This is a genomic window from Ensifer sp. KUDG1 (genome assembly GCF_050434285.1).
GTDB lineage: Bacteria > Pseudomonadota > Alphaproteobacteria > Rhizobiales > Rhizobiaceae > Ensifer.
This window is the reverse complement of record NZ_JBNDIG010000001.1, coordinates 729,797-843,774: the sequence shown is the minus strand read 5'-3', so window position 1 is coordinate 843,774 and position 113,978 is coordinate 729,797. Positions and strand designations below refer to the sequence as shown.

Annotated in this window: 103 protein-coding genes (1 of these 103 cut by a window edge); 39 read left to right on the top strand and 64 right to left on the bottom strand. The window is 63.6% G+C overall.

Annotated elements, in window-relative coordinates; translation table 11 throughout:
• Positions 1 to 376: 376 nt before the first annotated feature.
• From ubiA to M2267_RS04110, 3 genes are all read right to left on the bottom strand, one after another.
• Positions 377 to 1,336, bottom strand: coding sequence for a 4-hydroxybenzoate octaprenyltransferase (ubiA, locus tag M2267_RS04120; RefSeq protein ID WP_429112666.1), 960 nt, complete (start codon positions 1,334 to 1,336; stop codon positions 377 to 379).
• A 74-nt stretch (positions 1,337 to 1,410) separates the two neighbouring features.
• Positions 1,411 to 2,217, bottom strand: coding sequence for a MipA/OmpV family protein (locus tag M2267_RS04115; RefSeq protein WP_429112664.1), 807 nt, complete (start codon positions 2,215 to 2,217; stop codon positions 1,411 to 1,413).
• Positions 2,218 to 2,386: 169 nt separating this feature from the next.
• Positions 2,387 to 3,202 carry an AraC family transcriptional regulator gene (locus M2267_RS04110; protein ID WP_043625944.1) on the bottom strand — a complete coding sequence of 272 codons (816 nt, stop codon included), beginning with the start codon at positions 3,200 to 3,202 and terminating at the stop codon, positions 2,387 to 2,389.
• A gap of 110 nt (positions 3,203 to 3,312) precedes the next feature.
• Here M2267_RS04110 and M2267_RS04105 point away from each other — a divergent pair, with 110 nt between their 5' ends.
• The 5 genes from M2267_RS04105 (at position 3,313) to M2267_RS04085 (ending at position 10,097) form a co-directional block, all read left to right on the top strand.
• Positions 3,313 to 4,509 (top strand): MFS transporter, encoded by a 1,197-nt coding sequence (locus tag M2267_RS04105; RefSeq protein WP_043625948.1) that lies wholly within the window; start codon positions 3,313 to 3,315, stop codon positions 4,507 to 4,509.
• Positions 4,510 to 4,682: 173 nt separating this feature from the next.
• The gene (locus tag M2267_RS04100) at positions 4,683 to 5,723 is read left to right on the top strand and encodes a polyamine ABC transporter substrate-binding protein (protein WP_429112662.1); all 1,041 of its coding nucleotides are present in this window, start codon (positions 4,683 to 4,685) and stop codon (positions 5,721 to 5,723) included.
• Complete coding sequence (locus M2267_RS04095; protein ID WP_429112659.1) at positions 5,720 to 8,089, top strand: putative bifunctional diguanylate cyclase/phosphodiesterase; 2,370 nt, start codon at positions 5,720 to 5,722, stop codon at positions 8,087 to 8,089. The genes M2267_RS04100 and M2267_RS04095 overlap by 4 nt, the downstream gene beginning before the upstream one ends.
• 106 nt (positions 8,090 to 8,195) lie before the next feature.
• Positions 8,196 to 9,467, top strand: a complete 1,272-nt coding sequence (gene purD, locus M2267_RS04090; RefSeq protein WP_429112657.1) for a phosphoribosylamine--glycine ligase — start codon at positions 8,196 to 8,198, stop codon at positions 9,465 to 9,467.
• 105 nt (positions 9,468 to 9,572) lie between these two features.
• Complete coding sequence (locus M2267_RS04085; RefSeq protein WP_429112655.1) at positions 9,573 to 10,097, top strand: plant virulence effector HPE1-like domain-containing protein; 525 nt, start codon at positions 9,573 to 9,575, stop codon at positions 10,095 to 10,097.
• A 118-nt stretch (positions 10,098 to 10,215) separates the two neighbouring features.
• Here the strand turns inward: M2267_RS04085 and M2267_RS04080 are convergent, their stop codons facing one another.
• From M2267_RS04080 to M2267_RS04055, 6 genes are all read right to left on the bottom strand, one after another.
• Positions 10,216 to 10,719: a DUF523 domain-containing protein gene (locus M2267_RS04080; RefSeq protein WP_429112653.1), complete on the bottom strand. Its 504-nt coding sequence runs from the start codon at positions 10,717 to 10,719 to the stop codon at positions 10,216 to 10,218.
• A gap of 64 nt (positions 10,720 to 10,783) precedes the next feature.
• Entirely contained in the window at positions 10,784 to 11,164 is a 381-nt protein-coding gene (locus M2267_RS04075) for a cupin domain-containing protein (RefSeq protein ID WP_043625965.1), read from the bottom strand.
• A 112-nt stretch (positions 11,165 to 11,276) separates the two neighbouring features.
• Positions 11,277 to 13,442, bottom strand: coding sequence for a glycine--tRNA ligase subunit beta (gene glyS, locus M2267_RS04070; protein ID WP_429112651.1), 2,166 nt, complete (start codon positions 13,440 to 13,442; stop codon positions 11,277 to 11,279).
• Between the two features lie 112 nt (positions 13,443 to 13,554).
• Complete coding sequence (locus M2267_RS04065) at positions 13,555 to 15,495, bottom strand: DUF2207 domain-containing protein (RefSeq protein ID WP_429113038.1); 1,941 nt, start codon at positions 15,493 to 15,495, stop codon at positions 13,555 to 13,557.
• Positions 15,496 to 15,604: 109 nt separating this feature from the next.
• Complete coding sequence (locus M2267_RS04060; protein WP_429112649.1) at positions 15,605 to 16,876, bottom strand: 3-phosphoshikimate 1-carboxyvinyltransferase; 1,272 nt, start codon at positions 16,874 to 16,876, stop codon at positions 15,605 to 15,607.
• Between the two features lie 72 nt (positions 16,877 to 16,948).
• Positions 16,949 to 17,497 carry a LemA family protein gene (locus M2267_RS04055; protein ID WP_034801085.1) on the bottom strand — a complete coding sequence of 183 codons (549 nt, stop codon included), beginning with the start codon at positions 17,495 to 17,497 and terminating at the stop codon, positions 16,949 to 16,951.
• A gap of 247 nt (positions 17,498 to 17,744) precedes the next feature.
• On the opposite strand from M2267_RS04055, the gene M2267_RS04050 reads away from it, so the two are divergent.
• Positions 17,745 to 17,942 carry a hypothetical protein gene (locus tag M2267_RS04050; protein WP_043621007.1) on the top strand — a complete coding sequence of 66 codons (198 nt, stop codon included), beginning with the start codon at positions 17,745 to 17,747 and terminating at the stop codon, positions 17,940 to 17,942.
• Here M2267_RS04050 and M2267_RS04045 read toward each other — a convergent pair.
• The 6 genes from M2267_RS04045 to M2267_RS04020 form a co-directional block, all read right to left on the bottom strand.
• On the bottom strand, positions 17,935 to 18,501 hold the full coding sequence (locus tag M2267_RS04045) for an AAA family ATPase (RefSeq protein ID WP_429112647.1): 567 nt from the start codon (positions 18,499 to 18,501) through the stop codon (positions 17,935 to 17,937). The two genes, M2267_RS04050 and M2267_RS04045, sit on opposite strands and share 8 nt — an antisense overlap.
• Entirely contained in the window at positions 18,498 to 19,454 is a 957-nt protein-coding gene (locus M2267_RS04040; protein WP_082006116.1) for a glycine--tRNA ligase subunit alpha, read from the bottom strand. Before M2267_RS04040 ends, M2267_RS04045 begins: the two co-directional genes overlap by 4 nt.
• 125 nt (positions 19,455 to 19,579) lie before the next feature.
• Positions 19,580 to 19,771: a hypothetical protein gene (locus tag M2267_RS04035; protein WP_192447629.1), complete on the bottom strand. Its 192-nt coding sequence runs from the start codon at positions 19,769 to 19,771 to the stop codon at positions 19,580 to 19,582.
• Positions 19,772 to 19,805: 34 nt separating this feature from the next.
• Positions 19,806 to 20,672: a S49 family peptidase gene (locus M2267_RS04030; protein ID WP_429112643.1), complete on the bottom strand. Its 867-nt coding sequence runs from the start codon at positions 20,670 to 20,672 to the stop codon at positions 19,806 to 19,808.
• Positions 20,673 to 20,855: 183 nt separating this feature from the next.
• Entirely contained in the window at positions 20,856 to 21,644 is a 789-nt protein-coding gene (locus M2267_RS04025; RefSeq protein ID WP_043620902.1) for a tRNA1(Val) (adenine(37)-N6)-methyltransferase, read from the bottom strand.
• Positions 21,641 to 21,862 (bottom strand): DUF2007 domain-containing protein, encoded by a 222-nt coding sequence (locus tag M2267_RS04020; protein ID WP_043620908.1) that lies wholly within the window; start codon positions 21,860 to 21,862, stop codon positions 21,641 to 21,643. Before M2267_RS04020 ends, M2267_RS04025 begins: the two co-directional genes overlap by 4 nt.
• Before the next feature lie 107 nt (positions 21,863 to 21,969).
• Between M2267_RS04020 and M2267_RS04015 the strand changes: the two genes are divergently transcribed.
• The 4 genes from M2267_RS04015 (at position 21,970) to moaB (ending at position 26,447) form a co-directional block, all read left to right on the top strand.
• The gene (locus M2267_RS04015; protein ID WP_034801067.1) at positions 21,970 to 22,986 is read left to right on the top strand and encodes a polyprenyl synthetase family protein; all 1,017 of its coding nucleotides are present in this window, start codon (positions 21,970 to 21,972) and stop codon (positions 22,984 to 22,986) included.
• Positions 22,987 to 23,145: 159 nt separating this feature from the next.
• The gene (locus M2267_RS04010) at positions 23,146 to 24,981 is read left to right on the top strand and encodes a tetratricopeptide repeat protein (RefSeq protein ID WP_429112642.1); all 1,836 of its coding nucleotides are present in this window, start codon (positions 23,146 to 23,148) and stop codon (positions 24,979 to 24,981) included.
• A 7-nt stretch (positions 24,982 to 24,988) separates the two neighbouring features.
• A complete protein-coding gene (locus M2267_RS04005) occupies positions 24,989 to 25,903 on the top strand; it encodes a 4-(cytidine 5'-diphospho)-2-C-methyl-D-erythritol kinase (protein ID WP_429112641.1) in 915 nt (304 codons plus the stop codon).
• Between the two features lies 1 nt (position 25,904).
• Entirely contained in the window at positions 25,905 to 26,447 is a 543-nt protein-coding gene (gene moaB, locus M2267_RS04000) for a molybdenum cofactor biosynthesis protein B (RefSeq protein WP_429112639.1), read from the top strand.
• A gap of 294 nt (positions 26,448 to 26,741) precedes the next feature.
• Here moaB and M2267_RS03995 read toward each other — a convergent pair whose 3' ends face one another.
• Positions 26,742 to 27,263, bottom strand: coding sequence for a glycosyl transferase (locus tag M2267_RS03995; protein WP_429112638.1), 522 nt, complete (start codon positions 27,261 to 27,263; stop codon positions 26,742 to 26,744).
• 173 nt (positions 27,264 to 27,436) lie between these two features.
• On the opposite strand from M2267_RS03995, the gene M2267_RS03990 reads away from it, so the two are divergent.
• Positions 27,437 to 28,594 (top strand): PA0069 family radical SAM protein, encoded by a 1,158-nt coding sequence (locus M2267_RS03990; protein ID WP_034801053.1) that lies wholly within the window; start codon positions 27,437 to 27,439, stop codon positions 28,592 to 28,594.
• A 217-nt stretch (positions 28,595 to 28,811) separates the two neighbouring features.
• Positions 28,812 to 29,462, top strand: coding sequence for a ribonuclease HII (locus tag M2267_RS03985; RefSeq protein WP_429112636.1), 651 nt, complete (start codon positions 28,812 to 28,814; stop codon positions 29,460 to 29,462).
• 293 nt (positions 29,463 to 29,755) lie between these two features.
• Here the strand turns inward: M2267_RS03985 and M2267_RS03980 are convergent, their stop codons facing one another.
• From M2267_RS03980 to M2267_RS03925, 12 genes are all read right to left on the bottom strand, one after another.
• Positions 29,756 to 30,241, bottom strand: a complete 486-nt coding sequence (locus M2267_RS03980) for a F0F1 ATP synthase subunit B (protein WP_043620926.1) — start codon at positions 30,239 to 30,241, stop codon at positions 29,756 to 29,758.
• Positions 30,242 to 30,254: 13 nt separating this feature from the next.
• Complete coding sequence (locus tag M2267_RS03975; protein ID WP_043620929.1) at positions 30,255 to 30,869, bottom strand: F0F1 ATP synthase subunit B; 615 nt, start codon at positions 30,867 to 30,869, stop codon at positions 30,255 to 30,257.
• A gap of 76 nt (positions 30,870 to 30,945) precedes the next feature.
• The gene (locus tag M2267_RS03970; RefSeq protein ID WP_025426100.1) at positions 30,946 to 31,173 is read right to left on the bottom strand and encodes a F0F1 ATP synthase subunit C; all 228 of its coding nucleotides are present in this window, start codon (positions 31,171 to 31,173) and stop codon (positions 30,946 to 30,948) included.
• 82 nt (positions 31,174 to 31,255) lie between these two features.
• Positions 31,256 to 32,008, bottom strand: a complete 753-nt coding sequence (locus tag M2267_RS03965; protein WP_043620932.1) for a F0F1 ATP synthase subunit A — start codon at positions 32,006 to 32,008, stop codon at positions 31,256 to 31,258.
• Positions 32,009 to 32,068: 60 nt separating this feature from the next.
• The gene (locus M2267_RS03960; protein WP_043620934.1) at positions 32,069 to 32,428 is read right to left on the bottom strand and encodes an AtpZ/AtpI family protein; all 360 of its coding nucleotides are present in this window, start codon (positions 32,426 to 32,428) and stop codon (positions 32,069 to 32,071) included.
• A gap of 301 nt (positions 32,429 to 32,729) precedes the next feature.
• Entirely contained in the window at positions 32,730 to 33,851 is a 1,122-nt protein-coding gene (locus M2267_RS03955) for a cell wall hydrolase (protein WP_429113037.1), read from the bottom strand.
• A 340-nt stretch (positions 33,852 to 34,191) separates the two neighbouring features.
• Positions 34,192 to 36,093 (bottom strand): potassium transporter Kup, encoded by a 1,902-nt coding sequence (locus M2267_RS03950; RefSeq protein ID WP_043620935.1) that lies wholly within the window; start codon positions 36,091 to 36,093, stop codon positions 34,192 to 34,194.
• A gap of 16 nt (positions 36,094 to 36,109) precedes the next feature.
• Positions 36,110 to 37,087: a magnesium transporter CorA family protein gene (locus M2267_RS03945; protein WP_043620938.1), complete on the bottom strand. Its 978-nt coding sequence runs from the start codon at positions 37,085 to 37,087 to the stop codon at positions 36,110 to 36,112.
• A 358-nt stretch (positions 37,088 to 37,445) separates the two neighbouring features.
• A complete protein-coding gene (locus M2267_RS03940; protein WP_043620940.1) occupies positions 37,446 to 38,609 on the bottom strand; it encodes an Mrp/NBP35 family ATP-binding protein in 1,164 nt (387 codons plus the stop codon).
• Positions 38,610 to 38,989: 380 nt separating this feature from the next.
• Complete coding sequence (locus tag M2267_RS03935; protein ID WP_052201936.1) at positions 38,990 to 39,508, bottom strand: flavin reductase family protein; 519 nt, start codon at positions 39,506 to 39,508, stop codon at positions 38,990 to 38,992.
• A complete protein-coding gene (locus M2267_RS03930) occupies positions 39,502 to 40,551 on the bottom strand; it encodes an LLM class oxidoreductase (protein WP_429112631.1) in 1,050 nt (349 codons plus the stop codon). Before M2267_RS03930 ends, M2267_RS03935 begins: the two co-directional genes overlap by 7 nt.
• A 20-nt stretch (positions 40,552 to 40,571) precedes the next feature.
• The gene (locus tag M2267_RS03925) at positions 40,572 to 41,195 is read right to left on the bottom strand and encodes a glutathione S-transferase family protein (RefSeq protein ID WP_429112628.1); all 624 of its coding nucleotides are present in this window, start codon (positions 41,193 to 41,195) and stop codon (positions 40,572 to 40,574) included.
• 214 nt (positions 41,196 to 41,409) lie between these two features.
• Here M2267_RS03925 and gcvA point away from each other — a divergent pair, with 214 nt between their 5' ends.
• Entirely contained in the window at positions 41,410 to 42,303 is an 894-nt protein-coding gene (gcvA, locus tag M2267_RS03920; protein WP_429112625.1) for a transcriptional regulator GcvA, read from the top strand.
• Between the two features lie 191 nt (positions 42,304 to 42,494).
• On the opposite strand, the gene M2267_RS03915 is transcribed toward gcvA, so the two are convergent.
• The 3 genes from M2267_RS03915 to M2267_RS03905 all read right to left on the bottom strand — a co-directional run bounded on the left by M2267_RS03915 (position 42,495) and on the right by M2267_RS03905 (position 45,166).
• On the bottom strand, positions 42,495 to 43,268 hold the full coding sequence (locus tag M2267_RS03915; protein ID WP_052201938.1) for a LuxR family transcriptional regulator: 774 nt from the start codon (positions 43,266 to 43,268) through the stop codon (positions 42,495 to 42,497).
• A gap of 143 nt (positions 43,269 to 43,411) precedes the next feature.
• On the bottom strand, positions 43,412 to 44,152 hold the full coding sequence (locus M2267_RS03910; protein ID WP_043620943.1) for a LuxR family transcriptional regulator: 741 nt from the start codon (positions 44,150 to 44,152) through the stop codon (positions 43,412 to 43,414).
• Between the two features lie 195 nt (positions 44,153 to 44,347).
• A complete protein-coding gene (locus M2267_RS03905) occupies positions 44,348 to 45,166 on the bottom strand; it encodes an IclR family transcriptional regulator (protein WP_429112624.1) in 819 nt (272 codons plus the stop codon).
• A 150-nt stretch (positions 45,167 to 45,316) separates the two neighbouring features.
• Here M2267_RS03905 and M2267_RS03900 point away from each other — a divergent pair, with 150 nt between their 5' ends.
• The 5 genes from M2267_RS03900 to M2267_RS03880 all read left to right on the top strand — a co-directional run bounded on the left by M2267_RS03900 (position 45,317) and on the right by M2267_RS03880 (position 50,360).
• Entirely contained in the window at positions 45,317 to 46,087 is a 771-nt protein-coding gene (locus M2267_RS03900) for an SDR family NAD(P)-dependent oxidoreductase (RefSeq protein WP_429112622.1), read from the top strand.
• Complete coding sequence (locus tag M2267_RS03895; protein WP_429112621.1) at positions 46,087 to 47,004, top strand: 2-dehydro-3-deoxygalactonokinase; 918 nt, start codon at positions 46,087 to 46,089, stop codon at positions 47,002 to 47,004. Before M2267_RS03900 ends, M2267_RS03895 begins: the two co-directional genes overlap by 1 nt.
• A 15-nt stretch (positions 47,005 to 47,019) precedes the next feature.
• Positions 47,020 to 47,655 carry a 2-dehydro-3-deoxy-6-phosphogalactonate aldolase gene (locus tag M2267_RS03890; RefSeq protein ID WP_043620947.1) on the top strand — a complete coding sequence of 212 codons (636 nt, stop codon included), beginning with the start codon at positions 47,020 to 47,022 and terminating at the stop codon, positions 47,653 to 47,655.
• Positions 47,655 to 48,539, top strand: a complete 885-nt coding sequence (locus M2267_RS03885) for an SMP-30/gluconolactonase/LRE family protein (protein ID WP_429112619.1) — start codon at positions 47,655 to 47,657, stop codon at positions 48,537 to 48,539. Before M2267_RS03890 ends, M2267_RS03885 begins: the two co-directional genes overlap by 1 nt.
• Before the next feature lie 96 nt (positions 48,540 to 48,635).
• On the top strand, positions 48,636 to 50,360 hold the full coding sequence (locus M2267_RS03880; protein WP_043620951.1) for an IlvD/Edd family dehydratase: 1,725 nt from the start codon (positions 48,636 to 48,638) through the stop codon (positions 50,358 to 50,360).
• A 63-nt stretch (positions 50,361 to 50,423) separates the two neighbouring features.
• On the opposite strand, the gene M2267_RS03875 is transcribed toward M2267_RS03880, so the two are convergent.
• A complete protein-coding gene (locus M2267_RS03875; protein WP_429112615.1) occupies positions 50,424 to 51,518 on the bottom strand; it encodes a hypothetical protein in 1,095 nt (364 codons plus the stop codon).
• Between the two features lie 358 nt (positions 51,519 to 51,876).
• Between M2267_RS03875 and M2267_RS03870 the strand changes: the two genes are divergently transcribed.
• Positions 51,877 to 52,488, top strand: coding sequence for a PRC-barrel domain-containing protein (locus M2267_RS03870; protein ID WP_192447652.1), 612 nt, complete (start codon positions 51,877 to 51,879; stop codon positions 52,486 to 52,488).
• 63 nt (positions 52,489 to 52,551) lie between these two features.
• On the opposite strand, the gene M2267_RS03865 is transcribed toward M2267_RS03870, so the two are convergent.
• On the bottom strand, positions 52,552 to 54,600 hold the full coding sequence (locus M2267_RS03865) for an NAD(P)-binding protein (protein ID WP_429112612.1): 2,049 nt from the start codon (positions 54,598 to 54,600) through the stop codon (positions 52,552 to 52,554).
• Positions 54,601 to 54,639: 39 nt separating this feature from the next.
• The gene (locus M2267_RS03860; RefSeq protein ID WP_429112610.1) at positions 54,640 to 56,190 is read right to left on the bottom strand and encodes a trimethylamine methyltransferase family protein; all 1,551 of its coding nucleotides are present in this window, start codon (positions 56,188 to 56,190) and stop codon (positions 54,640 to 54,642) included.
• A gap of 92 nt (positions 56,191 to 56,282) precedes the next feature.
• Here M2267_RS03860 and M2267_RS03855 point away from each other — a divergent pair, with 92 nt between their 5' ends.
• Positions 56,283 to 57,221, top strand: a complete 939-nt coding sequence (locus tag M2267_RS03855; RefSeq protein ID WP_205239391.1) for a LysR substrate-binding domain-containing protein — start codon at positions 56,283 to 56,285, stop codon at positions 57,219 to 57,221.
• 6 nt (positions 57,222 to 57,227) lie between these two features.
• Here M2267_RS03855 and M2267_RS03850 read toward each other — a convergent pair whose 3' ends face one another.
• Positions 57,228 to 58,574, bottom strand: coding sequence for a putative bifunctional diguanylate cyclase/phosphodiesterase (locus M2267_RS03850; protein WP_429113036.1), 1,347 nt, complete (start codon positions 58,572 to 58,574; stop codon positions 57,228 to 57,230).
• Between the two features lie 263 nt (positions 58,575 to 58,837).
• Positions 58,838 to 60,556: a response regulator gene (locus tag M2267_RS03845; RefSeq protein ID WP_429112607.1), complete on the bottom strand. Its 1,719-nt coding sequence runs from the start codon at positions 60,554 to 60,556 to the stop codon at positions 58,838 to 58,840.
• 384 nt (positions 60,557 to 60,940) lie between these two features.
• Here M2267_RS03845 and mutL point away from each other — a divergent pair, with 384 nt between their 5' ends.
• Positions 60,941 to 62,758, top strand: a complete 1,818-nt coding sequence (mutL, locus tag M2267_RS03840) for a DNA mismatch repair endonuclease MutL (RefSeq protein ID WP_429112605.1) — start codon at positions 60,941 to 60,943, stop codon at positions 62,756 to 62,758.
• A gap of 90 nt (positions 62,759 to 62,848) precedes the next feature.
• Positions 62,849 to 63,082 carry a DUF2093 domain-containing protein gene (locus tag M2267_RS03835; protein ID WP_053250845.1) on the top strand — a complete coding sequence of 78 codons (234 nt, stop codon included), beginning with the start codon at positions 62,849 to 62,851 and terminating at the stop codon, positions 63,080 to 63,082.
• A 41-nt stretch (positions 63,083 to 63,123) separates the two neighbouring features.
• Here the strand turns inward: M2267_RS03835 and lpxK are convergent, their stop codons facing one another.
• The 6 genes from lpxK to M2267_RS03805 all read right to left on the bottom strand — a co-directional run bounded on the left by lpxK (position 63,124) and on the right by M2267_RS03805 (position 69,056).
• Positions 63,124 to 64,164, bottom strand: coding sequence for a tetraacyldisaccharide 4'-kinase (gene lpxK, locus M2267_RS03830; RefSeq protein ID WP_429112602.1), 1,041 nt, complete (start codon positions 64,162 to 64,164; stop codon positions 63,124 to 63,126).
• Positions 64,165 to 64,378: 214 nt separating this feature from the next.
• The gene (locus tag M2267_RS03825; protein WP_043620978.1) at positions 64,379 to 65,083 is read right to left on the bottom strand and encodes an HAD family hydrolase; all 705 of its coding nucleotides are present in this window, start codon (positions 65,081 to 65,083) and stop codon (positions 64,379 to 64,381) included.
• A 24-nt stretch (positions 65,084 to 65,107) separates the two neighbouring features.
• Entirely contained in the window at positions 65,108 to 66,421 is a 1,314-nt protein-coding gene (gene waaA, locus M2267_RS03820; protein ID WP_043620982.1) for a lipid IV(A) 3-deoxy-D-manno-octulosonic acid transferase, read from the bottom strand.
• Positions 66,422 to 66,512: 91 nt separating this feature from the next.
• Positions 66,513 to 66,749, bottom strand: a complete 237-nt coding sequence (locus M2267_RS03815; protein WP_043620984.1) for a DUF4170 domain-containing protein — start codon at positions 66,747 to 66,749, stop codon at positions 66,513 to 66,515.
• A 60-nt stretch (positions 66,750 to 66,809) separates the two neighbouring features.
• Positions 66,810 to 67,625: a 3'(2'),5'-bisphosphate nucleotidase CysQ gene (locus tag M2267_RS03810; RefSeq protein ID WP_429112598.1), complete on the bottom strand. Its 816-nt coding sequence runs from the start codon at positions 67,623 to 67,625 to the stop codon at positions 66,810 to 66,812.
• An 84-nt stretch (positions 67,626 to 67,709) separates the two neighbouring features.
• Positions 67,710 to 69,056, bottom strand: coding sequence for a TldD/PmbA family protein (locus tag M2267_RS03805; protein ID WP_429112596.1), 1,347 nt, complete (start codon positions 69,054 to 69,056; stop codon positions 67,710 to 67,712).
• Positions 69,057 to 69,204: 148 nt separating this feature from the next.
• Here M2267_RS03805 and M2267_RS03800 point away from each other — a divergent pair, with 148 nt between their 5' ends.
• The gene (locus M2267_RS03800) at positions 69,205 to 71,040 is read left to right on the top strand and encodes a monovalent cation:proton antiporter-2 (CPA2) family protein (RefSeq protein WP_429112594.1); all 1,836 of its coding nucleotides are present in this window, start codon (positions 69,205 to 69,207) and stop codon (positions 71,038 to 71,040) included.
• A gap of 72 nt (positions 71,041 to 71,112) precedes the next feature.
• Here the strand turns inward: M2267_RS03800 and M2267_RS03795 are convergent, their stop codons facing one another.
• The 3 genes from M2267_RS03795 to M2267_RS03785 form a co-directional block, all read right to left on the bottom strand.
• The gene (locus M2267_RS03795; RefSeq protein WP_429112593.1) at positions 71,113 to 71,994 is read right to left on the bottom strand and encodes a patatin-like phospholipase family protein; all 882 of its coding nucleotides are present in this window, start codon (positions 71,992 to 71,994) and stop codon (positions 71,113 to 71,115) included.
• Between the two features lie 83 nt (positions 71,995 to 72,077).
• Positions 72,078 to 72,638, bottom strand: coding sequence for a 16S rRNA (guanine(966)-N(2))-methyltransferase RsmD (gene rsmD, locus M2267_RS03790; RefSeq protein ID WP_429112591.1), 561 nt, complete (start codon positions 72,636 to 72,638; stop codon positions 72,078 to 72,080).
• 6 nt (positions 72,639 to 72,644) lie between these two features.
• Positions 72,645 to 74,711 (bottom strand): pseudouridine synthase, encoded by a 2,067-nt coding sequence (locus M2267_RS03785; RefSeq protein ID WP_429112589.1) that lies wholly within the window; start codon positions 74,709 to 74,711, stop codon positions 72,645 to 72,647.
• A 73-nt stretch (positions 74,712 to 74,784) separates the two neighbouring features.
• Between M2267_RS03785 and M2267_RS03780 the strand changes: the two genes are divergently transcribed.
• Positions 74,785 to 75,234 carry a nucleoside deaminase gene (locus tag M2267_RS03780; protein WP_043618390.1) on the top strand — a complete coding sequence of 150 codons (450 nt, stop codon included), beginning with the start codon at positions 74,785 to 74,787 and terminating at the stop codon, positions 75,232 to 75,234.
• 43 nt (positions 75,235 to 75,277) lie between these two features.
• Here M2267_RS03780 and M2267_RS03775 read toward each other — a convergent pair whose 3' ends face one another.
• The 5 genes from M2267_RS03775 to M2267_RS03755 form a co-directional block, all read right to left on the bottom strand.
• On the bottom strand, positions 75,278 to 75,757 hold the full coding sequence (locus tag M2267_RS03775; RefSeq protein WP_043618387.1) for a GNAT family N-acetyltransferase: 480 nt from the start codon (positions 75,755 to 75,757) through the stop codon (positions 75,278 to 75,280).
• Positions 75,758 to 75,869: 112 nt separating this feature from the next.
• On the bottom strand, positions 75,870 to 76,490 hold the full coding sequence (locus M2267_RS03770; protein WP_043618384.1) for a hypothetical protein: 621 nt from the start codon (positions 76,488 to 76,490) through the stop codon (positions 75,870 to 75,872).
• Positions 76,491 to 76,617: 127 nt separating this feature from the next.
• Positions 76,618 to 79,527 (bottom strand): isoleucine--tRNA ligase, encoded by a 2,910-nt coding sequence (gene ileS / locus M2267_RS03765; protein WP_429112584.1) that lies wholly within the window; start codon positions 79,525 to 79,527, stop codon positions 76,618 to 76,620.
• A gap of 244 nt (positions 79,528 to 79,771) precedes the next feature.
• The gene (locus M2267_RS03760) at positions 79,772 to 80,758 is read right to left on the bottom strand and encodes a bifunctional riboflavin kinase/FAD synthetase (RefSeq protein ID WP_192447675.1); all 987 of its coding nucleotides are present in this window, start codon (positions 80,756 to 80,758) and stop codon (positions 79,772 to 79,774) included.
• A 13-nt stretch (positions 80,759 to 80,771) separates the two neighbouring features.
• Positions 80,772 to 81,620, bottom strand: a complete 849-nt coding sequence (locus M2267_RS03755; RefSeq protein ID WP_192447677.1) for a TIGR01459 family HAD-type hydrolase — start codon at positions 81,618 to 81,620, stop codon at positions 80,772 to 80,774.
• A 434-nt stretch (positions 81,621 to 82,054) separates the two neighbouring features.
• Here M2267_RS03755 and groES point away from each other — a divergent pair, with 434 nt between their 5' ends.
• The 3 genes from groES (at position 82,055) to M2267_RS03740 (ending at position 85,031) form a co-directional block, all read left to right on the top strand.
• Entirely contained in the window at positions 82,055 to 82,351 is a 297-nt protein-coding gene (gene groES / locus M2267_RS03750; protein ID WP_004675403.1) for a co-chaperone GroES, read from the top strand.
• A 60-nt stretch (positions 82,352 to 82,411) separates the two neighbouring features.
• Positions 82,412 to 84,052 (top strand): chaperonin GroEL, encoded by a 1,641-nt coding sequence (groL, locus tag M2267_RS03745; protein WP_043618373.1) that lies wholly within the window; start codon positions 82,412 to 82,414, stop codon positions 84,050 to 84,052.
• Between the two features lie 529 nt (positions 84,053 to 84,581).
• Positions 84,582 to 85,031, top strand: a complete 450-nt coding sequence (locus M2267_RS03740; protein WP_043618371.1) for a hypothetical protein — start codon at positions 84,582 to 84,584, stop codon at positions 85,029 to 85,031.
• A gap of 111 nt (positions 85,032 to 85,142) precedes the next feature.
• Here the strand turns inward: M2267_RS03740 and M2267_RS03735 are convergent, their stop codons facing one another.
• The 6 genes from M2267_RS03735 to hisS all read right to left on the bottom strand — a co-directional run bounded on the left by M2267_RS03735 (position 85,143) and on the right by hisS (position 93,674).
• Positions 85,143 to 87,941: a bifunctional diguanylate cyclase/phosphodiesterase gene (locus M2267_RS03735; protein WP_429112575.1), complete on the bottom strand. Its 2,799-nt coding sequence runs from the start codon at positions 87,939 to 87,941 to the stop codon at positions 85,143 to 85,145.
• 216 nt (positions 87,942 to 88,157) lie between these two features.
• Positions 88,158 to 89,381 (bottom strand): NAD(P)/FAD-dependent oxidoreductase, encoded by a 1,224-nt coding sequence (locus M2267_RS03730; RefSeq protein ID WP_043618428.1) that lies wholly within the window; start codon positions 89,379 to 89,381, stop codon positions 88,158 to 88,160.
• Between the two features lie 87 nt (positions 89,382 to 89,468).
• Entirely contained in the window at positions 89,469 to 90,176 is a 708-nt protein-coding gene (locus tag M2267_RS03725) for a glutathione binding-like protein (protein ID WP_043618366.1), read from the bottom strand.
• Between the two features lie 146 nt (positions 90,177 to 90,322).
• Positions 90,323 to 91,018, bottom strand: a complete 696-nt coding sequence (gene hisG / locus M2267_RS03720; protein ID WP_043618363.1) for an ATP phosphoribosyltransferase — start codon at positions 91,016 to 91,018, stop codon at positions 90,323 to 90,325.
• Complete coding sequence (locus M2267_RS03715; protein ID WP_429112569.1) at positions 91,015 to 92,157, bottom strand: ATP phosphoribosyltransferase regulatory subunit; 1,143 nt, start codon at positions 92,155 to 92,157, stop codon at positions 91,015 to 91,017. Before M2267_RS03715 ends, hisG begins: the two co-directional genes overlap by 4 nt.
• Positions 92,158 to 92,162: 5 nt before the next feature.
• Positions 92,163 to 93,674, bottom strand: a complete 1,512-nt coding sequence (gene hisS / locus M2267_RS03710) for a histidine--tRNA ligase (protein WP_429112566.1) — start codon at positions 93,672 to 93,674, stop codon at positions 92,163 to 92,165.
• 427 nt (positions 93,675 to 94,101) lie between these two features.
• Between hisS and M2267_RS03705 the strand changes: the two genes are divergently transcribed.
• Both M2267_RS03705 and copM read left to right on the top strand, forming a co-directional pair.
• Entirely contained in the window at positions 94,102 to 94,530 is a 429-nt protein-coding gene (locus M2267_RS03705; protein ID WP_429112564.1) for a hypothetical protein, read from the top strand.
• Between the two features lie 107 nt (positions 94,531 to 94,637).
• Entirely contained in the window at positions 94,638 to 95,024 is a 387-nt protein-coding gene (gene copM, locus M2267_RS03700; protein ID WP_429112561.1) for a CopM family metallochaperone, read from the top strand.
• A gap of 54 nt (positions 95,025 to 95,078) precedes the next feature.
• Here copM and M2267_RS03695 read toward each other — a convergent pair whose 3' ends face one another.
• Complete coding sequence (locus M2267_RS03695; protein WP_429112558.1) at positions 95,079 to 95,723, bottom strand: DNA-3-methyladenine glycosylase I; 645 nt, start codon at positions 95,721 to 95,723, stop codon at positions 95,079 to 95,081.
• Positions 95,724 to 95,978: 255 nt separating this feature from the next.
• Here M2267_RS03695 and M2267_RS03690 point away from each other — a divergent pair, with 255 nt between their 5' ends.
• A complete protein-coding gene (locus tag M2267_RS03690) occupies positions 95,979 to 96,752 on the top strand; it encodes a L,D-transpeptidase (RefSeq protein WP_429112555.1) in 774 nt (257 codons plus the stop codon).
• Positions 96,753 to 96,943: 191 nt separating this feature from the next.
• The gene (locus M2267_RS03685; RefSeq protein WP_192447699.1) at positions 96,944 to 97,639 is read left to right on the top strand and encodes a L,D-transpeptidase; all 696 of its coding nucleotides are present in this window, start codon (positions 96,944 to 96,946) and stop codon (positions 97,637 to 97,639) included.
• Between the two features lie 61 nt (positions 97,640 to 97,700).
• Here M2267_RS03685 and glcF read toward each other — a convergent pair whose 3' ends face one another.
• The 4 genes from glcF to M2267_RS03665 form a co-directional block, all read right to left on the bottom strand.
• A complete protein-coding gene (gene glcF, locus M2267_RS03680) occupies positions 97,701 to 98,996 on the bottom strand; it encodes a glycolate oxidase subunit GlcF (RefSeq protein ID WP_429112552.1) in 1,296 nt (431 codons plus the stop codon).
• Between the two features lie 111 nt (positions 98,997 to 99,107).
• The gene (locus tag M2267_RS03675; RefSeq protein ID WP_043618337.1) at positions 99,108 to 99,488 is read right to left on the bottom strand and encodes a DUF4870 family protein; all 381 of its coding nucleotides are present in this window, start codon (positions 99,486 to 99,488) and stop codon (positions 99,108 to 99,110) included.
• A 32-nt stretch (positions 99,489 to 99,520) separates the two neighbouring features.
• Positions 99,521 to 100,732, bottom strand: coding sequence for a glycolate oxidase subunit GlcE (glcE, locus tag M2267_RS03670; protein ID WP_429112549.1), 1,212 nt, complete (start codon positions 100,730 to 100,732; stop codon positions 99,521 to 99,523).
• Positions 100,729 to 102,168: an FAD-linked oxidase C-terminal domain-containing protein gene (locus M2267_RS03665; RefSeq protein WP_429112547.1), complete on the bottom strand. Its 1,440-nt coding sequence runs from the start codon at positions 102,166 to 102,168 to the stop codon at positions 100,729 to 100,731. Before M2267_RS03665 ends, glcE begins: the two co-directional genes overlap by 4 nt.
• A 106-nt stretch (positions 102,169 to 102,274) precedes the next feature.
• Between M2267_RS03665 and M2267_RS03660 the strand changes: the two genes are divergently transcribed.
• Entirely contained in the window at positions 102,275 to 103,171 is an 897-nt protein-coding gene (locus M2267_RS03660) for a LysR family transcriptional regulator (protein ID WP_429112544.1), read from the top strand.
• 117 nt (positions 103,172 to 103,288) lie between these two features.
• On the opposite strand, the gene M2267_RS03655 is transcribed toward M2267_RS03660, so the two are convergent.
• On the bottom strand, positions 103,289 to 104,563 hold the full coding sequence (locus M2267_RS03655) for a DUF3422 family protein (protein ID WP_429112541.1): 1,275 nt from the start codon (positions 104,561 to 104,563) through the stop codon (positions 103,289 to 103,291).
• 287 nt (positions 104,564 to 104,850) lie between these two features.
• Here M2267_RS03655 and M2267_RS03650 point away from each other — a divergent pair, with 287 nt between their 5' ends.
• From M2267_RS03650 to M2267_RS03625, 6 genes are all read left to right on the top strand, one after another.
• Positions 104,851 to 105,639 carry a FadR/GntR family transcriptional regulator gene (locus M2267_RS03650; protein WP_082006058.1) on the top strand — a complete coding sequence of 263 codons (789 nt, stop codon included), beginning with the start codon at positions 104,851 to 104,853 and terminating at the stop codon, positions 105,637 to 105,639.
• 316 nt (positions 105,640 to 105,955) lie between these two features.
• Positions 105,956 to 106,462: an NUDIX hydrolase gene (locus M2267_RS03645; RefSeq protein WP_429112538.1), complete on the top strand. Its 507-nt coding sequence runs from the start codon at positions 105,956 to 105,958 to the stop codon at positions 106,460 to 106,462.
• Positions 106,463 to 106,601: 139 nt separating this feature from the next.
• A complete protein-coding gene (locus M2267_RS03640) occupies positions 106,602 to 108,107 on the top strand; it encodes an inorganic phosphate transporter (protein ID WP_043618420.1) in 1,506 nt (501 codons plus the stop codon).
• 11 nt (positions 108,108 to 108,118) lie between these two features.
• Positions 108,119 to 108,856 (top strand): 16S rRNA (uracil(1498)-N(3))-methyltransferase, encoded by a 738-nt coding sequence (locus M2267_RS03635; protein WP_429112535.1) that lies wholly within the window; start codon positions 108,119 to 108,121, stop codon positions 108,854 to 108,856.
• A gap of 243 nt (positions 108,857 to 109,099) precedes the next feature.
• Positions 109,100 to 110,473 carry a glutamate--cysteine ligase gene (locus tag M2267_RS03630; protein ID WP_429112532.1) on the top strand — a complete coding sequence of 458 codons (1,374 nt, stop codon included), beginning with the start codon at positions 109,100 to 109,102 and terminating at the stop codon, positions 110,471 to 110,473.
• Between the two features lie 125 nt (positions 110,474 to 110,598).
• The gene (locus M2267_RS03625) at positions 110,599 to 111,429 is read left to right on the top strand and encodes a DUF937 domain-containing protein (protein ID WP_043618315.1); all 831 of its coding nucleotides are present in this window, start codon (positions 110,599 to 110,601) and stop codon (positions 111,427 to 111,429) included.
• Positions 111,430 to 111,741: 312 nt separating this feature from the next.
• On the opposite strand, the gene M2267_RS03620 is transcribed toward M2267_RS03625, so the two are convergent.
• Positions 111,742 to 112,038, bottom strand: coding sequence for a DUF1127 domain-containing protein (locus M2267_RS03620; protein WP_402323278.1), 297 nt, complete (start codon positions 112,036 to 112,038; stop codon positions 111,742 to 111,744).
• A 207-nt stretch (positions 112,039 to 112,245) separates the two neighbouring features.
• Between M2267_RS03620 and M2267_RS03615 the strand changes: the two genes are divergently transcribed.
• Positions 112,246 to 113,196: a LysR substrate-binding domain-containing protein gene (locus M2267_RS03615; protein WP_043618309.1), complete on the top strand. Its 951-nt coding sequence runs from the start codon at positions 112,246 to 112,248 to the stop codon at positions 113,194 to 113,196.
• A gap of 95 nt (positions 113,197 to 113,291) precedes the next feature.
• Here the strand turns inward: M2267_RS03615 and katA are convergent, their stop codons facing one another.
• Positions 113,292 to 113,978, bottom strand: the final stretch of a protein-coding gene (katA, locus tag M2267_RS03610) for a catalase KatA (RefSeq protein WP_429112527.1). 798 nt of this gene lie beyond the right edge of the window; the window shows 687 of its 1,485 coding nt (coding positions 799–1,485); its start codon lies beyond the right edge, outside the window; the stop codon is at positions 113,292 to 113,294.

Here is a 113,978-nt window from a genome sequence, read left to right as displayed (position 1 = left end):
GCCGGCCGTTCCCTGCGGCCGGCTGTCGCGTTTGGTGCGGTCAGATCTGTCGGGATATTTCCTGCGGGCACGCGTGCCCTGACGGCGTTGCCGCCTCCCCGACGATTTACCGGATGTTCCCCCGGAAACAGTCGCATCGCCTTCTTCGTGCCATATGGGCTTCATAGCCAAGACCACGAAAGAAGGAGAAACCCGATGCGCAAGCACATCGCCTCAATCGTTGCCGCCGTCCTGTCCAGCTTCCGTGCGCGTCACGAGGCACGCAAGCGCAAGGCCGCCCGCGACATCAGCTGGGCCTGAGATTTTTTGCAGGCCCGCAACGGGCGGGCCGACCATGGGGCAATGAAGACGATCCTCCGCCGCAACGGAGGATTTTTCATATCAGGCGCAGGAGAAGCGCCAGCACCAGCCCGGCGAAGATGATCAGGCCGACGATGCCGTTGAACTTGAACAGCGCCAGGCACTGTGCGGGATCGTGAATGTTCAGGACGAGGATCTGATAGGTCAGCATCGCCGCTGCGATCAGGAGGCCGACATAGGCGACCGCACCGGCGCCGGCTGCGACGAAGGACAGAAGGACAAGCAGCGTCGCGATGCCGTAAAGGCCGATCAGCCAGGGGCGCGGGTTTTCACCGAAGCGCCGCGCCGTCGAGCGCACGCCGATCAGTTCGTCGTCCTCCTTGTCCTGGTAGGCGTAGATCGTGTCGTAACCGATCGTCCAGGCGATGGCCGCGCCGTAAAGCAGAACGGCGGCCAAGGAGAGCGTGCCGAACTCGGCCGCCCAGCCCATCAGCGCTCCCCACGAGAACGCCAGCCCCAGGAAGAACTGCGGCCAGTCGGTAAACCGCTTTGCGAATGGGTAGATCGCGACGATCGCCAGCGACAGGATGCCGAGCACGATCGAGAAGGTGTTGAACTGCAACAGCACCACAAGGCCGACGAGCGCCTGCAGCACCATGAACACCTTGGCCTGAAGGCGCGAAACACGACCCGACGGCAAGGGCCGCGAGCGGGTGCGGGCAACTTCCATGTCGATGTCGTGATCGACGATGTCGTTGTAGGTGCAGCCGGCGCCACGCATGGCGATGGCGCCGACGGTGAACAGGAAGCAATGGAACAGGAAGCGGCCGGAGGAGAATTGACCGGCGCTGGCCGCCGCGCCCGACGCCAGGGCCACGGACCACAGGCACGGCAACAGCAGCAGTTGCCAGCCGATCGGACGGTCCCAACGAGCAAGCTGCGCATAGGGCCAGAGCGCACGCGGCAGCACGCGATAGACCCAGTTGTTGGATGGCGCGTCCTGAACGCGGCCGGAATCGGCAGAGATTGTGTTCATATCCCTGTTTGACGCTGCGGGCCCGGCCGGTCAAGCGGCGAGATCGCCGCCGACCTAGGGAGCAAAACGCCCGATCAGGGAAGCGTGAAGTCGAAGCGGTAGGTGGCCGACAGGCCGACGAGAACCTGGTTGCGGCTGCCGCGTTCGCGAACGAGGCTGGAATCGGCTGCCGGGCCAAGCAGGCGCTTGTATTCGGCATAGGCGCTCGTCTCGAGCTTTTCGGTTGCCTGCCAGGTGATCGCGGCACCGACGCCAGCCGAGCCGACGCCGCCATGCGGGGTATAGTTGCTGAGACCGGAGGCCGCCGCCTCGCGATCATTCACACCGTAATAGGCCGTATAGTAGCCGCTGGTGGCCGCCGACAGGCGCGGGCCGCCGGAAATGCGGACATTGCTGCTGACATCGGTAAAGGCGTCCGCCGCGACATCGGCGACGACGCCATGGTGACTGCGAATGCCCTGGCGAACTTCGGCGCGCACACGCAGCCAATCGGTCGGGTAGACCTCGGCAAAGCCGCCGGCTTCACCGCCGAACTTGATCGGATCAAGTCCCTTGAGATCGCTGGACGTGCCGGCATCGCGTTCGAAAATCAGCTTGCCGACGAGACCGGCGCGGAAGCTGCCCTGATCGACCAGCGCATAGGACATGTTGTCGTTACGCGAGGAGAAGCGGACCGTGCTGCCGGCCTTGCCGAGCGAGATCAGCGGGGCAGCCTGGAACATGCGCTTGGAAGCGCCTTCGTATTTCGGGCCGTAGAAGCCGGTGGCGCCGACCTTCAGGTACCAGTCGCCGGACCAGAAATGTTGGCCGTCGCCGGCGGAGGCGGCATTTGCCGAGAGCAAAAGGGTTCCAGAAAGGAGAAGAAGAGAACGGATACGCAAGAAACAACTCCGGAAGATACATTCGCCGGGGCGAAATTGGCCGTGCCGTCGGGCCGAAGGAGGGAGTGGGCAGGAACGGCACAGGGCGAGTTATTGGCCCTTGTTCCTACGATTCCGTTAACCAGGTCAATTCAGCTTTCGTTTCCCATGAGCGCTTATCTGCCCGCAATCACTGGCCGAGATAGGTCTTCAGATAGACGCTCGGAGGGCTGCCGAGCATGCGGCGGAACATCGTCGTAAAGGCTGCGACGTTCTCATAGCCGGCATCGAGCGCCACGTTGATGATCGGTTCGCCGTCGGCCAAAAGCGGCAGCGAGGCGAAGATGCAGGCCTGCTGGCGCCAGGTGACGAAGCTGACGCCCGTCTCGTTGCGAAACAGCCGCGTGAACGAGCGGCGGCTGAGACCCAGCCTGTCGGCCCACTGGTCGATGCTGGCAGCCGCCGACGGCGCTTGCAGGAACTGGCGGCAGAGCGCCGCAAGCCTTTCGTCGCGCGGGAACGGCAGGCCGAGCGGTCGCTCCTGCAGCCGGCCGATTTCCTCCAGAAGCAGATCGGTCACCAATTGTTCGCGCCGCTCCGACATCGCCTCGTTCTCGACGCTGACGAGGGCATCGACGAGGCTGCCGGCCAAAGGATTGATTTCCATGACCATCGGCCGCTCGGCGCGCAAAAGGTCCGGCGCAAAGTAGATCGAGTGCATGCGCACGTCGCTGATCATCTCGGCCGAATGCTCCATGCCCGCCGGGATCAAAAGAGCGTGGCCGGGCGGCACCATCCACCGCCCGCGCTCGGTGCGCATCAGCACGACGCCGCCGCGCGCCCACCAGAGCTGGGTCCGGGTGTGTTTGTGAAAAGGCACGAGGAGGCCGGCATTGTAATCCCGCCCGAGGGCGAGCACCGGGGCATTTCCGGTCTCGACCCAGTCGAGGTTCCGGAAGTGATCGTCATCGGGAAGCTGCGGCAGCGGATATCGACGGATCGGCATTTGGCCCACTCACGAAAGAAATCGACCAGATCACAAAAGCAGGCCAATCGCAACCTCAGTAGAGATGGGGCCACGCCGCACACAACCTTCGAGACGGCAAGGAATCACCCATGTCTACCGTGACTTCAACTTCCGGGATCTCCCCGGAGAAGACGGCTTTCTCCGTCATCCTCGCCGTCAGCTTCTGCCATATGCTGAACGACATCATGCAGTCGCTGCTGACCGCGCTTTATCCGCTGCTGAAGGCGAACTACTCGCTCGACTTCGTGCAGATCGGCCTCCTGACCTTCACCTTCCAGCTGACGGCGTCGATGCTGCAGCCGGCCGTCGGCATCATCACCGACCGCTGGGCCCTGCCCTATTCCCTGCCGCTCGCCATGCTCTCGACCTGCAGCGGCCTGATCCTGCTCGCCAATGCGCATGACTTCTGGGTTCTGCTGGTCGCAGCGAGCCTGATCGGCGTCGGCTCGGCGATCTTCCATCCGGAATCCTCCCGCATCGCCCGCCTTGCCTCCGGCGGCCGCCACGGCCTTGCTCAATCGCTGTTCCAGGTGGGCGGCAATGCCGGCAGCGCCATGGGTCCGCTGCTCGCCGCCTTTATCGTCATCCCGTTCGGCCAGGGCAGCCTCAGCTGGTTCTCGATCGTCGCGATCATCGGCTTCTTCGTGCTCTCCTGGGTTAGCACGTGGTATGTCCGCCATCGCCGCACGACCATGAGCCGCGCAGCACCGAGCCGGGCCCTGCCTCTGCCGAAGGGCCGGGTGATGTGGGCGGTTGCCGTGCTCGTGCTTTTGACGGCCACCAAGAACGTCTACATGGCGAGCATCTCCAGCTACTTCACCTTCTTCGTCATCGAGAAGTTCGGCGTCGAGGTGCAGCAGGCGCAGCTGATGCTGTTCCTGTTCCTGGGTGCGGCCGCGGCCGGGACCTTCCTCGGCGGCCCGATCGGCGACCGCTACGGCGCCCGCTTCGTCATCTGGTTCTCGATCCTCGGCGTCATCCCCTTCGCCTTGATTCTGCCCTATGCGAACCTCTTCTGGACCTGCGTGCTCTCCGTCATCATCGGCCTGATCTTCTCCTCGGCCTTCTCGGCGATCGTCGTCTTCGCCCAGGAACTGGTTCCGGGCCGGGTCGGGCTGATTGCCGGCGTCTTCTTCGGGTTCGCCTTCGGCTTTGGCGGCATGGGCGCTGCCGTGCTTGGTATCTTCGCCGACCGACAGGGCATCGAGTTCGTCTATACGATCTGCTCCTATCTGCCGCTGCTCGGTGTGCTCACCATCCTCCTGCCGAGGATCCCGGCGCGGTAGCCGCTCGGTCAGATAAACTCAGGAAATCCAACCGGGCGCCGCCATGCGGCGCCCGGTTTCCGTCTGCGCGGCAAACGGTATGCTGCACCCCTGCTACTCGTCGCAGCCCTACGTAATCATTCATCAATTTTTGCGCGCTACGGTCGTCTGACGGGCTTGGGCAGGGGTATACAATGCAGGGGCGAACGGCGATTCCGGCCTTACTGGCGACGTTGCTATTCGCAACGGCGGCACCGGCCGAGACCCTGAACCTGCTCATCTGGGAATCCTATATCGACCAGAAGATCCTCGACCGCTGGTCGTCGATCACGGGCGTTGCCGTGCACCAGGTCTATTACGACAGCGGCGACACCCGCGACGAGGTGCTGGCCGATCCGAACAGCCGCGTCGACCTGGTGGTAACCGGCGAAAACAGCGCCGCCCTCTTCGGCCGCAAGGGCGTTCTCGAAAAGCTCGACGAGACCAACGTCGCCTCGCTCAGGGACTATGACGAAAGCTGGCGCACGCGGTGCTCCGGCCGGGGCCTGCCCTATCTCTGGGGCACGATGGGCATTCTCTACCGTTCCGACGTCTTAGCCGAAGCGCCGACCTCCTGGCAGGATCTGATGCGCCCCGCCCCTGCGCTTTCCAAGCATGTGGCGATGTACGACGACCACAACGAGGCCTTCGTCGCGCCGTTGATGCTGCTCGGCCAATCGATCAACACCAACGACAGCAGCACGCTGAGGGCCGCCTTCACGCTGATGAAGGAACAGGCCCCGTCGGTTCTCACCTACGAATACATCATCAGCTCGATCCAGAACCCTGCCGTCAGCAAGGACATCTACATGGCGCTCGGCTACAGCGGCGACCAGCATGTCCTCAATGCCAAGGCCGGCACCCCTGGCGTATGGCGTTATGCGGTTCCGAAGGAGGGCACGCTCTCCTGGCTCGACTGCATGTCCGTCGTTGCCAATTCGCAAAACAAGGATCGGGCGCTGGCGCTGCTCGACTATCTCGGATCGCCGGGAAGTGCCGCCGCCAATGCGCTGGCGCTCAACATGCCGACAGCAAGCCGGGCAGCCCACGCACTCCTGCCGGAAGAGGTCCGCTCCGACCCGGCGATCTACCCCTCGCCCGACATTCTGGCCAAGAGCCAGTATCAACAGGAACTGTCCACAGAATCGGTGCAACTGCGCCGACGGATCATCAGCACATTGGCGAATTTCCAGTGAACCTCGGCAAACGCGCGCTCATCCTGATTTTTCCCGTGGTGCTTGCCGGCTATCTGCTGGCGGCGATCTCGGTCCACGTCACGCAGAGCCGCTCCATTCGCGCGCTCGAGCATGCCAAGCTCTCGCAGCGCCTTGAACACGCAGCCGCCGTCTTCCAGAACGAGATCGGCCGCAGCAAGGGCTTTCTCAATGCGCTCTTGAATGGCAATTCGCTGCGCCAGTACGTTTCCGAAACAGATGCGAGCTATCGCGCGAATGCGCTCGGCGTGCGGCTGCAGGAGAGTGTCAAATCGCTGCTCGACGATCCGACGGGCTATGTTTCGCTGGCACTTCTCAGTTCCGAGCTCAAGTCCGAATACTACTTCGAAAACAGCTGGGATCCGTTCGCCGAGATCGACGAGGCGCAGCTCAACCTCGCCCGCCGGCTGATCCGCGAAGACAAGCTCGCCGACTGGACCTATCTCTATGAGGCGGGCCAGAGACCGCGTATCGTCTATTCCTTCTTCCTCGACCCGATTGCCTTTACCCGGCCGTTGCCGAGCAAGAAATCGAACGCCCTGCTCGTCCAGGTCGCGATCCAGCCCGACCGCTTCCTCGACATGCAGCAAGCGCTGAAGAAAGAGTATGGCTCCGACATCGTTCTGCAGCCCTGGCCGTTGGCCGTGACCGACGACCTTTCGGCAAGCGTGCATCTCGGGCCCTCGCTCTATGCGACGCTCACCGTTTCGAGCGAGCATTTCGATGCGCTGATGGCGCAGCAGAAGTTCTTGCTGGCGCTCGGCGCCGTCGCCATGAGCCTGTTCTCGATCTGGCTGATCATCATGCTGATCCGCCGCTTCATCACCGATCCGATCGCCACCCTCGATGCCAATGTGATGGCCGTGATGGTGGGCGCGCGCGACGAAATCCGCGACATGGAAGAAAAGGGCGAGATCGGGCGCCTCACGGAAAACATCCGCGAATTGCACCGCCAGTCGGTGCAATCGCTGAAACTCGTGCAGCGCAGCTCGTGGACCGATACGCTGACGGGGATCAGCAACCGCGGCCACTTCAATGCGCTCGCTGCCGGTGTCGTGCGCGAGGCGATCGCGGCCGGCGAGAAGTGCAGCCTGCTGTTCATCGACATCGACAACTTCAAATTCGTCAACGACAAGCATGGCCACGAGATCGGCGACGAACTCCTGAAGACCTTGGCGACCCGCATCGCCGAGCGGGTCGACGCGATTACCGAGCGCCGCGGCCAGAAGCCGGCCATCCTCGCGCGCCTTTCGGGCGACGAATTCGCCGTGCTGGTGCGTTCGCGCCCGGGCGACGGGACGGTCCGGGAAATCTCGGGCGCCATCCTCTCGCTGTTCGAGGACGGCTTCGAAGTCTCCGACAAGCGCTATCCGGTGACCGCAAGCATCGGTGCCGCGATCTGCCCGGATGACGCCACCAATCTTACAGAACTGATCGCGAATGCCGATGCGGCGATGTATCAGGCCAAGACCAGCGGCAAGAACCGCTCCGCCCGCTACTCGCGTGCGCTTCACGACAAGCGTACGCGCCTGCGCCAGATCCAGGATGAACTGCGCTCGCTCGATCCGGATGAGCAGTTCCACCTCGTCTACATGCCGATGGTCGACACCGAGGGCCGGGTCACCGGCTGCGAGGCGCTGCTGCGCTGGTACTCGCCGGTGCTCGGCAACGTCACCCCGGACGAATTCGTGCCGATCGCCGAAAGCTCGGGGCTCTTCACCAAGATCGACTGGTGGGTGATCAACAAGGCGATGTCCGACTGCGGCCAGCTGAAGGCCCTGTTCGGCCCCGAAACCGTGCTCGCAATCAACATTTCCTCGGCCGAACTGCACTCCAAGGCGATTGCCGACCACTTCGCCGACTGCCTGCAACGGCATGGGCTGGAGGCGCGCTCGATCGAGATCGAGCTGACCGAAACCTTCGCCATCAAGTTCAGCGACCAGCTTCGCCGCAACATCGACGCGCTGCGCCAGAATGGCTTCCGGCTTTCGATCGACGACTTCGGCGCCGGCTACACGTCCGTGCAGCAGATCATCGAATACACCGCCGATACCATCAAGCTCGACCGAGCGCTGGTGTCGAACCTCACCGCGTCGCATTCCCTGCCGGTCCTGAAGGCGCTGATCGCGCTCTGCCACGCCAAGGACGTCGCGGTCGTCGGCGAAGGCATCGACACGCCGGAGAAGCTCTCCATGCTGACGGCGGCCGGCTGCGACCTGTTCCAGGGCTACCTCATCAGCAAGCCGCTGCCGATCGAGGATCTGGCAATCTGGGCGCTGACACGCACCGCCCGTTATGCGCATGACGAAGCGCTGGACGAGCAACAGAGCCGCCAGGCCATCGCCTGAGAGGTGGCGATTGCGAGAATCGCCGCCCGAACTCCCATTTTCCCTTGACCTTGCCGGCCTGCCGTCCTAACCGCAGCGCAACATTTTCGGGATATCGGGGGCTGCAATGAAGGTTCTTCTGATCGGATCGGGTGGGCGCGAACACGCCCTTGCATGGAAGATCGCGCAGTCGCCGAAACTGACGAAGCTCTATGCCGCGCCGGGTAACCCAGGCATTGCCGAAGAAGCGGAAATCATAGCACTCGACACGGACGACCATGCGGCCGTCGCCGACTTCTGCCTGAAGGAAGCGATCGATTTCGTCGTGGTCGGGCCTGAGGGACCGCTGGTCGCCGGTCTTGCCGACGTGCTGCGCGCTGCCGGCATCGCCGTCTTCGGCCCCTCTGCCGCCGCCGCCCAGCTCGAAGGCTCCAAGGGCTTCACCAAGGATCTCTGCGCCCGCTACGACATTCCGACCGGCGCCTATGGCCGCTTCACCGATGCCGAGAGCGCCAAGGCCTATGTGCGCGAACAAGGTGCACCGATCGTCATCAAGGCCGATGGCCTCGCCGCCGGCAAGGGTGTCACCGTCGCCATGACGCTCGACGAAGCGCTTACCGCCGTCGACGATTGTTTCGCCGGTGCCTTTGGCGCCGCCGGCGCCGAGGTGGTGGTGGAAGCCTATCTCGATGGCGAAGAAGCGAGCTTCTTCTGCCTCTCGGACGGCAAGACGGCCCTGGCGCTGGCGTCAGCGCAGGACCACAAGCGCGTCGGCGACGGCGACACCGGACCGAACACCGGTGGCATGGGTGCCTACTCGCCGGCTCCGGTCATGACGTCGGAGATGATCGAGCGTACGATGAAGGAAATCATCGAGCCGACGATGCGCGGCATGGCGGAAAGCGGCCATCCCTTCTCCGGCGTGTTCTTCGCCGGACTGATGATCACCGCCAAGGGTCCGGAACTCATCGAATACAACGTCCGTTTCGGCGACCCGGAGTGCCAGGTGCTGATGATGCGGATGAAGAGCGATCTTCTGCCGCTGCTCTATGCCGCCGCGACCGGCACGCTCGCCGGCATGGCTGTGGAGTGGCGCGACGAGACCGCGCTGACCGTCGTCATGGCCTCCAAGGGCTATCCCGGCAGCTACGCGAAAGACACGCCGATCGGTGCCCTCCCCGCAGCGTCCGGCACCACCAAGGTGTTTCATGCCGGTACAGCGATGAAGGACGGCGTGCTGGTCGCAACCGGTGGCCGCGTGCTCAACATCACCGCGACGGGGGCAAGCGCCGGCACCGCCAAGGACAGGGCCTACGCGGCTCTTTCGGCCGTCTCCTGGGAGAACGGTTTCTACCGGCACGATATCGGCTGGCGCGCGGTCGCACGCGAGAAGGCGTGACCGGAAGCCGGTCAATTCGCGGATCATTCTATTTTTACCAATTCTCCTGACGGGAAAGTAAGGGAGCACGCATATTCTCCCCGATAACGATCCGGGAGAAAAACAATGCGCCTGTTGCTGATCACCACCGTCCTTGGCCTTGCCGCAGGCAATGCCGCGGCGTCGTCGATCGAAGCGATCGCTTCCGGCACGACCGACAATGCCAGCGTCTCCACGGTTTCCTGCGCCGATTGCCCGCCGCTGCAATCGCGGAAGAAGGTCACCTATGTCGTGCCGACGATTGCGACTGGCGACGAAACGATCGAGCTCAAGAAAATCAACGGCGAGATGAAGATGGTGCGCACCGAGGCCTGGCTCGGCGGTTCGCCGGTGGTCTTCGTCAGCAAGCCGTCTCACGAGATGATCAAGACGGCCGCAGCCGAAACCGGCGGCGACGCGGCAACCGTGACAGTCTCGAACATCTCGAACGACCAGAACCCGCAGGCTTCCAAGCCGGAGTTTCTTGCCATCGATCAGACCGCAAAGACCGCCGCGGTGACGCCGATCGGCGCGTCCATGGTGGCGACCCCCGCGGCAAACGAGGGCTCACAGGATTTTGATCCGTCCACCCTCGAACTTCGGCTAGACTGATCGCCTATCGGGAAAGTTCCCTGCCCCGCTCAGCCGTCCCCTGCACTAAATGGCTGACGGGCGTATCGCTGCAAAAGCGAGAGATTGCGCCCCTGAGAGAAGCGGGGGCGCAATCTTTTTATTGCGAGCTTTCCAATTCTTCGATCCGCGCGACCAGCGCTTCGATCTGCCTGTCCGAATAGACTTCGACGCCGTTGGCAAGCAGCAAGGCGGCCGTTACGCCCTCACCCGGATGGCGCGCGCCGGAAAAGCTGCCGTCGTAAACGAAGCCCGATCCGCAGGACGGGCTGCCATCGATCAAGAGCGCGAAGCGACAGTCGGCTTGCCTGGCAAGCGAAAGTGCGTTTTCGGCCGCCTGGATGAACCCTTCGGTAACGTCGCCGCCACTGATCTCCACCACCCTTGCCTTGCCGGCGAGCACGTCATTGCCGACAGCGCCGGCGGCGATCTCGGCCGGCGGACGCGGCACCGGCATGCCGGCCAACATTTCCGGACAGATGGTCACGAGACGGCCTTCGGCGCGCCAGCGATCGATCGCCGGATGGACAAGCGGCTTCGACTGGCCATCATAACGAACGGCATGGCCCATTAGGCAGGCGCTGACGAGGATCTTTGCGGGCATGCTTTTCTCTACTCCGGCGCCATGCCGATCAGCAAGTGCGATCGTGGTGCCCTGGGACAAGGGATCAGATCCAGCGGTCGTTCTCCGCAGTGCGCTCTCCACCCTCGTGGCCGGTGTTGAGCGTGCCGCGCGGCTCGATCAGCAGCATCTTCACCTCTTGCTCCGCATAAGGCTTGTGCTCGACGCCCTTCGGCACGACGTACATTTCGCCCGGACCGAGCGTCACAGCCCCATCGCGGAAATCGATGCGCAACGTGCCCTCGAGCACGATGAAGGCCTCGTCGGTATCTTGATGATCGTGCCAGATGAAGTCGCCCTCGATGCGCACGATCTTGAACTGGTAGTCGTTGAGTTCGGCAAGGACGCGCGGTTGCCACTGATCGCTGAAGAGCGAGAGCTTTTCGGCGAAATTGATCGGCTTGTAGGTCTTCGTCGCGATCGTCATCGGCTGTCTCCATCTTGTGTGATGAAGACAGGATATAGGTCGCCCGGCGGCGAACCGCTTGAACGTTTGTGCGCGGGCGTGATGCCGCCGGTCTCCCGGCGGCGATCCCGCCTTATCCGACGATCTTCGAGAAGTCCGCGACCGTGCCGGTGGCCGAGCGGATCAGGCCGAGCAGCGCCAGACGGTTCGCGCGGATTGCCGCATCATCGTCATTGACGAGGACGTCGTTGAAGAACTGGTCGACCGGTTCGCGCAACTTGGCCAGCGCTTCCATGGCCGAACGGAAGTCTTCCTTGGCGATCGCATCGCGTGCTTCAGCCGAAGCAATTTCGACGGCCTGGTGCAGCGCCTTTTCGGCATCGAGACGGAAGAGGCCAGCATCGACAGCGTCGGCGACGGCAGTGCCCTTCTTCTCTTCGGCGGCCAGGATCTGGGTGGCGCGCTTGGTGCCGGCCAAGAGGTTGCGGCCTTCCTCGTCAGTGATGAAGGCGGTCAGCGCTTCAACGCGACGGGCGATCATCAGCAGGTCGTCGGCGTCCGGCGTCAGCACGGCATCGATCAGGTCGTGACGGGCGCCGAGGTCGCGCAGGTAGACCTTGAGGCGATCATGGAAGAAGGAAAGCAGATCGGCCGAAACGTCGTCCGCAAGCGCCGGCTTCTGTGCGCGAAGGGCGACGAGCGCCGTTTCAAAAGCGGGCAACAGCGCCAGGCGCGCCTTGCCTTCCAGGATAAGACGGATGACGCCGAGTGCGGCGCGGCGCAGCGCGAAGGGATCCTTCGAGCCGGTCGGCTTTTCGTCGATCGCCCAGAAGCCGACGAGCGTGTCGAGCTTGTCGGCAAGTGCCACGGTCACTGCCACCGGATCGGTCGGCGCGCGGTCCGAGGGACCGTTCGGCTTCCAGTGATCTTCGATCGCCGTGGCCACCGCGTCGTCTTCACCCTGAAGCAATGCATACTTGCGGCCCATGATGCCCTGAAGCTCGGGGAATTCGCCGACGGCTTCGGTGCGCAGGTCCGCCTTGGCGAGCACGACCGCTCGGTCGACGAGCTTGGTGTCGGCACCGGTCACCTTGGCGAGTTCACCGGCCAGCGCCCGGATACGGGCGACACGCTCGCCCTGGGTGCCGAGCTTGGCATGGAAGGTGACGTTCAGGGCATCGAGCTTGGCCATGCGCTGGTCGAGCGGCTTGGCAAGATCAAGATTGAACGTCTTCGCCGATGCTGCCAGCGTTTCGAGATCCGGCAAGTTGCCCTGGTCGCGGTGCCAGAAATGCGCTGCGTCCGAAAGACGGGCGCGCACGACCTTGCCGTTGCCATGCACGATCTCCTTGCCGCCGTCCTTCGCCTCGATGTTTGAGACCAGGATGAACTTGTTGGAGAGCGTGTCGGCGCCCGGCGCGCGGGTGACGAAGCACTTCTGGTTGGTCTTGATCGTCAGCCGGATGATTTCCGAGGGGATTTCGAGATAGGCTTCCTCGAAGCTACCCATCAGCACCTGCGGCCACTCGACGAGGTCGGAGACTTCTTCGAGCAGACCTTCGTCTTCGACGAGTTCGAGGCCGTTGGCGAAGGCGACGTTGCGCGCGTCGGCAAGGATCATTTCCTTGCGGCGCTCGCCATCGAGAACGACTTTCGCCTTTTCCAGCTTCTCGGCATAGTCGGCAAAGCGGCGAACGGTGATCGCTTCGGGTGCATGGAAGCGGTGACCATAGGTGACGTTCGAGGCGACGATGCCGTCGACCTCAAACGCAATCACTTGGGTCTCTTCGGTTTCAGAACCGAAGGTGCAGACGATCGACTGCAGCGGGCGAACCCAGCGCAAGGCACCGGGCTTGGCCGAGGCCGCGCCGGAGCGCATCGGCTTCGGCCAGGGGAAATTGCGGATGATTTCGGGCATCGCCGCGGCGATGATCTCTTCGGCGGGACGGCCAGGCTTGACGATGTGGGCGACGTAGAAGTCGCCCTTCTTCGGGTCGCTATGGACATGCGCCTCGCTGATCGAGGAAAGGCCGGCGCCACGCAGGAAGCCTTCGATCGCCTTTTCGTTGGCGTCGGTGCGCGGGCCCTTGCGCTCTTCGCGAACATCGGCGGAGCGGGCGTTGAGGCCACGGATGTCGAGCGTCAGCCGGCGCGGCGTCCAGTACTCGCGCGCCCCCTCATAGGTCAGGCCCGCTTCGACCAGGGCATCGGTCAGCAGCTTCTTGAGGTCGCCGGCCGCCTTGCGCTGCAGGCGGGCAGGAATTTCCTCGGAGCGGAGTTCGATAAGAAGATCGGGCATGGGAGTGACTTTTTCTGTTCCTGACGGTTGCGGCGGACTTAGCAATCTCTGGCAAGATTGTCACCAAGCGCCGCGATGAATTTGGCTTTCCAAGGGCAAGTGCGCGGCGGATTTACCAGCCGCCGCCACCACCGCCGCCACCGCCGCCGCCGGAGAAGCCGCCGCCGGTCGAAAAGCCCGACGACGACGATTTGGGTGGGGGCGGCAGGGACGACGTCATCGTGTCGGCCATGGATCCGGCAAAACCGCCGATGCGATCGCCGAAGGTGCTCGAGCCGAAGCCGTCACCGTGATACCAGCCCGGCTGATAAGCGGCGGCCGCGGCCGCCCCAGCCGCCGCGGCCAGCAGCCAGCGATCGAAGGTCTCGGTCCACGGCTTCTCGACGCCGAGCGCCACGGCGTAAGGGAGCAGCGTCTCGAAATGCCGGGGCGACATTTCGGGCGCCCCCTGCATGTTCATCCGGTCCTTCTCGGCGAGCGTCATATATTGCCGGAGCCCGTCGATGCCATCCATCATCCGCGTTCCAAGCGGCGTCGGCGCCCCCATCAGGAAGAAAAACAGCACGTTGACGAGCACGATCGCGCCAATGACAAAGAGCAGCGGCAGCTCGTCGGTTTCGGCGGCCGAATAGAAGACGGTGGCGAGGATGGCCGAGAAGATCGTGAAGGCGACGAAGCCGATGAAGGCGATCACGACGATCGACATGATCCGGCTCATCAGGCTCTTTTCGCGCCGGAGCGACTTGCCAAAGGAGACGGCGAGGATCGAGACGAAGAAGGCGATGAAAACCGGCACGATCACCAGCGGCAGGCTGTCCTCGCTGAGGTCGCCGAACAGGAAGACGGCCGCAACCGCCAATACCGACAGGATGACGCCGGCGACGATGTAACCGCTGTTGGCGTGGTAGTACTTGCCGCGATGCTCGCGCTCCATGGCGTTGCGGAAATCGGCGCCGGTCGCCTGCACCCGGGTGCCATGCGCGCGGTCGATGGTGAGCTTGCCGCCGCTCGCATTGACCGCCTTCATCACCGCCGCCTCGCCGGTCGGCAGTTTTTCGTCGGCTTTCTTGCCGGTGGCGGCAATGACGATGGCGTTCTTCAGGTCTTCGAGAACGACGTGTCCCTTGACCGCGAGATTGAGTGCGGCCGCCGACAGCGCCGTCCAGCCTTCGCCGGAAAAGCCCCTGTTGTCGATATAGTTGACCAGAGCCGGCGAGATGCCCTCCGGCGGATCCCAGCGCGGCACCATGACGCCGCGGTCCGGGTCACGCCCGACCCTGAGCCAGGCCTGGCTATAGTAGAGAAGGACGACGGCCAGGCCTGCGCCGGCGATGACGAGCGCCAGATGGTCGTGCAGCCACCAGGCATTTTCCTGGCTGGAAGTGGGCCTGTCGATGCTGCCCTTCGGCATCTTGATCGCGATCGTCAGGCCTTCGCGGGGATCGAGACGGCGGGTGGTGGCAAAGAAGATCTCACGACCATCCCTGGAGGCGCGCGCATCCTTACCGGTCGCGCCATAGCCGCCCGTGAAGTAGTCGAGCGCTTCGGCCCTGACACCCTGCGGCAACGTCACGGTCGCGCTCGCCTCGTCGATCGGGAAATCCCACTCGGTGCCGGTGACGTTCCAGTAGAGTTCGTCGTGATCGTCGAAGAAGCGGATCTGCCGGCCGGTCTCGTAGGTGAACTGGAAAGTATGTTCGCCCTGATCGAGAAAGACCTCGGCCGAGCCGGTATAGATGCGGATGCCGCCGCTGATCGTTTCGGTACGGTAGGGCTCCTCTTCGCCGTCGCGCTCGACCGAAAGGAGCTTGAAATCAACCTTGCTGCGCTTGCCCTTCGCATCGGTGAAGGTCAAAGGCAGGTCGCGATAGATGCCGCGACGGATCTTGTTGCCCTCGACCGTCGCCGTGATTGTCTCGGTCACCGTCATCGTGCCGTCCTTGGCGACATCGATGACGGAGCGATAGGCGGAGAAGACCTCCTCCGCCCGACCACCCCCCGCCGTTGCCAGCAAAAACACCAGAACGGCAAATGCGGCAGCGAAACGAGGCATAAGGATCAAGCTTTCTTCCGGTTGAGGTTCAAGGCACGAGATCGGTTCTTATGGGTGAGAGCGGGATGCGCGCGGAAACCGCAGACGCGGTCCCGCATCCCGCCCGGCATCAAGGCCGGTCGCCGCTGAATTCGACGCCCAGCGAAGCGAGCGCGTCCCAATAGGCCGGATAGGTCTTGGCGACGCAGCCGGGATCTTCGATGGTGATGCCGTGGATCTTCAGGCCGGCAAGCGCAAAGCTCATGGCGATGCGATGGTCGGCGAAGGTGTCGATCGAGGCAGGCAATGTCTGGCCGGCAAGCGTGGGATCGGAGGAGACGATCAGGTCGTCGCCTTCCTCATGCGCCAGATCCGGCCGGATCGCCGTCAGACCGAGCGACAGCGCACGCACGCGGTCGCATTCCTTGACGCGCAGGTTGGCGAGACCGACGAAGCGCACCGGCGTGTTGTTGAAGGCGGCAAGCACGGCGATCGTCGGGATCGCGTCCTGCATCTGCGAGCCGTCGATAATGGCGGGCAGGTTCGGGAAACTCGCGATCACCGCATGGGCGCGGGCATCCGGCTGCGAGAAGGCGTCCGCCGGAACGCCGAGATCGATGGCGCCGCCGGTCAGGACTTCCGCAGCCCAGAGATAGGTCGCCGCCGAAGCGTCCGGCTCGATGACATAGTCGGCTGCCTTGTAGCCGGTCGGCGCGACCTGCCAAACGGAGGGGCTCAGTTGCTCGACTTCGGCGCCGAAGGCGCGCATGGCGGCAACCGTCAGGTCGATGTAGCCGCGCGCGCCGATCTCGTCGCCGGCAAGCTCGATGCTGACCGGACCTTTGGCGCCGGGAGCCGCCATCAGCAGGGCCGAGACGTATTGGCTCGAAAGGCCGGCATCGATGACGACGCGGCCGGCCGGGAAACCGCCGGTGCCCTTGACGGTGACCGGCGGGCAGCCGGTCTCGGATGTGACTTCGACGCCGAGCGTTCCGAGTGCCTCGACCAAGGGCTTGATCGGCCGCTTGCGCATGTGCTGGTCGCCATCGACCACGACAGTGCCATCGACGAGTGCGGCTGCCGCCGTGAGGAAGCGTGTCGCGGTTCCCGCATTGCCGAGGAACAAGGGAGCTGCCGGCGGGAGCAACTTGCCCGTGCTGGTGACGACGAAGGTCGTTTCATCGGGCTCGCTGACCTCGACGCCCATCGCGCGCAAGGCTTCGGCCATGTAGCGGGTGTCGTCGCTCTTCAGGGCACCGGTCAGCCGGCTCGTGCCCTTGGCAAGGCCGGCCAGAAGCAGCGCCCGGTTGGTGATCGACTTCGAGCCCGGCGGGCGGACATGGCCGCGGAGCGGATGGTCGGTCGGCAGGATGGTCAGTTTTTTCATGCTATCGGAGGTCATCGAATGGGTCTCTTGATGCGAATGGCGCCGCGGCGGGATCCCGCGGCGAGGAATGTTCGGGAAGCGTGGCGGTTAGAACTTGACCTGTGGCACCGCGCGGTCGGCCTCGTTGGTGATTTCGAAGTAGCCAGCTTTGACGAAGCGGAAGGCGTTGGCGATCAGGTTGGACGGGAAGCTCTCGACCTTGACGTTCAGGTCACGGGCCGCACCGTTGTAGTAGCGGCGCGACATCTGGATCTCGCCCTCGATCGTTTCCAGCGAGCGCTGCAGCTCGGCGAAGTTCTCGTTGGCCTTGAGGTCCGGATAGGCTTCGGCCAGCGCAAACAGCTTGCCGAGCGCCTGGGAGAGCGCACCTTCCGCCTGGGCCCGCCCCTCGACGTCGCCTGCTGGCACCGCCTGCGCGCGGTTGCGCATGGCAATGACTTCTTCGAACGTCGATTTTTCGTGGGCGGCGTAACCCTTCACGGTTTCGATCAGGTTCGGGATCAGATCGGCGCGGCGCTTCAACTGCACATCGATGCCGGACCACGCCTCCTCGGCGATCTGCCGCGCCTTGACGAGACCGTTATAGACGAAAACCAGATACAGGATCACGACGACGGCGATTGCCAGACCGATCATAGGGCACCCTCCAAAAAACTCGCGCAGAGATTAGCATTCGCTTCTCAGCTTCATAGCGCTTTCTGCAGCAATTGGGCCGAGAAACGCACTCCTCCCCAATTGCCACCTGCAGCGTGAACACACTGTTCACCGCAGCAACGCCCCGCCAGGCGAAAACCTCTCGATTCCTGTTCCAATGGTAACGGCGGACCCACCGGCGATCGGCGATAGTCGGTTCATCGAACAACCCGGAACCGAAGTGAAGACCATGAAAACGCTCGCAACTCTCATCAACGTGATCGCCTTTTCGGCGCTCTTCGTTGCCTATGCGAGCGCTCACTCGCCCGAACGGCCGGCCGGTGTCCGCCGCGCCCTGCAGACCTATTCCGGTCAAGTCTATACCGGCGCCTACCCGACGATGAAACCGTTCTGCAAGAACGACGTCGGCGCCACCCGGATCATCTGACCGCCGACCACCCCTTGATCTGCGACACGATTGCTTCTGCCGCCTCATCCGCTCCCAGGCCAGTGACGTCGATCTCGATCAGCAGGTCGCCGTTGCCGCGCAACAGCCTGTGGGCGCGCCGCAATCCGAGGAGCACCTCGGGATCGGTGAGCTTGTGCTGCTTGGCCCGGCCCGCGCGCGTCAGCCGCTTCAAGTTTTCCTCAAGATTGCAATCGATGACGACCGCGACGAAGCGCGCACCCCGTCTTTGCGCGAGTGCTGCATAGTCTTCGAAGGCACGGGTATCGGCGGCATCATCCGAGAGTGCATCGGTGAAGACGAAGGATTGCTCGGCCGGCGCCTTGGCGATGTGTTCGAACACGCTTTCGCGGATCGCCGCGCGCAGCGACCGGTAGAGCGGCGTGCCGCGGTCAAACAGCGCCTCGGCCGGATTGATCAGCGTGTGATTGTCGGCGAGCCGCGCGCCCAGCCTTTCGGCAAGTTGGCGCGCGATCGTCAGCTTGCCGGTGCCCGGCCAGCCGTTGATGTGAACGACCAGGCCGGACGATTCAATGCTCAAGCGGCGTCCCGGCTAAGGTTCGCGCCACCGGCGTCGGTCAACAGGAAGGCTTCGCCACAGGCCTTGGCGAGCGTGCGTACGCGCAGGATGTAGCTCTGGCGCTCGGTGACCGAGATCACACCGCGGGCGTCGAGCAGGTTGAACACGTGGCTCGCCTTGATGCACTGGTCATAGGCCGGGAAGACGCATTTGTGCAGGTGGTTGTTGCTGTTGTCGCCGGGAGCGCCGGCAGCCAGCAACGCCTGGCACTCGGCCTCTGCGTCGATGAAATGCTGATGCAGCATCGCGGTATTGGCGTATTCGAAATTGTAGCGCGAATATTCCTGTTCGGCCTGCAGGAAGACGTCGCCATAGCTGATCTTCTCGGCACCCTCGCGGCCGTTGAAGTTCAGGTCGTAGACGTTGTCGACGCCCTGCACATACATGGCCAGGCGTTCGAGACCGTAGGTCAGTTCGCCCGAGACCGGCGAGCATTCGATGCCGCAGACCTGCTGGAAGTACGTGAACTGCGAGACTTCCATGCCGTCGCACCAGCATTCCCAGCCGAGACCCCAGGCGCCGAGCGTCGGGCTTTCCCAGTCGTCCTCGACGAAGCGGATATCGTGCAGCAGCGGGTCGAGACCGATCGCCTCGAGCGAACCGAGATAGAGTTCCTGCAGGTTGGACGGGTTCGGCTTCAGGATCACCTGATACTGATAGTAGTGCTGCAGGCGGTTCGGGTTTTCGCCGTAGCGGCCATCGGTCGGGCGACGCGACGGCTGGACGTAGGCCGCGCGCCAGGGACGCGGGCCGAGCGCACGCAGGGTCGTTGCCGGATGGAAGGTACCGGCGCCCACTTCCATGTCGTAGGGCTGCAGCACGGCGCAACCCTTATCGGCCCAGTAGTTGTGGAGTGTCAGGATCAGAGCCTGAAACGAGCGCTTCGGGTTCATATGATCAGGCAGAGTGGTCATGGATCGCGTCCGGATTTCTTCTGGAAAATGTGCCGGACAGGTGCCATGCCTGATGACAGGGGTCAAGCGCTACGGCAGCGGGCAGGCAAATAGACCGCCGCCGCACTGACGCGTTCAGACCGCCCTCACTCGCCGTCGCGCTTCAGTCTGTATTCGCCGGTTTCCGGATCCTTCACCAATGTTCCCTGGGCCCCGGTCTGCTCCTCGCGACGCGCCCGCTCGCGCTGGCGCGTCAGCTTCTGGGCATCCGCCACGAACTTGCGATAGCCGAGCCAGAAGACGAAACCTGCGATCAGGAGCAGGATGAGTTGCGGCATTTTCCCTCCAAGGACATGTCAGGCCGGGCAGGCATCAAAGCCCGAAGCGGGCCCACAATGCCCTTTCCTCGATGGCTTCGGCAAGTCCCGCCGCTGCGGAAGCGGCCAATGGAGCGGCGATCGCGCCCGCAACGGCCGCACCGCTCTGCCGGCGGCCGAAAAGGCTGCGCACCGGCTGAATGAGTTCGAGGCGCGCCTTGTCGCCATAGCGCTTCTTCACCTCGCCGCGCAGGTCGCCAAGCCCGTCGATGATGCCGAGCTCCAGCCCGCGCCGACCGGTCCAGAAAAGACCGGAGAAGATATCGGGATCGTCGGCGAGCAGCTGGCCGCGGCGGGCCTTGACCATCTGGATGAAGGTATCATGGATATCGAGCTGCAGGTTCTTCAGGAAAGCGATGTCGTTTTCCTTTTCCGGCTGGAACGGATCGAGCATCACCTTGTTTTCGCCGGCGGTATAGACACGGCGCTCGACGCCGATCTTCTTCAGGAGTTCCGGAAAACCAAAGCCGCCGGAGACGACGCCAATCGAGCCGACGATCGAGGTCGGGTCGGCGATGATCTCGTCGCCGGCAAGCGCGATCATGTAGCCGCCGGATGCGGCGACGTCCTCGACGAAGATCAGCACGCGCTTTTTCTTCTCAAGGGCGAGATCGCGGATGCGCTGGTAGATCAGCCGCGACTGCACCGGCGAGCCGCCGGGCGAATTGACGGAGATCGCAACCGCCGGAGCCTCCTTGATTGCGAAGGCCTTTTCGAGAAGCGGGGCCGCCGTCGCCAGGTTGAGCGCCGGCCGGAACTGACCGCCGCCGGCCATGATCGCGCCGTGGAGCCGGACGACGGGGATCGTCACGCCTTCCTTGCGAAAACGCTTGGGCAACAACCGTCTCAGGAACGCCTTCATTTCAACTCCTGCCTGCTGGGCCATGCCTATGATCTTGGGCCGGAACAGCCGGAAATCAAAGACGTGACCGCGTCTCATTGGCGATAAGCGAAACGCTTCGCCTCCCCTGCCCGGATCGTCGTCAGGGGCTCTTCCATGCCATGTATGCACTGACGCGGCGAACGCAATGCCGCATACGGTAAATCAACGGCGGCGATAGGCGGCGCGGCCATTGTTGAGGTCGTCGACATGGTCGGCGAAGCGATGCCCCTCCTCGTGCATGACGAGCGGCGCGCGGAGGACCAGCCGCTTGCGGCTCTGCTTGATCGCCGTCACCAGGATGCGCACGGCATTTTCACCGACGCGCGGATGCAGCGCCGTGATCTCGATACCGCCAAAGCGGCGGCCACAGGCGGCGATGATCTCGGCGACCGATTCCGGCCGGGCGATCAGCGACAGTTGCCCGCCCGGCTTCATGATCGCGCCTGCCGTCTTCACCCAGATCTCGAACAGCCCGTCGCTCATCGCATGGGCCTCGGCCTTGAGCGCATCCGGCGTCTTGCGGTCGGAGGCATCGTTGAAGGGCGGGTTCATGATCACGTGGTCGAAGCTGTCATCCGCCAGGCCCGTCGCGACGCGCGCCTTACCTGTCAACGAAACGTCGGCCTCGACGACCGAGACGCGCTGCGCAAAGCGGGCATTTTCTGCGAGCGCCAGGCTGCGGCGGGCAAACTCCGCCATAACGGGCGAGCGTTCCACCAGTACCACTTCCGCATCGTCGATCCGCGAAGCAACCGCCATGCCGGCCGCACCCGCGCCGGCACCGAGATCGGCGACGCGGCAGGGACGATCCGATGCGACGAGCGACGCCAAGAGCATGGCGTCCATGCCCGACCGGTGGCCCTGGCCGAGCGGCTGGACGACATGGAACTTGCCGCGGTGAAAGGCATCGACGGTCTCGGTTGCGGCCGCCGGAGCCGGAACCGAACTCACGATCGCAACTCCGCCTCGAGCCCGGCGTCGATCAGGATCCGGCGCGCGGCATCCGCGTCTTCCTCGGCGACCAGAAAGCGGCGGGGCAAGAGGCCAAGCGAGCCCTCGAGAATGCTCATCCCCTGATCGGCAATCAGGCTTGCGATGCCGGCGTCTTTCATCAGGCTCTCGGCGAAGGAGAGCAGGACGGCATCGTTGGTACGGATCAATTCCTTCATCCGGCGGTTTTTCCTGTCCTATTTCAGCAAGCGGGACAATTCGCCTCTTGCCGCACGGGACACCCCTTCCTATTGTCGAAAGCGACAATGAAAACAGGAGTCCCGGTGTGGGCGTAGTGATACCGCTGGAAGACAGCAAAAACAAACAGGCGTCCGTAAAGCCGCTCGTTGACCTGACAGCGGCGGACATGGAGCGCGTCAACCAGCTCATCCTGTCGAAGGCCGGCTCCGACGTTCAGATGATTCCTGAGGTCGCCAACCACCTGATTTCCTCGGGCGGCAAGCGCCTGCGCCCGATGCTGACGCTCGCCTCCGCTGCGATGTTCGGCTATGAGGGCGACGCCCACGTCAAGCTCGCAACCAGCGTCGAATTCATGCACACGGCGACGCTTCTCCATGACGACGTCGTCGATGAAAGCGACCTTCGCCGCGGCAAGTCCACCGCGCGCACGATCTGGGGCAACCAGGCAAGCGTGCTGGTCGGCGACTTCCTGCTCGGCCAGGCCTTCCGCATGATGGTCGATGTCGGCTCGCTCGACGCGCTCGACGTGCTGTCGACCGCCGCTTCGGTCATCGCCGAAGGGGAAGTGCTGCAGCTCTCGGTCGCCAAGAACATGGAAACGACCGAGGACGACTATCTCCAGGTCATTCGCGCCAAGACCGCAGCGCTCTTTGCCGCGGCCGCCGAAGTCGGCCCGATCGTTGCCCAGACCAGCAAATCCGACCGCAACGCGCTGAAATCCTACGGCATGAACCTCGGCCTCGCCTTCCAGCTCGTCGATGACGTGCTCGACTATGGCGGCTCGTCGAGCGACCTCGGCAAGAACGTCGGCGACGACTTCCGCGAAGGCAAGATCACCCTTCCGGTGATCCTCTCCTACCGCCGCGGGACGGCGGAAGATCGTGCCTTCTGGCGCGAGGCGATCGAAGGCGGCGACAGCAGCGACGCCAACCTCGACAAGGCGCTCGGACTGATCAAGCGCTATGGCGGCTTGAGCGACACCATCGCGCGCGCCCAGCACTACGGCACGATTGCCCGCGACGCCCTGGCGCCGCTGCCGGCGTCACCCTGGAAATCGGCGCTTACGGAAGTCATCGACTTCTGCATCGATCGCGTCAGCTGACGGGCTCCGGGCAGGCCAGAACGAACGACAGGATTTTCTTGCCGCGTTGCGCCAAAAAAGCCATTCTGTTCCTCAAGAGTTGCGTTGGGCAATATGTGGCTGACTCCGAAACAACCCTTAGTGGTGCGAAAGCCGAGCAATCGGCGCGAAAGGTTTGACATGCGGCAAAAGACGATTCTCCGCCTCCTCAGCGGCGCAGCACTGCTGGCTCTTGCTGCTGTCAGCGGCGGCCACCAGGCATTTGCCGAGGAGAAGGCTGCAGCCGCCGAGGAAAGCGAACCCTTCGACATCAAATCGGTCAATACCTTTTCCGGCGCGTTTCTCGCTGCCCGCACCGCCGATACGGACCGCGACTTCGCTTCCGCCACCGAGCTCTACAGGATCGCGCTACAGTTCGAGCCGAACAACAACGACGTCAAGCAGCGGCTGATGATCACGCTCTTGATGGCGGGCCAGTTCGACGAAGGCGCGAAGATCGCCGAGCAGCTGAAGTCCGACCCAGCCGTCGAGCGCATCACGACGGTCATTCGGGCGATCGAAGCGATCCGCAAGCGCGAGTATCGCAACGCGCAGAAGCTTCTGAACTACCAGGGCCCGAACGATCTCGACCGGCTGATGAACGGCCTGCTCTCTGCCTGGGCGAAATTCGGCCAGGGCAAGCCGAAGGAAGCGCTCGCCCAGATCAAGGAACTCGATGGTCCCGAATGGTTCCGCGTGTTCAAGAATTACCATGCCGGCGCGATCGCGGTTGCCGCGGGTGACAAGCAGACGGCACGCAGCAGGCTCAACGACGCCATTCTCGACCGCGAGGGCGGAAGTGCCGCTCCCGACACCTTCATGCGTGCAGTGGAAGCGCTCGCCCGTTTCGAGGCACGCGAAGGCAACAAGCAGAAGGCGCTCGACACCGTCGCCGTCGGCGAAAACATGGTCAACAACTACACGCCGCTGCAGGCGCTGAGGACCGAGATCGAGAATGGCGTCCCGCAGGAACAGCAGGTCAAGAACGCCACCCAGGGCACTGCGGCCGTGCTCTTTTCGATCGGTGCCGCACTCAACCGCGACGGCGCCGAAGATATCGTTTCGCTCTACCTGCAGACCGCGCGCCGGCTCGACCCTGACAGCGCCGACATCCTGGTCATGCTCGGCGGCATCGCTGAAAACCTGAAGAAGCCGAACGAGGCGATCGAACTCTACAAGGCCATTCCCGAGACCTCGCCGATGCGGCGCGTTTCGGAACTGCAGCTCGGCCTCAGCCTCGCCAGCATCGGCAAGGTCGACGAGGCGAAGAAGCACCTGAAGGCGCTGATCGACGTCGATCCGAAGAACATCCGCAACTATCTCGCCTATGGCAGCGTGCTTTCCGACGCCAAGGACTACAAGGAGATGGGCGAGCTTTACGATCGCGCCGTCGACCAGATCGGCTCCGTGCCGACGCGCAGCGATTGGACCGTGTTCTTCCAGCGCGGCATCGCATACGAGCGCCAGAAGCTCTGGGACAAGGCCGAGCCGAACTTCCGCAAGGCGCTGGAGCTCAATCCGGACCAGCCGCAGGTGCTGAACTATCTCGGCTATTCCTGGGTCGACATGAACATTAATCTCGAAGAAGGCCTGGAGATGATCCGCAAGGCCGTCGAGCTGAAGCCGGATGACGGCTATATCGTCGATTCCCTCGGCTGGGCCTATTTCCGCATGAACCGCTTCGACGACGCGGTTGTGGAGCTGGAGAAGGCGGCCGAACTGATGGCCGGCGACCCGACGATCAACGATCACCTTGGCGACGCCTACTGGCGCGTCGGCCGCAAGCTCGAGGCCGTGTTCCAGTGGACGCAGACGCTCGAACTGAAGCCCGAGGAAGCCGAGATCCCGAAGATCAAGGCAAAGATCGAGAACGGGCTGCCGCCGCTCAAGGAAACGGTCCCCGCCTCGGCCGACGCCAAGGAAACTGCGCCGAAGAAGGTGACCCCGGAAGCACCGGCGCCGGACAAGAAGTCCTGATCGTTCCATGTCGGACGATGACATCGAGGGCTTCGCGCTGACGCGCGCAGCCCCCGCCAAGATCAATCTGGCCCTTCACGTCGTCGGCCAGCGCGCCGACGGCCACCACCTTCTCGAAAGCCTCGTCACCTTTGCCGACCGCGGCGACCGCATCGGTCTCTCGGCGGCGGATGCGGACCGCTTCACCGTATCGGGCGCGTTTGCCGCCGCGTTGCCGATGGATGCCGGCGCTGATGGCGGCAACCTGGTTCTGAAGGCGCGCGACCTGCTGCGCGCCGAACTGCGGGCGCATGCCCCCGACGCGGCCGGGCCGGTTCACCTGCATCTCGAAAAGAACCTGCCGCTCGCCTCGGGCATCGGCGGTGGGTCGGCGGATGCTGCGGCGACGCTTCTTGGGCTTCTCGAACTCTGGCGCGCGACGATCGAACCTTCCCACCTTGCCGCCATCGCGCTGCGGCTCGGGGCGGACGTGCCGATGTGCCTTGCCGGCGGACCCCTCTTGGCGAAGGGGATCGGCGAGGAGATCACGCCGATCGACGATTTCCCCGCCCTGCCGATCGTGCTGGTCAATCCGCTCGTCGCCGTCTCGACGCCGGTCGTGTTCCGGACGCTCTCCAACAAAACGAACCCGCCGCTCGCTGCGCCTCACGGTGCCGGAACTGTTGCCGAGTGGATTTCCGCCATCGCCACGATGCGCAACGATCTGCAGCCGCCGGCGGAGAGCCTTGAACCCGTGATCGGCGAGGTCTGCCAAGCGCTGACGCAAGCCGGAGCGACACTCACGCGCATGTCCGGTTCAGGCGCCACGTGCTTCGGCCTTTTCGACAGCGAGGCGCGCGCGGCTGCGACAGCGCGCGCTCTTTCAGAGGCCTACCCCGGGTGGTACGTTCTCGCCTGCAAGACAGTGGACAAAGGGAATTAGCATGGCCGGCATCGACGAAAAGCGCCCCTTCATTCCTGTCGGGATCGCCATCCTTACGGTCTCAGACACCCGCACGCGCGCCGACGACAAGTCGGGCGACACGTTGGAAGCGCGGGTGCGTGACACCGGGCACCGCCTTGAGGCGCGCGCCATCGTTCCCGACGACAAGACGAAGATCTACGACCAGGTGAAGGCCTGGACGCTCGATCCCACCATCGACGTGGTGATCACGACAGGTGGAACGGGCTTCACCGGGCGGGACGTGACGCCCGAGGCGCTGGAACCGCTGTTCGAAAAGCGCATGGACGGGTTCTCCGAGGTCTTCCACCGTATCTCCTACGAGAAGATCGGGACGTCGACGATCCAGTCGCGCGCAACCGGCGGCGTTGCCAACGCCACCTTCATCTTCGTCCTTCCGGGTTCGCCCGGCGCCTGCCGCGATGCGTGGGACGGCATCCTCAAGCAGCAGCTCGACTACCGGCACATGCCCTGCAATTTCGTGGAGATCATGCCGCGACTCGACGAGCACCTGAAACGCGGCTGAAGAGCATGGACCGTTCCGGCCCGGCCGACCTGTTACCTTAGTAACTGACGCTCGCTTCGCCTCCCGATAGTTTTCAAGCGTTGACACAGCGAGGAACGACCGCCGCACGTTCCGTTCCTCGCACCGCAAGACCCTTCCGCCTCTGTCCCCCGGGCGGAATGAAATGTTGGATACGACGGGCAGCCAGAATGCTGCCCGGACAGAAATCTTCCAAACAAGGTCATTTGAGAGCCGCTTGGAGGTGCCGTCCCCTAAGGGACTGGCACCTTTAATTTTTTCGCGCGGGAGCCGGCGTTACCGCCTGGCTTCGACAGCGACCCAGGCCGGAACGAGTTCGGTCGAAAGCCTGCGGACAGAGCGGACATTCGTCATCGCATCCAGGCCCATGTTGCCGCGGGCGGCCGCAAGCGCGTCGTTCTTGCGCAGGAGAAATCCCGTCTCCAGCGGCTTTCCACGCCCGGTCAGCCGGCGGAAGAAAGGCTTGCGATGTAGTCTCGATCCGGAGAAACGGGCCGGTGCCTTGTTCATCGACACGTACTCGGCCAACTCATCGATCCAGCGGCCGATCGGGCGCGCGCCCGGCTCCAGCAACATCAGCCACTCGCCGCGCGCCGAGCCCACCACATCGGCGAGATCCCAATCCCGGCAGAAACGGCAGCCGGCGGCATCGGCCACGTCGGACGAACCGTCCCTCGAGCCGTGATCGAGGATGATCACATCGCTGACCAGGCCTTCCACGGCGCCTGCCACCAGCACAGCAAGCGTCTGCGCCAGTTCGGCCTCGTTGTCGCGGGTTTCCATGATGATCGTGAGCATGGTTTCTCGTAACGCATCGGCACGGCAATTGCTACATCCGGGACACGGCCCGCAGCGGCGCCTTGACCGGTAAATTCGAAACTCCAATTTTGTTCTTGAATTGTTCCTCCATTCGCGATAGGAAAATAATCAGAACAAAACGGGATCAAATATCTGATTCCGGGGAGATTCCAATGACCGAGCTGTCTCAGATCAGGCAGGGTGCGCTTGCGCCCGCCAATACGGCAGATGTGGCCGAAGCGATGATGAGCGCAACGGGCCTGCGGATCGATATCGATCGCCGTCGCGGCCGCGGCGCCGGGATCAACATGTCCGGCCGCTTCGAACCGCGCAGCCGCGAGACGTTCGACGACGGCTGGGAAAGCCTGGAGGATCTGCCGCCCTTCAAGACCGAGGTTCAGGTCGAGAAGCCGCGCACGGTGATCACCAGGAACGAGTCGCCCGACATCTCTTTCGACCGCTCGATCAATCCCTATCGCGGCTGCGAGCACGGCTGCATCTATTGTTTCGCCCGCCCCACACACGCCTATATGGGCCTGTCGGCCGGCCTCGACTTCGAGGCGAAGCTGTTTGCCAAACCGGACGCCCCGCGGCTTCTGGAGCGCGAGCTGGCGCGGCAGGACTACAAGGTTAGGCCGATTGCCATCGGCACCAACACCGACCCCTATCAGCCGATCGAGAAGGAGTGGCGCATCATGCGCCAGATCCTCGAGGTGCTGCGGGATGCCAACCATCCAGTCATGATCGTCACCAAGTCGGCGATGGTCACGCGCGACATCGATATCCTGGCACCGATGGCGGAAAAGGGACTGGTGCGCGTCGGCATCTCCGTCACGACGCTCGACCGGAAGCTGGCCCGCACGATGGAGCCGCGTGCCTCGACCCCGAGCAAGCGGCTGGAGGCGATCCGCATGCTCGCCGAAGCGGGCATCCCGGCCGGCGTTCTCGTTTCGCCGATCATTCCGGCGCTGAACGACCACGAGATCGAGCGCGTGCTCGAAGGTGCAAGGACGGCCGGAGCAACAGAAGCAAGCTATGTGCTGCTGCGGTTGCCGCTCGAGGTCAGCCCGCTCTTTCGCGACTGGCTGCTGCGCAATTATCCGGACCGCTACCGGCACGTCATGTCCCTCATCCGCTCCATGCGGGGTGGCAAGGACTATGACGCCGAATTCGGCAAGCGCATGAAGGGCGCCGGCCCCTATGCGTGGCAGATCGGCCGCCGCTTCGACCTGGCAGTCAAGCGTCTCGGCTTCAACCCGACGCGCCGGCAACTGCGGGACGATCTCTTCGTGCCGCCGCTTGGAACGGGGGTGCAGCTCTCGCTTCTTTGAAGGCTTTCCGATGTCTCGGTAACCGTCGCTACCCGTAATGGCGCACGGTGAGAGATGATCGCACCGCCCCGCCAGGCAAGACCGATGGCGGGCGCCTGAGACCATATAGCAGTTCCGGTGCCCCCTTACCCGCCGTGGGCCCCGGTAATCCCCCGTCCGCCGCCGCACTCGGACCTGGGGGCTTGAAGAGAATCGGTCGATCATGCGATCTAGACTTATGTCTCGCAGATCGTCCGATTCTCCCCTTTTTCCCGATATCATCGTAGCGCCCGATTTCAGTTTCGAGCTTTCGGCCAGGGGCGATGGGTTCTGGCCGGTCGCCGGAGCGGATGAGGCCGGTCGTGGACCGCTCGCTGGACCGGTGGTCGCCGCCGCCGTCATTCTCGATCCGGACGCCATTCCCGCAGGACTCGACGACAGCAAGAAGCTGACGGCCCAGGCGCGCGAAAAACTGTTCGAAGAAATCCTCGCCACATCCGAAGTGTCGATCGCCTCGGCGTCGGCCGGCACGATCGATGCCACCGACATCCGCAAGGCGAGCCTCGAAGCGATGCGGCGGGCCGTCGCCGGCCTGCCCTCGAACGCGCGCTTCGTGCTCGTCGACGGCCGCGACGTACCGCCCGGCCTCTCCTGCCACGCCAAGGCGGTGGTCAAGGGCGACGCGCGCTCGCTGTCGATCGCCGCTGCTTCGATCGTCGCCAAGGTTACCCGTGACCGCATGATGGCCCGCGCCGACCTTGCGCATCCCGGCTATGGCTTTGCGCTCCATGCCGGCTATGCGACGGTGACCCACCGTCGCGCCATCGAAAACCACGGCCCCTGCCCGCTGCACCGCATGAGCTTCCGGCCACTGCGCCAGGACGACTAACCGGCGCGCAACCGCGTAGCGAGCGCCACGTAGGCGCTTCCGGTTTCGGTTCCGACATATCTCGCCAACAGCTTTTCTCGCGTCAGAAGCCATCCGGTGGCGCGCATGCTGCCGTGCGCCACGTTTGGCCTTGAACGCTGGCACTACTTCGCTTCGGCAGCTGAAGGCGAGACGCCTGCCGAAATCCCAGCGGAGCTTGGCGCCTCATCCTTCGGGCCAATGCAGCTTCTACAGACAGGCATAAAAAAAGCCCCGCGCGAAGCGGGGCTCTTTCAATCGGAATGTCCGAACGCTTAGTTCAGGCGCGCCTTCACGTCGCCAAGTGCCTTTTTGAACAGATCGTTCTGAGCGCCGGCGTCGGCCTTGGCGGCAACGACCTTCTCGGCAGCGGCAATCGCGAGATCGACAGCAGCGGAACGAACCGCGTTGATCGCATCGCTTTCGGCCTGCTTGATCTTCTGTTCCGAAAGAGCCGTGCGACGAGCGACGTATTCCTCGGTCTTCTGCTTGGCTTCCGCGGTCAGCATTTCGGCTTCGCGCTGGGCGGCAGCGACGATGCCGGCAGCTTCCGCTTCGGCATCCTTACGCTTGCGCTGGTACTCAGCGACGAGGCCCTGAGCTTCTTCGCGCAGGCGCTTGGCTTCGGTCAGCTCGTTGCCGATCTTTTCGGCACGGGCGTCGAGCGCCTTGCCGACCATGCCCGGAACCTTGAGATAGGCAATCAGGACGAAGAACAGGATCAGGCCAACGAAGGCATAGAAAGTTGCATCAAGATGCATAGTTCAGTGCTCCTCAGTTGCCACCCGATGCCTTGACGGCAGCGGTGATCTCGGCCTTGGTGACAGTTCCGCCGATCAGCTGCTTGACGACAGCCGTTGCGGTTTCCTCGGCGATGGCGCCGACGTCGGCCAGTGCCTTTGCCTTGATGTCGGCGATGCGGTCTTCTGCAGCCGAGATCTTCTTGGCAAGGTCGGCTTCGACGGCGGTGCGGTCAGCATTGGCCTTGGCCTTTGCGGATTCGCGGGCGTCGTCGGCGATCTTGTGACCCTTGGACTTGGCGGCTGCCAGGTCCTGCTCGTAGGAAGCGATGGCAGCGTCGGCTTCGCCCTTGAGGCGGGACGCTTCATCGAGATCCTGAGCGATCCGATCGTGACGGGTTTCCAGAATTCCGCCGATCCGCGGAATGATGACCTTCGACATCAGGAGATAGAAGAGGCCGAACGTGATCGCGAGCCAAAGCAGCTGCGATGCGAAATGGGTCGTATCGAAGGGCGGGAACACGCCGGAGCCAGCCTCGCCTTCGTGAGCCACACCCGTTTCGGTGTGCACCTCACCGGCCGCAGCGGCATCGTGTGCTTCGGCGCCTTCAGTGGTGGTTGACTGGGCATAAGCCGCGGTCACAAACATGCTCACCTCCAGGTGCACTCAAGAATATGCGCGGCCGCGACCTTTTGACGGGTCGCGGCCGAAACTCCAGCCGATATTAGACGGCGAAGAGGAGGAGCAGGGCTACGAGCAGCGAGAAGATGCCCAGAGCTTCCGTAACGGCGAAGCCGAATACGAGGCGGCCGAACTGGCCGTCAGCAGCCGACGGGTTACGCAGCGCGCCAGAGAGGTAGCTGCCGAAGATGTTGCCGAGGCCGAGAGCCGTGCCGGCCATGCCGAGGCAAGCGAGACCTGCGCCGATGTACTTTGCTGCTTCCGCTTCCATGTGTGAACTCCTTCGAATGGTGTTGCGGCTTAGGATTGCGCTTCCGACGGGGGACCGGCCGGAAGCAAGCGACTGTTATTCCTTAGTGGCTTCCGGGATGGACAGCGTCGTTGAGGTACATGCAAGTCAGTACCGCGAAGACATAGGCCTGGAGGAAGCAGACGAGGAACTCAAGACCGGTAATGGCGACGGTCATGATGAGCGGCAGGATGGCGCCACCGATGCCGACTGCGCCGAGGGCGCTGAGCGAGGTGACGAAGCCTGCGAAAACCTTCAGCGTGATGTGGCCGGCCAGCATGTTGGCGAAAAGACGGACCGAAAGGCTGATGGGACGGGAAAGGAACGAGATGACTTCGATCGCGACGACGAGCGGCAGAAGTACGCCAGGAACGCCATGCGGCACGAAGAGCTTCAGGAAGCCGAGACCGTGCTTGTAGAAGCCGTAGAGAATGACGGTACCGATAACGAACAGCGCCAGAGCGAAAGTGACGATGATCTGGCTGGTGACCGTGAAGAAGTAGGGCATCATGCCGAGCAGGTTCGCCGTCAGGATGAACATGAACAGCGAGAACACCATCGGGAAGAACTTCATGCCACCGCTGCCGGCGCCTTCGCGCAGCATCGAGGCGATGAATTCGTAGGACATTTCCGAGACCGACTGCATGCGGGTCGGGATAAGACCGCGCTGCGACGTCGTCAGATAAAGAAAGCCTGCGGCAACACCTACGGTCGCAACCATGAACAGCGACGCATTGGTGAAGGAAAAGTCCATTCCGCCAATTTCGATCGGGACAATCTTATTGACCAGGAACTGGTGGGTCGGATCGTTTGACACCGCGCTTCTCTTTCGTTCTACCCGCCCGGAAGCGGAAACCGTTTTCTTCGGGGCAACGCCTCAGCGGGCGTCGCCGTCCTTCTTGTCATTCCCAGAACCGCCTCTTCCGGCTTCCGGTGTCGCCACCATACCGGCCGAGCGCAGCACATTCAGCACGCCAGCGCAGAAGCCGAGAAGCAGGAAGATAATCAATCCCCACGGCCCTGTACCCGCAAAGTGGTCCAAAAGATAGCCCAGAAACGCCCCGACAACGATGCCGGCGATGAACTCGCTCGAGAGCTTCATCGCCGCCGCATAGCCTTTACGGCTTTCGGCGGCTCTGGCTTCCGCTGCATCAGGCGTATTGGGCCTCTTGGACTCAATCTTGTCGCCGAGCTGCTTCAGCCGCGCTTCCAGACTTTCTTCAGGTTTCTCCGCCACGTGGCTACTCCCTTGTCGTCCTTATCGGGTCTCAGACCGCGATTTCGGTCACACAATAGGCCTTCGCACAAGCCACGTTTCGGCCCCATTTGAAGTCGCGCGCAACATAGTTTTAGGCACCCGCATAGTCAAGGCGTGCAGGCCGCTTGATCGTGGACAATGTTTTCCATGAAATTCAATGGGTTAAGCACGCATTCATCGATCTGCAGCAAGGTCGCGGCAGGATTCCGGCCGGAGACCGGCGGGAATCTCCCCTTTAGCGTGCGCTCGGGAAAGACGGCGGAATCGCGTCAGGCGCCGATCAGCTCCAGCCGCCGCCATAGGTGCGGTAGAAGATATGCATGCCGATCTTGCCGACCCGCTTCATCGTCTTTGCCCATGGCGGATTGACATAGGTCGCATGGTAATGGGTGGCCGAGCCCACTTCCGGCAGCCAGATCTTGCCGGCGGTGACGGCCATGGCAACTTCCTTGGCGGTCTTCCAGTGCGAGCGGGAATAGATAAGGTCGCGGATCATGTCGCAGGCGAAGGAAAACTGGCAACGGTTGCGCCAGGCCTTATTCTGGTAAACGACGCCGCAAATGGTCTTCGGATAGGTGGGATTGCGCACGCGATTGAGAATCACCTGCGCGACGGCGGCCTGACCTTTGAGCGGCTCGCTGCGGGCTTCGAAATAGATGCCTTCCGCCAGACAGGTCTGCTCTTCCTTGCTGAAAACCGAGCCCGGCAATGCGGTGGCGGCCCAGGCGTGATCGTCCGGCGCAATCTCGGGAATGAAACGACCGGCGTTCTTGTCTTCGCGCAGGATCGAATCGAAGGGTGATTCACGCGCATAGTCCGGCTCGGGCCGGACGTAAGCAGTCGCAAGAATGTCGGGGCGATCGTTCGTAACGAGCTTGGCCAGCATCGGCGAGACGCCGGGCTCCGCCTTTGGCGGCGTCTTCCGGTAGAAGGCGGTGGCGATCTCGATCTCCTTGCCTTCGATGCGGGACTTGGCGAAGACCATCTTCTCCCCCTCCCCCAGGCTTGGCTCCATCAGAGAGCTGGTGCGCTGCAGGATGGAGCCGGCGGAGAAATCCTTGGGCGGCGTTACCGGGGTCACGGCGACGACGCGGCCCTTTTTGGCCTGACGGTTGACGCGGTCCTCGTCGGGCGTGCCCGAATGTTTGGTTTCCGCGGTCAGCGCGACGCGGCTGCCATCGGGCATGATGATGCCGGCACCGCCGTCGAGCGCGCCCGTGGTGACCGGATCGGCAAACACCATTTCGGCTTCATGGATCGAACCGGCGGGCGACGCGGTCATATACATGCGCCAGCGCTCGCCGCCCCGGTTGATGCCGGACAGGAAGGTCGCAAGGTCGGCATAGGCGGCAGCCGAGGGAAAGCCCAGATAAAGTGCAAGGCCGATGATCGCGGGCGCCATCCAGGCAGACGGGCTCAGGCGAGACTTTAGACGCAGGTTCCGACTCTTACGCACCAACCGACTCCACGCAACGCTATCAGGCGGCACGGCTTCGCCCGCGCCGGCTATGCGCCAGCGTCGAGAATTCCGCGCGGGAAGATTAGACAATCAAGCAGCCGGACACTTCGCCGGGACCGCTCCGTTCGTGCTTTGAAAATGAAGCATTAACCTTGATGTTTGGTTAATGCGCGATCGCTGAAAGGCAGATGCCCCATAAAGCAGCGAAGCCGCCCTCCCGTCGGAAGGCGGCTTCTTCTGTTGCAGATCAGCGCTTCTCGCGCTCGACCAAGGACGGATAACGTCAGATGATCACGTGCGAGCCGAGTTCGACCACGCGGTTGGTCGGCAGCCGGAAGTAATCCGACGGATCGATTGCCGCATTCGCAAGCGCGATGAACAACCGGTCCTGCCAGTGCGGCATGCCGCTCTCCGCATCGGGCACGAGCTTGCGGCGGCCGAGATAGAAGGACGTCGACATGATGTCGAACTTCAGGCCCGACTTGCGGAACAGGCCGAGTGCCTGCGAGACGTTCTGCGTTTCCATGAAGCCGAAGCGCATTTCGAGCAATGTGAAGCGGTCCGACAACGGCTGCATGCTCACCCGTTCCGACTTCGGCACCTTCGGCGTATTGGCCGTGCGGATCGTCAGGATGAAGTTCTGATTGTGCAGCACGTGGTTGTGCTTGATGTTGTGGAGCAGTGCGGCCGGCGTCGATTCCGGATCGCTCGTCAGGAACACGGCGGTTCCGGGCACGGCCACCGGCGCATGTTCGCTCTTGCGCTCGATCGACTTGATGAAGCTTGCCAGCGGAATGTCGATGTGGCGCGTCTTGGCGTGCAGGATCTGTGTTCCGCGCCGCCAGGTCCACATGATGATGATGAAGGTGGCGGCGATCAGCACCGGAACGTAGCCGCCGTCGTGGATCTTCAGCATGTTGGCGCCGAGGAAGATGAACTCCAGCGCAAAGAGCGGCACCAGCACCGCGGCAGCCGCGAGCGCCGACCAGTTCCAGCGCATGCGCAGGAACTCGAAGGAAAGCACGGTCGTCACCACCATCGCGCCGGTGACCGAGATGCCGTAGGCGGTCGCGAGCGATTCGGACGAACCGAAGACGAAGACCAGGGCCATAACGCCGAACATCAGCAGCGTGTTGACGTTGGGCAGGTAGATCTGGCCCGTATGGGTCTCGGACGTATGGAAGATCGCCATGCGCGGCAGGAAGCCGAGGTGGATCGCTTGGCGCGTCAGCGAGAAGGCGCCGGTTATCACCGCCTGGCTGGCGATGATGGTTGCCGCCGTCGCCAGAATGACGACCGGCAGCAGCGCCCATTTCGGGAACATCAGGAAGAACGGATCCGACATCGCTTCCGGGTTCTTCAGGACGAAGGCGCCCTGGCCGAGATAGTTGAGGGTTAGCGCCGGAAAGACGATCAGGAACCAGGCCCACTGGATCGGCCGACGGCCGAAGTGGCCAAGGTCGGCGTAGAGCGCCTCGGCACCCGTCACCGTCAGGAAGACGGCGCCGAGCACAATGATGCCGACATAGCCTTCGCTGAGCATGAAGCTCACGGCGTAATAGGGATTGAAGGCCTTGAAGATCGACAGGTCGTCGGCGATGTGCACGAAGCCGATGCCGCCCATCACCAGGAACCAGACGAGCGTGATCGGACCGAAGAAGTTCGAGACCGCCGCCGTTCCCTTGGATTGCACCGCAAAAAGCATGAGCAGGATGACCACCGCGATCGGCACGACATATTCCGACAGCGCCGGCGTCACCAGCTTCAGGCCTTCGACCGCCGAAAGAACGGAGAGCGCCGGCGTGATCATCGCGTCGCCGATAAAGAGCGCGGCGCCGGCAATGCCCATGAAGAAGAGAATGGACGCGTGGCCGTTGGCGGACTTCATCAACAGGGCCAGCAGCGACAGCGTGCCGCCCTCGCCCTGGTTGTCGGCGCGCAGAAGGAACAGCACGTATTTGATCGTGACGATGATCGTCAGCGTCCAGATCATCAGCGAGATCAGGCCGATGATCTCCGCATCGGTTACACCGTCATGGGAAACCGGGCGCAACGCTTCGCGGAAGGCATAGAGCGGGCTGGTGCCGATGTCGCCATAGACGACACCGATCGAACCAAGCCCGAGGACCAGCAGGCGGCGCAGGTCCTTCGGCTCTTGAGTGGAAGGGGCATGCGATTGGGTCATGCAAACCTACTGGCGTTCAAAGCCAGCCTTTCCAGCGAAAAAAGAAAAAGGGGATCACGGCCGATATCACCATCGCCGCGATCGCCCAGGGATAACCGAATTGCCATTCCAGTTCGGGCATGACGCGGAAGTTCATGCCGTAGACCGAGGCGACCAGCGTCGGCGGCAGGAGCACGACCGACGCGATCGAGAAAATCTTGATGATGGCGTTCTGCTCGACATTGATCAGGCCGAGCGATGCATCGAGCAGGAAGGTAATGTTGCCGGAAATGAAGCCGGCATGTTCGGACAGCGATTGGATATCGCGCGAAATCGAGCGGCAGAGTTCGCGCGTTTCCTTGTCGTCCTGCACCTGCGGGACCGTGTAGACGAATGTCAGCAGGCGCGAGAGCGAGGCAAGGCTGTCGCGGGTCTTGGCGACCAGGCGATGATGCCCGGCGACGTCGCGCAGGCGCGCCTCGAGAAAATGCGGCGGGCGGCGCTTGCCGGCCGCCTTGTCGCCGAAGACGGCGATCGACAGATCGTCGATCTTGGTCACGGCCTCTTCGAGAATTTCGGCAGTTCGGTCGGCGATCGTTTCCAGCAGCCGGGTCAGAACCACCGCGCCGTCGCGGCAGTTTCCGGGGAAACGATGCATCGACGCCTTGAACAGGGCAAAGGACCGGGGCTCGGCGTATCGGATGGTGACGAGCCGGCTACCCGCCAGGATAAAGCCGACGTCGGTCAGGCCGGGTATCTCCGTCTCCGACCGAAACACCAGCGACGCCGTCATGAACACGGCGCTCTCCTCGACATAGAGACGGCTCGAAGGCTCGATGTCCTTGAGGTCGTCGCGCGTCGGGATGGAGATGCCGAGCAGCTTTTCCATCATCAGGTCTTCGGCCTTGCTCGGTTCGAGCAGATCCACCCAGATGACGTCCGGGCGCAAGCTATCGGGCGGCTCGGCGGGCGTCAGGACGACGGCCGTTCCATCGGCGCAATAGCCGGTGATCATGCGAGCATCCTCGTCATGCCAACCTTAGGGTCGAATGGAAGAGGCGAAAGGTCGTGCGCCACAAAATACCCACAATAGAGATCCATCGGATGGAACGTTCCGCCAGTCAGGACAAAGTCTTCAACTCAGTCATCGCGAGAGGCCAAGATCTCGGGCGAGAGGGCGTCAAGTTGGGCACCTTCGCAAGTGCGGCAAGGCATATGGCGCAACGCAAACGCAAAATCAATGCCCTCTTGCAATCCGGCACGCGGGCATGCGCCGCCAGTTCGGCGCCACCCTATCCCATGTTCGCCTAAATCAAAATCGAATCAAGGGCAAAACTACGCGGGGCGAAGAGCCAAAGTTCCCGTGGGGAACTTCACTCGAACACGATGTTCGGCGCGGCGCGGCTCTTGTCCTGCTGCGTGGCCGATACCTGCTCCCAGACCTTGGTCGCGATATCGCGATAGACGCGCGCGACTTCGCCGGCCGGATCGGAGGCAACCAGCGGCGTTCCCGCATCCGACGTTTCGCGAATCCCCATTGTCAGCGGCACTTCGCCGAGGAAGGGCACGCCGATGCGTTCTGCCTCCTTGCGGGCGCCGCCATGACCGAAGATGTCATAGCGATTTCCGGTGTCGGGCGCGATGAAGTAGCTCATGTTCTCGACGATGCCGAGCACCGGGACTTCCACCTTGCGGAACATGGCGAGGCCCTTGCGGGCATCGATCAGCGCCAGGTCCTGCGGCGTCGAGACGATGACCGCGCCGGCCAGCGGCACCTGCTGGGCCATGGTGAGCTGGGCGTCGCCCGTGCCCGGCGGCATGTCGACGACGAGAACATCGAGATCGCCCCAGGCAACTTCGCGCAACATCTGCAGCAGCGCCGACTGGATCATCGGTCCGCGCCAGATCATCGCCACTTCCTCATCGACGAGGAAACCCATGGACATGACCTTGAGGCCGTAATTTTCCATCGGGCGGATGAGCCGGCCCTCGATCTGCTGCGGCCGGCCGGAGATCTTCAGGAGCCGCGGCATCGAGGGGCCGTAGATGTCCGCGTCGAGCAGGCCGACCTTCAGGCCGTTTGCCTTGAGCGCCAGCGCCAGATTGACCGAGGTGGTCGACTTGCCGACACCGCCCTTGCCCGAGGCGACGGCGATGATCGCGCCGACGCCGGGGATGCCCGCCTTGGCAGGCGGTCCGCCAGCCGGACGCGGCGCGTGGGAATGGCCTGCATGGGATGGCGCCTGCGGCTGCGGGCGCTGCACCGGCGCACTGCCGGCGGCAGCCTTGCGATCGGCCGTCAAAGCGACCATTGCCGCGGTGATCCCGGGAATGTCGCGCACCACGCGCTCGGCTGCAGCGCGCATCGGCTCCAGTTCCTTGGCGCGTTCGGCCGGCACGGTGATCGAGAAATAGGCCTTGCCGTCGGAGATGAAGACGTCAGACACAAGCCCGAGGTCGACGATGTTGCCTTCCATGCCCGGGCCACGCACCGTGCGCAGTTTTTCAAGCACCACTTCTTTCGTGACTTCCGGCATCGCGCCCTCTCATTCTTTTGTTATCTCTTAGATAGTCGAGGCTAGGCGCTTCGCCAATGCGACATATCGGAAAAAGCAAGGGCCACCACCCGCCTTGGTGTCCGTACATCCGGGATCACCTTTGAGCGGGCAGTGGCCCTTTTCATCGCGACCTTCGTGGGCGCTGTCTTCTTTTTAGTCCCCTCTGGACATGCCAATAGAAATGCAGGATGCGTGCCAGATTCATATCCGGCGAAAATAATCAGCAATTTCAGAAAGATAAACTCATACTCCGCTTATCGATCGACGATGGCATATGCCCAGTTTCTGAGCAACCGTCTGCAAATCGTCCAATGATGGAGCAGATTGCCGGGATGCTGGCGAACGAAAGACCGTGCCCGCTATCTCGAATCGGGCCCGGCCGTCCCGTGTTCGGCAAGCGACCGGAATTCCCGCCTCCAGTATACCAGCGGTGCGCCAGCTTCGATCTCTGCGTGTTTGACTTCGGCCGTGACGAGCATGTGATCGCCCAGACGCACCCGGTCTCGCACCCGCGCAGCAATCCAGACCAGAGCATCATCGATGCGAGGCAGGTCATTCTCCTCGCACCAATGTGTCAGGCCAAAGCGATCGATACCAGGTGTTGAAAATCGCCGGGCTATGTCGTGCTGCCTGGCTGCGAGCAGATTGAAGCCGATCGGCGAGCCCACGTCGAGGCGACGCAGAAGGATGGACTCCTCCTTCATCGCAAACATCAGCAATGGAGGATCGAGCGAAAGAGCCCCCACCGATCCGACCGTCGCCCCGTAGCGCTCCCCTCCGGTTCCCACCGTTACGATCGTTACTGCGGTAGGAATCTGCGCGAACAGCGATTTCAACGCCGCATCGGGTGAGGCCGCGTCCTTGGCCGGTGTTACCATTTTGCGGCAAGCGGCTTCGGCCCCTCCAGCGACGGAAATTGGGGCAAGACCTCTTCCGCCAGTTCCTGAATAATTTCGGGCGCCGGCCGGCCGGCGAACTGCATTCCCAGTGCGGCGTGATTGACCCCTGCCTCGCGCCACTCGCCGAGAAGATCGATCAATCCCTTTCGACCCGTCTTGAGGACGAAGCCGCCGCGAAGCGGCGTTCTCGGGAAATTCGGATCGTCGGCGAGGTCGATCCATTCATTGGTCATGTGCGGCCTGAACCCGCCATCCGCGATCCGCTCGCGCCAGGCGCGTATGTTCAGAGCGAGCCGCCGCGGACCATCGGCCGTATGCGTGGATTGCGGATAGGTCAACCAACCGTCGGCCTGTTCCGCGACCCATGCGGAGGATTGCCGGCTGGAACCCGTGACGATCAGCGGAATTCGGCCGACCGGCGGTTTGGGCAAGAAATCCGCGCCGGTGACCATGCCGAGGCCCGTATCGATGGCCAAACGTCCGGGGGCAAGGAGTTGCCGGAAATAGGCTACGGCCTGCGCAAACCGAGTACCCCGCTCGTCCATGTCCAGGCCATAGGCCGGGAACTCGACCGGTCTGTCGCCCGATGCGATTCCGAGTACAAGCCGACCGCCTGAAAGATGATCGATCGTGCTTGCCGCCTTTGCCAGATCGATCGGATGCCGAAGCGAAAAGATCGCGCTGCCGGTCGCCAGCGCGATCCTGTTCGTGCGCGCGGCGAGATAGGACAGGTAGGTGAAAGGTTCGAAAAGCTGCCCGGCGTCGCCGAATGCGGGATCGAACAACGGTACGTCACGCACCCAGACTGCCGCAAAGCCGCGCCGATCCGCCTCAGCGACAAGATCAGCCTGCCCCTGCAATACCGCCATGTCGCCTTGATAGAAACGCAGCGGCAGGAAGATGCCGACGGTCAGGTGATCTCGGGCGAACATGCGTCGATAGCCCGGGTGGTCGGCAAACGTCTCGGACGAAGCGCCCGCGAGCGCGCCGGACGTTGCAATACTTGAAGTCGCAATGTTCAAGGGAAACTCCTCTTCTATCATCAGGGGCCGGTCGCCGGCGCAGGAAGCAAGACGCCGCGCGCGACGGCCGGGCGTGCACTCACCTGTTCGTGCCAACGCGTCAGATATCGGTGCTGGGCGAAGGTGAAACCGCTGATAGCCGCGATATGAGTCCAGCCGAACGTGGCAATGTCGGCGACGGAGTAGTCCTCGCCCGCAAGCCAGCGATTGCCGGCCAATTGCCCGTCGAGAACGGCGAAAGCATCGTCGGTCAAGCGCCTGTAGCGGTCGATGGCGGCAGGGATCTTCTCATCGGCGAAGATCTCGAAATGGACACGCTGGCCGAGGATCGGTCCCATGCTCGATGCATGGAACTGCAGCCACTTGATCGCCTCCCAGCGCGCCCTTTGCTCCTTCGGCAGGAGCCGGCCGGTCTTCTCGGCAAGGTAGAGCAGGATGGCCGCCGACTCGAAAAGGATGATGCCCGTCTCGCGATCCACGATCGCGGGGATGCGGCCATGCGGGTTAAGGCTGAGGAATTCGGGCCGCCGATGCTCGCCCTTGTCGATGTTCACATGGTGCAGGCGATAGGGCAGCGCCAGTTCCTCGAGAGCGATCGTCGCCTTGAAGCCGTTCGGGGACGATTCCGTGTAGAGGTCGATCATCTGCCAGCCCTCCTTACCAGCGCCAGCCACGCGCTGGCGTCCGCCTCTCGGCGACTGTCCTTGTGTGTCGAGATCTCCATAGCCAACCGATCCGCTTTGAAATTAAAATTGAGGAAGGCTCAGTTATGACTTCCCCTTCACGTGCAGAATTACCCATTTTCATAGGGGATCGGAAACGATAGGATTTGAGCGAAGAATTTAGGAAAACTACATAATGAACCCTGTTCTCCCGCTCCTTGCTCTGAGGGCCTTTACCGAGACCGGCCGGTATCGCAGCCTCAAAAAGGCCGCCGAAGCCATGGGCGTTACATCCGGAGCAGTGAGCCAGCAGATCAGACAGTTGGAAGAGCGCCTCGGCGTGACGCTATTCACACGCACACGTTATGGCGTTCGCCTGACCGAAGCGGGCGCCAAGGTTCACCCGGCCCTTGTCCTGGCGTTCGACCAGATCGCGTCGAGCCTCGAAACACTGGAGGCCATCAACGCCCGACCGACGTTGACCATCAGCACGGTCCCATCCTTTGCAGCATCCTGGCTCGTGCCCCGTCTCGGGCGGTTCACAAGCCGACATCCACATGTGGAGGTCCGCGTCGAGGCAACGGCGAGCTTGGTTGACCTGCACAAGGACCGGGTCGACGTTGCCATTCGGCACGGCCTCGGGGACTATCCCGGCCTCGTGGCGGAGCATTTGATGGCACCGGTGCTGTTGCCGGTCATATCTCCGGCCCTGCTTGAAAGAGGGCCACGACTACAGGTGCCAGCTGATTGCTTGGGCTACCCACTGCTTCAGGATTCCGACAGAGCCGATTGGCAGTTGTGGTTTCGGGCAATGGGCGTGGCCGACAATCCGCGCGCTGAACGCGGCGTGTCATTCGAGGATGATTTCCTGCTTTTGCGCGCTGCAATCGCCGGACAGGGGCTGGCGCTGGTGCGGGACGTCTATGCGGTCGATGACATTGCAGCCGGCCGCCTGGCGCTCGCACTGGACCTGCCTTGGCCGACTGACTTCGCCTACTATGCCGTCACGATGCCGAACGCCGCGAAACGCGACCTGGTACGGGCCTTCATCGATTGGTTGAAGGACGAGGCGGCAAGAGAGCGGATTTGAAACCGAGGCGCCGTGAAACTGATCGGCGGCTTCACATCGCGGTGGCTGCCGCCATGCGTTTATAGCAACAGACCTCACCGATGCCGGAGTGCTTTGGGACGAGACGAGCGCAATCCCGTTGGCACATCTGGTCCGCCGGATCGGCCACGAGCCGACAGCGGACTACAGGCAAGCGCGAACCGGGTCGCCGCCTAGCTGATGTAGCCCTTTTTCATCGCCTTCACGACCGCCTGGGTGCGGTTGACGGCGTCGAGCTTCTTGGTCACGTGGTTGAGGTAGTGGTTGACCGTATGCTCGGAGAGCCCGAGGATGCCGGCGATCTCGGCGCTGGTCTTTCCGGCCGCCGTCCAGCTCAGGCACTGGATCTCGCGCTCGGATAGTGCGGCGCCGCTGCTTTTCCACACGGAGCCAATTTCAGCGAGACGGTTATAGACATGAATTGCAATCATCTGCAGTTCCATGGTCACCGTCATCGGCAGTTCGACCAGCGGGCCCATCAGGATGACCGCGCCACGGCCGCCCTCTGCGTCATGCACCGGGAAGTAGCTAGCCTGGAAGATGCCGTTTTCGCGCAGCATCGCGATGTATTCGGCCGCCGTTTCCGGCTTGCCGCCCTCGCCCTCCCACGCCGCAAGCGTCACCTGGAACGGCGTCGTCGTCTCGCGCAGGCGTCGTACGCCGGTGCTGAAGCGCAGCATCGACAGGCTGTCATACTTGTTCAGCAGTTCGGCCGGCATATTGGAGATGACCGTGCTCGCGGCAAGGCGCTCCACGTCGATCGAGGGGATCGAGCAGATCAGAAACGTCTTGAAGCCAAAGACCTGCGTGATCCGCCGCATGTAGCGGATGATATCGAACTGGGTCTCAAGCTTTGCGATCTCGGACGCGAAATCTCCGCCCCGGGGCAGATCTGCGTCAGTCATCCCGGTCGTCATCGTATCCTGCATTCGCGCGTTCCATGGCATTCATCACGTATCAAATAGACCGAGCAGCCTGCCAATGCCAACAGATGATCGAAAATCCCTGCCGCCTCGACCCAAAAGTCTGTGTATTTCCCCTGGTGAGGGCCGATATGGCCATCAGCCTCGCGCACGACGCGTGCCGGCGATCAGTTGATCAACCCGGCGCGCACGGCCTTTGCAACGGTCTGAACGCGATTGACCGAATCCAGCTTGCGCGTTGCCCGGTTGAGGTAGTGGTTGACCGTATATTCGGACAGCGCCAGAATTTTCGCCATTTCGCTGGTGGTCTTGCCGGCCGCCGCCCAGCGCAGACACTCGACCTCGCGGCGCGAAAGGCTTCCCGCTCCGCGCTTGTCGCGATCGCGAACCTCCATGTATTTGCTGTAGAGCACGCCGGCCCAAAGATTGAGCTCCTGAAGCTCGTCATTGGAAACCACGGGGCGGTCGCCGCCAAAGGCGATCGCGGCGCGGTGGCCGCTCGCATCGTGCACCGGCAGATAGAGGCCGCGCGGCATGTTCGCCTGCTCGAAGACGCAGACCGCCGCGTCGCCCTTGCCGTCGGCACGACGGCGGGCAAGCTGGTGCGCGTCGTAGGTGAAGGGAATGGTGCTGCGCCGCAGCCGCTGGATCACCGGGCTGCCGTTGATCAGGCCCGCGCTGTCATAACCCTTGAGAAAGGCAGCCGGGTAGTTCGTCATCAGTGCGCTGACCGACAGGCTGTTGCTCTCCGTCTCCGGAATGGCCAGCACCAGGAAACCACGGAAACCATAGGAATCCGCAACCTGGGCGATCACGCGCCTGATATCCTCTTCACAACAAATCGGCCCACGGATGGTTCGCCCATCAGGAAGCGCCAACGCCGACAAATTCGCGCTGAAATCGATCATCTTCCGCCCTTCTCCACATCCGGTTCCATGCGGGAACCGGCCGCTGACGCCGCATGAAGATCACGTCAAAAATTTATACCAATACCAAAAACGAACCAGACTAAGACCATCCACGAACCTGAGTCTGATATATTAAAGCTATCGAGCGAGACGCGCCACGTCCAGTCGATGTTTCTAATTTACCGTAAAGTGAATTCAAGGTCCACCACGGCCGGGCCCGAGACGGATCGCCGCGTCCTCGCCAACCGCTTGCGCCGCGGCCCGAACCGCAGCTGCCCAGGCCGACAATTGCTCCATGGTGACCCGGTAGGCAGGCCCCGTCACCGACAGGCCGGCCGCAAGTTCGCTGCCGGGAATGAGGATGGGCGCGGCAACACAGCGGATCTCCGTTTCATGCTCCTCGCGATCGAAAGCGTGTCCGTCGCGCCGGATTTCCTCGATCTCCGCCAGCAAGGTGGCGGCCGAGCGATGGGTCTGCGGCGTGAAAGCGTGAAACTCGGTTCGAGCCAGAACGCCTTCCAACTCCGGCTGCCCAAGCAGGGACAGCGCCGCTTTGCCGATGCCGGTGCAATAGGCCGGCGAGGCCTTGCCGATCTGCGAACTCATGCGCACCGTCTGGCGGCTCTCGACCTTGTCGACATAGACGATCTCGGTCTCGCGCAGGATGCCGAGATGCACGGTCTCGCCCGTCAACTCGTGCAGGCGCTGCAGGTGCGGTTCGGCAACATCGCGGAAGCGATTGGCAGACCAGGAGCGGTAGGCAAGCGTCAGCAGCCGGAGGCCAGGCTCATAGGAGAGGTCGCGACGCTGGATCAGCAGTCCTTCCTCGACGAGGTGGCTGAGCAGCCGATGCAACGTGCCGCGCGGCTGGCCGGACCGGGCGAGAATATCGGTGAAGCGCTGCGGGCCGTCGGCGGTGACCACCGCTTCCAGCACGGCGATCGCCTTGCCGAGCGTGCCCGTGCCAGCCTCCGCACGCCCCTCGTCCCCGCCGCCTGCCTCTTTGCTCGTCATCGTCGCTCGCCTGTGTCCGATTGCCGTCGCGCGATCGGCGCGCGACCTTGACAAGGTAGACGCTTCGACGCGATAATTCCATATAATAAAATCAAGTTCCAAATAATGGAACGATAATCTCACTACAAAACTGATCGGGGATACAGGAATATGCCGGTGCCGAGGGCACAGTTTCATGATCTCAGAGACCGCGCGGTGCTGATCACCGGTGGCGGTTCCGGCATTGGCGCTGCGCTTGTCGAGGGTTTCGTCGACCAGGGCGCACGGGTGGCCTTCGTCGATATCGACCAACGGGCAAGTCTCGACCTCGTCGAAAGGCTCGCCGCCAGGGCCGGCACGACACCACTCTATATTCCCGCCGACTTGCGCGACATCGACGCGGTAAAGAAGGCCGCGGAGACTGCGGCGACCGCGCTCGGCGCGATCCATGTGCTCGTCAACAATGCCGCGCGTGACGATCGCGAGCCGCTGGAGAGCGTGACAGAAGAGAGCTGGGACGAGAGCCAGGCGGTCAACCTCAGGCATCTCTTCTTCATGAGCCAGGCGATTGCGCCGCATATGCGCCAAGCCGGCGGCGGGTCGATCATCAATTTCTCCTCGATCGCCTATCTGCTCAACATGGCCGAAATCCCGGCCTATGCGACGGCGAAAGCCGCGATCGTCGGCCTGACCAAATCGCTCGCCGGAAAACTCGGCCCCGACAATATCCGCGTCAACGCGATCCTGCCCGGCATGATCGTCACGGAGCGACAGAAGCGGCTGTGGCTGAGCGACGCAGCGATCGCCGGCATGCAGGAACGGCAGTGCCTGAAGCGAAGCCTCACCGCCGACGATCTCGTCGGCCCTTGCCTATTTCTCGCGTCGGCTTGTTCCTCGGGCATGACCGCGCAAACAATGATCATCGATGGAGGCGCACTGTGATGACGGCAGCCTATTATGCCGCGGTGGATTGGGGAACGACGAGTTTCCGGCTGTGGATCATCGGCGAGGACGGCACGGTACTCGCCGAACGCCGAAGCGGCGAAGGCATGACCACCGCCAACAAGACCGGGTTCCATTCGATCCTTGAAAAACACCTGTCCGCCGTCGATGCGCCAGGCCACCTGCCGGCGATCATCTGCGGCATGGCCGGCGCCAAGCAGGGTTGGGTCGAAGCCGGCTATCTCGATACGCCGGCCGCTCTCGCCGATATCGCCTCCCATGCGGTGGCGGTGCCGGATCTCGATCGCGACATCCGCATCCTGCCGGGCCTCGCGCAACGCGACCGGCGGCATCCGGACGTGATGCGCGGCGAGGAGACGCAATTGCTCGGCGCGGCCGGCGATCTCGGTCGCGGTCGACATCTCGTCTGCATGCCGGGCACGCACAGCAAATGGGTGCGACTCGAAGACGGCGCCGTCAGCGGCTTCTCCACCTTCATGACCGGCGAATTGTTCGACGTGATCTCCAAGCACTCGATCCTCAGCCACTCGATCGCCGACGCGCACGCGTTTTCCGGCGACCATCCCGCCTTTGCGGCGGCGGTGGCCGAGGCGCGCACCAATCCGGCGCTTGCCACCAGCCTGATCTTCGGCGCGCGCTCCGGCCAACTGCTGCACGGGGCAAGCGCGACCGATGCCAAGGCGTTACTGTCGGGCACGCTGATCGGGCTTGAGATCGCCGGGGCGCTGGCTTCGGCCAAGACGATCGACAGCATCTGCCTCGTCGCCTCCGGTTCCCTCGGCACGCTCTATCAGGCGGCGCTCGAAAGCCTCGACTGCCCGCTCCAGGTGGTCGATGCCGACACCGCCGTCCGCTCCGGCCTCTCGACCGCCGCCCAAGCGATCTGGCCCCTCTGAACGAAAGACACGCTCATGACCCGCATTCCCTTTCCGCCGATGAAGTACCCGCTGATCGCCATCCTGCGTGGCCTCAAGCCCGAGGAAACCGCAGGCGTCGTCGGCGCTCTGATCGAAACCGGCTTCACCGCGATCGAGATCCCGCTGAACTCGCCCGATCCGTTCCGCTCGATCGAGACCGCCGTGAAGATGGCGCCCGAGGGCTGCCTGATCGGCGCCGGCACGGTGCTGACGACGGCGCAGGTGGAACAGCTTGCCGATGTGGGCGGCCGCCTGATGGTGAGCCCGAATGTCGAGCCAGCGGTCATCTCGCTTGCCGCAGAGAAGGGCATGGTCACCATGCCGGGCGTGCTGACCCCGACCGAGGCACTTTCGGCCGCAGCAGCCGGCGCGACCGGCCTCAAGTTCTTCCCGGCAAGCGTGCTCGGTCCATCGGGCATCATCGCCATCCGCGCGATCCTGCCGCCGGAGTTGGAGATCGCTGCCGTCGGCGGTGTTTCGGACGCGAACTTCGGCGACTACGCCAAGGCCGGCATCCGCAGCTTCGGTCTCGGATCGAGCCTCTACAAGCCCGGCATGAGCGCGGCCGAAGTCCGCGAGCGCGCCGTTGCCACCATCAAGGCCTACGACGCCGTCTACGGAGCACAGTGATGAGCGACACCATTCCCTTTGCCGGCAGCATTCTGTGCGAAGCGACGTCGATCCTCGGCGAAGGCCCGACCTATGATCCGGCGACCGGCACCGCCTGGTGGTTCAACATCAAGGGTCAGGAACTGCATGAGCTGCACCTGGAAAGCGGGCGCAAGACCGTGCATGCCCTGCCCTTCCTCGGCAGCGTGCTCGCCGTCATCGATCCGGCCCGGCAACTGATTGCCTCCGACCAGGGCCTCTTTGTCAGGGATACGCGGACCGGTGCCCTCAGCCTGCTCACCACGCTTGAGGACAAGCCGATCAATCGCTCGAACGACGGCCGCGTGCATGCGTCCGGTTCGCTCTGGATCGGCACCATGGGCCGCAGCGCCGAAAAGGGCTCCGGCGCGATCTATCACGTCGCCGGCACCAGGGTGACGAAGCTCTACGACGCCATCACCATTCCCAACAGCATCTGCTTCTCGCCGGATGGAACCGTCGCCTATTTCGTCGACACCGACATCAACCACCTGATGCGCGTCGACATCGATGCCGAGACGGGACTGCCCAAGGGCGAACCGAGCCTGCTCGTCGATGGCAGCGGTGAAGCTGGCGGCATCGACGGTTCCGTCTGCGATGCCGACGGCCTGATCTGGAACGCCCGCTGGGGCAGCGGCACGGTCGATGTCTACCGCCCCGACGGCGCGCGCATCGCGCGTTACGCGATGCCGACGACGCAGCCGAGCTGCACAGCCTTCATCGGGCCGAAGGCCGACCGCATGCTGGTGACATCCGCCTGGCAGGACATGGACGAGGCAACGCGTGCGGCTGACCCGCATGCCGGCAAGACCTTCGACCTCGGCGTCAGCGTCAAGGGCCGGTTCGAGCCGTCTTTCCGTCTCTGACCGGAAATTCTTGGCCACGGAACTCTTGGCGAAGCGCCAATAAAAAGTCATACAATTCAGCCACGCGTTTGATCGCATGGTGAGGAGGAAGCTCGCATGAGCGACAAGAAGAAAGAACTGCGCAGCCGTCACTGGTACGGCGGCACCGACAAGGATGGCTTCATCCATCGTTCCTGGATGAAGAACCAGGGATTTCCGGACCACGTCTTCGATGGCCGCCCGATCATCGGCATCTGTAACACCTGGTCGGAACTGACCCCCTGCAACAGCCACCTGCGCATCCTGGCCGAGGGCGTGAAGCGCGGCGTCTGGGAAGCCGGCGGTTTCCCGGTCGAGTTCCCGGTGTCCTCGCTCGGCGAAACACAGATGCGCCCGACCGCGATGCTCTTCCGAAACCTGCTCGCCATGGACGTCGAAGAGGCGATCCGCGCCTATGGCATCGACGGCGTGGTGCTGCTCGGCGGCTGCGACAAGACCACACCCGGCCAGCTGATGGGCGCTGCTTCCGTAGACCTGCCGACGATCGTCGTCTCCTCCGGCCCGATGCTGAACGGCAAGTGGAAGGGCAAGGACATCGGCTCCGGCACGGATGTCTGGAAGTTCTCCGAGGCCGTGCGCGCCGGTGACATGAGCATGCAGGAGTTCATGGCGGCCGAAAGCGGCATGTCGCGCTCACCGGGCGTGTGCATGACCATGGGCACGGCCACCACCATGGCCTCGATCGTCGAAGCCATGGGCCTGTCGCTGCCGACCAATGCAGCACTGCCGGCCGTCGACGCCCGCCGCATGGCGCTGTCGCACATGACCGGCAAGCGCATCGTCGAGATGGTGCACGAGGACCTGCGCCTGTCGAAGGTGCTGACCAAGAAGAATTTCGAGAACGGCATCATCGCCAACGCCGCCGTCGGCGGCTCGACCAATGCCGTCGTGCACATGCTGGCGATCGCCGGTCGCGCCGGCGTCGATCTCTGTCTCGAGGATTTCGACCGGGTCGGAAGCCAGGTGCCGTGCATCGTCAACTGCATGCCGTCTGGCAAGTATCTGATCGAAGACCTCGCCTATGCCGGCGGCCTGCCGGCGGTGATGAACCGCATCCAGCACCTGCTGCATGCCGATGCGCCGACGGTCTTCGGCGTACCGATCAGCAAATATTGGGAAGACGCCGAAGTCTATAACGACGACGTGATCCGCCCGCTCGACAATCCGCTGCGAGCCGCTGCCGGCATTCGCGTGCTCAAGGGCAACCTTGCGCCGAACGGCGCCGTCATCAAGCCGTCGGCCGCCAGCGAGCATCTCTTGGTGCATGAGGGCCCGGCCTATGTGTTCGAGACGATCGAGGAACTGAAGGCGAAGATCGACGATCCGGACCTGCCGGTCACGGAAGACACGATCCTCGTGCTCAAGGGCTGCGGGCCCAAGGGCTATCCGGGGATGGCCGAGGTCGGCAACATGCCGATCCCGCGGCGCCTCGTCGAAAAGGGCGTGCGCGACATGGTGCGCGTGTCCGACGCCCGCATGTCGGGCACCGCCTTCGGCACCGTGGTCCTGCATGTCAGCCCGGAATCGAATGCCGGCGGGCCGCTCGCCATCGTCAAGACCGGCGACCGCATCCGCCTCGACGCGATGAAGGGCGAACTCAACCTGATGATCAGCGAGGAAGAGTTTCAGACGCGCATGGCCGCCTGGCAGGCGCCGCCGCAGAAATGGACCCGCGGCTACTACAAGCTCTACCAGGACACGGTGCTGCAGGCCGACAAGGGTGCTGACCTCGACTTCCTCGTCGGCGCCAGCGGCAGCGAAGTGCTGCGCGAAAGCCACTGACGGCTTCGCATCCAGTTCGAAGCAGAAGCGCTCCAGATACCCCGCCCATCCGGCGGGGTATTTTTATCCGGCCAGAGGACGGGAGCCCAATCGCGAAAGGCTCGAGGCCGGCGAACGCAGCCGCACCCAGGTTTCAAAGCCGTAGATGGCAAACCCGAGCGCGATGAAAAACTCCTTGTACTCGGTCGGATCCCAAAGGCGCACGAGCGTGGAAGCCTGGAGGATGAAGAGCTCCTGGATCGCGACAATCAGAACGGCGCCGGCCGTCAGCACGATGAACTCGCGCCAGTGCCCCGCCCTCAGCGCGATGTCGGCGATCACCAGCAGTATGATCACGGTCATCATCACCATCATTTGCGTCGGCAGCATGCTCCAGTTGTCGCTGTTGAAGGCGGCCATCGGTGCGCTTGCCACCAGCACCAGCACGCTCGGGGCGAAGGCATCCAGCCGACCGAGACTGATGCTCCTGCGCAGATAGAGCCAGACGAAGGGCGCCAGCGTCAGAAGGAAGAAGCTGCCGGTGTAGTAGAGCAGCTCCGAGAAGCCGGTGGAGATGTTGTGCAGGTTCAGTTCCTGCTGCTTGTTGAGCGCGAGCAGGCCCTCCGGCGTGGCGATGCCGAAGACGCGCTGCATCCAGGATATCTCCTCCATGCCGATCACGAAAAAGCAAAGCGCCAGAAGCGCTGCAAAGGCCGCGGCCATCCAGGCGCGGCGCCCCATTCCCGATCGGGCCACGCGCAGCTGCCCGACGGCGGCAAACGCAAAGAAGCCGCTGGCGACGAAGATCAAAAGAGCCGATGCCCATTCGACCAGGCCGTCTTCGCGGGCCAGTAGGCTGAAGCCGAGGGGATCGGCAACGAACACCAGCGCCATCAGCACGGCGAGCATCCAGTTGGCGACGCAAAACCCAAGCTCACGGCCCGACGCCAGCCGCAGCTCCGGCGCGCCCAGCCAGGCGGCGTCGCGGGTAAATCCCTGAACAGCCGCAAGCGACAGGCTCAGCGCCACCCAGGCATGCCAGAGATTGTAGGGCTCGACGCCGGGAACCCGCTCCGAAAAATAGCGCAAGCCGAAAAGATTGCGCTCGATCAGAACGAGGCCAGCCATCGCCAGAACGGAGAGCAAGGAAATCGAAAGAAAGCGGCGCGGCAAGAACATCGTGAAAACCATCCCGGCATAACAGGGTGACGACGCTGCGCGCTATTTCCTGCCATGGGACAAGTATCAGCAAGAACACTCAAGAATTCATGAATGGCGCGAAGTACATAATTGATCACTAAAATACATATATTCGAAGACTGAAATACATGTCCGCAGGAGATTGCCGGCAATCCTTGGAAAATCGCGATCCGAGGCCACGCTCACCGGCAACGGATCTTTCGTCCCTGAAACTTTGACTATTTTTCCGGAACCGTTCGCGCCCCCGGGCGTTGACCCCATATCACCGGCGCGGTGGACCTGGCGGCAGAAGCCAGGCCCGCGCCCTGATCGAAACGTCAAGGAAAGGCAGTTTGAGATGATCAAGAAACTCGTAACAACCGTCGCGGCCGGCGCGCTCTTCGCGGGTCTTACTGTCGCCCCGGTGGCTTTCGCGCAGGACGCAACCAAGCCGATGGATCAGCCGCAGACGATGCAGCCGGCGCAGCCTGCGCCGGACGCCACGGCTCCGGCCGACCAGGCTGAAACGAAGCCGCCGATCACGGAAACCAAGCCCGCTGATATGGCGCAATCGAACGCCACCTATCTGACCGAGCAGGAGAGCGATCAGATTGCGGCCAGCACCTATATCGGCCAGAGCGTCTATAATGCCGGTGACGAAAGCATCGGCGAGATCAACGACCTGATCATGAAGAAGGATGGCGGCGTGGAAGCGGCCGTGATCGGTGTCGGCGGCTTCCTGGGCCTCGGTGAAAAGGACGTAGCGGTTCCGTTCGATCGCATCACGATCGCCGAGCAGCCCAACACGGACAAGCTGAAGCTGACGACGACGGAAACCGCCGATACGCTGAAGGCGGCTCCGGAATTCAAGACCAAGTCGCAGAAGATCGCCGAGCAGAACGCCAACCAGCCGGTTGACACATCGACGACCTCTTCGACAAGCACGGCACCGGCTCAGCCGCAGCAGTAATCGGTATCAGGTTGTTGTTGAGTGCGCAGGGAGCGGCGGTTCACACCGCCGCTCTTGCCGTGTTCAGACGAGCACGCCGTAACGCAAGGCATCGTAGATCCCCGCATGGATGTTGCGGCTGGAAACCGCATCGCCGATGCGGAACATGTCGAAACCGGCATCCGGGTTTTTCTGCGGGATGGGGTTCTCGCCGCGAAGCAGCGCCTTGTAGTCGACGGCGCCCAGATTGCGCGAAAGCGGCTTCAGTTCACGATAGAGGTCGTCCATCGGCATCGTGCCATGCTCGACCACCACTTGCGCCACGCGTCGCTCGACCGTGGCCTTGTCCGAAAAATCGGAACCGAGCGTCGCCACCAGGCCGTTGCCCTCCCGCCGCACGGATTTCAGCCGCGTGTTGATCGTCACCCGGACATTGTGTTCGGCAAAGGCGGCGGCATAGGGCACATGGTTCATGCCCCCGACCTCGGGCGCGAACATGCGCTCGGGCGAGACGATTTCGAGCTCGACGCCGGCACGCGCGATCAACTCGGCCGCCGTCATGCCGCTGTGGGCACCGTTGTCGTCATAGAGCAGCACCGGCCCCTCCGGCTTCACTGTTCCGGCGATGATGTCCCAACTCGACACGACGAGGTCGTCGCCTTTGTCGAGCGCAGGATTTTGGGCAATGCCGCCGGTCGCGACGACGACCAGATCCGGGACGCGCTCTTGAATGTCGTCCACGCCGGCAAAGATGTTGTAGTGGATCGGCACGCCGAGCCGCTCCAGTTCGGAGAGCCGCCAGTCGACGATGCCGATCAGCTCGCGGCGACGTGGATTGCGCTGGGCGAGCAGGATCTGGCCGCCGGCCTCGCCGGTCGCCTCCAGCACTTCCACCTGATGCCCGCGCTCGGCGAGCACCCGGGCCGCCTCGAGCCCAGCCGGGCCGGCGCCGACGACCACGGCCTTGCGCTTCGGCCCTTCGCTTTTGCGAATGACATGCGGCACGATCGCCTCACGCCCGGTAGCGGCATTGTGGATGCAGAGCGCGCCGCCGCCTTCATAGATGCGATCGAGGCAGTAGGTGGCGCCGACGCAGGGGCGGATTTGGGCCTCCCGGCCCTCCTCAATCTTCCTGACGATGTGCGGGTCGGCGATATGGGCGCGGGTCATGCCGACCATGTCGAGCTTGCCTTCGGCAATCGCATGGCGGGCGGTCGCCACATCGGCGATGCGGGCGGCATGGAACACCGGGAACTTCGTCGCCGCCCTCACCTCTCCGGCGAAATCGAGATGCGGCGACGCAGCCATGCCCTGGATCGGGATGACCTTGGTGAGCGGCGCGTCGTGATCGATATGGCCGCGGATGACGTTGAGGAAATCGACCTTGCCGGACCCCGCGAGCCGCCGGGCGATCGCCACGCCCTCCTCCTTCGAAAGCCCCTTGTCCCAATCCTCGTCGGCGACCATGCGGATGCCGACGATAAAGTCCTTGCCCACGGAGGCGCGGATGGCGTCGAGCACCATGTCGGTGAACCGCAGGCGGTTGTCGAGCGAGCCGCCGAAGGCGTCGTCGCGCTGGTTGGTTGCCGGCGACCAGAAACCGTCCATCAGATGGCCGTAGGCCTCTAGCTCGATACCGTCGAGACCGGCGGCCTGCATGCGGCTTGCCGCCGCTGCATAGTCGCTAACGATGCGCTCGATGTCCCAGTCCTCGATCTCCTTCGGAAAAGAACGATGCGCCGCCTCGCGCACCGGCGAGGCGGAGAGCACCGGCAGCCAATCGCCCTTGTTCCAGCCGGTGCGGCGGCCGAGATGGGTAAGCTGGATCATCACGGCGCAGTCATGCTCATGACAGTCGTCGGCGATCTTCTTCAGCCACGGCACGATCTCGTCTGAGTAAGCGTGGAGATTGCCGAAGGCCGGCGGCGAATCCTCCGACACGATCGCCGAGCCGGCGGTCATCGTCAGCGCCATGCCGCCCTTGGCCTTTTCCAGATGATAGAGCCGGTAGCGGTCCTTCGGCATGCCATCTTCGGAATAGGCCGGCTCATGGGACGTCGACATGATCCGATTCTTGAGCGTCAGGTGTTTCAGGCTGTAAGGCTGCAGCAGCGGGTCTTTCGACGATGTCATTTCCTGTTCCTTGAAAGGCGACCGAGCATGCCGGCTTCGTCAGTACCAAGCATCCGCCATGCTGTCCTTGCGACGCGTGACATAATCGATCAGCGCCTCGTCGAGCGCCACATCCAGCGGCGGCGCTTCATATTCGGCAAGCGTCTTCTTCCAGGCACGGTTGGCGCGTGTCGCCATGTCGGTCTCGCCCTCCTCGACCCATTTCTCGAAGGGTTCGTTGTCCGAAAGAGCCGAGTCCCAGAAGGCGGTCTGGTAGTTGCGCATCGTGTGGTCGCAGCCCAGGAAATGGCTGCCGGGACCGACCTGCAGGAAGGCGTCCATGGCGAGCGTGTTGTCGTCGACGACAACGCCGGCGAGATAGGAATGCAGCGCGCCGCAGAAGTCCGTGTCCATGACGAACTTCTCGTAGGACATGGCGAGCAGCCCATCGACGAAACCGGCCGAGTGCAGGATGAAGTTGGCGCCGCAATGCACCGCCGACAGCATCGACATCGCGCCTTCCTGCATCGCCTGCGCATCCGGCAGCTTGGAGTTGGAGAAGTTGCCGGCACAGCGCAGCGGCAGGCCAAGCCGGCGCGCAAGCTGGCCAACGACCATGCTGCCGATCGCCGGCTCCGGCGTGCCGAAGGTGGGCGAGCCCGAGCGCAGCGACATGGACGACAGGAAGTTGCCGAAGATGACCGGGGCGCCCTTGCGTTCGAGCTGGGTCAGCGCACAGCCGGCGAGTGTTTCGGCATAGGACTGGGCAATGGCGCCGGCATTGGTGACCGGCCCCATGGCGCCGCCGAGGATGAAGGGCACGATCACCGCGGCCTGGTTTGCCCGCGCATAGGCGCGCAGCGACTTCGTCATCGTCCCATCCCAGACCAGCGGCGAGTTGACGTTGACATTGCCGAGGATGACGCAGTTCCGGTCGACGAAATCGCGGCCAAAAAGAATGCGCGCCATCTCGATCGAATCTTCGGCACGGTCTTCCGCCGTGATCGAACCCATGAAGGCGCGGTCGGAATATTTGATGTGGCTGTAGACCATGTCGAGGTGGCGCTTGTTGACCGGCACGTCGACCGGCTCGCAGATCGTGCCGCCCGAATGGTGCAGCCAGGGGCTCGACTGAGCCAGCTTGATAAGGTTGCGGAAGTCCTCGATCGTGCCGTAACGCCGCCCTTTGTCGAGGTCCATGACGAAGGGCGAACCATAGGCCGGCGAGAAGATGACGTTGTTGCCGCCGATCTCGACATTGCGGGCCGGATTGCGGGCATGCTGGGTAAACTGGCGCGGCGCCGAGGCGACGATTTCCTTGAGCATGCCCGGCTCGAAGGTCACCCGGACGCCATCGACCTTCGCACCGGCCCGCTTCCAGTGGTCGAGCGCTTCAGGGTCGTCGCGGAACTCGATGCCCACCTCGGCGAGAATACGATCGGCGACCGCCTCGATCCGAAGCAGGCTTTCCTCGCCAAGGATATCATAGGTGGGAATGTTGCGGATAATGTAGGGAACGCCAAGGCTGCGCCCCGCGCCCTCGCGCCGGTTTGGCCGTGTGCCGCGCGTCCGTCTCGGTGCCGCCACCTCCGTTGCCAATGCTGTGTCCATGCCCGCATCCTCCCATCATCTCAGGTGATGCTATGGGCGAAAAATTCCACTGTAACGCTGGAAAAATTCGATCCATGCTATAAGCGTGATTTATGGAAAACCTGCGCCGCCTGCTCCCGTCCGCCGCAAGCCTCATCGTGTTCGAGGCGGCCGGCCGCCACCAGAACTTCACCCGTGCTGCCAACGAGCTCGGCATGACCCAGGCTGCAGTCTCCTACGCCGTGCGCGGTCTTGAGGAACAGCTGGGCGTGCCGCTGTTTCACCGCGTTCACCGCGCGGTGGAACTGACCGAGGCGGGGGAAAAATTCCATGCCGACGTGTCGGTCGGCTTGTCGCGCATCCAGAAGTCGGCCGAAGACATTCGCGCCAAGGGCCGCGAGACCAACGTGACGCTGGCGGCGTCGACCGCCTTTGCCTCGATGTGGATGCTGCCCCGCCTCAACCGCATGCGCGAGGACCTGCCAGAAATCGACCTCCGGATCCAGACCAGCGTGCGCGACCTCGACCTGGAGGAAGAGCCGATCCCGCTCGGCATCCGCGGCGGCGACCCCAGCCATTGGCCGCGCTACCATGCCGCCCTGCTCGCCGACGAGGTGGTCAACGCGGTCGCCACACCCGCCTATATCGAGCGGCATGGCCTGCCGAAGACGGCCGCCGACCTGCCCAACCACAATCTCATCCACCTGGAAGAGCCGGTGCGCCGCGCCTGCGATTGGACCGAGTGGTTCGCGAGCGCCGGCCATGCCTATCCCAAGCAGGCGCGCCGGCTTTCGATCAACGACTATGTCCTGGTGATCCAGGCGGTACTGTCCGGCGAAGGCGTGGCGCTCGGCTGGGAACACCTGATCTATCCGCAGATCCGCTCGGGCGCGCTGGTCCCGGTCGCCGGGCACGTGCTGAAGACGGGCCTTGCCTTCTACGTCGTCTGGCCGCGATCGCGCGAACTGAATGCGCAGGCCAAAAGGGTGCGTGACTGGCTGCTGGATGAAGGACGGCGCGACCGCGCTGAGATGTCCGGGACCGAGGACTAACCCGGATCAGGCCTGGACGGGAAGATCGCGGTAGCGATCGGCAAGGTAGCGCATCGTCGCCACCGCATCGGCGGGTTTTCCGTAGAAATAGCCCTGCCCCAGGCCGCAACCGAGTGCTTTCAGCTTCAGGGCCTCGGAAAAATCCTCGATACCTTCGGCGACGACCTCGAGTTCGAGACCCTCGCACATCGACACGATCGCCTTGATGATGTGCTCCGAGGCGCGATCGGCCGAGATGCGTGAGACGAAGGCCCGGTCGATCTTGACCTTGTCGAAGGAAAAATCGCGCAGCCGGCCGAGGCTCGATTGGCCGGTACCGAAGTCGTCGAGCGAGACGCGGACACCGGCGGCGCGCAGTTCGGCAACGATCTTCTGGGCGATATCCGCATCGGCCATGACGGCCGTCTCGGTGATCTCCAGCTCCAGGCGCCGCGGGTCGAGACCGATCTGGCTGATGATCGACAGCAGGCGTCGGCTGGTGGTCGGGTCCGTCAGCTGCGCCGAGGAGAGATTGAAGGAAAGGAAGAGCTCTTTCGGCCAGGAAAGGGCGGCATGGGCCGCCTTGCGCAGCAGCACCTCGGCGAGCGAATCGATGAAGCCGCGCTCCTCGGCGAGCGGCACGAACACCGCCGGAGAGACATAACCGAGATCGGCATCGCACCAGCGCGCCAGGGCCTCGAAGCCGACAACCGCGTCGTTGCGCAGATCGACGATCGGCTGGAAGTGCACGTCGACCTCGTTGGCGATGATGGCATTGCGCAGCGCCTGTTCGAGCTGCGTCGCGCGCTTCATCTCCTGGGCGATCTCCTGCGAATAGACGGTGATCTGCCCGCGGCCGCGGCGCTTCGAGCGATAAAGCGCAGTGTCCGCGCTTTTCAGGAGGTCCTCGAACACCTCGCCCGCAAAGGGATAGACGGCGAAGCCGAACGAGGCGGACAGACGAACATGACGGTCGCCGAGATCGAAGGGGGCAGACAGCACTTCCTTCAGCATCTGCCCGATCTTCTCGGCGCCCTTGCGCTCGAAGATCAGCGGCAACACGAAGGCGAATTCGTCGCTGTCGAAACGGGTGATGGTGGCGCCCTCAGGCGCGCAGGCCTTCAGCCGATAGGCCACCTGGCAGAGGATCTCGTCGCCCGCTTCGGGTCCGAACAGGTCATTGATCGGCTTGAAGCCATCGATATTGGCAAGGCCGATGGTGAACGGCGCCGGGTCGCTGGCCCGCTCCTCAGCGAGGTCAAGCACGCTCTGGCGCAGGCAACGGGCGTTGCCGAGACCGGTCAGCGGATCGACGTCGCCCCAGGCAGTAGACGCCTCGCGGCCAACGCGGTGGTAGGGCGTTTCAGCTGTCATCATCGCCGTCCCCCATTCATCTGGCAGGGGCGATGCCCAATAGACCGCACCGCCAGCCCGCGCCACGACGCAGACCGGCTGTGTCCTTCCGACACGACCGGGGCTTGGGCAACGAGGTGGATGCGAGGCATACGGATGGGGCTCTACACTTTAGCGGCAATTCGGTGCAGACGATCGCAATCGGCGGTTAACAATCCGATATCGCGCCGCTCCAAGATTTGCCATTGGCCTCCCCAATTCTAGCGAGTTGACACGCCTTTTACTCAACCAGCCGTTCGTACTGCCTTCATCGGCATGAATTTTCTCAGCACAGCCTCGATCATGTCGGGGCTCACCGGCTTCATGATGTGGTCGTCCATGCCGGATGCCTTGCATTGCTGCAGGTCGATATCCAGGGCCTGGGCGGTAACGCCGATGATCGGCGTTTTCTGTGTGCGTCCCTTCTCCGCCGACCGGATCGCGACGGTGGCGTCGAAGCCGTTCATGACCGGCATCGACACATCCATCAGCACAAGGGCCGGTTGCAGTTCGTGCCAGAGTTCGACGGCCTCGCGGCCGTTGGCGGCGATCCGATGAGAAACGCCGAGCCCTTCGAGGATCTGGGTGAAGACGAACTGGTTGATCTGGTTGTCCTCGGCAACGAGCACATCGACCTGCGGCGCCGGCGGCGGCGGCGCGATCTCCTCGGCCTCGAACGATAGCGACCATTCCTGTTGCGGCGCGGCGCCAGCCCGCTCGGAGCAGACGCGGAAGACTTCCGCAAGCACCGCCGCCCCGTCCTGATCCTCAGACACCGGGAGGATCGGGCTGTCGCGCCAGCCGGCGGCGACCTTCTGCCGCTCAGGGAAAGCCGCGTCGAGCAAGAGGATGTCGAGTTTCAGCCCCGCCTCGTCGACGGCCGCGCGGAAGGCGTGCAATTCGTCGGCATCGCGAACGGCGCAGGCGTCGAGCCCGGAGCCGCGCAGCCGGGCGACAAGCCGCTCCTCCAGCGATCGGTCGTCGGTAGCGAGAAGCACCCTCAGGCCGCGCGCCGGCAAGGTCTCGATCATCGACCCCGCCTCGACGAGCTGCTGGACATTCAGCGCCCGGAAAGGATCGTAGAAATTCTGCGCCGCGGCAAAAATGCTGTAGTCGCGGATTTGCAGCGTGACCTCGGCCGGAGGTTCCTCGCCGCCCTGATACCAGACGGCAATATCGGTCACGTCGTTCATGCAGGTGACGACGAAGTGGCGGCCGGGCATGCCGACGCGGTACTTGCGGGTCAGCACCCAGAGGTCGCTGCCGTCGGCACGCACGATGTGCTCGGCCTGCGAAAACGGCTTGCCGGTTTCAAGCACCATGCGATCGGACTGTTCGAAGCGCTCCGCCAGGTCGCTCTCGACCAGATCCCAGGCCGACCGGCCGAGGATGGCGTCCTGCGCCAGGTCATGGATCAGGCAGAAGGCCTTGTTGACCGCGATGTAATTGAGATTGCGGTCCTTGACGCAGATGGGATTGGGCTGGCCGTCGAGGATCTGCTCGGTCAGTTCCACCCGCTCCAGGTCGGTCTGGAGCTGTTCGTCGCGCTTCTTCTGGTCGGAGACGTCGCTGATCGACAGGATGCCCATGCCGCTCGACAGGCGGCGCTTGCGCATGGAAACCCAGCGGGTGCGGCCGGCGCGCTCGACGCTCTCGTAGCGCTCGCGCCAATGCAGCGCCATGTGCTCGGCAATCCATTCCTCGCGGTTGGTGCGCCGGCGGCTGTTTTCCGGAACCGTGCCCGGACGGACGCCGGTGTCGTAGACGGCGCCGAGGAAATCGCGGAGCCGCGTGCCCGGCATCAGGGCTTCCGCCGGCACCGGGAAAAATTGCAGCATCGTGCGGCTGGCAAAGAGAATGGTATCGTCCCGGCTGCAGACAAGCACAGCGATGCCGAGTGCGTCGCAACTCGACTCAAGAATGACCCTGTTGATGTCCGCGCCGTTGGGCGCCCCATCGCTCATCGCACTGTCCTCACTCGCCTACCGCATGTGTCCCTGGATCACCCTTGGATCAAGGCAGACAGGCGGCCATTCAAAGTGCCACAACGGCCTGCCGCGTCTTTGCAAGGACGCGCGGCGCTGCAACGGCGGTTTCATTTCGGGACATGCTGGGGTGGCCTTGGCAGGCGTCTCTTCGAGCGGCGGGAGTGCGGCGTCCAGCTACGCCGCAAGGCTCAAAAGACAAAACCCGTGATCATTCAGGTTGTTGTGGAAAATCGCAGCAGAGTGTTAAGGGCCGATTAAACCCTCGCTCATTTTTCAAGGGTAACCGCACCAGATGCTCGTGACCGGGGACGAGATATCGTTACCCCTTCCGTTTCCATGGCGAATCCCGGAAAATGGGGCATGGCCATCAAGCAGCTTTCAGAAACCCTCATCAACCAGATCGCCGCCGGCGAGGTGATCGAACGCCCCGCCAGCGCCGCCAAGGAGCTGATCGAGAATGCGCTCGACGCCGGCGCGACCCGCATCGAGATCGCAACCGCCGGCGGCGGCAAGACGCTGCTGCGGGTCACCGACAACGGCTCGGGCATGGCCCCTGGCGACCTCGAACTTGCGGTTCGAAGGCACTGCACATCGAAGCTCGACGACAGCCTCTTCGACATCCGCACCCTCGGCTTTCGCGGCGAGGCCCTGCCTTCGATCGGCTCGGTCGCCCGGCTGTCGATCACGACGCGCACGGCCGGCGCCAGCGAAGGCGCGGTCATTGCGGTTACCGGCGGCAAAACCGAGGCGGTCCGCCCGTCGCCCGCCAATACCGGCACCGTCGTCGAAGTGCGCGATCTCTTCTTCGCCACCCCGGCCCGACTGAAGTTCATGAAGACCGAGAAGGCGGAAGCAGCGGCCATTTCGGAAGTGGTGCGTCGCATGGCGATCGCGTTTCCGGCGGTCCGTTTCGTGCTCTCCGGCAGCGACCGCTCGACACTCGAATTCCCGGCAACCGGCGACGACCGGCTGGCGCGCATGGCGCAGGTGCTCGGCAAGGATTTCCGCGACAACGCGATCGAGATCGATGCAGCGCGGGAAGATGTGGAACTGACCGGCTTTGCCGGCGTGCCGACCTACAATCGCGGCAACTCGCTGCAGCAATATGTCTTCGTCAACGGCCGCCCGGTGCAGGACAAGTTGCTGCTGTCGGCGATCCGTGCCGCCTATTCCGAGACGATCCCGAGCGGACGCTATCCGGTCGCCGTGCTGTCGATCACGCTCGACCCGGCGCTCGTCGACGTCAACGTGCATCCGGCAAAGTCCGACGTGCGCTTCCGCGACCCCGGCCTTATCCGCGGACTGATCATCGGTGCGATCCGCCAGGCGCTGACACGCGACGGCGACCGCGCCGCAACGACGGGCGCCCGCGGCATGATGCAGGCGTTCCGCTCCGGTGATTATCGTCCGCAGCCCTGGAGCGCCGAGACGTCGCCTTCCCGGCCGACACAATTTGACTCCATGCTGCGCCATCTCGGCGAGCAGCCGCAGGCGAGCTTTGCGGCGTTTTCCGCCCCATCGGCGCGTGTTGCCACCCCGTTCGAGCGGGACATGCCCGTGCCGGCGCCGGAGGTCCAGCAACCGCCGCAGCCGCAGTCCTTCCCGCTCGGCGCCGTGCGCGCCCAGTTGCACGAAAACTACATCGTCGCCCAGACCAATGACGGCCTCGTCATCGTCGACCAGCATGCCGCCCACGAGCGGCTGGTGTTCGAAGCCATGCGTACGGCACTGCATTCGCGGCCGGTCGCCGCCCAGGCGCTGCTGATCCCGGAGATCGTCGATCTGCCCGAAGACGACTGCGACCGCTTGATGACCCATGCGGAGGAGTTCTCCCGCCTGGGCCTTGCGATCGAGCGCTTCGGCCCGGGCGCGATCGCGGTGCGCGAAACGCCGGCCATGCTCGGCGAAATGGATGCCGTCGGTCTCGTGCGCCAACTCGCCGACGAGCTTGCCGAATGGGATACGGCAAGCGGGCTGACAAACCGGCTCGAATATCTCGCCGCGACCATGGCCTGCCACGGATCGGTGCGCTCGGGCCGGCGCATGCGCACCGAGGAGATGAACGCGCTCTTGAGGCAAATGGAGGCGACGCCCGGCTCCGGCCAGTGCAACCACGGCCGCCCCACCTATATCGAACTCAAGCTCTCGGATATCGAACGGCTGTTCGGCCGGAGCTGATCTTCCCGTCCGGCGAAATGCGACTGGCATTTTTCCGGGCGGCGAGCTAGACCAGAGAACCCATAACGAAGACGGAAACAGGCGCCGAGCATGATGAACCGGTTTGAAGGAAGCGCTTCGCGCGAAGCGAAGATCCGTTATCTCGACGGCGACTTTCAGATCGTGCTTGCGGGCTCGCACGTGATCTGCGCGATGACCGGCAAGACCATCCCCGTCGATGAGCTGCGTTACTGGAGCGTCGCCCGGCAGGAGCCCTATGTCGACGCGGAAGCCTCGCTCGAAGCGGAAAAGCGCGCAGGCGCGCTGCCCAACCAACGCCGCTAACCAAGCTCGAGCGCCGGCACACCAAAGCCCGAAAGGCGCCGTTACTTAGCCGCGCCTTCGCGCAGCTTGCGGGCACGCGCCGCGGCAAGCGCCGTCTCGATGATCTTTTTTGGAGCCATCGGATCGTCGAAGCGTACGTCGATCTCGATCACCCTGCTCGCTGCGGCAAGCTCCGCGGCGCGGCCGTGGCCGGGCTCCAGGCGCACCAGGTCCTTGGCGGTGGTGACGAGCTGGCATCCGAGCGCTGCAGCGCGGTCGAGCAGATCGGCGATCTCGTCCTCGGAAAAATGGTGATGGTCGGGAAAACTGCGGGTTTCCTCGATGACGGCGCCCGTCTCCCGGACGGTGCGATAGAACTTCTCCGGATCGGCAATGCCCGCCCAGGCAAGCACCTTGACGCCATTCAGCGATCCGTCGTCGTGCCTTATGACCTCGGCTTCATAGATCTGCTTGCCGGCGCGGGCGGCGCGACGGATCAGGGCGTCGGCTTCGGTGCCGTCGCCGATCTTGAGCAGGGCCGTGGCGTGGCGGAGCTGGTTCGACAGCGGCGCGCGCACCGGACCGGCCGGGACCAGATAGCCGTTGCCGATGCCGCGGCGGGAATCGATCACCAGAAGCGCGAAGTCGAAGGCCAGCCGCGCGCTCTGGAAACCGTCGTCCATGATGATGATGTCGACACCTTCCTTCACCAGCCGCCGAGCCCCATCGACGCGACGGCGGCAGACGACCGTCAAGGCTTCCTTCGCCAGAAGCAACGGTTCGTCGCCAACATCGCGGGCGCGGTGATGTTCCAGATCGACGACGGTCGTCACGTCGAGCGAGCCGCCATAACCGCGGCTCAAGAACCCGGGCTTCAGGCCCTTCTCGCGGATGACGCGGGCAAGCGCGATGGAGGTCGGCGTCTTGCCGGCGCCGCCGACGGTGAAGTTGCCGATGCAGATGACCGGGACCGGCACCGAGGCGCGCTGCGCGCGGTCCATGCGCATGCCGGCAATCCGTCCGTAAACCCATGAGAACGGCCACAACGCGCGCGCACGCCAATCCGCCTTGGTCCACCAGAATGGCGGCGCTTCCGATACCATCTTCGTTCCGTGGCCTCCCGGCCGCTCAGGTCCTTCCTTGTCCGGGAGGGACGGTTTGTTCGCCGGTCGAAACCGGCGGATTGCGACAAAAAACGTCAGAACGGGAAAAAACGCAAGCTATGGAGACCGATGCAGCCACGGCAGAGGCGCTGAACCAGACCGATCGCGGTGCGCAACCGAAGGCAATCGCGGCAAGCCGGTGCCGCAACCCGATCTAGAGGACAGCTTCGAGTTCGGTGATGTCGGCGAGGCAATGGTCCGAGGCCGCCGCAAGCGACTGGCGCGAGCCCGTGCCCGTGAGGACCGCGACCGTCATGCCGACGCCGGCGCTGCGGCCCATATGCATGTCGTGATTGTTGTCGCCGACCACGACCACCTGCTGCGGCTCAAGGCCGGTCGCAGCACAAAAGCCAAGCACCATGCCCGGCTCGGGCTTGACGCCGTAACCGCTGTCGTAGCCCGCCACATAGTGCAGGTAGTTCTCGAAGCCGAAGCGCTTTGCGGTTTCGCGGATCGAGCGCTCGTTGTCGCTGGAGGCGACACCAAGGCGGTAGCCCTTGGCATGCAGCCCGGCGAAGAAAGCACCGAGATCGGTCACAGGCACCGCATATTCCGCCGAGCGCGCAAACAGGCCGTCAAGCAGGGTCGTCAGTTCGGCAATCGTGAAGGGCGCGCCCGCGCCGACGAAGCCGGTCGCGATCTCGACCGTGTTGCCGGCGGCCAACAGGCTGTCGGGCAGCACGTGGCCGGTGTCAGCATCCATGCCGCCGGCTGCAAGCAGCGTGCGGGCCAGGGCCTCGTCACCCTTTGCCGCGATCCGCGCCAGTTCGTAGTTCACCGGCACCCAGCTCTTTGCGTAGTCGAGCAGAGTTCCATCCTTGTCGAACAGGATGCCAGCGATGGCTTTGGCTGCGGTCATGACGAGGCTTCGTCTCCTGCTGGATCAGTTGTCGGTCGGCGGGTTGAGGCGCGCCTTGACGACGAGCGGATTGATATAGGGCTCGAGCCCCTTCATCGTCGCCGACAGGGCACCGCGCATCTCTTGCACGGTTTCAAGGCCGGCATCGATCATCGAGCGACGCATGTCGTCGTTGGCGAGCAGATAGTTGACGCCCTTGGCCAGCATCTCGACATCGCGCACGATCTTGGCGCTGCCGTTCTTGGCCAGCGTCTGGTAGGTCTCGCGAAAGTTCTGGACGTTGCCGCCCGAAAGGATCGCGCAGCCAAGCATCGCCGGCTCCAGCGGGTTCTGGCCGCCTTCGGCAAACAGCGAACGGCCGACGAAGGCAACCTCGGTCAGGCGAAGATAGAGGCCCATTTCGCCGATCGTATCGCCAAGGAAGATATCGACGTCCGGCGTCAGCGGATCGCGGCGCGTGCGCCGGGCGACCTTCAGCCCCTTGGCCGTCAGCGCCGCCTCGATGGCGTCGCTGCGATCGGGATGGCGCGGGACGATGATCGTCAGAAGGCCGGTTCGCTCCTTGAGCGCGCGGTGCACGACGCCGGCGGCGGCCTCTTCGCCGTCGAAGGTCGAGATCGCCGCCCAGGTCTTGCGGGCGCCGATCTGCTGGCGATACTCCTTCAGCGCCTGCGGATCGTGCGGCGGCGCGTCGGTATCGACCTTGAGGTTGCCCGACACCATCACCGGCAGCGCGCCGAGCGTGCGGAAGCGCTCCGCGTCGACGTCGGACTGGGCAATGACGAGCGCAAGGTTCTCGAACAGCGCGTCGGCTAGCGCCGGCCGGCGCTTCCAGCGCGCAAAGGTCCGGTCGGACATGCGCCCGTTCACCAGAACCTGCGGGATATGGCGACGGCCGAGTTCCAGGATGGTCATCGGCCAGATTTCGGATTCGGCGATGATCGCCAGATCCGGCTCCCAATAGTTCAGGAACCGGCTGACGGCCGGCTTGAAATCGAGCGGGACATACTGGTGGATGACCGTCGACCCCAGGCGTTCGGCAACGACCCGCGCCGAGGTCATCGTCCCGGTCGTCAAGACGACGTGGATGCCGCGCCGCCTGATTTCCTTGATCATCGGGATGACGGCGTTGGTCTCACCGACGCTTGCCGCGTGGAACCACACCAGAGGACCCTGCGGCCGCGGTTCGCTGGCATGGCCGTAGCGCTCGCGGCGACGCGCCGGATCCTCCTTGCCCTTCGCGGCGCGAACGGCAAGGTAGGACCAGACGAGGGGATAGATGGCCGAGCCGATCCAGCGGTAGCTGGAGAGCGCCAGGCGCGCGCGAAAGCTGCTCATGTCAGGTCACCTTCCCCGGCCGTTCCGGCCCGGAGAGATTTAAGGGCGACTGGCATGCGGGTAAACACCGCGCATCCCGACCTCATCGGCATCAGCCGTTTTCCGGGTCGAGCAGACGGTGCATGTGGACGATGAAGTAACGCATGTGCGCGTTGTCGACGGTCATCTGCGCCTTGGATTTCCAGGCAGTCAGGGCGCTGTCGTAGTCCGGGTAGATGCCGACGATATCGAGCTTGTCCAGGTCGCGGAAATGCACGTCAGTCAGCGTGGTGAGTTCGCCGCCGAAGACGAGATGCAGACGTTGTTTTTTCTCGGTGTCGTGAGCCATCGGACTTCCATTTATTCTTGTTGGGTGTGGGCGTTGATTTGAGGCATTCGGCCTCAAAGGTCAATGGGGCTCCATGGACCGCGATGCGGCGATCAGGTCCGGCAAGAGCGGCTTTGCCGCCGCGCAGAGAACCCCGTGAACGACAGTGGATCGATTGTAGAAAAGCGCCCGCCCGTCGAGATCGACCAGCGCGCCGCCGGTGCTCGCTAGAATGAGGTCGGCCGCAGCCAGGTCCCAGTCGTGGGCGTTCTTCTTGACCAGCGTACCGTCGATCCGCCCGTCGGCAACCATGGCCAGCCGATAGGCAAGCGACGGCACATGCGGGATACGGGTAACGGCGCTGCGATAGGGCGCCGGAAGCTTGTCGATCGTGTCTTCGGCAGCCGCCAGATGCAGCGTTTCCCCGGGCCTTGCCTCACGCACCGAGATTTGCGCACCGTTCTTCAGCGCGCGGCCGCCTGCGACCGCCTCGAAGAGTTCATCGAGCGCCGGAGCATAGAGCACGCCAGCAACGGGCTGGCCACGATGCACGACGGCGACGCTGACACACCAGAGCTCCTTGCCGGCGATGAAGGCGCGTGTGCCATCGATCGGATCGACGACGAAGACGGTTTCGCGCGACAGACGGCTGAGATCGTCGTCCGTCTCTTCCGAGAGCCAGCCGTAATCGGGCCGGGCCGCAAGCAGGCGCGTCTTCAATACATCGTTTGCGGCGAGATCCGCCTCGCTGACCGGCGAGCGGCCCTCGTTCTTCCAGCGGACGTCGGGCGCCTTGCGGAAGTAGCCGAGCGCGGTTTCGCCGGCGACGACCGCGGCGGCGCGGATCACGTCGAGATCCGGCTTCCAGTCCGCGCCCGATGGTGCAGTGTCAGACATTCAAAACCCCGTCAGCCCGCCTCTCCCTTGTCCGGAAGGCGGGATCGGCGCGGGCTCCCCGCGCCTGCTTTTCCTGCGGCCTTGTCAGAGGCCGGCGAGCGTCATGCCCTCGATGGCGAGCGTTGGTGCCGCGACGCCGAACTTGCGGTCGATGTCGTCTGCCGGCGTCAGCGCCATGAACATGTCCTTGAGATTGGACGCAATCGTGACTTCCGAGACAGCAAAGGTCAGCTCGCCGTTCTCGATCCAGAAGCCGGAGGCGCCGCGGCTGTATTCGCCGGTCACCATGTTGACGCCCTGGCCGATCAGCTCGGTGACGTAGAAGCCGGAACCGACGCTGCGGATGAGATCGTCCCGTGAGATCGATCCCGGTTCGAGCGCCAGATTGGTCGAGGACGGATTGACGGTCGGACCGCCGCGCACGCCGCGGCCGTTGGTCTGAAGCCCGAGCTCGAGCGCTGCCGAGGTGGACAGGAACCAGTGGTTCAGCACGCCATCCTCGACCATCGCCAGCTTTTCGCCGCTGACCCCTTCGCCGTCGAACGGACGCGACGAGGAGCCGCGCACGATCAGCGGGTCGTCCGTCACCGAAAGACCCGATTTCAGGATCTGCTTGCCCATCATGTCGCGCAGGAAACTCGTCTTGCGGGCAACAGCCGCGCCATTGATGGCGCCGGCCAGGTGGCCGACGAAGCCACGGGCCATGCGCGGATCGAAGACGACGGAGACATTCTTGGCGGTCGGCACCTGGCGCGGGTTGATGCGGGCGACCGCACGCTCGCCGGCAAGGCGACCGATCTCGTCGGCGTCACGCAGGTCGGCAAAGAACAGGCGGCTGTCATAGTCGTAGTCGCGCTCCATCTTGGTGCCCTCGCCGGCAATCGCGCTGACGGAGCGGCCGAAGCGGGTGGCCATGTAGGAGCCGGAAAAGCCATGCGAGGTGACGAGTACGAGCCCACCCATGCCGGCCGAGGCGCCGCCACCGCTGGAATTGGTAACGCCGGAGACCGCAAGTGCGGCCTCTTCGGCCGCAAGCGCCGCTTCGGTCAGCGTTTCGGTCGAAACCGCCGTGGCGTCGAAGAGGTCGAGGTCCGGATAGGACTTCGCCAGCCGGTCGGCGTCCGCCAGCGAGGCAAAGGGATCTTCTGGCGAAGCCTTGGCCATGGCCACCGCGCGCTCGGCGAGCAGCTTCAGGTCAAAGCCCGGATTGGCCGAAACGCTGGCGACACGCCGTCCGACAAAGACGCGGAGCGAGAAGTCGTCGCTTTCGGAGGCTTCCGTCGCTTCGACCTTGCCGAGGCGGACGGAGACGGAGCGGGAGCGTCCGCGCACCACCACCGCGTCCGCCGCATCGGCGCCGGCCTTGCGAGCGAGGTCCACGAGTTCGGATGCGCGTTTTTCGAGGTCGGCAGAATCGATCGTGTCTGACATGGTGTGGCCTTTCATTCCTGCCCCATTTATTGTGCGGCGAAGCAGGCATCAAGGGCATCGGCCCGATTCCCGCTCAAACACCGCAAAATGAAGCGCTCTCGAAAGCTCCGCTTGGGAGCCGGGTTCATCAACAGTGAAAGCCTGAGGCATGGCAACGACACCGATCATCTACTCCCAGGCCCTGATGCTGCTCGGTGGTGCAGTGATCGCCGCTCCCATCTTCAAGCGGCTCGGACTCGGCACGATCCTCGGCTATCTCTCGGCCGGCATTCTGATCGGACCCGTCGCCCAGAGCATTACCGAAGGCGAGCAGATCCTGCACGTTTCGGAACTCGGCGTCGTCTTCCTGCTCTTCATCATCGGGCTCGAACTGAAGCCTTCGCGCCTCTGGCAAATGCGGCGGGATATCTTCGGCCTCGGCACGGCGCAGGTGCTGCTGACAGGCATCCTGCTTTCCTACGCCATCTATGCGCTCGGGCTCCTCGAACATGGTGGCAGCATCATCGCCGGCTTCGGCCTGTCGCTGTCGTCGACCGCCTTTGCGATGCAGATCCTCGACGAGAACAACGACCGCAACACGCGTTACGGGCAGAGGGCTTTTTCGATCCTCCTGCTTCAGGACCTGGCGATCGTGCCGCTGCTGGCGCTCATCCCGCTGATGGCCTTGCAGGCACCCGAGGACACGACGCCGCCGCTCGAAGACTTCGCGATCGCCACCACCGCGATCGTTGTGCTCTTTGCCGCCGGTCGTTACCTGGTCAATCCGCTGTTCCAGGTCATCGCCCGCACCGGCGCGCGCGACGTCATGATCGCCGCGGCACTGCTCATCGTCATGGGCGCGGCGACTATGATGCAGCTCGCCGGGTTGTCCATGGCCATGGGCGCCTTCCTCGCCGGCGTGCTTTTGGCGGAATCCTCCTATCGCCACGAGCTCGAGGCCGATATCGAGCCCTTTCGTGGTATCCTGCAGGCGCTCTTCTTCATGGCTGTCGGCCTGTCGCTCCAACTCGGTGTCATCGTCGAGCGCTATCAGCTGATCATCATTGCCGTGCCGCTGCTCATGGCTTTGAAGAGCCTGGTGCTTTACTGGCTCTGCCGACTGACTGGATCGCACCACAATGACGCGGTGCGCATCAGCTTGCTTCTGCCGCAGGGTGGTGAATTCGGGTTCGTTCTGTTCACGGCTGCGGCAACAGCCGGCGTCTTCTCCGATGGTGACGCCTCGCTGCTGGTCGCGATCGTGACCCTGTCGATGGCGCTGACACCGCTTGCCTCCATGCTCGCGCCGAAATTGATGCGCGAGCAGGACGAGATGGACGAAGAGATTGAAGAAGACTTCGATGGCGCCAACGCCGATGTGCTGATGATCGGCTTCTCCCGCTTCGGCCAGATCGCCGCCCAGATCCTGCTTGCCGGCGGTCGCGATGTGACGATCATCGATCATTCCGCCGCACGCGTCCGCCAGGCCGCGACGTTCGGCTTCCGGATCTATTTCGGCGACGGCAACCGTCTCGACGTGCTGCGCGCCGCCGGTATCGAACGGGCCAAGATCGTCGCCGTCTGCACCCAGAAGAAGGAAACGACCGACCACATCATCGATCTCGTGCAATCCGAATATCCGAATGCACGCATCTACGCCCGCTCCTACGATCGTCTGCACACGCTGGAACTGCGCGCCAAGGGTGTCGACTACGAGCTGCGCGAGACCTTCGAGTCCGGCCTGCTCTTCGGCCGCAAGACACTGGAGGCACTGGGGGTCGGCGACGATGAGGCGATCGCGATCATGGACGACATCCGCAAGCGCGACGAGGCTCGGCTGGTGCTGCAGGAGGCCGAGGGCATCACTGCCGGCCGCGATATGCTGCACTCGCGACCTGTTCGTCCGGAGCCGCTGGTCAAGCCGAAGCGCGAGGTGGACCATTCGCAAGAGACCGGCGAACGGATCCTCCCGGGCCTTCCCGCCGACGAGCGCGAAAGCGCCTGACCGCACATGCGGCGACGGCGCGCGCCGTCATTGCCGCCAAGGTTCAGGCGCCAGGGTTCCGGCGCCAGGATTTCAGGTGAGCCTTGGCGCGGGCATCCGCTCTTCGAGTGCGCGCTTCAGTTCGTCCTTGATCGCAGCCGTTGCGTTCAGCACGTCCTGGGCGCGCAGGAAATCCATCACGCGGTAGCGGCCGACATCGGGGCGCAGCAGGATGTCCGGTGCTCCCTCTTTCAGCTTCATGGCGATGATCGACTGCATCATCAGCTGGCTTGCCCCGAACAGGCTGTCGATCCGGCTCGGGATCGCCTTGCCGTCGCCATCCGGCCCGCCGACGACATCGACCGCAATGACGATATCGGCAAGGCCGCGCAGGTGATCGAAGGGAATGGGATTGTAGATGCCGCCGTCGATCATGACTCGCCCGTCGATCCGGACCGGCGTGAAGATCGCCGGCAGCGCCGCGGACGCAGCCAGCGCCTTGCGGAGGTCGCCCTTGTCGCAGATCTTCTCCGTCTGGCCGTAGTAATCGGTAGCGACCACCTTCAGCGGGATTTCGAGGTCGGAGAATTTTTGCGGGATGGCCTCGGGCAGGAAGGCCTTGAGCACCCGCTCGACATTGAACTGGCCGAAGCGGAAGCCGCTCGCCATGGCTTCGGAAAGGCTCGACGGCCGCAATTGCCACAGGCGGTTGACCACTTCGCGCCGGTGGCCGACGGTCGAGAGCGTATGGGCCCGGATCTCTTCGCCGCGCAAGCCCGCTGCCATGCCGGCGCCCATGATCGCGCCGATCGACGAGCCCGCGATCGCGACCGGCCGAATGCCGAGTTCATCCAGCGCCTCGATGACATGGATATGCGCAAGACCGCGGGCGCCGCCACCGCCGAGCGCCAGCGCCACGGTGGGCCGTGCCGGGGCTTCCGCCGCTCCATGCGTCATCGAAAGATCCTGCTTCATCGGCATGCCTCCGCGCTGGGCGGGTTGAGAAAATGGCGTCGTCCGGCTGAGCCTACCCCGGCAACTCAACCGAAATTACGGCATCAGGCTCCGCGAAACCGATAGAAATGCATGCGGGTGTCGCCGAACACCCTGACGTCAAGGTTCTCGAAGACAGCGACCGGCGCCGGCTGGACATCCGCCCGCTCCTCAAGGATCACCAGCGCTCCGGGCACCAGCCAGTTGCCGACGGCAGCCGACTCCAACGCCTTTTCGCCCAGTCCCTTGGCATAGGGCGGGTCGGCGAAGACGAGATGAAACGGCTCCATCGTACCGACACCACCGAGACTGGTCGCATCGCGCCGGAAGACCTTCGCCCGCCCCTGTAGCGCGAGCGTCTCGATATTGGTCTGCAGCAGGCCCCTGCCCTCGACGCTCTGTTCGACGAACAGCGCCTGCCGACACCCGCGCGACAGCGCCTCGATGCCGACCGCGCCGGTGCCGGCAAAGAGGTCGAGCGCACGAGTGCCGTCGAGCGCTTCCGGATAGGAATGGCTCAGGATGTTGAAGAGGCTTTCGCGAGTCCGGTCCGTGGTCGGCCGGATATCGTTGGACTTGGGGGTCGCCAGGCTGCGACCCCGAAACTCTCCACCGACGATCCGCACGGCCGCTTAGTTTCCTCTGCCGCGCGGCTTGCCGCCACCGGCCGGGCGTCCAGCGCCACCGGGGCGACCAGCGCCACCCGGACGTCCGCCGGGTTTTCCACCGCCGGGCTTGCCGCCACGCGGGCCACCGGAGCGTTCGCCGAAGGATTTTCCACCCGAGGGCTTGCCGCCGAACGACTTGCCGCGCGGCTTGTCGCCAAACGGACGGTCGCCGCCTTCGCGACGCGGCGGACGGTCACCGTCTGCGCGCGGAGCCCGCGGCTTGTCAAAGCGGCGATCACCGCCTTCGCTGCGGGCGGGACGGTCGCCGAACGAACGCTCTCCGCCTTCGCGGCGCGGCGGGCGGTCACCCTCGGCGCGCGGCGCGCGCGGCTTGTCGAAACGGCGTTCGCCACCCTCGGCACGGGCCGGACGGTCACCGCGCGGGCGATCTCCACCCTCGCGGCGCGGCGGACGATCTCCGTGATCGCGCGACTTGCGGTCGCCGCCATCAAAGGACTTGCGACGATCGAAGCCGCCATCCCGGCCTTCGTCGCGGCGACGAACCGGCTCGGCGGCACTGATCCACTCGCCGTCCTCGTCACGGCTCTTGACGAAGGGGCGGGCCGGCTTGTCGGCGCCACGGCCGAAATCCTTGGAAGCGCCCTTGCGGTCCGGGTCGAACTTGCCAGTCGTCTTCGTCGCCAGGCCATCCTTGTTGCGGCCGTAGCGCTTGGACTTCGGTGCGCTTTCCGGACGCTCGCGACGGGCGGACTTCTCGGTGGCGTCGCCGTCAACGGACTTCGGCTTCTTCTCGGCAAGCGGGCGGGCGCCCGGCGCCATCCAGACATTGGCCGTGCGGGCGCGCTGCGCCGGCGCACGCTTCGGCCGGTCCTCGAACTTGGCGTCGCGGTCGTCGCGCGGGCCACCCTTGCCGCGGGGGCCATCGCGACGATCGTCGCGGCGGGTGTCGAGCCGCGACAGAGCACGTTCGCGCTTGTCCTCAGGCTTTTCCCAGCGGTTGGAGCGTTCCGGCCGGCGGGTATCGCCGCCATCGTCGTCCGCGGCATCGCCGGCAACGGTTGCTGCCTGGTCGTTGTAGAGCGGCGCGTCGAAGTTCGCCTTGGCGTCCTCGATCAGGCGCGGTCCCAACTGGTCGCGCAGGGTGCGTCCGCGGATTTCCTGGACATGCCCTTCCGGCAGTTCGCCGAGCTGGAACGGGCCGTAGGAGATACGGATGAGGCGGTTGACGTCGAGTCCGAGCGCGCCGAGCACGTTCTTGATTTCGCGGTTCTTGCCTTCGCGAAGCCCCATCGTGATCCAGACGTTCGAGCCCTGGACGCGGTCGAGCGTCGCTTCGATGGCGCCATAGAGCACGCCGTCGACGGCGATGCCGTCCTTCAGCCTGTCGAGCGCTTCCTGATCGATCTCGCCATGGGCGCGCACGCGGTAGCGGCGCAGCCAGCCGGTCGACGGCAATTCGAGCACGCGGGCAAGTCCGCCGTCGTTGGTCAGCAGCAGCAAGCCTTCGGTGTTGATGTCGAGACGACCGATCGACAGGACGCGCGGCAGTTCGTCCGGCAGGTTCTCGAACACCGTCGGCCGTCCCTCGGGATCGGCATTGGTGGTCACCAGGCCGGCTGGCTTGTGGTAGAGCCAGAGGCGCGTGCGCTCGATGCCGCGGATCGGCTGGCCGTCCACCTCGATCGCATCGGCAAGCGTGGCGTTGACGACGGGCGTATCGAGGATAACGCCGTTGAGCTTGATGCGTCCTTCCATGATCATCCGCTCGACGTCGCGACGCGAGGCAACGCCGGCACGCGCGAGGATCTTCGAGATACGCTGCGGTTCGTCGGCCGCCGCTACAGCCGCAGCCGGACGTTCCCGGGCCGGACGCGAAGCGCCGGCCTTGGGATCAGACGTCTTTGCATCGAAGCTCCTGCCGGGGCCCTTGGCACCGAAAGATTTCGGGCCGGAAGCCTTGGCTCCTGCAGCCTTTTTCGGCGCAGCGCCCTTCTTGTCGGCGAAATGCGGTTTCTTGTCCCGGCCAGCGGACTTGCCGCCAGGCCGCGTGGGCTTGTCTTTGGATGTCATTTGTGTTGCCTGCCTTTTGCGGCTGTCCTATCAGGTCGCGGCCCGTGGGTTAAGAGAAATTATTGTTTGAGCGATGGCTGAGACGACACGCTTCATGGATGTGGCCCTTGAGGAGGCCCGCAAGGCTGCCGAACGCGGCGAAGTGCCGATCGGCGCCGTGGTGGTTTTCGACGGCCGGATCATTTCGCGCGCCGGCAATCGCACCCGCGAACTCAACGACGTGACCGCCCATGCGGAGATCGTCGCCATCCGCGAAGCTGCCGCCGTCCTCAAGGACGAAAGGCTGACAGGCGCCGATCTCTACGTCACGCTCGAACCCTGCACCATGTGCGCAGCGGCGATTTCGTTTGCGCGCATCCGCCGCCTCTATTACGGCGCCGACGACCCGAAGGGCGGCGCGGTCGACAGCGGCGTGCGTTTCTTCGGCTCGCCCACCTGCCACCATGCGCCCGATGTCTATTCGGGCCTTGCCGAGCGGGAAGCTGCCGATATCCTCAGGGATTTCTTTGCCGGCAAGCGGTGAGACCCCTTAGCGCCTTGCGACGGCGTGACTTCCTGAAATCGCTTCAGTCGGCGGCGAAGCTATCGAGTGCCGCGCCAGACAGGCGGTAGCGCGTCCATTCGGACATGGGCTCTGCGCCAACCGATTCGTAGACGCGGATCGCCGGTTCGTTCCAGTCGAGCACGCTCCATTCGAAGCGGCCGCAGCCTTCCTCGACGGCAATCTTAGCCAGATGCTTCAGGAGCATCTTGCCGGCGCCGGAACCGCGGCAATCCGGGGTGACGTAAAGATCTTCGAGGTAAAGCCCCTTGCGCGCCTGCCAGGTGGAATAGTTGTAGAACCACATGGCAAAGCCCGCCGGCTTGCCATCCTTCTCGCAGATCACCGCGCGGGTGATCGCGCCGGGACCGAAGAGCGAAGCCTGCAGCATCTCGACCGTCGCCTCGACGGCGTCGGGCTCCTTCTCGTAGATGGCAAGTTCGGTGATGAAGCGCAGAATGGTCTCGGCGTCTTCCGGGCGGGCGTCACGAATGCTGATGGTCATGGCTCAGGCGCTTCTCAAGCACTTCCAGCAAACAAACGCGCGTTTCGCCGGAACTGCATGGATCAAGGGGAGAGAGGCATTTCGCCGTTTCAACGAAACGGCGAAAACGGGTTTAGAAGGGCCAATACCACTTGGAGCCGGAATTCTTGATCTGCGCCTCCTTCTTGCGGCGGCGCTCCTTGTCCTTCTCCGGCTCGCCGAGATCGGTCTCGGTGCCCTCAGGCAGGCGACGGTAGTCGAGCGGCGGATCGCTCAGGAAGCGGCGCTTGTCGGAATAGGCGCCCATTTCGATCTTGCGCCCTTCGCGATAGGCCTCCTGCTGCTCCTTTGCGGAGAGACGGCGACCGTTGGCGCTCGCCTTGGCAAGCGGCGAGACATAGTTCGGGTTGTTCTTGTTGGCGTCGGCCTCTTCACGCAGGCGCTTGCGCACCTCTTCCGGAGACTCGACCCATTCCGGGTTTGCCTCGCGGCTGGCAAGCGATTTCTGCGGCTCGACGAGCGAGGCCTGCTGGGCCGACGGCGGCAGGACGAGGCCCGGACGCGGCTGGTACTTGACCGGATCCCGCTTCGGCGGCCCGAAGCTTGCGACGCTCCCGAGGTCGTCCATGAGCTGTTCGCCAGCGGTCTTGTCCGTGCCATAGGTCGGGCCACCGATGCAGCCCGTAAGCACCAGGCCGCTCGTCAAAATGGCGGCCACGCTGGCAAGCACTCGCAACTCTCGCGTCATTTCCATGAGATTCCTTCCAGCCGGCCACCGGTCAGCGCGGCCACTCAAGCGCCCATGGCGGAGAAATCCGCCAAATTTCGGGCAGGTTTTACCGGATGAACGCAAGGAGTGCAATTCATCCGGTAACAATGCGTTAAGCCTTGAAACCAAGCTCGCGCAAGGCAGCGGCATCCCGGGCAGACACGTCCGGGTAGAGTGCGTCAGAACCGACGTCGGTCGTGATCCGCCAGGAGCGGGCGCATTTCTGACCTTCGGCAAGCTTCGGCACGACGCTGACCTTGGCCACTTCGGCCAGGCGGAACGCGTCGGCCGGACCTTCGGTGGCTTCGACGGTGATCCCCGAGGTGATGCAGATCTCGGCGAAGTCCTGGCCTTCCAGCGCCTTCAACAGCTCCGGATCGGCGACGTGGACGACCGGTGCAGCCTCCAGCGACGAGCCGATGCGCTTGTCCTTGCGCTCGATCTCGAGCGCGCCGGTGACGACGGTGCGAACCGCGCGGATCTTTTCCCACTTGGCTTCGAGCGCATCGTTCTTCCATTCCGCCGGGATCGCCGGGAACTGTTCGAGATGCACCGACACGGCATCGGGCTTGCGCGACAGCCAGGCCTCTTCCGTGGTGAAGGGCACCATCGGCGCCAGCCACAGCACGAGGCAATCGAAGAGCTTGCGGATCACGGCGAGAGCCGAGCGCCGGCGCAGACTCGACGGCGCGTCGCAGTAGAGCGCATCCTTGCGAACGTCGAAATAGAACGCCGAGAGTTCGACATTCGAGAAATCGATCAGCGCGCGGGCGATCTTCTTGAAGTCGAAGGCGTCGTAGCCTTCGCGCACGACCTGGTCGAGCTCGGCCAGGCGATGCAGCATCAGCTTTTCGAGTTCCGGCATCTCGGCATAGGCAATCTCTTCGCCCTTGTCGTGGGCGAGCGTGCCGAGCATCCAGCGGATCGTGTTGCGCAGCTTGCGATAGGCGTCGATGTTGGTCTGGATGATCGTCTTGCCGAGACGCTGGTCTTCCCAATAGTCCGTCGTCATCACCCACAGGCGCAGGATGTCGGCGCCGGCATCCTTCATCACCTCTTGCGGGGTGACCGTGTTGCCCTTCGACTTCGACATCTTCTCGCCCTTCTCATCCATGGTGAAGCCATGGGTGACAACGGCGTTGTAGGGTGCGCGGCCGCGCGTGGCGCAGGCCTCGAGCAGCGAAGAATGGAACCAGCCGCGATGCTGATCCGAACCTTCGAGATAGACGTCGGCCGGCCACTTCAGGTCCGGACGGTCTTCGAGCGTGAAGGTGTGGGTCGAACCTGAGTCGAACCACACGTCGAGGATGTCCATGACCTGGTGCCACTTGGCATGATCGTGGTCGTTGCCAAGGAAGCGATCCTTGGCGCCTTCGGCGAACCAGGCATCGGCGCCTTCCAGTTCGAACGCATCGAGGATGCGGGCGTTGACGGCCTCGTCGATCAGGATTTCGCCCTGGTCGTCGGCGAAGATCGCGATCGGCACGCCCCAGGCGCGCTGACGCGAGAGCACCCAGTCCGGACGGCCTTCGATCATCGCACGCAGGCGGTTCTGGCCAGCACCCGGAACGAAGCGGGTGTCGTCGATCGCCGAAAGGGCGCGCGAACGCAGCGTCGTGCCGTCGCCGAAGGCCTTGTCCATGTAGACGAACCATTGCGGCGTGTTGCGGAAGATCACCGGCTTCTTCGAGCGCCAGGAATGCGGATAGGAGTGCTTCAGGCGGCCGCGGGCAAAGAGCGCGTGGCGACCGATCAGCGCCTTGATGACACGCTCGTTGGCATCGCCCTTCTTGCCCTTGTCGTCGATGACGCGACCGGCGCCACCTTCGGCGTCCGGGCCGAAGCCATGGGCGTCAGCGGTGAAGTAGCCGGCGTCGTCGACCGTGAACGGGATCGCCGAGGAGATGCCGCGGGCTTCGAGCGCGCGGGCATTGTCCATCCAGGCGTCAAAGTCCTCGCGACCGTGGCTCGGGGCCGTGTGCACGAAGCCGGTGCCGGCATCGTCGGTGACGTGATCGCCGTCGAGCAACGGCACCTTGAAGGCGTAGCCGCCGCCCAGACCGTGCAGCGGATGGGCGCAGGTCACGGACGACAGTTCATCGGCCTCAAGGTCGCGAACGAAGTTGAAGGTGAGCTTGGCCTTGGCGGCGGACTCGTCTGCCAGGCGCTTGGCAAAGATCAGCTTCTCGCCCGGCTGCGGGCCGAAGTCGTTCTCGGCGGTCGCCACCTCATAGAGACCGTAGGCATAACGCGAGGAATAGGCGATGGCGCGGTTGCCGGGGATGGTCCAGGGCGTGGTCGTCCAGATCACGACGAAGGTGCCGGCAAGGCTGTCGGGACCTTCGGTGACCGGGAACTTCACCCAGATCATGTCGCTTTCGATATCGGCGTATTCAACTTCGGCTTCGGCCAGTGCCGTGCGCTCGACGACCGACCACATGACCGGCTTCGAGCCGCGATAGAGCTGGCCGAGCTTGGCGATCTTCATCAGTTCACCGGCGATGCGCGCTTCGGCGTGGAAGTTCATCGTCGTGTAGGGATTGTCGAAGTCACCCTCGATGCCGAGACGCTTGAACTCCTCGGCCTGGACCTGGATCCAGCCGGCGGCGAAGTCACGGCATTCCTGACGGAATTCGTTGACCGGAACCTCGTCCTTGTTCTGGCCCTTCTCGCGGTACTTCTCCTCGATCTTCCACTCGATCGGCAGACCGTGGCAGTCCCAGCCGGGTACGTAATTGGCGTCGAAACCGCGCATCTGGAACGAGCGGTTGATGACGTCCTTGAGGATCTTGTTCAGCGCGTGGCCGATGTGGATGTTGCCGTTGGCGTAGGGAGGACCGTCGTGCAGCACGAACTTTTCGCGGCCGGCAGCCGACGCACGCAGCTTCTTGTAAAGGCCCATCTTCTGCCAGCGGGCCACCGTTTCCGGTTCCTTCTGCGGCAGGCCTGCGCGCATCGGAAATTCCGTCTGCGGCAGATAGAGGGACGAGGAATAGTCGATCTTTTCAGCGGTGTCGGTCATGGTTTTTGCAATCGCTTCTTCGCGCGAACGGCCGCGCATACGAAATGGGCTCGGTATCGAGAGATGACTGGGGCGTCGGAAACGCCGAAATCCCGGACCTTCCGGCTGATCACAGCACGCGGAAGGCCGGGCCAATAATTCGCTGATCGATGATCAATCGACGGTGCCGGGTCATGGTGGCCGGTTGTTTAAGGCGTTTTCCGCCTTTTGAAAAGGTCCGCCGCCGCGCGAAGACCGAAATCTTTTATCGGGCGAAGTTGAGCCTGCGGTCGATGTCGCCGAGCGGCGTGACGCCGGAAAGCAGCGCGCGGGCTTCGGCCTCGTCCTGACGGATCTGCGCAACGAGCGGATCGAGGCCATCGAATTTCAGTTCGTCGCGCAGGTGACCGAAGAAGGTCACGGCGCAGACCTCGCCATAGAGATCACCGGAGAAATCGAAGACGAAGGTTTCGAGCAGCGGCTCGCCGTCGCTATCGACCGTCGGCCGGCGGCCGAAGCTCGCGACGCCGTCGTAGAGCGAGCCGTCGGCGCGACGAAAACGCACGGCATAAATGCCGGGCCGAAGTTCCACCTCGGGCGCAAGCCGCATATTGGCGGTTGGAAAACCGAGTTCGCGGCCGAGCTTCTTGCCGCCAATCACCTCGGCTTCGACGAGATAACGGTAGCCGAGCATGCCGGCGGCCTGCGCGACATCGCCCTCGCCGAGCAGCGCGCGGACGTAGCTCGACGAGATGACGGACGCATTTTCATCACGGAAGGCGTCGACCAGCGTCACGCCAAACCCGTTGTCGCCGCCCGCCGCCATCAGAAACGCAGGGCCACCCTCGCGACCCTTGCCGAAATGAAAGTCGAAACCGGTCACCACATGCGAGGCATGCAGCCATTCGAGCAGGATGCGATGGATGAAGTCCGACGCAGAAAGCTGCGAGAAGGTACGATCGAAGGGATATTCGATGACGGCGCCGAAGCCCATGCCTTCGAGGATGCGCGCCTTCAACGGCGCCGGCGTCAGCCGGAAGACAGGCGTGTCCGGGCGGAAGACGGTTCGCGGATGCGGTTCGAAGGTGAGCACGAGCGCCGGCACGCCGCGCGACTTCGCCTCTTCCAGCGCCCGATTGAGAACCGACTGGTGGCCACGGTGCACGCCGTCGAAATTGCCGATGGCGACGACACCACCGCGCAAGTGCTCCGGAAGCGGATCACGGGTCTCGTTGCGATGAAAAACCGTCATCTCCGTCTTCCCGTCAGGCGAGCCGTGGCATCCAATATTTCGGCGAGGCGCCCTCCTTCTTGAGGAAGGCGGCAAGCTTCGCCTCGTCGGTCCGGCTTTCGTTCATGTATTCCTGGGCATGGATACCGGCGCTGATATAGAGCAGATCCAGGCCCGCATCCTGCGCGCCCTTGACGTCCGTCGGCATGCCGTCGCCGACAGCGATGACGCGGGTGAGGTCGATCGGTCCGCGCGCAGCCTTCGCCTCGCCGAGGGCGGCGCGGTAGATCGCGATATAGGGCTTGCCGGCAATGCGCGCCTCGCCGCCGAGTTCCTCGTAGAGCTTGGCAATCGCGCCGGCGCAAGGGATCAGCCGGTGGCCGCGTTCGACGACCAGATCGGGATTGGCGCAGATGAACGGGATCTTGCGCTTGGCAAGGCCGGTGAGGGTCGCGCGGTAGTGCTCCGGCGTTTCGGTCTCGTCGTCATAGAAGCCGGCGCAGACGACCGTCTCGGCATCTTCCGAGGAAACGATCTGCGTCCCCAGGCCCTCGAGCAGCGGCAGGTCGCGCTCGGCGCCAATGAAGAAGATCTTCTTGTCGGCGGCAGCGATCAAAGCCCGGGTCACGTCGCCCGAGGTGACGATCCGGTCATAGGCTTCGTCGGGCACGCCGAGGCTGCGGATCTGCACCTTCACCATCGGGCTCGGGCGCGGCGAATTGGTGATGAGTACGACGGTCAGCCCGGCGGCACGCGCCTCGGCCAATGCTTCACAGGCGGAGGCGAAAGCCTGCACGCCGTTGTGAAGAACGCCCCAGACGTCGCACAGAACGACATCGTAGCGCTTGGCGATTTCGCGAAAACTGTTGATCCTTGCGGCCATTCTGGCTTCCTGCAAACACGGTTTCCGGCTTGCATGGCAAGGAAGGCAGGAGATTACAAGTCTCGTCTCCCGAAAAAGGCGCCCCTTCCCAAGGATTCCGGCGGCGTCGAGAGCCAGGAAAAAATGCGTTGTGGACGCCGCCCGCCACGCAGAAGCACTTTGTCGTGGTTATCAACCGTCAAAATCCGGCCGATGCCACGCATCGACGCGATCGCCTAGATTTCGCCAAGAATGAGGCTAGGCTGCCTACGCCCTCGCCTGCTGCGCCCGTCCATGGCAACTGCCGTCAGCAAAAAATCTAGGCGCCGATCCTTGACTCACCCCATACCCAAGCTTATCTCGGCATCGCTAGCACTCGATAAATGAGAGTGCTAACACCCATCCATCGGGTCCATCTGCGATCCGTAGTGTCATTTGATCGAGGGATTAGACTAATGGCAAGCACCAACTTCCGCCCGCTGCACGACCGCGTCGTCGTTCGCCGCGTCGAGTCTGAAGAGAAGACCAAGGGCGGGATCATCATTCCGGACACCGCCAAGGAAAAGCCGCAGGAAGGCGAAATCGTCGCCGTCGGTTCGGGCGCCCGTGACGAAAGCGGCAAGGTTGTCGCTCTCGACGTCAAGGCTGGCGACCGCGTTCTGTTCGGCAAGTGGTCGGGCACCGAAGTCAAGATCAACGGCGAAGACCTTCTGATCATGAAGGAAGCCGACATCATGGGCATCATCGGCTGATCCAGCCGTCGTCCACCCTTTTCATGACAACCAATGGGCAATGAGCCCGGGAGTTCTCTAATGGCTGCAAAAGAAATCAAGTTCGGCCGCACCGCGCGCGAAAAGATGCTGCGTGGCGTCGATATCCTCGCTGACGCCGTAAAGGTCACGCTCGGCCCGAAGGGTCGTAACGTCATCATCGACAAGTCCTTCGGCGCTCCGCGCATCACCAAGGACGGCGTATCGGTCGCCAAGGAAATCGAACTCGAAGACAAGTTCGAAAACATGGGCGCCCAGATGGTCCGCGAAGTTGCTTCGAAGACCAACGACATCGCCGGCGACGGCACCACGACTGCAACCGTTCTTGCCCAGGCGATCGTTCGCGAAGGCGCCAAGGCCGTTGCTGCCGGCATGAACCCGATGGACCTGAAGCGCGGTATCGACCTCGCTGTCACCGAAGTCGTCAAGGATCTCCAGGCCAAGGCCAAGAAGATCAACACTTCGGAAGAAGTTGCACAGGTCGGCACGATCTCGGCTAACGGCGAGCGTCAGATCGGCCTCGACATTGCTGAAGCAATGCAGAAGGTCGGCAACGAAGGCGTCATCACGGTTGAAGAAGCCAAGACCGCCGAAACCGAACTCGAAGTCGTCGAAGGCATGCAGTTCGACCGCGGCTACCTGTCGCCCTACTTCGTCACCAACCCGGAAAAGATGGTCGCTGACCTCGACGACGTCTTCGTTCTCCTCCACGAGAAGAAGCTCTCGAACCTCCAGGCCATGCTCCCGGTTCTCGAAGCTGTCGTTCAGACCGGCAAGCCGCTCCTGATCATCGCTGAAGACGTAGAAGGCGAAGCCCTCGCAACGCTCGTCGTCAACAAGCTGCGTGGCGGCCTCAAGATCGCTGCCGTCAAGGCTCCGGGCTTCGGCGACCGCCGCAAGGCCATGCTCGAAGACATCGCCATCCTGACGGGCGGCACCGTGATCTCCGAAGACCTCGGCATCAAGCTCGAAAACGTTACGCTCGACATGCTCGGCCGTGCGAAGAAGGTTTCGATCTCCAAGGAAAACACGACGATCGTCGACGGCGCCGGCCAGAAGGCCGACATCGAAGGCCGCGTCGCCCAGATCAAGGCCCAGATCGAAGACACCACCTCCGACTACGACCGCGAAAAGCTGCAGGAACGTCTTGCCAAGCTCGCTGGCGGCGTTGCCGTGATCCGCGTTGGCGGCTCGACGGAAGTCGAAGTGAAGGAAAAGAAGGACCGCATCGACGACGCTCTCAACGCGACGCGCGCTGCTGTTCAGGAAGGCATCGTACCGGGCGGCGGCACGGCTCTCCTGCGTTCGGCCTCCAAGATCTCGGTCAAGGGCGTCAACGAAGACCAGGAAGCCGGCATCAACATCGTTCGTCGCGCTCTGCAGGCTCCGGCCCGCCAGATCGCCGAGAACGCTGGCGATGAAGCTTCGATCGTTGTCGGCAAGATCCTCGACAAGAACGAAGACAACTACGGCTACAACGCCCAGACCGGCGAATATGGCGACATGATCGCCATGGGTATCGTCGACCCGGTCAAGGTCGTTCGCACCGCCCTTCAGGACGCAGCTTCGGTTGCCGGCCTCCTCGTCACGACGGAAGCCATGATTGCCGAACTGCCGAAGAAGGACGCTCCGGCCGGCATGCCTGGCGGCATGGGCGGCATGGGTGGAATGGACATGATGTGATAAGGCGATAAGCCTTCTTGCATCAGCGATCCAATCCGGATCGGAAAGGCGGCCCTCGGGTCGCCTTTCTTGTTTTTTATCAATGCCATTCATCGCCGGTGAAGCATCTGCCGAACAGCCGGCAGGAAAAAACCCATCGGTTGTAGTCAGGCTTCAAAAAACCGTTGAAGTCGAAAAAAAACGAACTATAACAGCGCCCCAAGTGAGCGAAGATTGAGGGGAGACTGGGCGGCACACTTGAGGCAGGCGGGCAATCGCCGGGGCTTTTTCGTATTCGCTGCCCATCCGGAAAATCTTCGAGACTATACCTAAAGAATAAAAGTATTTAATCGCAAATTAAGCCGACACTCTCCTTCGAAATAAGTTCGCCGGCGAGATCCACTACCATCTATCGACCTTTCTACTTGAGAAAACACCCACACCATGTGGCGTGCGCTCTCGTATTGGTCATGTCGGGCGCAGTTTGCACATTGGGACGCGTTTCCCTGGGGCGCCGAAGGCGGCTCCGGGAACTCTGCTGGGGTAGACCGTGTTTAAGATCACCAGAGCAAATTCCGCTCCCCTCGGCGTTCCGGGACAGCCGCATCCCGGCCTTCCGCATCATGAATTCATGGAGCAGTTTTGCGTCTCCGAGGGATGGTCCGGCGACCTGTCGACGGGCCTGTTCCGTCTCGGCGAGAAGGCGGCCGCCATCCATGGCCTGCGCGACGGGGAGTGCGGCCTTCTGAACTTCGTTCGCTGCTACGATCCGGCCGATCGCAACCACGTGCTCGAATTGTTCGAGCAGGCGGCGACGAGCTGCTCGTCCTTCTGCTTTTCGACGACGATCGCGCTGGAGGAATCCGGCCAGAAGCAGCCGCTGTTCTGCATCGGTGAATCTTCCGGCCTCGAACAGCGCTATTCCGGCATGATCACCGGCATCTTTTTCTTCCCACGCTTTCTCGTGGAAGTCGCGGGCCGCGCGCTGCTGCGCCAGTAAACCCGCCCTGCCCGCCCGCGGGCTCGGGTGTAGATCATCCCTGATCAGATACCTGGCCGTCGCAACCGCCCGATGGGCGATTGCGGTGAAGGCGTGCGGCGGAAGCGCGGCTCAGGCGGCCGCCGCGTCGTCCTTGCCCGTGAAGAGCACCGTGATCGGCGCCGGGCGGCCTAGCAGATAGCCCTGCGCCTCATCGCAGCCCTCGGCCTGCAGAATATCGAGCTGCTTCTGCGTTTCGACGCCTTCGGCAAGAACCGGCACGGACAGGCTCTGGCCGAGCGCAAGAATGGCGCGCACGATCGCCTTGGCCTGCGGGCTGCCCTCCACTTCCCACATGAAGCTCCGGTCGAGCTTGATCTTGTCGAAGGGGAAGGAGCGCAGCGTCTCGAGCGACGAGTAGCCGGTGCCGAAGTCGTCGATCGCGATGGTGACGCCGAGTTCCTTGATCTGGCGCAGCGTCAGCAGCGCCCGCTCCTTGTCGTCGATGATCGTCGATTCCGTAATTTCGAGCTCCAGCCGGTTCGGGTCGAGACCCGTCTCGGCAAGCACGTCCTGCACCAGGCTGACGATGTCGCCGTTGGCGAGCTGGACCGGCGAGAGGTTGACCGCAATCTTGTGGCTGCTCTCCCAGCCCGCCGCCTCGCGGCAGGCTTCGCGCAGCACCCATTCGCCGATCGGCAGGATCGCGCCGCACTCCTCGGCAAGAGGGATGAACTCGCTCGGAGGCACCATGCCGCGTTCCGGATGGCTCCAGCGCAGGAGCACCTCGTAGCCGATGACGGCTCCGGTCATCACAGACTTCTGCACCTGGTAGTGCAAGGCAAGCTGCTTCTTCTCGACCGCGTCCCAGAGATCGTTGGCAAGCGCGCGCCGCTGGCGGGCGGCCTCGTCCATCGACACCTCGTAGAAGCAGACGGTCTGGTTGAGCGCAGCCTTCGCCCGGTACATGGCGAGGTCGGCATTATTGATCAGCGTGTCGGCCGTCTCCGCGTCCTGCGGATAGATCGCGACACCCATGCTGCCGCCCGACTTGAGCTCGAAATCGCCAAAGCGCATTTCCTCGTGCAGGCTCTTTTCGATGCGGCGCAGGAAGTCGTTGAGCTCGGAGAGTTCCTCGAAGCGCTTGACCGCCGCGAACTCGTCGCCACCCAGGCGCGCCACGAACTCGCCCTCCTGCAGCAGGCCCTTGACGCGCTGGGCGATCGTCACCAACACGAAGTCGCCGGCGGCGTGACCGTGCAGATCGTTGACTTCCTTGAACTTGTTGAGATCGATGCCGATGACGGCGACCTTGCGGTTGAACCAGGCGGCTGCGTCCAGTTCCTCTTCGAGATAGCTGCTGAACTGCAGCCGGTTCGGCAGGCCCGTGAGGCTGTCGTGGCGGGCAAGGAAGGTGATCTGCTCCTCGGTGTCCAGCCGCTCGGTGATATCCTCATAGGTGCTCACCCAACCGCCATCGGGCAGCGTGCGATGCTTGGTCAGGATCGAACGGCCGTTGACCAGCTTCTCGACGATATCGCCGCCGCCGTTGCCGACCATTTCGATGCGGTGCTTCTGGTAGAGTTCGTCGGCCTTGGTCCGCGCCATTTCCGGATCGGAGTAGATGCGGGCAAAGACGATGTCGAGGATCTCGCGGAAGGTCAGCCCCTTGCCGGCGAGCGTCTCGGAAAAGCCGAAGATTTCGCGGCAACGACGGTTCGACAGCAACAGCCGGTCGTTGCTGTCGAACAGGCAGATGCCCTGCGACATGTTTTCGAGCGCGACGTCGAGATTGTTGCTGACCTCGGCGATGCGATCGGCGTCAAGCTTCGCCTTGGTGATGTCCTTGACGATCTTGATGAAGCCGGCGTGTTTGCCCTCATCGTCCATGAAAGGGTCGAGCACCACATGGGCCCAGAAGCGGGATCCGTCCTTGCGATAGCGCCAGCCTTCGTTCTCGTACTTGCCATCGGCCAGCGCGACCTCGAGCGCCCGCTGCGGTACGCCGTCGCGCTGATCCTCCTGCGAGTAGAAGCAGGCGAAATTCTTGCCGACGATTTCCTCGCCCTTATAGCCCTTGTTGGCCTCGGCGCCGGCGTTCCAGCTGGCGACGCGGCCGTCGGTGTCGAGCATGTAAATCGCGTAGTCCTTCACGCTGCGCACGAAGCGGGCAAATTCCCGTTCGGCAGCGGCCGCGGAAAGCTCGGCATGATGGGCGAAGCCGGCGGCGATCAGCACCATCGACAGCAGGAAGAAGGCCGTGCCGGCGATGACGAAGGCAAGCAGGTGCGGCTGGATCATGCCCGCATGGGTCGGCGTCAGCAGATCGGCCTCGATCGTGACCGCGCCCATGGCGGTGAAATGCAGCGCGACGATCCCGAGCGTCATCAGCAGGGTGGCAAGGACTTTCGCCTTCAACCGGTTGCCGATGCTGGCGATCGTACGCAGGGCGGCGATATCGAACAGCGAGCCGACGACCACGGAGGCGACGACCAGCGTCGCATCCCAGCGGATGCTGCCCGGCACGTCGAGCGCCGCCATGCCGAGAAAATGCATGCAGGCGACGCCGCCGCCGAGAACGAAGCCGCCGGCAATCCAGCCGAGCCGGTCCTGAACATGGGTGGCGATCAACAGTGCCGTCGTGGTCAGGGTAATCGCGACGGCCAGCGACAGGCCGGTGAGATCCATCTGGTAGCCGAGGACGACGCCGGGGTCGTAAGCGAGCATGGCGATGAAGTGGGTCGCCCAGATGCCGAAGCCGCTGGCGATGCCAGCCGCCGTCGCCCAGATCGCTTTTGCCTTGCCCGAGGAGCCGCGAGCACGCTGCAACAGCGTGACTGCTCCGTAGCTCGCGAGGAAGCAGACAAGTGCGGCCAAAACGACCAGTCTGGGATTATGCTCGACCACCAGGCATGTAAGAACCTTGAACATCGCCAATCGCCTAAATCAACAACCACAGGGAAACGAGACCTCTCGCCTCCAGTTAATCGATCTGTGTTGCCGGTAGGTGATTTAAGGAAATGATAAATCGTCGCTTTGCCGCCCGGTTGCGCGGCAAAACAATAGTGGCGTCGTTAATGAAAATTGAAACCAAGCCGCCTTGAAGTTGCACTTTGCAAAAGGCGCTGCCTGGCGTGGTTTCGCCGCCTATGCTTGCGACAGCAGCGCCTTGAGGTCGGATTGCGGATCGGCGATGACGGCCCGGTCGGGGTTGACGCCGGTCTCCAGCATCTTCTTGCCGGTCACATAGGCCTTGGCGTCGTTGATCGCGTCGACGGCCACCAGGCGCCCCTGCCGGAAATACCAGACCGACACGCTGCCTTCGCGCTGGCCGGGCCTGACGATCGTTTCGTCATGGCCGAGCCCGAAGCCGGCGATCTGCAACTTGACGTCATACTGGTCGGACCAGAACCAGGGCTTGGGCTCGTAAGGGGCGTCGCTGCCGGCAAGGATCGCGGCGACCGCTTCGGCCTGATCGACGGCATTCTGTACCGACTCCAGCCGGATGCGCAGATCCTCGAAGGGCAGAACGGCGCAATCACCCATCGCGAAGATCGCAGGATCCAAGGTGCGGCCGTGCGCATCGACGACGATGCCATTTGCGGTTTCGAGCCCGGCATCATGCGCCAGGCGATCATTGGCGGTCACGCCGATGCCGACGATGACGACGTCGACCGGCAACGCGGAGCCGTCGGAGAGTTCCGCTGCGGTGACACGGCCATTGTCGCCTACGAGGCGGTTGAGGCCGGTGCCCTCGCGGATATCGACGCCGCGACCACGATGAATGTCGCGCACGAGGCCCGATGTCGCCGAGGAGGCTACACGCTGCAGGATGCGGTCGGCCATTTCGATGACCGTGACGTCCAGCCCGCAGGTGCGCGCGACGGCCGCCGCCTCGAGGCCGATGTAACCGCCACCGATGACGAGCGCGCGACGGCCGGGCTTCATCTCCTCGGCAAGGCGATCGGCATCCCTGAAGTCACGAACGACGAAGACACCCTCGAGATCGCCACCGACAGAGGCGGGCAGCCGGCGCGGCGTGGCGCCGGTGGCAAAGGCCAGCACCTCATAGTCGAGCGACGTGCCGTCGCTGAGCGTCACCCGCTTGCCGGCCCGGTCCAGGCCTGTCACGGTCGTTTCGAGGCGCAAGTCGACCGCGTGCTCGCCGTACCAGGCTTCCGGCCGGTAGAGCAGCCGGTCGAGGCTCATCTCACGCAGGAGATACTTTTTGGAGAGCGGCGGGCGCTGATAGGGCAGGCTTGCTTCGGAGGCGACGATGGTGATCGGCCGCTCGTCCTTCAGTGCACGCAGCTTGGCAACCAGAGCAAAGGCGGCCTGACCGCCACCGACAACAACAAGCCTTCCGGACACGCTTCCCACCTGCCTTTATTCATCTGTACAACAAGGCCTAGCCTTCCGCCCGAGCTTCGTCAACTCTGGCACAGGCCACGCCGTTTGCTATTCCTTGCGCGGCACATCCATGCCCTTTAGAGCCGCCGGGCGCGAGAGGCCGCGCTCGACCCAGGCCATCACCTTCGGGAAGCTCTTGTAATCCAGAACCTCGGCGCCGCCATAGAATCTGCGCGCGCCCTCGACCCATGGGTAGGTGGCAATGTCAGCGATCGTGTAGTCGTCGCCCATCAGCCATTGCCGCCCTTCAAGTCGGGCTTCGAGCACGCCGAGCAGCCGCTTGGCTTCGTCACGGTAGCGCTCGACGGGGTAGGAATTGTTGGCGACCTTGTCGGCGGCGAACTTGAAGAAGTGACCGAACTGCCCGAACATCGGGCCGACGCCGCCCATCTGGAACATCACCCAGGCGATCGTTTCGTAACGGCCGGCCGCGTCGGCAGGCAGCAGCTTGCCGGTCTTTTCCGCGAGATAGATGAGGATCGCGCCGGACTCGAACAGCCCGATCGGCTTTCCATCCGGGCCGTTGGGATCGATGATCGCCGGGATGCGGCCGTTGGGGTTGAGCGAGACGAACTCGGGCGACTTCTGATCGTTGGTATCGAAGGCGATGCGGTGCGGCTCGTAGGGCAGGCCCAACTCTTCGAGCGCGATCGAAACCTTCACGCCGTTCGGCGTCGGCAGCGAATAGAGCTGGATGATATCAGGGTTTTTCGCCGGCCAGCGCTTGGTGATCGGAAAGGCGGACAGATCGGCCATGAAGGTCTCCTGGAACGGAACAGCGGGAAACGGCAGGAACGCCGCGCGCAGGACTTACATAGGAGTGGAGGGCGCGCCTTTTGAGGGCCCTACTTTATTTTTGTAACCGCGGGATCGTGAGATCCCGCCCTGCCCCGTTTGCAGCATCAAAGCACGCTACGAACGGCCGCAATAATCCGTGCCACGACCGGATCGCCGTCGTGGGCGGCCTTGCGCGCCCGAACGAGGCAAGCCTCGGAACGCAGGATCACGCCGTCCGTCAGGATCTTCAGGTGGTTTGCCTTCAGCGTCGAACCGGTCGAGGTGATGTCGACGATGATGTCGGCCGAACCGGAGGCCGGCGCGCCTTCGGTGGCGCCAAGGCTCTCGACGATGCGGTAGAGCTGGATGCCGTGGCTGCCGGAGAAATGGTTCTGCGTCAGCCGCCAGTATTTGGTGGCGATCGCCAGACGGCGACCGTGGCGGGCGCGGAAATCGGCGGCAACGTCGCCGAGATCGGCCATGGTGTCGACGTCGTACCAGACCTCAGGGACTGCGACGACAACGTCGGCATGACCAAAGCCCAGACGGGCGCAGAATTCGACGCGCGCGTCGGCGTTGGCGAGACCCTCGCGCACGAGGTCTTCGCCGGTCACGCCGAAATCGATCGAGCCGTTGCCGAGTTCGCGCGAGATTTCCGACGCCGAAAGGAACGCGATCTCAACGTCGTCGGCGCCTTCGACGCGGCCGCGATAGGAGCGGTCGTTACCGACGGCAACGATCTTCAGGCCGGCGCGTTCGAAGATCGCCGAGGCGTCATCCTTCATCCGCCCCTTGGACGGCAGCGCGATGGTGATGGTCATTGAGCGCCTCCTTCAGAGGCAATCGCCTTTTCGATGCGGTCGAGCCAGAGCGAGAAGCCAACGGCCGGGATGTGCTCGCGGGCGCCGAGCAGGGTCAGCAGCCGATCGAAGCGGCCACCGCCGGCAAGAACGGCATGCGTGCCGGCAAGCTCGACCTCGAAAACAAGGCCAGTGTAGTAGTCGAGCGGGCGACCGAAGGCCGCGCGATAGCGAATGGCGCCGATGTCGGCACCGGTCTTGGTGAGTGCGGACACACGGGCATCGAAGCGGGTGAGCGCATCATCGATCTTGAGGCCGGATTTCTGCGCGAAAGCGAAGAGTGCGGCCGGCGCCTCGGCAAGCGGCACATCGAGCGCCAGGAACGCAGCGACATGGTCCAGCGTCTTGCGGTCGAGCCGCGTGTTCGCCAGCTCCATCTTTTCCTTCAGCCGGCGCGCGATGTCCTCAGGCGAGCGGCTGGCATTGGTCGAATAGCCGGTCGCTTCCATCGTTGCGGCAACATGCGCGACGAGACGCTCCTCGTCCTCGAGCAGGCCGTCCATCGACAGCCGCACCACTTCGGGACCGAAGACGCCGACGGTCCGCGGATGGGCAAGCTCGGTCAGAAGCTTCTGCAGGTGCTTCTGGTCGCCGAAAGCGTGGATCAGCCGCTTCTGCCAGCCGGCCGGCAGGCCACAGGCGCCAACGACGGCTTCAAACACCGCCTGGTCGCCGAGCGTCACGCTGAGGGACTGGCCCGGCACCCGGTTGGCGACGATGCGCATGGCGTCAGAGACGGCGCGCGCATCGGCTGCCGCCGTGTCGGTATCACCCAGATCCTCGATGCCGGCCTGGTAGAATTCGTTGCCGCCTTCGCGGCGCTGGCGGAAGACCTCGCCGAGATAGGCATAGCGCTTCGGCGTTCCAGTGACCGCCTCGATATGGCGGAGACAGACGGGGATGGTGAATTCCGGCCGCAGGCACAGGCTCTCGCCGGTCTCGTTCTCGGTCATGAAGATACGGCGGCGCAGATCCTCGCCGGCCATCGCGAGGAAAGGCTCGGCCGGCTGGATCACCGGGGTGTCGACGCGCAGCGTGCCGAGGCTTTCGAAGTCGGCAAGCAGCGCATCGGCAAAAGCAGGCAGATTGATGAGGGCCATGGTCGTCAGCCCCTTGCCCGATCCTCGGCCTGCGCCGTCAGCATCTCGCGCACCTTCTCGACCAGTTCGGCCGTCGGCACGGAAACCTGGGCCACGCGCGCCTCGCGCCAGGCCGCATTGTCCTCGATCTCACCGGACAGGCGCTTGCCCTCGATCAGATCCTTGATCTGCACGACACCGGCGGCGCGTTCGTCGCCGCCCTGGATGATGGCAAGCGGCGAGCCACGGCGGTCGGCATATTTCAGCTGGTCGCCAAAGTTCTTCTTGTTGCCCTGGTACATTTCGGCGCGGATGCCGGCATGGCGCAGCTGCTGCACGAAGCGCTGATAGTGGCCCATCGCCTCGATGTCGCGGTCCATCACACAGACGACAACAGGTGCGAGCACGTCCGAGGCACCGAGCTTTCCGAGGTTCTTCAGCGCCGTCATCAGGCGGGAAACACCGATCGAGAAGCCGGTTGCCGGTACGGGCTGACCCATGAAGCGCGACACGAGGCCGTCGTAACGACCGCCACCGCCGACCGAGCCGAAGACGACCTTCTCGCCCTTCTCGTTGGTCACAGCAAACTGCAGCTCGGCCTCGAAGACCGGGCCGGTGTAATATTCGAGACCACGCACGACCGAGGGATCGATCTTGATGCGGTCGGCCCCGTAGCCGGCGCTGACGACCAGGCTGCGGATGGTGTTGAGTTCCTGGACGCCCTCGCCACCCCTGGCGGTGCCTGAAACGAGCGCCGCCAGTTCGTCGGCGCTTTCGGCATAATTCTGGATACCGACGAAGAACAGGACCTTGTCGATCTGCTCGGCATTGAGGCCAGCACCCTTGGTGAAGTCGCCGCTCTCATCCTTGCGGCCTTCGCCGAGCAGGAGCCTGACACCTTCGGGGCCGAACTTGTCGAGCTTGTCGATGGCGCGAAGTACCGTAAGCCGCGCATTCACCTTGTCGTCGCCGCCAAGGCCGATCGCTTCCATCACGCCGTCGAGTACCTTGCGGTTGTTGACGCGGATCACGTAGTCGCCGCGTGCGATGCCGAGGGCTTCCATGGTGTCGGCCATCATCATGCACATTTCGGCATCCGCCTGGACGCCGGCGGCACCGACGGTGTCGGCATCGAACTGCATGAACTGGCGGAAGCGGCCCGGGCCCGGCTTCTCGTTGCGGAAGACGTAACCGGCGCGATAGGTGCGGAACGGCAGCTGGATTTCGTTGAAATTCTCGGCGACGTGACGGGCGAGCGGCGCCGTCAGGTCGTAGCGCAGCGACAGCCACTGGTCGTCGTCGTCCGTCAGCGAGAAGACGCCCTCGTTCGGCCGGTCGCTGTCGGGCAGGAACTTGCCGAGTGCATCGGTGTATTCGAACAGCGGCGTTTCGACCGGATCGAAACCATAATGCTCGTAGACCGCCCGGATCTTGCCGATCATTTCGTCGGTCGCGCGGATATCGGCAGCGGAGCGATCGACGAAGCCGCGCGGAAGACGCGCCTTGAGCTTCTGCGGTTTCTTCTGTTTCTCGGTCATGGGAGCATTCCGGACTGTCACGTGTTGGCTGCTTTCCCTATCGGATCAGTCGAGGTGCGGCAAGGGTTTGGACCGCGCAAAGCGTTCGCCCGGACCATACGCCGGCGCTTTGCGCCTAAGCCAGGTACGGGTCGGCTTCGCATCACGCACCATCGCGACGCGCCGGGGAGGACTTGACCTCAACCACAAGGCGTATTAGACAGCATGCAATCACTAAAAGTTTATCGCCCGACCGATCGACGACGTTCCGGCTGCAGCGGTGATCGGCTATCTTCGCGGCCAAGGGCCGAGTACCCACAAACGAATTCTCGCTGCAATGACTGCATCGGGGAAACACTTCAATGGCAAACAACGCATCGAAGCGCCTTGCGGCAATGGCGGTCTCCAGCACGAGACATCACGTCCGCGCGGCGAGAGGAAGGGCATCATGTTGAGGTTCATGACACCTGGCTCGGGAGCCATCCAACCGGGGCATCTCGGGGCGCATTTGGCCTGGATGGACCACCTCGATGAAAGCGACTATTTCGTCGAGACTTGGCGCTGCGACCTGGCCAGCGGCGTCTTTCACCTCGGCCAGCGAACCGCCGCGCTGCTCGGCGCTTCCACCCGCTCCTGCGGCATCGTCGACCTGGTGCGCGCCTATGGCGGCCGGGATCGCGCGACCGTGCTGAACATCCTCGAGCAGGCAACCGCGTCGCCGTCCTCGTTCTGCTTCACGGCGCTCGTGCACTCGCCAAGCCTGAAGGCGGCACAGCTCTTCTGCGTCGGCCGATCGTCGCTCGACGCGTCCACCGGCGAAAACATGCTGCAGGGCGTTTTCGCCTTTCCGCGTGAGCGCGCGGCGCTCGACGCCTGAACGGGCGGATTGAAACCGCAGCGCCCCCTTCCCTAGATTGTTGCAGCGCCCGGATGCCGGCAACAGCAGGCCTCATGGCGCGAGACATCAGAGAAGGAGGACACACCATGTCGCTGAAACCGCTGATCGCCGCACTCGCGCTTTCCGCCTGCCTCGGCTTACCCGCGATGGCCGAAGACACCGGGCACGGCAGCATGCACCATGGCGCAGCCGAAGCCGCAGCGCCGAAAGGCGATGGCTCGCCTTCAAGCAAGGCCTTCGCCGAAGCCAATGCCCTCATGCACAAGGACATGGACATCACCTATACCGGCAACGCGGATGTCGACTTCGTGCGCGGCATGATCGCCCACCATCAAGGTGCGATCAACATGGCGAAGGTGGAGTTCGAATACGGCAAGGACGAAACGCTGCGCAAGCTCGCCGAAGAGGTCATCAAGGCGCAGGAAGGCGAGATCAAGACGATGAAGGCGTGGCTTGCCGAGAACGGCGGCTAATCCAACACCGCTGCTGGCGAATGTCCGTCCCAACGCAGGCGACGGGTGCCGGTATCAGGCGACCCGGGCCCGGGGCCTAGCAAGCTTGCCGCGCAGCTCCTCGACGACTGTGCGGCAATGGCAGCCTTCGATGTGGTCGTTGACGAGGCCCATGGCCTGCATGAAAGCGTAGATCGTCGTCGGGCCGACGAAGGTCCAGCCGCGCTTCTTCAGATCCTTGGAGATGCGGGTCGAGGTCGGGGTCGTCGGATTGGCGACGATCACCTCATAGGTCACCACCTGCGGACGCTCGGCCGCCTGCGGCTCGAACGACCAGAAATAAGCGGCCAACGACCCGAACTCCTGCCTCAGCTCCTGGGCGCGGCGCGCATTGTTGATGGTCGAGACGATCTTGCCTCGGTGACGCACGATGCCGGTATCGGCAAGGCAACGCTCGATTTCCGCGTCGCCGAAGGTCGCGACCGCGTCGAAATCGAAACCGGCAAAGGCGGCGCGAAACGCCTCGCGCTTGCGCAGGATCGTCAGCCATGACAGGCCAGACTGGAATCCTTCCAGGCAGATTTTCTCGAACAGGCGACGGTCGTCGGTGACCGGGCGCCCCCATTCCTCGTCATGATAGCGACGATAATCGTCGAGATTGCCCTGCCAGGCGCAGCGCAGATATCCGTCCTCTCCGATCACAATGCCCTTGGCCGTCATCGCCCTCTTTGCTCCATCCTGCTCATTTTTATGCCTTTACCATTTGCAAACCAGATTCCTAAAGCCGCGGATAACCCTACCCAAAGCTTTATCGGCGCCTTCGCCTTTTAACGAGGCACCGTTTACCATTCGGTCGCCCTCCAAATGACACGATCGCCCCCATTGCCAAGGCGCAACCCGTCCGTTCGAGCATTCCGCTCTCGGGCAGACTGCGCCCCCTTTGTGATTTTCGGCGAAAGGTAGCGAGTCCGTCCGATGTTGAAAAAGCCTCTTCTTATAGCCGCCTCTCTTCTGACCCTGGTGGCCGGCCCGGCCGCAGCACAGGACCGGTATCAGAACAGGCCGCCTGTCGTTGTCAGCCCCGATCTTACCGCCCCCTGGGTGATGCAGCTCGGCGGGCAGCAGCCCCGGGCGCGGCAGGTGATCTACCGGCAGCAGATTCCGCAGGCCACCCGAAAACAATACTATCAGCAGGGACAGGCCGCGCAGCCGCAGGTCAAGCGCCGCGTCGTCAATCCGCTGCTTCAGCCGGCCAACGCCACTCGCGCCCAGCGGCCGGTGAAGTCGAAGTTCGACCCGCAGTACCTGCCGCAGACGGTCGCCTATGAGAGCAAGGAGAAGCCGGGCACGATCGTCATCGATACCAACAACCGCTTCCTCTATCTGGTGACCGGCAACGGCGAGGCACGGCGCTACGGCGTCGGTGTCGGCAAGCCCGGCTTCGAGTGGGCGGGCGCCCACAAGGTCACCCGCAAGGCGGAATGGCCGAGCTGGACACCGCCGCAGGAAATGATCAGCCGCGAAGCCGCCAAGGGTCACTACCTGCCGGCGCGCATGGATGGCGGCCCCGAAAACCCGCTCGGCGCCCGCGCCATGTATCTCGGCTCGACGCTCTACCGCATCCACGGCACCAACGCGCCCTGGACGATCGGCTATGCCGTCTCTTCCGGCTGCATCCGCATGCGCAACGAAGACGTCGTCGACCTTTACGAGCGCGTGAAAGTCGGCACGAAGGTTATCGTCATTTAATTGCAGCACAGCATAGAATATTCCCCTCTCCTCACCCGTGTTGCTGTTGTCGATGCGTGATATTCAGGCAACAGCGGCATGAGGACGGGCAAGTTTTGTGATCACGTTTGATCTACCGGATGTATCGCGCGCTTGAACTTCGATGCATTTTGCATAGCCTGCCTGCAACGAGGGTTTAGAGGGAATCGTAAATGAAGCGTCATGCCAGCAAAGTGGTCGCAATCGCGATTGCGACCAGCACTATTCTTGTGGCCGCCAGCGCCTCGGCTTTCACGCCGGCGCCCGTAGCGGGCCCCAAGGTCAAGTCGTCAGACGTTGTACTCGTGGCCACTCCGAAGAAGCCGGCAAAACAATACTGGCGCACCAAGGTTCGCTTCCGCACCGATGAAGCCCCCGGCACGATCATCGTCGATACCAACAACAAGTTTCTCTATTACATCGACGGCCCGAACCGCGCGACGCGCTATGGCATCGGCGTCGGCCGTGACGGCTTCGGCTGGTCGGGTGTGGTGAAGGTTGGCCGCAAGGCCGAATGGCCGACCTGGACGCCGCCGGCGGAAATGCGCCGCCGTGAAGCCGCCAAGGGCCGCATTCTGCCGATCACCCAGGAAGGCGGCATTGACAACCCGCTCGGCGCCCGCGCCATGTATCTCTACAAGGGCGGCCGCGACACGATCTTCCGTATCCACGGCACCAATCAGCCCTGGACCATCGGCCAGAACATGTCGTCCGGCTGCATCCGCATGATGAACGAGGACGTGGAACATCTCTACGACCGCGCCGACGTCGGCACCAAGGTCATCGTCATCGGCCCCGGCAGCAAGGCCGGCGACACCTATTTCGACGATCGCGGCGTCGATATCTTCCGCCAGATCTTTGGCGGCTGAGAACGCCGAGACATCCACAAAAAAGGCCGGTTCCCGAAAGGTGCCGGCCTTTTTCTTTGTCTCAGAGCCCTTGAGGCTTCGCCCCGCCATAGGCCCAGTCGAGCAATTCGACCGTATGCAGGATGGGGATTTTCGTGCCGCTGGCGATCTGGGTGATGCAACCGATGTTGCCGGTGGCAATCGCGTCCGGCTTCGTCGCCTCGATATTCTTGACCTTGCGCGCCTTCAGCCTCGCCGAGATTTCCGGCTGCAGGATGTTGTAGGTGCCGGCCGAGCCGCAACAGAGATGGCCCTCGGCCGGATCGCGCACGGCGAACCCGGCGCGCTTCAGAAGCTGCTTCGGCGCAAGCGTGATCTTCTGCCCGTGCTGCATCGAGCAGGCGGAATGATAGGCGAGCGTCATGCCGCGCGCCTCCTGTTCCGGCAGGTCGAGGGTCGCCAGGTATTCAGTGATGTCTTTCGCCAGTGCCGAGACACGCGCCGCCTTCTCCGCATAGGCAGGATCGAGCCGCAGCATGTGGCCGTAGTCCTTGATCGTCGTTCCACAGCCCGAAGCGGTGATGACGATGGCATCGAGCCCGCCCTCATCGGCGACCTTGAGCCAGGCATCGACATTGCGGCGCGCGGCGTCGAGCGCCTGGTTTTCCCGGCCCATGTGATGCACCAGCGCGCCGCAGCAACCTTCGCCGGCCGAAACGACCACCTCGATGCCGAACCGCGTCAGCAACCTGATCGTCGCCTCGTTGATTTCCGGTTTCAGCACCGGCTGGGCGCAGCCGGACAGAAGCGCCACGCGGCCGACACGCTTGTCCTTGGGCGCATGAACGCCGGGCGTCGCCGATGCCGAGGGCTCCGGCACGGCCGCCGGCGCCAGGTCGAGCATCACCCCGAAGGTCTTCAGGAAGGCGACGCGCTTCATCAGGCCGGCGAGCGGCCGGGCGAGGCCGGCCGCCTTCAGCGACAGCCGGAAGCGCTGGGGATAAGGAAGTACCGCCGCGAGCACGGAACGCGCCAGCCGATCCTTGAACGGGCGGCGATAGGTGTTTTCGATATGCACGCGGGCATGGTCGACGAGATGCATGTAGTCGACGCCCGAGGGACAGGTGGTGGTGCAGGCGAGGCACGACAGACAGCGGTCGATATGGGTGACCGTTTCCTTGTCGGCCGCCCGGCCGTTCTCCAGCATGTCCTTGATGAGATAGATGCGCCCACGCGGGCTATCGAGCTCGTCGCCGAGCGTCACATAGGTCGGACAGGTCGCGGTGCAGAAGCCGCAATGCACGCACTTGCGCAGAATGGCCTCGGATTCGGCCACGTGCGGATCGGCGAGCTGCGCGGCGGTAAAATTGGTCTGCAAGTGCGAACTCCACTCTTCGTCCTGCGGAACCGCGCGCTTGGCGCCGCGGTCGATTGCAACATTCTGTTTTCAGCTTCCGTCGACCTTGCCGGCCTCGGGTTGCATGCCGGCCTAGACCATCCAGCCCTCGGGATTGGTGATCGGTTCCTCGCGCGCGGCCCTTTGCAGACCGACGACGCAGCGCACGACGATCCAGACGGCGGTGGCGATGAAGCCGAGGATGCCGACAAGCACCACCGTCAGCAACAGCGAGATCAACAGGAACAGCAGCGATATCCAGAAGGTCCGGATTGCCCAGACATAGTGCGTCTGGACCCAGGGCGCGCCTTTGCCGCGGTTGAGATAGGCCATGACGACGCCGATGATCGGCGTGATACCCACCGCAAACCCGACGAGATAGAGGACATAAATCACCTGGACATTGATCTTGCCCGGCTCCAGCCAGCGATCGGTCTCCCGGGAGAACGGTGTCTGCGGACCATTATCGCTCATTGCTTGTCCCTCCTGCTCCCTCTCGCGGACGCTTAGGAAATTGCTGCCATACGGCCAGGATTGAAGATGCGGTGCGGGTCGAACTTCACGCGCACGCGCTCGCTCAACTGTGCCACGGGCAAGGGCTGCGGTTCAAACGATGGAATGGCCTGGCGGTAACTATCATCGGCCCTGACGAGGGTCGCGTGGCCGCCACCGAGAACCTTGATGTAGCGGCGCACCAGTTCCGCTTCCGGATCGGCCTCCATGCGCAACCACACGAGACCGCCCTGCCAGTCGTAGAAGGCGTCGACGCCCGTCTGCAGCCGCAGGGCTGCCACCAGCTGATGGCCGAGCGACGGGGCGACGGACACGCGCCAGAGCGGCCTCCTGGTACCGTCGGCATAGGGTTTGACGTCGCGGATCTCGACCCAGAGCTTTGCTGTCTGCGATGCATCGAGCCGCGTCACTGCGCCGAAGCGACCAACCGCCTTCGTCAGCTTTTCGGCCCTGATGGCAACGGATGCCTCCAGCCCTTCGAGCCTGAGCACGGTGGCCGCACCATCCGGAAGGCTGCCCTCCAGGAACCGTCCGCGCACGCTCTCCGGCAGATGCGCCGCGCCGGAAACCTCTGTCGTCTGCGCCATCGCCTCGGCCATGACCGCCGCGGCCTCCGCATCGTTGAGCCCGGAGACGACGATGGTCTCCGACGCCGGCGGCAGCGGCAGGACGCGGAAGGTGACTTCGGTGAGGATACCGAGCGTGCCGTGCGAGCCGGCCAGAAGCTTGACCAGATCGAGGCCGGTGACGTTTTTCATCACCCGGCCGCCGGCCTTGATCGCCTCACCCTCGCCGTTGACGAAGCGAATGCCGAGCAGGCTGTCGCGGGCCGCACCGGCGACATAGCGCCTGGGGCCGGACACGTTGGCAGCAAAGACCCCACCGATCGTCGGCTCCCCCGAGGAGGCAAAGATCGACCGGTGATCCATCGGTTCGAAGGCGAGCATCTGCCGGTTTTCGGCAAGCGCCTCGTCGATCTCGCGCAACGGCGTTCCGGCAAGCGCGGTGATCGTCATTTCGGCCGGGTTGTAGCTGACGATACCGGACAAACGGCGGGTCGACAGCACCCGGTCGGCGCGCACGGGATTGCCGAGGCCGGAGCGCGTGTTGCCGCCGATCACCGCGAGCGACGCCTTGTCCGCCGCCATCGCACGAACGACGGTCGCAATCCCCTCTTCACTGGCCGGTTCGAAATGCACGATCATGCGGCGGGACGCCCTTTAAGCGGGAAGACCTTGGACGGGTTCAGGATCCATTGCGGATCAAAGGCGGCGCGCGCCGCCATCTGCTGGTCGAGGTCAATCTGGTTGTACTGGTGCAGCATGAGATCCCGTTTTTCGATGCCGACGCCGTGCTCGCCCGTCAGGCAGCCGCCCGCATCGACGCAAAGCTTCAGGATATCGTTACCGGCGGCTTCGGCACGCGCGGCATCCTCCGGATCGTTGATGTTGTAGAGGATCAGCGGATGCATGTTGCCGTCGCCGGCGTGGAAGACATTGGCGACGCGCAGGCCGTAGCTCGCGACGATTTCACCGGTGCGGGCAAGCACATGCGACAGCTGGCTGAGCGGCACGGTGCCATCCATGCAGATATAGTCGGCGATGCGGCCTGTGGCGCCGAAGGCGGATTTCCGCCCCTTCCAGATCGCCGCCGCTTCCATGGCCGACTGGCATTCCTTGATGGTCGCGACCCCGTGACGGCGCGCGACCGCGACGATGCTGGCGAGCATCGCATCCATCTCCTGTTCGGAGCCTTCGACCTCGACGATCAGAAGCGCCTCGACATCGAGCGGGTAGCCGGCATGGGCGAAGGCTTCGCAGATCTCGATCGCCGGCTTGTCCATGAACTCGATCGCGACCGGGATAATGCCGGAACCGATGACGTCGGCGACGCAGGCGCCGGCCGCTTCCGAAGACGAGAAACCGAAGAGCACCGGGCGGGCTCCCTCCGGCTTGGCGATCAGCCGCACCGTCGCCTCGGTGACGATGCCGAGCTGGCCTTCCGAGCCGCAGACGAGGCCGAGCAGATCGTAGCCCGCCGCATCCAGTGCCTTGCCGCCGAGATCGACAACGGTGCCGTCGAACAGCACCATCTTCACGCCGAGCAGGTTGTTGGTGGTGACGCCATATTTCAGGCAATGGGCGCCGCCGGAATTCATGCCGATATTGCCGCCGATGGTGCAGGCAAGCTGCGAGCTCGGGTCAGGCGCGTAAAAAAAGCCGTCGGCGGAAACGGCCGCGGAGATGTTGAGGTTGGTAACGCCCGCCTGGACGGTGGCGGTGCGGTTGAAAAGGTCGATGTCGAGAATGCGCGACATTTTCGAGAGACCGATGACGACCGCATCCTCCTGCGGGATAGCGCCGCCCGAAAGCGAGGTGCCGGCGCCGCGCGGCACGACCGGAACGCCGTAGCGGCTGCAATATTTCAGGAGCGCGGCCACCTGTTCGGTGGTTTCCGGCAAGGCGACCGCCAGCGGCATGCGGCGATAGGCGATGAAGGCATCGGTCTCGAACGGCTTCAGTCCGCGCTCGTCGCTGATCAGACAGCCCTCGGGCAGGAGGTCCGAGAGGTCTGCGACAATCTCGCGGCGCCGGGCGATAACCTCTGGTTTCGGCTGCAGAAAACCGATTGTCTCCGCCATCAGCTCCTCCCGCCGCGTATCGATTGGTTCATTTTCTTTACCACTAGGACAGAGGCCTCGCAAATGCTATTGAGCTTTTCCGTTTTGGAAACAATGGCAACGATTGATGACGAATTTAGGCGATCTTGAGATTTTTGCACGGGTCGTTTCCACCGGCAGTATGTCGGCAGCGGGGCGGGCGCTGGGGTTTTCCCCAGCTGTGATCTCCAAGCGCATCAAGAGGCTCGAAGATCGGCTCGGAACGCGCCTGCTGCAGCGCACGACACGCCAGATTTCGCTGACCGAAGCCGGCCAGGGGTTTTACGACCGGGTACTCGGCATCCTGACCGGCATCGAGGAGGCTGAAGCCTACGCCTCGGGCCGCTCGTCGCATGCGCTCGGGGTGCTGCGGATATCGGCGCCCACTTCCTTCGGCCGCATGCACATCGCGCCGCATCTGACGACGTTCATGAAGGACCATCCGGACCTGAAGCTGCATATCGTGCTGACGGACGAATTCACCGACATCGTCGCGGAAGGCTTCGACATGGCGGTTCGGATCGGCGAGTTGGTGGATTCGTCGCTGGTCGCCCGCAAGCTTGCCCCCGTGCGCCGCCTGCTCTGCGCTTCGCCGGACTACATCGCCCGCAACGGCGCGCCGAAAGAGATCGGCGACCTCGCCAACCACCTCTGCCTGCCGGCGCACAACAACGACAACTGGAAACTCGAGGGGCCCGAGGGCGCGCTGGTCTGGCACCCGGAAGGGCCGCTCGTCACCAACTCCTCGGAGATTGTGCGCGCCGCCGTCATCGCCGGCGCCGGCATCGCGCTACGCTCCACCTGGGATATCGGCCCGGAATTGCGCAGCGGCCAGCTGGTGCAAGTGCTGCCGCAATGGGAAGGCTCGAAGCAGCTGACGCTCTCGGCGGTCTACCCAAGCCGGCAGTTCCTGCCGGCCAAGGTGCGCCTGTTCATCGACTATCTCGCCGAACTCTACGGACCGATCCCCTACTGGGAGCAGTAGCCCTAGCAGACTGGTTTTCCGCAATTCCGGACGCAAAACCGCTGCGCACTTTTGCCGGAATTGCCTGTCTCTCGCAATTCCGGGCGCAAAACCGCTGCGCACTTTTGCTGGAATTGCTTACTTGTGCTCGCTGTCCTCGTGGTGCCGCCGGATGCGGCGCACGATCAACCAGACGCCGGCGACGGCGAAGGGCACGGCAAGCCCTGTCAGCAGACCGGGATCGATCGGCAGCTCGTGGCTGACCGCCTTGGCGAGATAGCCGAACAGCCCGACGACGTAATAGGAGATGGCGGCGACCGACAGGCCCTCAACGGTCTGCTGCAGGCGCAGCTGCAGTCTGGCGCGCCGGTCCATCGAGTTCAAAAGCGCACTGTTCTGGCGCTCAAGCTCGACATCGACCCAGCTTCGAAGCAGCGCTGTTGCGCGGGCGAGCTTGCGCGACAGGTTCGCCTGCCGTTCCTCGACCGACTGACAGGTGCGCATGGCCGGCGCCAGGCGTCGTTCGAGGAAGGTGCCGATGGTCTCGTAGCCCGGCACCGGCGTTTCCGCGAGCGTGCGGATGCGTTCCTGGACGATGCCGTAATAGGCGCGGCTGGCGCCGAAACGGTAAAGGCTGAGTGCGGCACCGGCCTCGAGATCGGCCGCAAGCCGAGTGATCTCGGCCAGCATGTCGTCGGCCTCCTCGCGTACATTTTCCTTCATGCGCTGGGTCACTGCCGTCAGCCCGTCCTCCGTCCGGCGGATTTCCGGCGACAGCGACTGCGCAAGCGGCAGGCCCATCATCGCCAGGGTCCGGTAGGTCTCGATATCGAGCAGACGCTGGACGAGTGCGCCGGTGCCGGCTTCCGTCATGCCGCAATCGATTACCAGGATCTGCGTCAGGCCGTCACCGTTCTGGCGGAAGTCGGTAACGATCACCGCCTGACCGTTCTTGGTCTCGCTGTAACAGAGGCTGGTTGGGTCGAAGAGGCCGATGGCTTCGCGGGTCTCGGGCGTATCCGGCCGGATCTCCAGGCGGATGCCCGAAATCAGCGAGCCTGGCGGCGAAAAGCCGTCGCCGAACGGATGGATCGGCACCTCGCCGCCGAACTGCTCCGGCGCCGGCGCATCCCAGAAATAGGTCGAAAACTCGGTGTGACGCTCCCAACGCAACGTGCCCTGCCCCCAGGGCATGGCGTGATGGTTGGCATCGCGCCCGGGCGGCGCGATGCCACGGGCGCGCGTAAGCTCCGACAACACCGCATGGTCGACGATCGAGCCGCCATCCGTCAGGAAGGCGAGCTGAAAGATCACCCTTGGCGTGGTCACCAGCGCGTAGGGGCGCGAATGAACCTCGCCCAAGGCGACGGCGCGCATCGGCGCCACTGGAAATGCAAAACTACCCTTTGCCATGAAGCGCCTTGTCCCCCTCACGCGTTCATCACAACTTCCTTATCAACGGAAAGAGCAAAAGAACAAAGGACGCATTGCCGCAGTTTGACTTTTGTCAGTCGCATCCCACCGGACGCAGCCAAGTGGACAATCAAATTGACCACTTTGCGCGACCTGCCTAGATTGCGGCGCTGACAGGAGGAGCGCCGAGCATCGACGCTCTTCCGCCGCCCTTGCCGCATTGCAAACCGACCATTCGCGATTTCGGGCGAAACCCGGCCGAAATCCTCGTGGTCTGGAGACCAGACGTGACCGAAGACCAGATCGACCTTTTCGCCCGTATCAGCCACAGCCGCACGGCGGACGAGGTCGTGCAGCAGATCGAACTTCTGATCCTCGAGGGCGTATTGCGCGACGGCGACCGCTTGCCCGGCGAGCGGGAGCTCTCCAAGCGCTTCGACGTCTCGCGGCCGATCCTGCGCGAGGCGCTGAAGGAACTGGAGGGGCGCGGCCTCGTTGAAAGCCGCCACGGCGGCGGCACCTTCGTCGCCGACGTCGTCGGGCAGATCTTTTCCAGGCCGCTGATCGATCTCATCGCGCGCCATCACAAGGCGACCCAGGACTACCTCGAATACCGGCGCGAGCTCGAAGGTCTGACCGCGGAACTGGCGGCGACCCGCGCGACCGATTACGACCGGGACATCCTGACACGGATCATCGAGCGCATGCGCAAGGCGCACGCCGCCGGCGATTTCGATGCCGAACTCGAAGCCGACATCGAACTGCATCAGGCGATCGGCGAAAGCGCCCACAACATCATTCTCCTGCACACGCTGCGCGCCTGCTACCGGCTGCTGCAGCAAGGTATCTTCTTCCATCGCAATTCGGTTTTCGATGCGCCGGGCGCGCGCGACCGGCTTCTCGTCCAGCACGAAGCGATCTACGAGGCGATCATGGCAAGGGATCCGGCGAAGGCGAAAGCCGCCTCGCAGAGCCATATTGACTTCGTCGCCGCCGCCACCCGCGAGGCGGAACGCACCGGAGAATGGAACCGCATCGCCCGGCTGCGCATGCAGCAGCGCGACCGCGCGAACTGACGGATCGGCCCGGCGCGCCACCCCTCGGCTCCACCTCCGCAGCAGCCTCACCCGGTTGCAATCGATCACACTCGCGATCTCGAACCGTTCCAATCCGCAACCAATCGTGATCGGAAGACAACGTATGGCTGTCAGTCGGTTTGTAAACTTGCCGCGAAAACACCATATCCTGTCGTATCCGGACCACAGTTCTGCGGAAAGCAAGCCGCATATCCGGCTGCCGAATGGCCGCGACATTTACACGCTGCAGGACGCTGCCATACTGGCCGATAAAGCAACTGAGATCACTGATTCGCCGAGAGGAGCACAGACGACCTTGAACTTCTTGAACAGGCTCGCATCCGATGTCCAATTGATGCTGCGTCGCCCGGCGCGCATGCAGTACGCCGCGCTCTGCTATCGGATCCGCAAGAAGACCAAGGCCCTCGAAATTCTCCTGATCACCAGCCGCGATACGGGCCGCTGGGTCATCCCCAAGGGATGGCCGATGCAGGGCAAGCGCGCCCACGAAGTGGCCGAGCGCGAAGCCTACGAGGAGGCCGGCGTCAAGGGGCATGTGCAGAAGGCGACTGCCGGGTACTATCTCTATCAGAAACGCATGGACCACGGCCTGAAGATTTCGGTCAAGGTGCAGGTCCACGCGCTCGAAGTCGACGACCTCTGCAAACACTTCCCCGAGGAAGGGCGCCGGCAGCTCGAATGGGTCGACTACAGGGAAGCGGCCTCACGGGTTGCCGAACCGTCGTTGAAAGATCTCATCCTCGCCTTCGGCGAGCGCATGGAGAGCGCGTCAACGCCGATGCCGAAGGCCGTGAACGGCTAATCTCTCCGTCCGTCCCCCGAGGACATTCAAAGCCTCCCGACGCGGGTTCCCGGCCTGCGCCACACGGATGTCCATCAAATCCACTTGAATGCGTGTCGCAGTGGCCTTAGTGGCCGTTGTGACAATGGAGTTTCCGGCAGTGGCCAAGCCGCGCACGCGCCTCGCAAAACAGACGATCGATAAAGACCTCGACAAGTTCAGCCTTGCCGAAGAAGCTTCGCAGCATGTCAAGCGCAGCCTGGCGGCGCCCGCGCTCGCCGGGCTGTTCCTGCTGTTGAGCATGGCCTTTGCCGCGAGCTTCGTGACGAGTTCAGCAACCGCGCCGATCATCATCGCGGCTGCCGCCATCGCCGGCTACATGGCCATGAACATCGGCGCCAACGACGTGACCAACAACGTCGGTGCGGCCGTCGGCGCCAAGGCGATGTCGATGGCAACCGCACTCACCATCGCCGCGATCTTCGAAATCGCCGGGGCTCTGCTTGCCGGGCGGCAGGTTTCGCTGACGATCGAGGCCGGCATCGTCTACGGCGAAGACGTGCTCGGCGCGCAGACGATCGTCTGGATCATGATGGCGGCCCTCGCCTCCTCGGCGGCGTGGATCAACATCGCCACCTATTCCGGTGCGCCGGTCTCCACCACTCATTCGGTCATCGGCGGCATCGTCGGCGCCGGCATTGCCGCCGCCGGCTTTTCCAGCGTGCAATGGTGGTCACTCGCCGGCATCACGCTCAGCTGGTCGGTCTCACCGCTTCTCGGTGGCGCGATCGCCGCCGCCTTCCTCGCCTTCCTCAAGGAATTCATCATCTACCGCGAGGACAAGATCGCCGCGGCCAGGCGATGGATGCCAGTCATCCTCGGCGTGACCGCCGGCTGCTTTACGGCCTATCTCGCGGTGATCGCCCTGGTTCAGGTGGCTGCGATCAGCATGCCCGTGGGCCTTGCCGCCGGCGTCGTTGCGGGTTTCGCGGTCTATCTGCAGGCGAAGCCCTGGATCGTCAGGCAATCGGAAGGGCTCGACAACCGCAACCAGTCGCTGCGCCGGCTCTTCCGCCTTCCATTGATCGTGGCTGCGGCACTACTCTCCTTCGCGCATGGCGCCAACGACGTCTCCAACGCGATCGGGCCGTTGTCGGCAATCGTGTCGGCGCTCGATGGCGTGATCACGACGGACAAAGCGCCTGCCCCCTTATGGGAACTGGCGATCGGCGCGCTCGGCATTTCGATCGGTCTTTTGCTCTACGGCCCGAAGCTCATCCGCGTCGTCGGCCAGGAAATCACCAAGCTCAACCCGATGCGTGCCTTCTGCGTCGCGCTCGCCACCGCCGTCACCGTGCTTCTGGCATCGGCGCTCGGCCTGCCGATCAGCTCGACCCACACGGCCGTCGGTGCCGTTTTCGGCGTCGGCTTCTTCCGCGAATGGTACATCCGCAATTCCAAGCGTCGCCTGGAATATGTCCGGCAGAAAACGGGACAGGCCGACTTCATGGAATCGGCCGAAACGAACTTCGCCGAAGTTCGGCGCCGACGCCTCGTGCGCCGCTCGCATTTCCTCACCATTATCGGCGCCTGGGTCATCACCGTCCCGGCATCGGCGGCCCTATCGGCCGTGCTTTATTTCATCCTCTCCGGCATTTTCACCTGAAGGTCCTCTCGATGCGCGCCAATTTTCGCATGCAGCGACTGTTCGTCGAACACTCCTTGAGCGCCGGCTCGGCGCACGAGGCGACCAAGGAGCAGTTCAACTACCTGGTGAACGTGCTGCGGTACGAAGAGGGTGCCTCGATCCTGGTCTTCAACGGGAGCGACGGCGAGTGGCGGGCCGAGCTTTCCTTCGCAGCCAAGAAGCGGCTGGTGCTCACCCCCGTCGAGCAGACGCGCCCGCAGCCTAAGCCTTGCGACCTCGTCTACCTCTTTGCTCCGCTCAAGGTCGGGCGGCTCGACTATCTCGTGCAGAAGGCTGTCGAAATGGGCGCCGGCACCTTGCAGCCGGTCATGACGCAGCACGTGCAGGGAAAGCTCGGCAACATCGAGCGCGTTCGCGCCAATGTCATCGAAGCCGCCGAGCAATGCGGCGTGCTCGGCATTCCCGATGTCTTAGAGCCGCGCCGGCTCGAAGACCTGCTCGCCACCTGGCCGGGCGACCGGCGCATCATCTTCTGCGACGAAGGCAGCGACAGCCAGAACCCGCTGCCGATCCTTTCCGGCATCAAGGAAGATAAGCTCGCATTGCTGATCGGCCCGGAAGGCGGTTTCTCGGAAGCCGAGCGCACGCTGTTGCACAGCCTCGATTTCGTCACCGCCATTCCGCTTGGGCCACGCATCCTCAGGGCCGACACGGCAGCGGTTGCCGCCATGGCGGTCATCCAGGCCACTGTCGGCGACTGGCGATAGCCGGTCGCTGCCAAGCAAATCGGACGCCGCTCGCTCCCCTAGAAGAAGGCGATCACTGCGACAAGGCAGAGTTGGGTCAACAAACCCCATTTCCGCGGTGCTTGCTCCAGAGCAAGCAAATGTCCTAGTTTTTTTGATGAGATCTTGAAAGAAATTGACTTGCACCGCACCTGATAACGGTTCAAGCAGCCTCCATCATCTCCCGCTAACCTGCGGGAGCCGCCCAAACAAAAGAAGACGCTCATGGCCCGAGATACCACCGACCAGACGCCGGTAACCTCTGTCGCTGACCTGACCGCCTACCTGGCAGAAGGTTCGAAACCGGAGGAGCGGTTCCGGATCGGCACGGAGCACGAAAAGTTCGCCTTCTTTAAGGCGGACAACAGCCCCGTCCCCTATTTCGGCGAGGCCAGCATTCAGGCGCTTCTGAACGGCATGGCGGCGAAAAGCGGCTGGGAACCGATCATCGACGAAGGCAACATCATCGGCCTTGCCGAGCAATCGGGCAACGGCGCGATCTCGCTGGAACCGGGTGGACAGTTCGAGCTTTCCGGCGCGCCGCTCGAAAACCTGCACCAGACCTGCAAGGAATCGAACCAGCATCTGGCGGTCCTGCGCGAAGTCGCCGAGCCGCTCGGCATCCGTTTCCTCGGCATCGGCGGCAGCCCCAAGTGGACCTTCGAAGAAACGCCGCGCATGCCGAAATCGCGCTACGGCATCATGAGCCGCTACATGCCCAAGGTCGGCACCAAGGGCCTCGACATGATGTACCGCACCTGTACGATCCAGGTGAACCTCGACTTCTCCTCGGAAGAGGACATGCGCCGCAAGATGCAGGTGTCCCTGAAGCTGCAGCCGCTCTCGACGGCGCTGTTTGCCAGCTCGCCCTTTACCGACGGCAAGCCGAACGGGCTGCTCTCCTGGCGCGGCGACATCTGGCGCGACACTGACAACCAGCGCGCCGGCCTGCTTCCGTCCGCCTTCCGCCCGGATTTCGGCTTTGCCGACTACGTTGAGTGGGCGCTCGACGTGCCGATGTACTTCGTCGTGCGCGACGGCCACTACCACGATTGCACCCACATCACCTTCCGCCAGTTCATGGGTGGCGCGCTCAAGGGCGAGGTCGCCGACTGGCAGCCGAACATGGGCGACTGGACCAACCATCTGTCGACGCTGTTCCCCGACGTGCGCCTGAAGCGCTTCCTCGAAATGCGCGGCGCCGATGGCGGCCCGTGGCGGCGGATCTGCGCCCTGCCGGCCTTCTGGGTCGGCCTGCTCTACGACGGCGAAGCACTCGACGCCGCCGAGGCGCTGACGCGTGACTGGACGTTCGAAGAGGTGAGCGCCATGCGCAACGCCGTGCCGGCGCAGGCGCTTGCCGCCAAGTTCCGTACCGGCACGCTCTACGACGTCGCGCGCGAGATCATCGCCATTTCGCGTGGCGGCCTGAAGCGCCGCAACCGGCTGAACGGCGACGGTATCGACGAAAGCCAGTTCCTGGCGCCGCTCGACGAGGTGCTGGCCAAGAAGGCTACGCTCGCGGAAGACCTTTTGGCGCTCTACAACGGTCGCTGGAACGGCTCCGTCGATCCGGTCTTCGCAGAATACCAGTACTAAGGCCCACACGGGCGCGCGACGCCTGTCGCGCCCCTTCAAAAAGCGGTTCCCAGGCCCCGATTTCCCGTTATAGTGCAAGGATATGCGTCGCTTAGAGCGCCGCGCGTCCATAAAGGGGAACTGGGATGGCACCGCTTTTCGACATGTTCGCGCAGGCGCAGAACGGCAAAGCCATCGAGCTGATGGCGCAACAGTTCGGTATCGCCCAGGAGCAGATGACGAAGGCGACGGCGGCACTGCTGCCGGCCTTCTCCGCCGCCTTCAAGCGCAACACCGCCAACCCCTATGACTTCGGCGCCCTGCTGACGGCGCTTGGCAGCGGCAACTACGCCAAATACTTCGAAGACATGAGCCAGGCCTTTACGCCGCAGGGCATGGCCGACGGCAACGGCGTTCTCGGGCAACTGTTCGGCTCGAAGGAAATGTCGCGCGCGATCGCCGCGCAGGCGGCCCAGGTCACCGGTGTCAGCCAGGAAATCTACAAGCAGATGCTGCCGGTGATGGCCGATACGCTGATGGGCGGGCTGTTCAAGCAGACGACCGGCCAGTTTGCTGCCGCAAGCGATGCCTTTGCCAACAATCCGATGGCAACCGCGATGCGGCAATGGATGGAAGCGGCCGGTTTCGCCAAGAAGCCGGAACCGCAGCCGAACCCGTTCGACAATCCCTTCACCCAGGCAATGCAGGGCTTCTTCGGCATGGCTCCGAAAAAGGAAGAGAAGCCGAAGACAGCTGACGTCTTTGCCGACAACCCCTTCGTCAAGGCGTTTCAGGATATGATGCAGGCCGGTGCCGCCGGCGGGCAGAAGCCGGCACCCGACAACCCGGCGCTGGCCCAATTCTCCCAGGTGATGAACAGCATGTTCGACACCGGGCTGGAGATGCAGAAGGAATACCAGAAGAACGTCGAGGCGCTGTTCGACCTCTACAAGACCGGCCCCGGCACAAAGGGCTGAGGCCACCCCTCCCCGACGAAAGACATCCCGCGCCTCTATCGGACGCAGCGAGCGCCTGCACGTGCGGGCGTCAGCGCGTTGTCTCGAATAGCTTCAGAAAGAAAAAGGCCCGGTACATGTCTTGGTCATGCACCGGGCCAAGCGGCAGGGTCTATTGGCTCTACCCTGCGGGGAACGTTTGGGCACGCGACCCTTGAGGTCAGCAGCGCCGAAACTCTGAAATTCGCAGCATGACCCGCGGCGGCGGCAGGCTTTCGCGGATCATGCTCGACTGGCACATCTCAAGCGGCGGGATGCGCCATAGGGGGACGTTCAGTCGTGGCGGGCCCCTTTGTAGAAGAGGCTCGCCCGGTTTCGCGACGCGCGGGTCAGGTAGCTGGCCGGATTGTCGAAGAAGGGCGAGGTGATCGCCTCGCGCACATCTTCGCGTTTCAGCCCCATGTCGAGGAGCTGACGGTCATCCAGGTCCTTCAGACGGCCGATCGCATAGCGGTTTCGGAGTTGCTGCCATACGGACGTGAGCATGCCTGTCACGCCGACGGCGCGGGAGGCATAGGACTGCTTTCCGGCAACGAGGTCGAGATCGAGGGCGTGCTGTGTCGTGCGCATGACAATTTCTCCTTTCAGGCACGAAGAGGCCCATCCCCTGCGGGGAGGTCGAACGCAGGGGCGGGCCGAAGAGTTTGGGATTCGCCGGCGAAATTGCCGGCCGGGGATCGATGAATTTGCTTCCGATAGATCGCAAATCCTTATTGATCAGTCCAACGAATGTTTTTAATGATATTCATCAAACAATCTTATGGATGCATCACGGCCATGTCCGCACCCCTTGATATCGATCAGCTCCAGACCTTTGTCGCGATCGCCGATACGGGCAGCTTCACCAAGGCGGCCGACCGGGTCTTCAAGACTCAATCCGCCGTTTCCATGCAGATGCGCCGGCTGGAAGAGCGCATCGGCAAGGCGCTGTTCATGAAGGACGGCCGCGGCAACAGGCTGACGGTCGAAGGCGACCGGCTGCTCAATTTTGCACGCCGGATGATCCGCCTCAACAACGAGGCGATCGCCTCCTTCGACGACAACCGGCTCGAAGGCACGCTCCGGATCGGCACGCCCGACGACTATGCCGACCGCTACATGCCCGAGATCATCATGCGCTTTGCCAAGACGCATCCGAATGTCGAGCTCTACATCGTCTGCGAGCCCTCCGTGGACCTCGCCGAAAAGATGGCCAAGGGCGACCTCGACATCGCGCTCGTCACCCACAATCCGCGCGCCCGCGCCTCCGACGTCGTCAGGACCGAGCCGCTCTGCTGGGTGAGCTCGATCAACCACCCGCTGCCCGAGAACGCGCCGATCCCGCTTGCTGTCGGCCGGCGCGACTGTCTGTGGCGCCAGGCCGCCTGCGCCGCACTCGACGCGACGGGCCGGGAATACCAGATCCTGTTCACCAGCTGGTCGTCGACGGTCGTCGCTGCCGCGGTGCTTGCCGGCATGGCCGTGTCCGTCCTGCCGGAATCGGCGCTTCGCCCGGGCATGAAGGTGCTGACGCTTGCAGACGGCTTCCCGGCGCTCGCGCCGGTCCAGATCGGCATCATGAAGCGGCCGGGCCTGTCGCCTTCGCTCTCGAACGCGATCAGCAACCACATCACCGCCTGCCTCGACAACATCACGCCGATCAGCGCCAACGACGACCTCGAGGCCGATATCAAGGGCTTCCCGCGTTATCCGCGTCTCCGGCAGAGCCATATGCTGCCGGGCTGGTAAGAGCGGAACGCAGAGACAGGAAAGGCCACGCACCAAGCCGGTGCGTGGCCTTTTTCTTGTTCGGAGATCGGCACGCGGCCGACCCCGCCACCGGTCTATTCGGCTGCCGTGCCGACAGCCTCCGCTTCGTAGCCATAAGCCGCGTGAAGCGCCGCGCGCACGCCGGCTTCATAGTCCGGATGGGCGCGCTTGAAATGCGCAAGCTGGCGCTCGACGATCAGGCCCGGCACGCCGCGCATCGCCGCGGCGATGTTGGAGAACAGGCGCGCTTTCTGGCCGGCATCAAACAGGTTGAACAGCGCGCGCGGCTGGCTGTAGTCGTCGTTGCCTTCGCGGTGGTCAAAGCGAGCCATGTCGCCGCTGATGCGCAGCGGCGGCTCCATCGCGGAGGGCTGCTCGACTGGGCCGTTGAACGAGTTGGGCTCGTAGTAGGCGTTGGAATTGCCGGTCTGGATGCCGCCAAACGTGTTCATCTGGCCATCGCGGTGATAGTGATGCACCGGGCATTTCGGCCGGTTGACCGGAATGTGCTCGTAGTGCGTGCCGAGCCGATAGCGATGGGCGTCGGCATAGGAGAACAGCCGCGCCTGCAGCATCTTGTCCGGCGAGAAGCCGATGCCGGGCACGATGTTAGACGGCGAGAAGGCGGCGTTCTCGACCTCGGCAAAATAGTTCTCCGGATTGCGGTTAAGCTCCAGCACGCCGACCTCGATCGGCGGATAGTCCGCATGCGGCCAGACCTTGGTGACGTCGAAGGGATTGTAGGGGGTCTTTTCCGCCTC

Excerpts from the sequence above, each read along its gene's own strand:
- M2267_RS03995 (WP_429112638.1), bottom strand. The coding sequence starts at position 27,263 with ATGCTCACGATCATCATGGAAACCCGCGACAACGAGGCCGAACTGGCG.
- M2267_RS03980 (WP_043620926.1), bottom strand. The coding sequence starts at position 30,241 with ATGCATCTTGATGCAACTTTCTATGCCTTCGTTGGCCTGATCCTGTTC.
- M2267_RS03985 (WP_429112636.1), top strand. The coding sequence starts at position 28,812 with ATGTCTCGCAGATCGTCCGATTCTCCCCTTTTTCCCGATATCATCGTA.
- M2267_RS04005 (WP_429112641.1), top strand. The coding sequence starts at position 24,989 with ATGTCGGACGATGACATCGAGGGCTTCGCGCTGACGCGCGCAGCCCCC.
- M2267_RS03675 (WP_043618337.1), bottom strand. The coding sequence starts at position 99,488 with ATGAGCGATAATGGTCCGCAGACACCGTTCTCCCGGGAGACCGATCGC.
- M2267_RS03635 (WP_429112535.1), top strand. The coding sequence starts at position 108,119 with ATGCGCGCCAATTTTCGCATGCAGCGACTGTTCGTCGAACACTCCTTG.
- M2267_RS03950 (WP_043620935.1), bottom strand. The coding sequence starts at position 36,093 with ATGACCCAATCGCATGCCCCTTCCACTCAAGAGCCGAAGGACCTGCGC.
- ileS (WP_429112584.1), bottom strand. The coding sequence starts at position 79,527 with ATGACCGACACCGCTGAAAAGATCGACTATTCCTCGTCCCTCTATCTG.
- M2267_RS03785 (WP_429112589.1), bottom strand. The coding sequence starts at position 74,711 with ATGACATCCAAAGACAAGCCCACGCGGCCTGGCGGCAAGTCCGCTGGC.
- M2267_RS03665 (WP_429112547.1), bottom strand. The coding sequence starts at position 102,168 with ATGGCGGAGACAATCGGTTTTCTGCAGCCGAAACCAGAGGTTATCGCC.
- M2267_RS03805 (WP_429112596.1), bottom strand. The coding sequence starts at position 69,056 with ATGTCAGACACGATCGATTCTGCCGACCTCGAAAAACGCGCATCCGAA.
- M2267_RS03855 (WP_205239391.1), top strand. The coding sequence starts at position 56,283 with ATGGAAAACCTGCGCCGCCTGCTCCCGTCCGCCGCAAGCCTCATCGTG.
- M2267_RS04085 (WP_429112655.1), top strand. The coding sequence starts at position 9,573 with ATGCGCCTGTTGCTGATCACCACCGTCCTTGGCCTTGCCGCAGGCAAT.
- glcE (WP_429112549.1), bottom strand. The coding sequence starts at position 100,732 with ATGATCGTGCATTTCGAACCGGCCAGTGAAGAGGGGATTGCGACCGTC.
- M2267_RS03620 (WP_402323278.1), bottom strand. The coding sequence starts at position 112,038 with ATGCGCACGACACAGCACGCCCTCGATCTCGACCTCGTTGCCGGAAAG.
- M2267_RS03780 (WP_043618390.1), top strand. The coding sequence starts at position 74,785 with ATGGCTGAGACGACACGCTTCATGGATGTGGCCCTTGAGGAGGCCCGC.
- M2267_RS03735 (WP_429112575.1), bottom strand. The coding sequence starts at position 87,941 with ATGTTCAAGGTTCTTACATGCCTGGTGGTCGAGCATAATCCCAGACTG.
- M2267_RS03915 (WP_052201938.1), bottom strand. The coding sequence starts at position 43,268 with ATGCCATGGAACGCGCGAATGCAGGATACGATGACGACCGGGATGACT.
- M2267_RS03795 (WP_429112593.1), bottom strand. The coding sequence starts at position 71,994 with ATGAAGCAGGATCTTTCGATGACGCATGGAGCGGCGGAAGCCCCGGCA.
- M2267_RS03970 (WP_025426100.1), bottom strand. The coding sequence starts at position 31,173 with ATGGAAGCGGAAGCAGCAAAGTACATCGGCGCAGGTCTCGCTTGCCTC.
- M2267_RS03685 (WP_192447699.1), top strand. The coding sequence starts at position 96,944 with ATGAAGCGTCATGCCAGCAAAGTGGTCGCAATCGCGATTGCGACCAGC.
- M2267_RS03655 (WP_429112541.1), bottom strand. The coding sequence starts at position 104,563 with ATGGCAAAGGGTAGTTTTGCATTTCCAGTGGCGCCGATGCGCGCCGTC.
- glyS (WP_429112651.1), bottom strand. The coding sequence starts at position 13,442 with ATGCCCGATCTTCTTATCGAACTCCGCTCCGAGGAAATTCCTGCCCGC.
- ubiA (WP_429112666.1), bottom strand. The coding sequence starts at position 1,336 with ATGAACACAATCTCTGCCGATTCCGGCCGCGTTCAGGACGCGCCATCC.
- M2267_RS04050 (WP_043621007.1), top strand. The coding sequence starts at position 17,745 with ATGAAAACGCTCGCAACTCTCATCAACGTGATCGCCTTTTCGGCGCTC.
- M2267_RS03850 (WP_429113036.1), bottom strand. The coding sequence starts at position 58,574 with ATGACAGCTGAAACGCCCTACCACCGCGTTGGCCGCGAGGCGTCTACT.
- M2267_RS04075 (WP_043625965.1), bottom strand. The coding sequence starts at position 11,164 with ATGACGATCGCGACGAAGACCTACAAGCCGATCAATTTCGCCGAAAAG.
- hisG (WP_043618363.1), bottom strand. The coding sequence starts at position 91,018 with ATGACCATCACCATCGCGCTGCCGTCCAAGGGGCGGATGAAGGATGAC.
- M2267_RS03705 (WP_429112564.1), top strand. The coding sequence starts at position 94,102 with ATGTTGAGGTTCATGACACCTGGCTCGGGAGCCATCCAACCGGGGCAT.
- M2267_RS03895 (WP_429112621.1), top strand. The coding sequence starts at position 46,087 with ATGACGGCAGCCTATTATGCCGCGGTGGATTGGGGAACGACGAGTTTC.
- M2267_RS04010 (WP_429112642.1), top strand. The coding sequence starts at position 23,146 with ATGCGGCAAAAGACGATTCTCCGCCTCCTCAGCGGCGCAGCACTGCTG.
- copM (WP_429112561.1), top strand. The coding sequence starts at position 94,638 with ATGTCGCTGAAACCGCTGATCGCCGCACTCGCGCTTTCCGCCTGCCTC.
- M2267_RS03690 (WP_429112555.1), top strand. The coding sequence starts at position 95,979 with ATGTTGAAAAAGCCTCTTCTTATAGCCGCCTCTCTTCTGACCCTGGTG.
- groL (WP_043618373.1), top strand. The coding sequence starts at position 82,412 with ATGGCTGCAAAAGAAATCAAGTTCGGCCGCACCGCGCGCGAAAAGATG.
- M2267_RS03825 (WP_043620978.1), bottom strand. The coding sequence starts at position 65,083 with ATGACCGCAGCCAAAGCCATCGCTGGCATCCTGTTCGACAAGGATGGA.
- M2267_RS03725 (WP_043618366.1), bottom strand. The coding sequence starts at position 90,176 with ATGGCCGATCTGTCCGCCTTTCCGATCACCAAGCGCTGGCCGGCGAAA.
- M2267_RS03755 (WP_192447677.1), bottom strand. The coding sequence starts at position 81,620 with ATGGCCGCAAGGATCAACAGTTTTCGCGAAATCGCCAAGCGCTACGAT.
- M2267_RS03990 (WP_034801053.1), top strand. The coding sequence starts at position 27,437 with ATGACCGAGCTGTCTCAGATCAGGCAGGGTGCGCTTGCGCCCGCCAAT.
- M2267_RS03775 (WP_043618387.1), bottom strand. The coding sequence starts at position 75,757 with ATGACCATCAGCATTCGTGACGCCCGCCCGGAAGACGCCGAGACCATT.
- M2267_RS04055 (WP_034801085.1), bottom strand. The coding sequence starts at position 17,497 with ATGATCGGTCTGGCAATCGCCGTCGTCGTGATCCTGTATCTGGTTTTC.
- M2267_RS03880 (WP_043620951.1), top strand. The coding sequence starts at position 48,636 with ATGAGCGACAAGAAGAAAGAACTGCGCAGCCGTCACTGGTACGGCGGC.
- M2267_RS03770 (WP_043618384.1), bottom strand. The coding sequence starts at position 76,490 with ATGGAAATGACGCGAGAGTTGCGAGTGCTTGCCAGCGTGGCCGCCATT.
- M2267_RS04035 (WP_192447629.1), bottom strand. The coding sequence starts at position 19,771 with ATGCCGCAACTCATCCTGCTCCTGATCGCAGGTTTCGTCTTCTGGCTC.
- M2267_RS03695 (WP_429112558.1), bottom strand. The coding sequence starts at position 95,723 with ATGACGGCCAAGGGCATTGTGATCGGAGAGGACGGATATCTGCGCTGC.
- M2267_RS03815 (WP_043620984.1), bottom strand. The coding sequence starts at position 66,749 with ATGGCTCACGACACCGAGAAAAAACAACGTCTGCATCTCGTCTTCGGC.
- M2267_RS03885 (WP_429112619.1), top strand. The coding sequence starts at position 47,655 with ATGAGCGACACCATTCCCTTTGCCGGCAGCATTCTGTGCGAAGCGACG.
- M2267_RS04110 (WP_043625944.1), bottom strand. The coding sequence starts at position 3,202 with ATGCCGATCCGTCGATATCCGCTGCCGCAGCTTCCCGATGACGATCAC.
- M2267_RS04040 (WP_082006116.1), bottom strand. The coding sequence starts at position 19,454 with ATGACCACTCTGCCTGATCATATGAACCCGAAGCGCTCGTTTCAGGCT.
- hisS (WP_429112566.1), bottom strand. The coding sequence starts at position 93,674 with ATGACCGAGAAACAGAAGAAACCGCAGAAGCTCAAGGCGCGTCTTCCG.
- M2267_RS03925 (WP_429112628.1), bottom strand. The coding sequence starts at position 41,195 with ATGATCGACCTCTACACGGAATCGTCCCCGAACGGCTTCAAGGCGACG.
- M2267_RS03875 (WP_429112615.1), bottom strand. The coding sequence starts at position 51,518 with ATGTTCTTGCCGCGCCGCTTTCTTTCGATTTCCTTGCTCTCCGTTCTG.
- M2267_RS03955 (WP_429113037.1), bottom strand. The coding sequence starts at position 33,851 with ATGGCGCCCGCGATCATCGGCCTTGCACTTTATCTGGGCTTTCCCTCG.
- M2267_RS04065 (WP_429113038.1), bottom strand. The coding sequence starts at position 15,495 with ATGCCTCGTTTCGCTGCCGCATTTGCCGTTCTGGTGTTTTTGCTGGCA.
- M2267_RS03800 (WP_429112594.1), top strand. The coding sequence starts at position 69,205 with ATGGCAACGACACCGATCATCTACTCCCAGGCCCTGATGCTGCTCGGT.
- M2267_RS03625 (WP_043618315.1), top strand. The coding sequence starts at position 110,599 with ATGGCACCGCTTTTCGACATGTTCGCGCAGGCGCAGAACGGCAAAGCC.
- gcvA (WP_429112625.1), top strand. The coding sequence starts at position 41,410 with ATGAACCCTGTTCTCCCGCTCCTTGCTCTGAGGGCCTTTACCGAGACC.
- M2267_RS04080 (WP_429112653.1), bottom strand. The coding sequence starts at position 10,719 with ATGCCCGCAAAGATCCTCGTCAGCGCCTGCCTAATGGGCCATGCCGTT.
- M2267_RS04060 (WP_429112649.1), bottom strand. The coding sequence starts at position 16,876 with ATGACCTCCGATAGCATGAAAAAACTGACCATCCTGCCGACCGACCAT.
- M2267_RS03660 (WP_429112544.1), top strand. The coding sequence starts at position 102,275 with ATGACGAATTTAGGCGATCTTGAGATTTTTGCACGGGTCGTTTCCACC.
- M2267_RS04030 (WP_429112643.1), bottom strand. The coding sequence starts at position 20,672 with ATGAAGGCGTTCCTGAGACGGTTGTTGCCCAAGCGTTTTCGCAAGGAA.
- moaB (WP_429112639.1), top strand. The coding sequence starts at position 25,905 with ATGGCCGGCATCGACGAAAAGCGCCCCTTCATTCCTGTCGGGATCGCC.
- M2267_RS04100 (WP_429112662.1), top strand. The coding sequence starts at position 4,683 with ATGCAGGGGCGAACGGCGATTCCGGCCTTACTGGCGACGTTGCTATTC.
- M2267_RS03715 (WP_429112569.1), bottom strand. The coding sequence starts at position 92,157 with ATGGCCCTCATCAATCTGCCTGCTTTTGCCGATGCGCTGCTTGCCGAC.
- groES (WP_004675403.1), top strand. The coding sequence starts at position 82,055 with ATGGCAAGCACCAACTTCCGCCCGCTGCACGACCGCGTCGTCGTTCGC.
- M2267_RS03910 (WP_043620943.1), bottom strand. The coding sequence starts at position 44,152 with ATGATCGATTTCAGCGCGAATTTGTCGGCGTTGGCGCTTCCTGATGGG.
- M2267_RS03975 (WP_043620929.1), bottom strand. The coding sequence starts at position 30,869 with ATGTTTGTGACCGCGGCTTATGCCCAGTCAACCACCACTGAAGGCGCC.
- M2267_RS03940 (WP_043620940.1), bottom strand. The coding sequence starts at position 38,609 with ATGCCGGAAGTCACGAAAGAAGTGGTGCTTGAAAAACTGCGCACGGTG.
- M2267_RS03890 (WP_043620947.1), top strand. The coding sequence starts at position 47,020 with ATGACCCGCATTCCCTTTCCGCCGATGAAGTACCCGCTGATCGCCATC.
- M2267_RS03865 (WP_429112612.1), bottom strand. The coding sequence starts at position 54,600 with ATGACATCGTCGAAAGACCCGCTGCTGCAGCCTTACAGCCTGAAACAC.
- M2267_RS03860 (WP_429112610.1), bottom strand. The coding sequence starts at position 56,190 with ATGGACACAGCATTGGCAACGGAGGTGGCGGCACCGAGACGGACGCGC.
- M2267_RS03760 (WP_192447675.1), bottom strand. The coding sequence starts at position 80,758 with ATGACGGTTTTTCATCGCAACGAGACCCGTGATCCGCTTCCGGAGCAC.
- lpxK (WP_429112602.1), bottom strand. The coding sequence starts at position 64,164 with ATGGTATCGGAAGCGCCGCCATTCTGGTGGACCAAGGCGGATTGGCGT.
- M2267_RS03935 (WP_052201936.1), bottom strand. The coding sequence starts at position 39,508 with ATGGTAACACCGGCCAAGGACGCGGCCTCACCCGATGCGGCGTTGAAA.
- M2267_RS03900 (WP_429112622.1), top strand. The coding sequence starts at position 45,317 with ATGCCGGTGCCGAGGGCACAGTTTCATGATCTCAGAGACCGCGCGGTG.
- M2267_RS04105 (WP_043625948.1), top strand. The coding sequence starts at position 3,313 with ATGTCTACCGTGACTTCAACTTCCGGGATCTCCCCGGAGAAGACGGCT.
- M2267_RS03845 (WP_429112607.1), bottom strand. The coding sequence starts at position 60,556 with ATGAGCGATGGGGCGCCCAACGGCGCGGACATCAACAGGGTCATTCTT.
- M2267_RS03870 (WP_192447652.1), top strand. The coding sequence starts at position 51,877 with ATGATCAAGAAACTCGTAACAACCGTCGCGGCCGGCGCGCTCTTCGCG.
- mutL (WP_429112605.1), top strand. The coding sequence starts at position 60,941 with ATGGCCATCAAGCAGCTTTCAGAAACCCTCATCAACCAGATCGCCGCC.
- waaA (WP_043620982.1), bottom strand. The coding sequence starts at position 66,421 with ATGAGCAGCTTTCGCGCGCGCCTGGCGCTCTCCAGCTACCGCTGGATC.
- M2267_RS03945 (WP_043620938.1), bottom strand. The coding sequence starts at position 37,087 with ATGATCACCGGCTATTGCGCCGATGGAACGGCCGTCGTCCTGACGCCC.
- purD (WP_429112657.1), top strand. The coding sequence starts at position 8,196 with ATGAAGGTTCTTCTGATCGGATCGGGTGGGCGCGAACACGCCCTTGCA.
- M2267_RS03615 (WP_043618309.1), top strand. The coding sequence starts at position 112,246 with ATGTCCGCACCCCTTGATATCGATCAGCTCCAGACCTTTGTCGCGATC.
- M2267_RS03810 (WP_429112598.1), bottom strand. The coding sequence starts at position 67,625 with ATGTCTGACACTGCACCATCGGGCGCGGACTGGAAGCCGGATCTCGAC.
- M2267_RS03905 (WP_429112624.1), bottom strand. The coding sequence starts at position 45,166 with ATGACGAGCAAAGAGGCAGGCGGCGGGGACGAGGGGCGTGCGGAGGCT.
- M2267_RS03630 (WP_429112532.1), top strand. The coding sequence starts at position 109,100 with ATGGCCCGAGATACCACCGACCAGACGCCGGTAACCTCTGTCGCTGAC.
- M2267_RS04020 (WP_043620908.1), bottom strand. The coding sequence starts at position 21,862 with ATGAAGGAATTGATCCGTACCAACGATGCCGTCCTGCTCTCCTTCGCC.
- M2267_RS03835 (WP_053250845.1), top strand. The coding sequence starts at position 62,849 with ATGATGAACCGGTTTGAAGGAAGCGCTTCGCGCGAAGCGAAGATCCGT.